General features: G+C 62.2%; 60 protein-coding genes and 3 pseudogenes (1 of these 63 running past the window's edge). 36 read left to right on the top strand and 27 right to left on the bottom strand.

The window, feature by feature from the left end; translation table 11 throughout:
* The 12 genes from CAG25_RS21065 to CAG25_RS21010 form a co-directional block, all read left to right on the top strand.
* On the top strand, nucleotides 1–527 hold a 527-nt coding region (locus CAG25_RS21065; protein ID WP_143493551.1), incomplete at its 5' end, for an energy transducer TonB.
* 49 nt (nucleotides 528–576) lie between these two features.
* Nucleotides 577–1,281 (top strand): MotA/TolQ/ExbB proton channel family protein, encoded by a 705-nt coding sequence (locus tag CAG25_RS21060; protein ID WP_039770206.1) that lies wholly within the window; start codon nucleotides 577–579, stop codon nucleotides 1,279–1,281.
* Nucleotides 1,281–1,682 (top strand): biopolymer transporter ExbD, encoded by a 402-nt coding sequence (locus CAG25_RS21055; protein ID WP_011335072.1) that lies wholly within the window; start codon nucleotides 1,281–1,283, stop codon nucleotides 1,680–1,682. Before CAG25_RS21060 ends, CAG25_RS21055 begins: the two co-directional genes overlap by 1 nt.
* Nucleotides 1,683–1,890: 208 nt before the next feature.
* Nucleotides 1,891–4,596: a TonB-dependent receptor gene (locus CAG25_RS21050; RefSeq protein ID WP_085612738.1), complete on the top strand. Its 2,706-nt coding sequence runs from the start codon at nucleotides 1,891–1,893 to the stop codon at nucleotides 4,594–4,596.
* A 110-nt stretch (nucleotides 4,597–4,706) separates the two neighbouring features.
* Complete coding sequence (locus CAG25_RS21045) at nucleotides 4,707–6,578, top strand: extracellular solute-binding protein (protein WP_085612739.1); 1,872 nt, start codon at nucleotides 4,707–4,709, stop codon at nucleotides 6,576–6,578.
* A gap of 1 nt (nucleotide 6,579) precedes the next feature.
* On the top strand, nucleotides 6,580–7,644 hold the full coding sequence (locus CAG25_RS21040; RefSeq protein ID WP_085612740.1) for a microcin C ABC transporter permease YejB: 1,065 nt from the start codon (nucleotides 6,580–6,582) through the stop codon (nucleotides 7,642–7,644).
* On the top strand, nucleotides 7,644–8,666 hold the full coding sequence (locus tag CAG25_RS21035; protein ID WP_085612741.1) for an ABC transporter permease: 1,023 nt from the start codon (nucleotides 7,644–7,646) through the stop codon (nucleotides 8,664–8,666). The genes CAG25_RS21040 and CAG25_RS21035 overlap by 1 nt, the downstream gene beginning before the upstream one ends.
* 14 nt (nucleotides 8,667–8,680) lie before the next feature.
* Nucleotides 8,681–10,294 (top strand): ABC transporter ATP-binding protein, encoded by a 1,614-nt coding sequence (locus CAG25_RS21030; protein ID WP_085612742.1) that lies wholly within the window; start codon nucleotides 8,681–8,683, stop codon nucleotides 10,292–10,294.
* A 118-nt stretch (nucleotides 10,295–10,412) separates the two neighbouring features.
* Entirely contained in the window at nucleotides 10,413–10,934 is a 522-nt protein-coding gene (locus CAG25_RS21025; RefSeq protein WP_085608292.1) for a DUF3455 domain-containing protein, read from the top strand.
* A gap of 42 nt (nucleotides 10,935–10,976) precedes the next feature.
* Entirely contained in the window at nucleotides 10,977–11,510 is a 534-nt protein-coding gene (locus tag CAG25_RS21020; protein WP_178076492.1) for a sigma-70 family RNA polymerase sigma factor, read from the top strand.
* Complete coding sequence (locus CAG25_RS21015) at nucleotides 11,507–12,202, top strand: anti-sigma factor domain-containing protein (protein ID WP_085612744.1); 696 nt, start codon at nucleotides 11,507–11,509, stop codon at nucleotides 12,200–12,202. Before CAG25_RS21020 ends, CAG25_RS21015 begins: the two co-directional genes overlap by 4 nt.
* 112 nt (nucleotides 12,203–12,314) lie before the next feature.
* Nucleotides 12,315–12,755, top strand: coding sequence for a hypothetical protein (locus CAG25_RS21010; RefSeq protein ID WP_011335081.1), 441 nt, complete (start codon nucleotides 12,315–12,317; stop codon nucleotides 12,753–12,755).
* Nucleotides 12,756–12,833: 78 nt separating this feature from the next.
* Here CAG25_RS21010 and CAG25_RS21005 read toward each other — a convergent pair whose 3' ends face one another.
* Nucleotides 12,834–13,922 carry a DUF1615 domain-containing protein gene (locus tag CAG25_RS21005; protein ID WP_085612745.1) on the bottom strand — a complete coding sequence of 363 codons (1,089 nt, stop codon included), beginning with the start codon at nucleotides 13,920–13,922 and terminating at the stop codon, nucleotides 12,834–12,836.
* Nucleotides 13,923–14,109: 187 nt separating this feature from the next.
* Between CAG25_RS21005 and CAG25_RS21000 the strand changes: the two genes are divergently transcribed.
* The gene (locus CAG25_RS21000; protein ID WP_085612746.1) at nucleotides 14,110–15,645 is read left to right on the top strand and encodes an FAD-dependent oxidoreductase; all 1,536 of its coding nucleotides are present in this window, start codon (nucleotides 14,110–14,112) and stop codon (nucleotides 15,643–15,645) included.
* Nucleotides 15,646–15,649: 4 nt separating this feature from the next.
* Here the strand turns inward: CAG25_RS21000 and hemB are convergent, their stop codons facing one another.
* Nucleotides 15,650–16,624 (bottom strand): porphobilinogen synthase, encoded by a 975-nt coding sequence (gene hemB, locus CAG25_RS20995; RefSeq protein WP_007958982.1) that lies wholly within the window; start codon nucleotides 16,622–16,624, stop codon nucleotides 15,650–15,652.
* A gap of 142 nt (nucleotides 16,625–16,766) precedes the next feature.
* Entirely contained in the window at nucleotides 16,767–17,465 is a 699-nt protein-coding gene (locus CAG25_RS20990) for a glutathione S-transferase family protein (RefSeq protein ID WP_064597941.1), read from the bottom strand.
* 295 nt (nucleotides 17,466–17,760) lie between these two features.
* Between CAG25_RS20990 and CAG25_RS20985 the strand changes: the two genes are divergently transcribed.
* Nucleotides 17,761–18,435, top strand: coding sequence for a hypothetical protein (locus CAG25_RS20985; RefSeq protein ID WP_039770232.1), 675 nt, complete (start codon nucleotides 17,761–17,763; stop codon nucleotides 18,433–18,435).
* A 27-nt stretch (nucleotides 18,436–18,462) separates the two neighbouring features.
* Here the strand turns inward: CAG25_RS20985 and mnmH are convergent, their stop codons facing one another.
* The 3 genes from mnmH to CAG25_RS20970 all read right to left on the bottom strand — a co-directional run bounded on the left by mnmH (nucleotide 18,463) and on the right by CAG25_RS20970 (nucleotide 31,223).
* A complete protein-coding gene (mnmH, locus tag CAG25_RS20980) occupies nucleotides 18,463–19,566 on the bottom strand; it encodes a tRNA 2-selenouridine(34) synthase MnmH (RefSeq protein ID WP_085612747.1) in 1,104 nt (367 codons plus the stop codon).
* Entirely contained in the window at nucleotides 19,566–20,600 is a 1,035-nt protein-coding gene (gene selD / locus CAG25_RS20975; RefSeq protein ID WP_085612748.1) for a selenide, water dikinase SelD, read from the bottom strand. The genes mnmH and selD overlap by 1 nt, the downstream gene beginning before the upstream one ends.
* A gap of 99 nt (nucleotides 20,601–20,699) precedes the next feature.
* Nucleotides 20,700–31,223, bottom strand: a complete 10,524-nt coding sequence (locus CAG25_RS20970) for an autotransporter-associated beta strand repeat-containing protein (RefSeq protein WP_085612749.1) — start codon at nucleotides 31,221–31,223, stop codon at nucleotides 20,700–20,702.
* A 409-nt stretch (nucleotides 31,224–31,632) separates the two neighbouring features.
* Here CAG25_RS20970 and CAG25_RS20965 point away from each other — a divergent pair, with 409 nt between their 5' ends.
* The gene (locus CAG25_RS20965) at nucleotides 31,633–32,592 is read left to right on the top strand and encodes a nucleoside-specific channel-forming protein Tsx (RefSeq protein WP_085612750.1); all 960 of its coding nucleotides are present in this window, start codon (nucleotides 31,633–31,635) and stop codon (nucleotides 32,590–32,592) included.
* 142 nt (nucleotides 32,593–32,734) lie between these two features.
* Here CAG25_RS20965 and CAG25_RS20960 read toward each other — a convergent pair whose 3' ends face one another.
* The 3 genes from CAG25_RS20960 to CAG25_RS20950 form a co-directional block, all read right to left on the bottom strand.
* Nucleotides 32,735–33,691 (bottom strand): zinc-binding alcohol dehydrogenase family protein, encoded by a 957-nt coding sequence (locus tag CAG25_RS20960; protein ID WP_085612751.1) that lies wholly within the window; start codon nucleotides 33,689–33,691, stop codon nucleotides 32,735–32,737.
* Nucleotides 33,692–33,722: 31 nt separating this feature from the next.
* Nucleotides 33,723–33,896, bottom strand: a complete 174-nt coding sequence (locus CAG25_RS20955; protein ID WP_074689141.1) for a DUF1427 family protein — start codon at nucleotides 33,894–33,896, stop codon at nucleotides 33,723–33,725.
* 230 nt (nucleotides 33,897–34,126) lie between these two features.
* Entirely contained in the window at nucleotides 34,127–34,909 is a 783-nt protein-coding gene (locus CAG25_RS20950; protein ID WP_085612752.1) for a helix-turn-helix domain-containing protein, read from the bottom strand.
* Nucleotides 34,910–35,046: 137 nt separating this feature from the next.
* On the opposite strand from CAG25_RS20950, the gene CAG25_RS20945 reads away from it, so the two are divergent.
* A complete protein-coding gene (locus tag CAG25_RS20945) occupies nucleotides 35,047–35,274 on the top strand; it encodes a DUF6555 family protein (RefSeq protein ID WP_064597962.1) in 228 nt (75 codons plus the stop codon).
* A gap of 38 nt (nucleotides 35,275–35,312) precedes the next feature.
* Nucleotides 35,313–35,585 (top strand): hypothetical protein, encoded by a 273-nt coding sequence (locus CAG25_RS20940; RefSeq protein ID WP_085612753.1) that lies wholly within the window; start codon nucleotides 35,313–35,315, stop codon nucleotides 35,583–35,585.
* Nucleotides 35,586–35,609: 24 nt separating this feature from the next.
* Here the strand turns inward: CAG25_RS20940 and CAG25_RS20935 are convergent, their stop codons facing one another.
* From CAG25_RS20935 to CAG25_RS20925, 3 genes are all read right to left on the bottom strand, one after another.
* Nucleotides 35,610–35,777: a metallothionein gene (locus CAG25_RS20935; RefSeq protein ID WP_074689145.1), complete on the bottom strand. Its 168-nt coding sequence runs from the start codon at nucleotides 35,775–35,777 to the stop codon at nucleotides 35,610–35,612.
* Between the two features lie 438 nt (nucleotides 35,778–36,215).
* On the bottom strand, nucleotides 36,216–36,671 hold the full coding sequence (locus CAG25_RS20930; RefSeq protein WP_039770319.1) for a DMT family transporter: 456 nt from the start codon (nucleotides 36,669–36,671) through the stop codon (nucleotides 36,216–36,218).
* A gap of 4 nt (nucleotides 36,672–36,675) precedes the next feature.
* Entirely contained in the window at nucleotides 36,676–37,164 is a 489-nt protein-coding gene (locus CAG25_RS20925; RefSeq protein ID WP_064597969.1) for a DMT family transporter, read from the bottom strand.
* A gap of 111 nt (nucleotides 37,165–37,275) precedes the next feature.
* On the opposite strand from CAG25_RS20925, the gene CAG25_RS20920 reads away from it, so the two are divergent.
* Complete coding sequence (locus CAG25_RS20920) at nucleotides 37,276–38,211, top strand: LysR family transcriptional regulator (protein ID WP_085612754.1); 936 nt, start codon at nucleotides 37,276–37,278, stop codon at nucleotides 38,209–38,211.
* 125 nt (nucleotides 38,212–38,336) lie between these two features.
* On the opposite strand, the pseudogene CAG25_RS29150 reads toward CAG25_RS20920, so the two are convergent.
* The 3 genes and pseudogenes from CAG25_RS29150 to CAG25_RS20910 form a co-directional block, all read right to left on the bottom strand.
* Nucleotides 38,337–38,930 (bottom strand): annotated as a pseudogene (locus tag CAG25_RS29150) (methyl-accepting chemotaxis protein); the annotation flags it as partial.
* 312 nt (nucleotides 38,931–39,242) lie between these two features.
* A pseudogene (locus CAG25_RS29145) lies at nucleotides 39,243–40,019 on the bottom strand (cache domain-containing protein); the annotation flags it as partial.
* A gap of 206 nt (nucleotides 40,020–40,225) precedes the next feature.
* Nucleotides 40,226–41,542, bottom strand: a complete 1,317-nt coding sequence (locus tag CAG25_RS20910; RefSeq protein WP_039770253.1) for a Na+/H+ antiporter family protein — start codon at nucleotides 41,540–41,542, stop codon at nucleotides 40,226–40,228.
* Between the two features lie 215 nt (nucleotides 41,543–41,757).
* On the opposite strand from CAG25_RS20910, the pseudogene CAG25_RS29140 reads away from it, so the two are divergent.
* Together CAG25_RS29140 and CAG25_RS29135 are read left to right on the top strand one after the other, a co-directional pair.
* A pseudogene (locus tag CAG25_RS29140) lies at nucleotides 41,758–43,146 on the top strand (HAMP domain-containing protein); the annotation flags it as partial.
* 102 nt (nucleotides 43,147–43,248) lie between these two features.
* A complete protein-coding gene (locus tag CAG25_RS29135; protein ID WP_371807414.1) occupies nucleotides 43,249–44,004 on the top strand; it encodes a methyl-accepting chemotaxis protein in 756 nt (251 codons plus the stop codon).
* Between the two features lie 39 nt (nucleotides 44,005–44,043).
* Here CAG25_RS29135 and CAG25_RS20900 read toward each other — a convergent pair whose 3' ends face one another.
* From CAG25_RS20900 to CAG25_RS20885, 4 genes are read right to left on the bottom strand one after another with little or no spacing between them, the layout of a single operon-like run.
* Nucleotides 44,044–45,357, bottom strand: coding sequence for a sensor histidine kinase (locus CAG25_RS20900; RefSeq protein WP_085612757.1), 1,314 nt, complete (start codon nucleotides 45,355–45,357; stop codon nucleotides 44,044–44,046).
* Nucleotides 45,354–46,022: a response regulator transcription factor gene (locus CAG25_RS20895; protein WP_011335105.1), complete on the bottom strand. Its 669-nt coding sequence runs from the start codon at nucleotides 46,020–46,022 to the stop codon at nucleotides 45,354–45,356. Before CAG25_RS20895 ends, CAG25_RS20900 begins: the two co-directional genes overlap by 4 nt.
* Before the next feature lie 3 nt (nucleotides 46,023–46,025).
* Nucleotides 46,026–46,337, bottom strand: coding sequence for a PepSY domain-containing protein (locus CAG25_RS20890; protein ID WP_039770259.1), 312 nt, complete (start codon nucleotides 46,335–46,337; stop codon nucleotides 46,026–46,028).
* Nucleotides 46,337–46,645: a PepSY domain-containing protein gene (locus CAG25_RS20885; RefSeq protein ID WP_039770261.1), complete on the bottom strand. Its 309-nt coding sequence runs from the start codon at nucleotides 46,643–46,645 to the stop codon at nucleotides 46,337–46,339. The genes CAG25_RS20890 and CAG25_RS20885 overlap by 1 nt, the downstream gene beginning before the upstream one ends.
* Before the next feature lie 146 nt (nucleotides 46,646–46,791).
* Between CAG25_RS20885 and CAG25_RS20880 the strand changes: the two genes are divergently transcribed.
* The 6 genes from CAG25_RS20880 to CAG25_RS20855 all read left to right on the top strand — a co-directional run bounded on the left by CAG25_RS20880 (nucleotide 46,792) and on the right by CAG25_RS20855 (nucleotide 52,676).
* The gene (locus tag CAG25_RS20880; RefSeq protein ID WP_085612758.1) at nucleotides 46,792–47,871 is read left to right on the top strand and encodes a hypothetical protein; all 1,080 of its coding nucleotides are present in this window, start codon (nucleotides 46,792–46,794) and stop codon (nucleotides 47,869–47,871) included.
* Nucleotides 47,872–47,957: 86 nt separating this feature from the next.
* Complete coding sequence (gene queD, locus CAG25_RS20875) at nucleotides 47,958–48,314, top strand: 6-carboxytetrahydropterin synthase QueD (protein WP_007955941.1); 357 nt, start codon at nucleotides 47,958–47,960, stop codon at nucleotides 48,312–48,314.
* An 85-nt stretch (nucleotides 48,315–48,399) separates the two neighbouring features.
* Nucleotides 48,400–49,212: an alpha/beta fold hydrolase gene (locus CAG25_RS20870; protein ID WP_085612759.1), complete on the top strand. Its 813-nt coding sequence runs from the start codon at nucleotides 48,400–48,402 to the stop codon at nucleotides 49,210–49,212.
* A gap of 172 nt (nucleotides 49,213–49,384) precedes the next feature.
* On the top strand, nucleotides 49,385–50,656 hold the full coding sequence (gene codB, locus CAG25_RS20865; protein ID WP_064597984.1) for a cytosine permease: 1,272 nt from the start codon (nucleotides 49,385–49,387) through the stop codon (nucleotides 50,654–50,656).
* A gap of 13 nt (nucleotides 50,657–50,669) precedes the next feature.
* On the top strand, nucleotides 50,670–51,905 hold the full coding sequence (codA, locus tag CAG25_RS20860; RefSeq protein WP_085612760.1) for a cytosine deaminase: 1,236 nt from the start codon (nucleotides 50,670–50,672) through the stop codon (nucleotides 51,903–51,905).
* A 114-nt stretch (nucleotides 51,906–52,019) separates the two neighbouring features.
* Nucleotides 52,020–52,676, top strand: coding sequence for a carboxymuconolactone decarboxylase family protein (locus tag CAG25_RS20855; RefSeq protein ID WP_085612761.1), 657 nt, complete (start codon nucleotides 52,020–52,022; stop codon nucleotides 52,674–52,676).
* 148 nt (nucleotides 52,677–52,824) lie between these two features.
* Here the strand turns inward: CAG25_RS20855 and CAG25_RS20850 are convergent, their stop codons facing one another.
* Nucleotides 52,825–53,817, bottom strand: a complete 993-nt coding sequence (locus tag CAG25_RS20850; RefSeq protein ID WP_085612762.1) for a diaminopimelate epimerase — start codon at nucleotides 53,815–53,817, stop codon at nucleotides 52,825–52,827.
* A 269-nt stretch (nucleotides 53,818–54,086) separates the two neighbouring features.
* On the opposite strand from CAG25_RS20850, the gene tssI reads away from it, so the two are divergent.
* The 4 genes from tssI (at nucleotide 54,087) to CAG25_RS20830 (ending at nucleotide 62,147) form a co-directional block, all read left to right on the top strand.
* Nucleotides 54,087–56,528, top strand: coding sequence for a type VI secretion system tip protein VgrG (gene tssI, locus CAG25_RS20845; protein WP_085690987.1), 2,442 nt, complete (start codon nucleotides 54,087–54,089; stop codon nucleotides 56,526–56,528).
* A complete protein-coding gene (locus CAG25_RS20840) occupies nucleotides 56,525–59,782 on the top strand; it encodes a phospholipase D-like domain-containing protein (RefSeq protein ID WP_085613179.1) in 3,258 nt (1,085 codons plus the stop codon). Before tssI ends, CAG25_RS20840 begins: the two co-directional genes overlap by 4 nt.
* On the top strand, nucleotides 59,779–60,885 hold the full coding sequence (locus CAG25_RS28910; RefSeq protein WP_085613178.1) for a hypothetical protein: 1,107 nt from the start codon (nucleotides 59,779–59,781) through the stop codon (nucleotides 60,883–60,885). Before CAG25_RS20840 ends, CAG25_RS28910 begins: the two co-directional genes overlap by 4 nt.
* A gap of 110 nt (nucleotides 60,886–60,995) precedes the next feature.
* Nucleotides 60,996–62,147 carry an MFS transporter gene (locus CAG25_RS20830; RefSeq protein ID WP_085613177.1) on the top strand — a complete coding sequence of 384 codons (1,152 nt, stop codon included), beginning with the start codon at nucleotides 60,996–60,998 and terminating at the stop codon, nucleotides 62,145–62,147.
* 114 nt (nucleotides 62,148–62,261) lie between these two features.
* Here the strand turns inward: CAG25_RS20830 and CAG25_RS20825 are convergent, their stop codons facing one another.
* The 3 genes from CAG25_RS20825 to CAG25_RS20815 form a co-directional block, all read right to left on the bottom strand.
* Nucleotides 62,262–64,685: a TonB-dependent receptor gene (locus CAG25_RS20825; RefSeq protein ID WP_085613176.1), complete on the bottom strand. Its 2,424-nt coding sequence runs from the start codon at nucleotides 64,683–64,685 to the stop codon at nucleotides 62,262–62,264.
* A gap of 98 nt (nucleotides 64,686–64,783) precedes the next feature.
* Nucleotides 64,784–65,767, bottom strand: coding sequence for a FecR family protein (locus tag CAG25_RS20820; RefSeq protein ID WP_085613175.1), 984 nt, complete (start codon nucleotides 65,765–65,767; stop codon nucleotides 64,784–64,786).
* Nucleotides 65,768–65,807: 40 nt separating this feature from the next.
* Nucleotides 65,808–66,308 (bottom strand): sigma-70 family RNA polymerase sigma factor, encoded by a 501-nt coding sequence (locus CAG25_RS20815; RefSeq protein WP_085613174.1) that lies wholly within the window; start codon nucleotides 66,306–66,308, stop codon nucleotides 65,808–65,810.
* A gap of 200 nt (nucleotides 66,309–66,508) precedes the next feature.
* Between CAG25_RS20815 and CAG25_RS20810 the strand changes: the two genes are divergently transcribed.
* Nucleotides 66,509–69,208 (top strand): hypothetical protein, encoded by a 2,700-nt coding sequence (locus CAG25_RS20810; RefSeq protein ID WP_143492984.1) that lies wholly within the window; start codon nucleotides 66,509–66,511, stop codon nucleotides 69,206–69,208.
* A 118-nt stretch (nucleotides 69,209–69,326) separates the two neighbouring features.
* Here the strand turns inward: CAG25_RS20810 and CAG25_RS20805 are convergent, their stop codons facing one another.
* The 3 genes from CAG25_RS20805 to CAG25_RS20795 form a co-directional block, all read right to left on the bottom strand.
* Nucleotides 69,327–73,784 carry a hemagglutinin repeat-containing protein gene (locus CAG25_RS20805; RefSeq protein ID WP_085613172.1) on the bottom strand — a complete coding sequence of 1,486 codons (4,458 nt, stop codon included), beginning with the start codon at nucleotides 73,782–73,784 and terminating at the stop codon, nucleotides 69,327–69,329.
* A gap of 94 nt (nucleotides 73,785–73,878) precedes the next feature.
* A complete protein-coding gene (locus tag CAG25_RS20800) occupies nucleotides 73,879–75,606 on the bottom strand; it encodes a ShlB/FhaC/HecB family hemolysin secretion/activation protein (RefSeq protein WP_085613171.1) in 1,728 nt (575 codons plus the stop codon).
* A 105-nt stretch (nucleotides 75,607–75,711) separates the two neighbouring features.
* The gene (locus CAG25_RS20795; protein ID WP_085613170.1) at nucleotides 75,712–76,845 is read right to left on the bottom strand and encodes an MFS transporter; all 1,134 of its coding nucleotides are present in this window, start codon (nucleotides 76,843–76,845) and stop codon (nucleotides 75,712–75,714) included.
* Nucleotides 76,846–76,942: 97 nt separating this feature from the next.
* Here CAG25_RS20795 and CAG25_RS20790 point away from each other — a divergent pair, with 97 nt between their 5' ends.
* The 3 genes from CAG25_RS20790 to CAG25_RS20780 all read left to right on the top strand — a co-directional run bounded on the left by CAG25_RS20790 (nucleotide 76,943) and on the right by CAG25_RS20780 (nucleotide 80,515).
* Entirely contained in the window at nucleotides 76,943–77,707 is a 765-nt protein-coding gene (locus CAG25_RS20790; RefSeq protein ID WP_085613169.1) for a helix-turn-helix transcriptional regulator, read from the top strand.
* Nucleotides 77,708–77,804: 97 nt separating this feature from the next.
* Nucleotides 77,805–78,926, top strand: coding sequence for an HlyD family secretion protein (locus tag CAG25_RS20785; RefSeq protein WP_085613168.1), 1,122 nt, complete (start codon nucleotides 77,805–77,807; stop codon nucleotides 78,924–78,926).
* Nucleotides 78,923–80,515 (top strand): DHA2 family efflux MFS transporter permease subunit, encoded by a 1,593-nt coding sequence (locus tag CAG25_RS20780; RefSeq protein ID WP_085613167.1) that lies wholly within the window; start codon nucleotides 78,923–78,925, stop codon nucleotides 80,513–80,515. The genes CAG25_RS20785 and CAG25_RS20780 overlap by 4 nt, the downstream gene beginning before the upstream one ends.
* A 4-nt stretch (nucleotides 80,516–80,519) precedes the next feature.
* Here the strand turns inward: CAG25_RS20780 and CAG25_RS20775 are convergent, their stop codons facing one another.
* Nucleotides 80,520–80,960 (bottom strand): carboxymuconolactone decarboxylase family protein, encoded by a 441-nt coding sequence (locus CAG25_RS20775; protein ID WP_064598013.1) that lies wholly within the window; start codon nucleotides 80,958–80,960, stop codon nucleotides 80,520–80,522.
* Between the two features lie 240 nt (nucleotides 80,961–81,200).
* On the opposite strand from CAG25_RS20775, the gene CAG25_RS20770 reads away from it, so the two are divergent.
* Together CAG25_RS20770 and CAG25_RS20765 are read left to right on the top strand one after the other, a co-directional pair.
* Nucleotides 81,201–81,707 carry a sigma-70 family RNA polymerase sigma factor gene (locus CAG25_RS20770; protein ID WP_085613166.1) on the top strand — a complete coding sequence of 169 codons (507 nt, stop codon included), beginning with the start codon at nucleotides 81,201–81,203 and terminating at the stop codon, nucleotides 81,705–81,707.
* On the top strand, nucleotides 81,707–82,228 hold the 5' portion of the coding sequence (locus tag CAG25_RS20765) for a FecR domain-containing protein (protein ID WP_085613165.1). Its footprint extends 438 nt past the window's final position; only the first 522 of its 960 coding nucleotides appear in the window; the start codon lies at nucleotides 81,707–81,709; its stop codon lies off the right edge, out of view. The genes CAG25_RS20770 and CAG25_RS20765 overlap by 1 nt, the downstream gene beginning before the upstream one ends.

Raw genomic sequence — 82,228 nt, 5'->3', positions numbered from 1 at the left:
CACCGCCGCCCCCTCCCGAACCGGAACAACCGGTGGAAGACGAGGACGCGGTCAAGCCGCCGCCCAAACCGGTGGAGAAACCCAAACCGATCGAAAAACCGAAACCGGTCGAGAAACCCAAACCGGTGAAAAAGGCCGAGCCGCCGAAAGCGCCGCCCACCCCTGCGCAACCGGCAGCGCCTGCTGCTCCGGCCACCCCGAGCGCGCCACCGGCGCCTGCTGCGGCGCCGGGCCCGGTGAAAGAGTCGGCGGCAATTTCCGGCCTCGCCAGCCTCGGCAACCCGCCGCCGGAATACCCGTCGCTGGCCCTGCGACGCAACTGGGAAGGCAGCGTGGTGCTGCGGATTCAGGTGCTGGCCAACGGTCGCGCAGGCTCAGTGACGGTGACCAAATCCAGCGGCAAGCCGCAACTGGATGACGCGGCGGTCGCGGCGGTGAAGGCCTGGAAGTTCATCCCGGCCAAACGCGGCGACACACCGATCGACGGCTTCGCCACCCAGACCATCGATTTCAAATTGCCGCAATGACGGCACAACAACCGAACTCACAACCGATTAACGCAAGCGAGGTGTAGCCATGAACGATTCCCTGTCTTCGATGATTGTCCCCGGCGTGCTCTGGGGGCTGGTGCTGTTTTCCGTGGTCAGTTGGGCGATCCTGCTGGTCAAGTCGGCGCAATACCTGCGTCAGAAAACCCAGAACAAGCAGTTCAGCAAAGCCTTCTGGGGCGCGCCGGACCTGCTCACCGCCGCCGAACACGCCAGCCAGTATCCGGGCTCCTTGGCGCGGATCGCCAGCAGCGGTTTCGAAGCCTTGCTGGTGGAAGAATCCCCTCGCACCACCCAACAACTGGCGCACACCATCAACCGTGCCGACCGCCTGGAACGCAACCTGCGCCAGCAGATCCAGAAGGAACGTCGCTCGCTGGAAAACGGCCAGGCGATCCTCGCCAGTATCGGCAGCACCGCGCCGTTCATTGGTCTGTTCGGCACCGTGTGGGGAATCATGGAAGCCCTGCAAAGCATCGGCGCCAGCGGTTCGGCCAGCCTGGAAACCGTGGCAGGGCCGATCGGCCACGCGCTGATCGCCACCGGTGTGGGGATTGCCGTCGCGGTGCCGGCAGTGCTGATCTACAACTTCTTCCTGCGGCGCCTGAAGCTGGCCTCGGCGGACATGGATGACTTCGCCCACGACTTCGACGCCCTCGCCTCGCGCAGCGCTTTCTCCATCAGCCGCCAGGCCATTGCCAAAACCACGGCCGCCGTGCGGGAGGCCAGCTGATGTCCTTTTCCACTCAAGACAGCGATGAAGTGCTCAGCGAAATGAACGTCACGCCGCTGGTGGACGTGATGCTCGTGCTGCTGGTGGTGTTCATCGTCACCGCGCCGCTGATGACCAACGCGATCAAGGTCAACCTGCCGAAGACCGACGCCGTCGCCCCCGCCGAAAAGAAGGATCCGGTGGTGGTCAGCGTCGATCAGGACGGCAAATTCTTCCTGGCCAAGACCGAGCTGGCGCCGGAATCACTGGAGGCCAGCCTCAAGGAGGTCAAGGCCAAGGATGCTGACGTGCGCGTGCAGCTGCAGGCCGACTCCGCCGTGAATTACGGCCAGGTGGCCAAAGCCATGGCGTCCATCGAGCGCTCGGGCATCACCAAGATATCGGTGATGACCACCCGCTGACGGCGGTGCCGGGCGCGCAGTGAGGGACGCGCCCGACACCGTTCGTTGAATCCCGTCGCAATCGGCCGACCGAAAAAACGCAGCGCGTCTTCGGAGGGGATCGGCTTGCTTGAAGAAAGTGGTTTTCGCGGCGCGGCACCACCGTGCTCCGTGCAAAGAGGGCTCACAAGGCCATTTCGATAAACGTCTAACAAAGTCGGAAACAACCATGCTGATGAACACTCCACGCTTCACGCTCAAACCCTTGGTGGCGACGATTTCCCGCCACCGTTTCGTTCCGTTGTACCTGGTGGCCATGGGGATGGGCGCCGGGGTTCAGGCCGCCGAGGACGACAACAGCGTCCCGGCCGCCGCGGCGGTGGTCGCGCCGACCACGCAACTGCAACGGGTCGAAGTGACCGGTTCGGCGATCCGTCGGGTCGACGCGGAAACCGCGGTGCCGATCACCGTGCTCAAGGCCGATGAACTGCGCAAACAGGGCGTGACCACCACCGCCGAACTGGTGCAGCGCATCACCGGCAGCCAGTCGATCAACAACAGCGCAGGCTCGGTCGGCGCGGCCACCGGCGGCGCCTCGTTCGCCGACATGCGCGGCATCGGCGCGAACAAGACGCTGGTGCTGCTCAACGGTCGCCGACTGGCCAACAACGCCCTGTCGGGCACCAACTCGGCCGGCGGCGCGGTGGATCTGAACATGATCCCGTTTGCCGCGATCGAGCGCGTGGAAGTGCTGCGCGACGGCGCCTCGGCCCTGTACGGCACCGACGCCATCGGTGGCGTGATCAACTTCATCACCAAGAAATCCATGACCGACGGCCAGCTCACCCTCGGCGGTGAAACACCGACCCACAGCGGCGGCGGTGCGACCAAGGACATGAGCGCCAGCTGGGGCTACGGCGACCTGGAGCAGGACCGCTTCAACGTGCTCGGCGTGTTCAACTACAACAAGCAGCAGAACCTCGACGCCAACGATCGCTCCTTCGCCCGTGACTACGTGCCCGGCCGAGGTCTGGACCAGACCTCCGGCACCGCGTTCCCCGGCAACTACAGCCAGAACGGCAATGCCACCAACCCGCTGGCCAACAGCAATTGCAACGGCCCCAACCTGGTGGCCCGCGACGGCCTCTGCCGCTTCAGCACCCGGGAATTCATCGACCTGGTGCCGCAGACCGAGAAGACGTCGTTCTTCGGCAAGACCACCGGCAAACTGGCCGACGACCACAACGTCAACCTCGAATACTTCTGGTCGCGCAACAACAACGCCACCGCTATTGGCCCAGCGCCATTGACCGGCCTGAGCCTGGATTCGTCCTCGCCCTACTACCCCGGCAACGGCATCACCCCGGCGCCCACCGATTTTGCCCTCGACCCGACGCAACCGGTGGACGTGAACTGGCGCGAAACAGCCGCCGGCCCGCGTGAATCGAAAGACCAGAACACCAGCCAGCGCTTTTTGCTGAGCTTCGACGGTCTGGTTGGCGGCTGGGACTACAACGTCGGCGCCTCGTACAACCAGAACAAGATCGTCTCCAGCGTCACCAGCGGCTACGTCAGCGATCAGGCGATGATCGACGGTCTGGCCAGCGGTCTGCTCAACCCGTTCGGCCCGCAGAGCAGCGCCGGTCAGCAGTACATCGATCAGGCCGCGTACCACGGCGCCTATTCCACGGCGGTCGGTCGGGTCGCCGGTTTCGACGGGCGGATCAGCCGCGAAATCGGTGACTGGTTTGGTGCCGGTCCGTCCGGCCTGGCCCTGGGCGGCGAGTACCGCAAAGAGAAATTCCACCAGGACTTCGAAGCCTTTGCCGGCGACATCCAGAGCCTGGGCATCGACCCGGCCGGCAGCGTCGAGGGCGACCGCAGCGTGAAAGCCGCCTACGCGGAAATCAACGTGCCGGTGCTCGACAGCCTGGAATTGTCCGCCGCCGTGCGTCACGACAAATACAGCGACTTCGGCAGCACCACCAACCCGAAATACTCGTTCCGTTATCAGCCGCTCAAGGAGCTGGTGGTGCGCGGCGCCTACAGTGAAGGCTTCCGCGCGCCGTCGCTGTATGAGCTGTATTCGCCGCGCAGCATCACCTACACCCAGGGCTACTACAACGACCCGGTACTGTGTACCGGCGGCGTGGTGCAACCGGGCGGCAACGGCGGGCGCGATTGCGGTCAGCAGTTCCTCAACCAGATCGGCGGCAACGAAGACCTGGCCCCGGAGAAGGCGCGCAACGTGACGCTGGGCTTTGTCTATCAGCCGGTCAGCAACCTGTCCGTGGGCCTGGATTTCTGGTGGATTCACATCTCCAACCAGATCCAGCCGTTTCCGGAATCCACCGTGTTCGATCAGGCCGGCAGCTACCCTGACCGCTTCGTGCGCAACGCCGACGGCACGCTCAACTACATCGTCACCGGCAACGCCAACCTGGGCATCGTTGAAACCAACGGCGTCGATGTATCGCTGGACTATCGCTTCCCGAACACGCCGTACGGTCAGTTCGGTCTGGGCCTGCAAGGCACCTATGTCGACGAGTACGACTTCCAGAGCACCATCAAGGGCCCGTTCACCGACAAGGTCGGCGACTTCCGGGGTGACGGTGTGATCGCCCGCTGGAAACACAACCTGACCGGTTCCTGGACCTTCGGCGCGGCCCGTGCGGCGCTGACCAACCGCTTCACCACCGGCTACAACGACTACGACCGTGAGACCAACGCGCGGGTCGCGTCGTATTCAGTGTGGGACCTGTCGGCCGGCTACACCTTCGACAAGGTGCTGGACGTCGATGCCGGGGTGAAGAACCTGTTCGACCGCGATCCGCCGTTCTCCAACCAAGCCTACAACTTCCAGAGCGGTTATGACCCGCGCTACACCGATCCGCTGGGCCGCACGCTGTTTGCGCGCATGACGTACCACTTCTGAGTCCCGGTCGGGGCCGCGCAAGACTCCGGCCGGCCCCTTCCCCTTGCGAATTCGCATCCCGCAGCGGCCTGCCGCCGCTTCGGGTTTTTCCGGCTCAGAGGAACGACTTCATGACATTCATGCGCAACATGGCCGGCTTGCTGCTCGGCAGCGCGCTGCTGTGCAACGCCGCATCTGCGCTGGCCGGCGGCAGCTACGCGATGACGGTGTACGGCGAGGCGCCGAAATACCCCGCCGGTTTCCAGCACTTTGATTTCGTCAATCCCGACGCCCCCAAGGGCGGCTCGCTCAGCCGCGCTTCGATGGAGATCGGTCAGTACAACTACATCACCCCGTACGCCGATCAGGGCATTTCCGTGGTGCAGGTCAACGACTGGGTGTATTCGCCGCTGGCGTTCCGCTCGCTGGACGAGCCCTACACCGTCTACGGTCTGGTGGCGCAAACCATGGAGCGCGATCCCGACGGTCTGTGGGTGCGTTTCAACCTGAATCCCGAGGCGCGTTTCGCCGATGGCACGCCGATCACCGCCGAGGACGTGCGCTACACCTTCGAACTGTTGATGACCAAGGGCAGCCTGAGTTATCGCCAGCAATACGCCGACGTGCAGGACGTGCTGATCGAAGGCCCGCGGCAGATTCGCTTCACCTTCAAGAACAACCTCAACCGCACCCTGGCGCTGGATCTGGCGTCGCTGCGACCGGTGCCCGAGCACTGGTGGAAAACCCGCGACTTCGCCAACGGCGGCGGTTTCGAACCCCCGCTGGGCAGCGGCCCGTACCGGGTGAGCAAGGTCGATGCGGGACGCAGCATCAGTTTCCAGCGTGACCCGCAGTGGTGGGGCAAAGACCTGCCGGTCAGTCGCGGGATGTACAACTTCGACAGCCTGACCGTGAATTTCTACGGCGACACCGACGTCGCCCGGCAACTGCTGCAGGCCGGCGCATTCGACTACAACCGCGAGTTTTCCTCGTCCGGCTACGTGGTCGGCTACGACAGCCCGGCCCTGCGTGACGGTCGCCTGCAACAGGCGATTCTCGCCCCGGACAAACCGACCAGCGCCCAGGGTTTCGTGTTCAATCTGCAGAACCCGCTGTTCAAGGATCACCGCGTGCGTCAGGCGCTGAGCCTGCTGTGGGATTTCGAGTGGACCAACAAGCAGATGATGCGCGGCTTCTACGTGCGCCAGAACAGCTACTGGCCGAAGAGTGAAATGGCCGCTACCGCACTGCCCGACGCCGAAGAACTGGCGATCCTCGAACCGCTGCGCGGACAGATCCCGGACGAGGTCTTCACCCATGTCTATCGGGCGCCGAAAACCGATGGCAGCGGCTACATCCGCGACAAGCAATTGCAAGCACTGAAGCTGTTGGCCGAGGCCGGATGGACGCCGAAAAACAATCGGCTGGTGAACGCCGCCGGCGAGCCCTTCGAATTCACCTTCCTCGACGGCCAGGGCGGCTTCGACCGCATGCTGCTGCCGTACAAACGCACCCTGGCGCAGATCGGCATCACCCTCAATCTGCGACGCATCGATTCGGCGCAGTACATCAACCGACTCAACGCTCGGGACTACGACATGATCGTCACCAGTTTCCCGCGCAGCGGCGATCCGATCGTCTCGCCGGGCCGCGAGTTGTACAGCCTGTACGCCTCACAGAGCGCCACGCAGGTCGGCAGTTCCAATTCGATGGTGCTGGCGGACCCTGCGGTGGACCGGCTGATCGACGGCCTGGTTCAGGCCAATACCCGCGACGCCATGGTGCGTTACGCCCGCGCCCTCGACCGGGTGCTGCAATGGGGTGACTACATGATTCCCAACTACTACTCCAAAGGCACGCCGACGGTGTTTCAGAACCGCTTCGGCAGGCCGCCGGTGCAGCCGATCTACAGCGAAGGCCTCGATACCTGGTGGGAGGTTTCGGCCAAGCCGCTGACCAACCAGCAGATGAGCGCCCTGCGCCAGCTCGCGGGGGGCCAGTGACATGTGGCGTTATCTGAGTCGACGTCTGTTGCTGATCATCCCGACGCTGCTGTGCATTCTGGTGGTCAACTTCGTCATCGTGCAGGCCGCGCCCGGCGGCCCGGTGGAACAGGCCATCGCCCGCCTGCAAGGCTTCGGCGGGCACAGCATGGGCGGCGCCAGCGAGGTCACCGCGATCGGCGGTGCCGGGCGTAGCAGCCGTGGCCTGGACCCGGCGCTGATCGAAGAGATCAAGCACCACTACGGCTTCGATAAACCGATGCACGAACGCCTGTGGCTGATGCTGAAAAACTACGCGCAACTGGACCTGGGCAGCAGCTTCTTTCGCGGTGCGAAGGTGACCGATCTGATCGTGCAGAAGCTGCCGGTGTCGCTGTCCCTCGGCCTGTGGGCGACCTTGATCACCTACCTGATTTCGATCCCGCTGGGCATTCGCAAGGCGATCAAAAACGGCAGCGCATTCGATGTCTGGAGCAGCACGGCGATCATCGTCGGTTACGCGATGCCAGCGTTTCTGTTCGCGATCCTGTTGATCGTGGTGTTCGCCGGGGGCAGCTACGTCAACTGGTTTCCGGTACAGGGGCTGGTCTCGGACAACTTCGACAGCCTGAGCCTGTGGGGCAAGGTCGGCGACTACTTCTGGCACCTGGTGTTGCCGGTGACGGCGCTGGTGATCGGCGGTTTTGCCACGCTGACGATCCTGACCAAAAACAGCTTCCTCAACGAGATCAGCCGCCAGTACGTGATCACCGCGCGCGCCAAGGGCCTGACCGAAAGGCGCGTGCTCTACGGCCATGTGTTTCGCAACGCGATGCTGCTGGTGGTGGCCGGTGTGCCGTCAGCATTGATCGAGGTGTTTTTCGCCGGCTCGCTGCTGATCGAAACCATCTTCAACCTCGACGGCCTCGGGCGCATGAGCTACGAAGCGGCGGTGTCTCGGGACTACCCGGTGGTGTTCGGCACGCTGTTTCTGTTCACCCTGTTCGGCCTGTTGATCAAGCTGATCGGCGACCTCTGCTACACCCTGCTCGACCCGCGCATCGACTTCTCGGCGAGGACTGCCTGATGTTCACACTCTCCCCTCTGGGCCGGCGGCGCATCGCCCAATTCAAGGCCAACCGTCGCGGGCGTTGGTCGCTGTGGCTGTTCATCGGACTGTGCCTGATCTGCCTCGGCGGCGAACTGATCGCCAACGACAAACCGCTGGTGATCCGCTATCACCACGCCTTCTACTTCCCGATCCTCAGCGATTATCTGGAAACCGATTTCGGCGGCGAACTGCCGTTCCAGCCGGATTACGCCAGCCAGTACGTGCACAAACTGATCGAGGATCAGGGTGGCTGGATGCTGTTCCCGCCGATCCCGTTCAGCTACGACACGGTCAATTACGACCTCACCGAACCGGCGCCGAGCCCGCCGTCCTCGAGCAACTGGCTGGGCACCGACGATCAGGCCCGGGACGTGTTGGCGCGAGTGATTTTCGGCACGCGGATTTCGATCCTGTTTGCGCTGATTCTCACGGCCGTCAGTGCGCTGATCGGCATCGTCGCCGGGGCGTTGCAGGGTTATTACGGCGGCTGGGTCGACTTGCTCGGGCAACGGGTGCTGGAGATCTGGTCGGGATTGCCGGTGCTGTACCTGCTGATCATTCTGTCGGGGTTCGTCTCGCCGAGTTTCTGGTGGCTGCTGGGGATCATGGCGCTGTTTTCCTGGCTGGCACTGGTGGACGTGGTACGCGCCGAGTTCCTGCGCGGACGCAGCCTGGAATACGTCAAGGCCGCGCGGGCCCTGGGCCTGACGGACAGCGAGCTGATGCGCCGGCACATTCTGCCCAACGCCATGACCTCCACCCTGACCTACCTGCCGTTCATTCTGACCGGTGCCATCGCCACCCTCACCGCGCTGGATTTTCTCGGCTTCGGCATGCCCGCCGGCACGGCGTCGCTGGGGGAACTGATCGGCCAGGCCAAGCGCAATCTGCAAGCGCCGTGGCTGGGGCTGACGGCGTTTTTTGCCCTGGCGCTGATTCTGTCCCTGCTGGTGTTTACCGGCGAAGCCTGCCGTGACGCGTTCGATCCGCGATCCTGATCCCCGGAGCTGAAATGACCGACAACCTGATTGAAATCCGCGACCTGCGCGTCGCCTTCGCCGGGCACGAAGTGGTGCACGGCGTGAACCTCGACATCCGCCGTGGCGAGTGCCTGGCACTGGTCGGCGAATCCGGCTCGGGCAAGTCGGTGACGGCCCACTCGATCCTGCGTTTGCTGCCGGCCAAGACCGTCAGCAGCACGGGCAGCATCCGTTACAACGGCGTGGACTTGCTACACGCCAGCGAACAGCAGCTGCGCGGCTTGCGCGGCAACCGCATCGCGATGATTTTCCAGGAGCCGATGACCTCGTTGAACCCGCTGCACACGGTGGAAAAACAGATCAGTGAAGTGCTGGAAATCCACAAGGGACTCAAGGGCCGCGCCGCGCGCCAGCGCACGCTGGAGCTGCTGGAACTGGTCGGCATTCGCCAGCCGTTGCAGCGTTTGAAGGCCTATCCGCACCAGCTATCGGGCGGCCAGCGGCAACGGGTGATGATCGCCATGGCGCTGGCCAACGAGCCGCAATTGCTGATCGCTGACGAACCGACCACCGCGCTGGACGTGACCGTGCAGCAGAAGATTCTCGAGCTGCTGATCGAGTTGCAGCAACGCCTCGGCATGTCGCTGCTGCTGATCACTCACGACCTCAATCTGGTGCGGCGCATCGCCCAACGGGTGTGCGTGATGCGCCACGGGGAAATCGTCGAACAGGCCGATTGCGAAACGCTTTTCCGCGCCCCGCAGCATCCTTACAGCCGCCTGCTGATCGAGGCAGAACCGTCGGGCGCGCCGGTGCCGAGCCGCTACGATCACAACTTGCTGGAAGTGGACGATCTGAAAGTCTGGTTCCCGCTGCCCAGGGCGCTGTTCAGTCGCACTCAGGAGTACATCAAGGCCGTGGACGGCGTGAGTTTCCGACTGCAACGGGGCAAGACCCTGGGGATTGTCGGCGAGTCCGGTTCGGGCAAGTCGACGCTGGGCCAGGCGATTCTGCGACTGGTGGAATCCGAGGGCGATATTCGCTTCGGCAACAAGCATTTGAGCCTGCTCAATCAGCGCTTGATGCGCCCGTTGCGCCGGCAGATTCAGGTGGTGTTCCAGGACCCGTTCGGCAGCCTCAGCCCTCGAATGTCGGTACAGCAGATCATCGCCGAAGGCCTGTTGACCCACGGTATCGGCACGCCCGAAGAACGTGAGGCAGCGGTGATCCGCGTGCTGGAGGAAGTCGGCCTCGACCCGCAGAGCCGCCATCGCTATCCCCACGAATTTTCCGGCGGCCAGCGCCAGCGCATTTCCATCGCCCGGGCACTGGTGCTGGAACCGGCGCTGATTCTGCTCGACGAACCGACCTCGGCGCTGGACCGCACGGTGCAGAAACAGGTGGTGGAGTTGTTGCGGCAGTTGCAGATCCGCCATGGCTTGACGTACCTGTTCATCAGCCATGACCTGGCGGTGGTGCATGCGCTGGCGCACGACTTGATGGTGATCAAGGACGGCAAGGTGGTCGAACAGGGAGCCTCGCGCCAGATTTTTGCGGCGCCGCAGCATGCCTATACCCAGGAACTGCTGAAAGCCTCCGGCCTGGCATTGGCAAAAACCGGGAAAGAGCTGGTTACAACAATCTGACTTTCAGTGCTCTCAGATTTATTTTCCGGCCACTGCATCCAAATGCCTCCGTCACGGGTAGTCCCTGTAACAGCCCTCTTTCGGCTGTCAGCGGTTTACCCTTTTCGGAGAAACACTGATGAACATCACCCAACTGATCGGCCTCACCGGTTTGCTCGCCGTCGCCTCGACAAGCTTTGCCCAAAGCAGTTATCCCGACGCGATCAAGGTGCCGGACGGCCACAAGATCGCGATGGAAACCACCGGGGTCGGCGAGATCACCTACGAATGCCGGGACAAGGCCAATGCCGCCGGCCAGACCGAGTGGGTGTTCGTCGGCCCGAAAGCGGTGCTCAACGATCGCAGCGGCAAACAGGTCGGCACCTACTTCGGCCCGCCCGCCACCTGGCAGGCGCAGGACGGTTCGAAAGTCACCGGCACGCAACTGGCCGTAGCCCCCTCGAGCCCGGGCAACCTGCCCTATCAACTGGTCAAGGCCAACCCCGCAGAGGGCAAAGGCGCGATGAGCGGCGTGAGCTACATCCAGCGCGTCGCGCTCAAGGGCGGCGTGGCGCCGGGCAGCGAATGCACGGCAGCGAACAAGGGCAAACAGGAAGTGGTGAAGTACCAGGCCGACTACATTTTCTGGGCGGCGAACTGAGCCTGACTGGACGTTTGGTCGATGCTTGCTAGATTGCAGGACATGCCCTTGCCCGAAACCGCGTTCGATTATGAAGCCCGCCTCGCCGCCTGTGCCCGCGGCGAGCGCGGGGCCCTGCGCGAATTGTATGTGCAGGAAAGCCCGCGGCTGCTGGGTGTCGCCCGGCGTCTGGTGCGTGACACGGCACTGGCCGAAGACATCGTTCACGATGCGTTCCTGAAGATCTGGGCCGGCGCGGCGGGTTTCGATCCGGCGCGCGGTTCGGCCCGGGGCTGGATGTTCAGCGTGACCCGGCATCTGGCGCTGAATGTGCTGCGCAATCACCATCAGGAAACGCCGCTGAACGACAGCAACGAATTTCCGGCGATTGATGACGGGTTCGAGGCGCTGGCGCAATCGACCCGCATCCATCGCTGCCTGCATCAACTGGAACCGCAACGCCGCCGCTGCATCCTTCACGCCTACGTCGACGGTTACAGCCACGCGCAGATCGCCCAGCGCCTCGACACCCCGCTGGGCACCGTCAAAGCCTGGATCAAACGCAGCCTCAATGCGTTGCGGGAGTGCATGGGATGACCACCGAATCGGCGCAGGACCGCGATGAACTGGCCAGCGAATACGTGCTCGGCACCCTCTCGGCCGAAGCGCGCGCCGAAGTGCAACGACGCTTGCCCAACGAGCCCGAGCTGCAAGCGGCCGTGGATGCCTGGGAGCGACGTCTGCTGGAACTGACCGACCTCGCCCCGGCGCATCAACCTTCTTCGCAGCTGTGGCAACGCATCGAGCGCAGTGTCGGGCAACTCACCCACAAGAGGGCGCCAGAGATTTCCTGGTGGAACCGCCTGTCACTGTGGCGCGGCTTGAGCGCTGCGGGGCTGGCCGCGACCTTGTTGCTGGGCTCGATCCTGTTGACCCAGACCACGCCGAAACCGAGCTTTCTGGTGGTGCTGGTCGCCCCGCAGGACAAGGCGCCGGGCTGGGTGATCCAGGCCAGCAATCCACGGGAGATTCAGTTGATTCCGCTGGGCGTGGTCGAAGTGCCGGCTGACAAGGCGCTGGAGTTCTGGACCAAGGCCGACGGCTGGCAGGGGCCGGTGTCGCTGGGGCTGGTCAAACCGGGCCAGGCGCTATCGATCCCGCTGGACAAACTGCCGCCGCTGCAACCCAACCAGTTGTTCGAGCTGACGCTGGAAGGCGCCAACGGTTCGCCGATCGGCAAACCTACCGGGCCGATCCAGGCGATTGGCCGCGCGGTGAAGGTGCTGTGACAAACCATCATCGGCGTCGATGTTCACCATCACGTCAATGAAGTTCTCTTAAAAAATCCCGGGCGTAACATCCGCTCCATACCAAACAAACAACACCCCCGGAGCAAAAATCATGAAACGCCAAGTCATCCTCAGCATTGCCCTTTCGGTTCTGGCCTTCAACGCATTTGCCGCCAAACCGGCCCACACCATGATCGCCGAAGGCGGTTCGGATCGTCTGATTGAACGCCGCGTTGCCGAAGGTGGCTCGGATCGTCTGATCGAACGCCGTGTTGCCGAAGGTGGTTCGGATCGTCTGATTGAACGTCGCGTTGCCGAAGGTGGTTCGGATCGTCTGATTGAACGCCGCGTCGCTGAAGGTGGTTCGGATCGTCTGATCGAACGTCGCGTTGCCGAAGGTGGCTCGGATCGTCTGATCGAACGCCGTGTTGCTGAAGGTGGTTCGGATCGACTGATCGAACGCCGCGTTGCCGAAGGTGGTTCGGATCGTCTGATTGAACGTCGCGTTGCTGAAGGTGGTTCGGATCGTCTGATTGAACGTCGCGTTGCCTGAATGAATGGCTTGACCGCAACAACCCAGAAAAAACCCGGCTCCCGTCAGCCGGGTTTTTTTATACCTTTTTGATCGTCCTCAGCCCTTGGCCATGCAGCGCCGATAACGCTCGTCGACCCGTTTGGCAAACCACGCCGTGGTCAGTTTGCGGGTGATCTTCGGGCTCTGCAGCACGATGCCCGGCAACACCGCACGGGGCAATGTCTTGCCTTCCGCACGCTCCGCCAGTTCGAAGACCCGTTGATACAGTTTGGTCTCCTCGAAGGCCAGGCTATCGCCCTTCTCCAGTTGATCGCGGATCACCGGATTGCGCATACCCAGGGATTTGCCGAGGGTGCGCACCGCCAGTTCAGTGCTGCCCGGCATGATCGCACCCGGGCGGATCAGGTCGCCATCCAGCGCCAGCGGAATGCCCGACGCCCGGCTGACCGCGTTCTGAAACGCTGCGTTGCGACTGGCGTACCAGCCGGCGTTGAAGTCGGCGAAGCGGTACAGCGGCTCGCGGTAACTCACCGGATACCCCAGCAGATGGGCAATGCCGAAGTACATGCCGCCCCGACGGCTGAACACCTCGCGACGAATGGTGCCGTCCACCGGGTACGGGTAGTCCTTGGCGTGCTGCTCGGCGAATTCGATGCTGACCTGCATCGGCCCGCCGGTGTGCACCGGGTTGAAACCGCTGAACAGCGTGCGGCCCATCGGCACCGAGCCGATGAAATCATCGAAAATCGCGCTCAATTCCTTTTCGCTGCGGGCGGCGCTCAGGCGTTCGCTGTAGGTCTTGCCGTTGGGCGAGCGCACCTGCAAGGCACCGCTGACCAACAGGCTCGGGATATGCACCTTGGCGGCGCGGCGATCGATTTCGTCACGGGCAATCTTGCCCAAGCCAGGCACCGGCGGATCGACCTGGAAAGTGGATTCCTGCTCGGCGACGGCCAGCACCGAACACAGATTCTGCGTAGTCGGGCTGATGCCCTGGGCGGCGAACGCGGCGTAGATGTCAGTGGCCCAGCCCTGACGGTCGGCGGTTTTTGCCGGCAGCAGGCGCACGATCTGCGCCTTGACCTCGGCGGGCGGGCGCGGCGCCGGTTCTTCGCTGCGTTGACCGGCGCAACCGGCCAGCACCAGCAGCGCGGCGAGGCTGACGAATAATCGAGGGGTGTGCATACGCTTCATCCAGTCCGTTGAGCCGGGTTAACCCTACGCTCAATCGCAGGGTGCAGGATAGGACTGCGGGCCGGCGGCGCTGTTCCATCGTCCCGTTTGGCAGGCCGACTGGCCGCCCTCGCCGTCTGATCCATACTTGCTGCTGCAGTGGCAAGTCTCGGATCAGGACACGCGAGGAGGACAGACCATGAACCGCAGTGATGTTCTGATCATCGGCGCGGGCCCCACCGGGCTGGTGCTGGCCCTGTGGCTGAGCAAACTGGGCGTGCGCGTACGCATCATCGACAGGACCTCCGCCCCCGGCACCACCTCGCGGGCGCTGGCGGTGCAGGCGCGCACCCTTGAGCTGTACCGGCAACTGGATCTGGCCGATACGGTGGTGCGCAACGGTCATCGGGTGGCCGCGGCGAATTTCTGGGTCAAGGGCAAACCGGTGGCGCAGCTGCCGCTGAACCGGATCGGCGAAGGCCTGACGCCCTATGCCTTTCTGGAAATGTACCCGCAGGACGAACACGAGCGGCTGTTGATCGACCGACTCGAAGACTACGACGTGACCGTCGAGCGCAACACGACGCTGGAGAGCTTCACGGAAAACGGTGACGGCCTCACCGCGCACTTGCGCCTGCCGGATGGCGAGCAGGAAATCTGCCAGGCCTGCTATCTGGCCGGGTGCGACGGCGCTCGTTCAATCGTGCGCAAGACCCTCGACACCGGTTTTCCCGGCGGCACCTATCAGCAGATTTTCTATGTCGCCGATGTGCGGGCCAGCGGTCCGGCGCTCAATGGCGAGTTGCATCTGGATCTGGATGAAGCGGATTTTCTGGCGGTGTTCCCGCTGGCCGGCGAAGGCCGCGCGCGGTTGATTGGCACGGTGCGCGACGAGCGTGCGGATCGCGCCGAAACCCTCGAGTTTTCCGACGTCAGCAATCGCGCCATCGAACATTTGAACGTGCACGTCGAGGACGTCAACTGGTTCTCCACCTACCGCGTGCATCACCGGGTGGCTGATCACTTTCGCAAGGGCCGGGCGTTTCTGCTCGGCGATGCGGCGCACGTGCACAGCCCGGCCGGCGGTCAGGGCATGAACACCGGCATCGGCGATGCGATCAACCTGGCGTGGAAACTCGCGGCAGTGCTCGGCGGCGCAGCCACGCCCGGGCTGCTCGACAGCTACGAAACCGAACGCATCGCCTTCGCCCGGCGACTGGTGTCGACCACCGACAAGGTCTTCAGCTTCGTCACCGCCGAAGGCCGCATGGCCGACCTGTTGCGCACACGGCTGGCGCCGTTCCTGATTCCGAAAATGGCCTCATTCGAGAGCAGCCGCGAATTCCTGTTTCGCACCGTCTCGCAAATCACCGTCAACTATCGGGGCATGGCGTTGAGCGAAGGCGTGGCCGGGCACGTCCACGGCGGCGACCGCTTGCCGTGGGCCCATGATGGCGAGGGGGACAATTACGAGCCGTTGCGCCAGCCGTGCTGGCAGGTGCATGTGTACGGCGACACCAGCGACGAGATGATCGCCTGGTGCAATGAACATCACTTGCCGCTGCACGTGTTCGACTGGCGTCCGGCGTTTGAAACGGCGGGCCTGGGGCGCAACGGCTTTTACCTGCTACGCCCCGATACCTACGTGGCGATTGCCGACAACAGCGCGGATCCGAAGGTGATAGAGCGGTATTTCCGTGACCACGGGATCCGGCCGTTTTTCAATTGCCCCTGAAAGGTCAGATCCCGGCCAGTGCCAGGTCCATCGCAAAGTAGGTGAAGATCAGATCCGCACCCGCGCGCTTGATCGCGCCGAGGCTTTCGCGCACCACGCGATCTTCGTCGATGGCCCCGGCCTGGGCGCCGAACTTGATCATCGCGTACTCGCCGCTGACCTGATACGCCGCCAGCGGCAGGGTCGAGGCTTCGCGGATGTCGCGGATGATGTCCAGGTACGCGCCGGCCGGTTTGACCATCAGCGCATCGGCGCCTTCCTGCTCGTCGAGCAACGATTCGCGCAGGGCTTCGCGGCGGTTCATCGGGTTCATCTGATAGCTTTTGCGATCGCCCTTCAGCGCGCTCCCACCGGCCTCGCGGAACGGGCCGTAGAGCGCCGAGGCGAATTTGGTCGAGTAGGCCATGATCGGAATCTGCGTGAAGCCGGCATCGTCCAGCGCCCGGCGAATCGCCCGCACCTGGCCGTCCATCGCTGCCGACGGCGCGATCACGTCGGCACCGGCACGGGCTGCCGCCACCGCTTGTTTGCCGAGGTTGATCAGGGTCTGGTCGTTGTCGACTTCATGGTTGTGCATCACGCCGCAGTGGCCGTGGTCGGTGTACTCGCAGAAGCAGGTGTCGGACATCACGATCATTTCCGGCACGGCGTCCTTGGCGATCCGCGACATGCGCGACACCAGGCCGTTTTCGCGCCAGGTGTCGCTGCCGTTGGCGTCCAGGTGATGGGACACGCCGAAGGTCATCACCGACTTGATTCCGGCCCGAGCGTAACGCTCGATTTCGCCGGCCAGTTTGCGCTCGGGAATGCGCATCACGCCGGGCATGCTCTTGATCGGCACAAAATCGTCGATCTCTTCTTCGACGAAGATCGGCAGCACCAGATCGTTGAGGGAAAACTCGGTTTCCTGGAACAGGCTGCGCAGGCTCGCATTGCGGCGCAGACGGCGTGGACGTGCTTCGGGGAACTGACTGGACATGGGGCCTTTCCTGAAAACAGCGGATGAGACGAAAGTCGTAGGGGGCGAAGCTTATGCCTTGCGGGGATCGGGGTACAAACCTGGATCAATCAACAGTGCGTTACCGGGCACGCAACAATCTGCGCACCCGGTTCCCGCCGGGTCAGGAAGGAATGGTCAGCCCGCGCACAACCGCCGGCCGCGCGAGGAAGCGCTCCAGCACCCGGGTGACGTTCGGGAAGTTGTCGATGCCGACCAGATCGCCCGCCTCGTAGAAGCCGATCAGGTTGCGCACCCACGGAAACGTGGCGATGTCGGCGATGGTGTAGCGCTCGCCCATGATCCAGTCGCGCCCTTCCAGGCGGGTGTTCAGGACGCTGAGCAGGCGGCGGCTTTCTTCGACGTAGCGGTCACGGGGACGCTTGTCTTCGTAGTCCTTGCCGGCGAATTTGTTGAAGAAACCGAGCTGGCCGAACATCGGCCCGATCCCGCCCATCTGGAACATCAGCCACTGGAGAGTTTCGTAGCGCAGCGCGCCTTCCTGGGCCAGCAACTGGCCGCTTTTGTCGGCGAGGTAGATCAGGATCGCGCCGGACTCGAACAACGGCAGCGGTTTGTCCTCTGGACCGTGGGGGTCGATGATCGCCGGAATCTTGTTGTTCGGGTTCAGCGACAGGAACTCCGCAGACATCTGGTCATTGGTGTCGAAGCCCACGCGGTGCGGCTCGTAGGGCAGGCCGATCTCTTCAAGCATGATCGAGACCTTGACGCCGTTGGGGGTCGGCAGGGAATAGAGCTGAATCCAGTCAGGGTACTGCGCCGGCCATTTCTGGGTGATCGGGAACGCGGACAGATCAGTCATGTGTAGCATCCAGTCACAAAATGAAAGGCCTGAGCATAATCCACGATCAGCGCTCTGGCTCGGGTTCTTTACACCCTCGCCCGCCGGCTTACTTAAATCCGCAACATCCTGTGGTTAACCTTCCCTCCAACCGCACAGCCTCAACGGTAAAGTGCGGCGCACTCAAGCGGATCGAACCAAACGGGCCTCAGGGGGCTCCAAGCAAGCCAGTGATGACAGGGAAAACAGCCGGCGCACAGGCACCGGTGCAGAGGTTTGTCAGCCTTAACCGAACAGACTGAAGACTCCTTATCCCATGACGAACTTGATGAAAGTCGCCAACCGCTTCAAGCATCGCGCGTATGTGGCCCTGCCCACCCTGCTGGCAGTCAGCGCGCTGTTCCTGTCGCTGGAATCCAGCGAAAGCCGTGCGCAACCGGTGGACGGCACCCAGACCCTGGTGTTCCTGCGCCATGCGGAGAAACCGGCCGGTGGTCTCGGCCAGCTCAACTGCCAGGGCCTGAACCGGGCCATCGACCTGTCGACCCTGCTGCCGGAAAAATTCGGCAAGGCCGACTACGTGTTCGCCGCCAATCCGACGCGCAACGTCGAGGAAGGCGAACTGGACAACTCCTACAGCTACATCCGCCCGCTGATGACCATCAGCCCCGCCGCGATCAAACTCGGCCTGCCGGTGAACATCGAGTTCTCGGCCAACGACACCAGTGACCTGGCCCGGGAGCTGATCGACGACAAGTACCACAACTCGACCATCTACACCGCGTGGTCCCATGGCTACCTGCCGGAGCTGATCAACAAGGTGGCGGACAAGGCGGTCGGCGGGAAGCAGAAGATCACAGAGGATTGGGAATCCAGCGATTACGACTCGCTGTATGTGCTGACCCTGACCTGGCACAACGGCAAGGCCAGCCTGCAGAGCCACAGCTACAAACAGGGACTGGATAACGGCCAGGAAAGCTGTCCGACCTGAGTTTGTCCGGGGCCCGCTCGGGTCCCGTCAGGCCTTGGGTTTGACCCGCTCACGCAGGTACTCGATAACGGCCTGCCGCTCCCCCGCAAACTCGATCCGCCCGCCCTTCTTCTCGCGCTGAAACACATACATCGGGTCGTAATACTCACGCAGCAAACCTTCGATCCACGCGCGGTGCAACTCCACCGCCCCGCTGCGGCCCTGCTCCGCCAGCGCCTCTTCCATCAACCCCCGCATCCGTCGATGCCGCTCGCCGCCCAAGCGCTTGTGCACGTTGTCGAGGCTTTCCAGCAAGCGCTCGGAAAACCGCGCGAAACCCTCGTCGCCATGCACAGCCTGAAACTCGGCAGACAAATCCACCACGTAATCGCGCAGGATTCGCTCGACGCGCTGCTCGAAACGATCTTCCAGCCAGACCATCGAGTATTGCTGCATGCCCTGATACAGCGGCAAGGGCAGCGCGCAGCTCCCCACAACCCGGCTCTCATCCTCCAGCACAAATTGATCGATGCCGGCGGCACGCTTTTTCAGGAAGTCGATGGCCAGCCGGTTCTCGAAATCGATGTTCGACGGCTGACCGGTGGCGCGTTTGCCGAAACTCGAGCCCCGGTGATTGGCATGGCCTTCCAGATCCACACTGTTGCGCAGTTGCACCAGCACTTCGGTCTTGCCGGTGCCGGTCATGCCGCCCAGCAGTACGAAATCACAGTCGGCCAAGGTTGATTCGAGGGTGTCGATCAGAAAACCCCGCAGCGCCTTGTAGCCACCGCCGATACGCGGGTAGTCGATGCCGGCTTCCGACTTCAGCCACTGCTGGACGATTTGCGAACGCAGGCCGCCACGAAAGCAATACAGATAACCCTCGGGATGCGTCCGGGCAAACTCCGCCCAGGCCTGGAGACGCCCGGCCTTCACCGCGCCGGAGACCAGTTGATGGCCCAGTTCGATGGCGGCCTGCTGACCGTGATGTTTGTAGCAAGTGCCGACCCGCTGCCGCTCGATGTCGTTCATCAGCGGCAGATTGACCGCCCCGGGAAACGCGCCCTTGTGAAATTCGACCGGCGCGCGGGCGTCCATCAGCGGGCGGTCGTTGAGGAAGATGTCGCGGTAGTCGGTGAAGTCGGCGGCCATCAATTCACCTCGACCGCGTGGCTCTGTCGCGCGATCAATTCACCGATCGGCTCAAGCGCAAGGCCGAGTTCGGCAGCGACGGCGAGAAATTCGGCATTGCCTTCGGGGGTCACGGCCACCAGCAACCCGCCGCTGGTCTGCGGGTCGCACAGCACGCGCTTGTGCAATTCCTGCACCCGCCCGACGCGGCTCGAATAACTGTCGAAATTACGTAGAGTGCCGCCGGGCACGCAGCCCTGTTCGAGGTAGTACTCAATGCTCGAAAGCCGCGGCACCCGGTCATAAAAAACCCGTGCCGTCAGGTGACTGCCGTCGGCCATTTCCACCAGATGCCCGAGCAGCCCGAACCCGGTGACGTCAGTCATGGCGGTGACCCCGGCCAGTTTGCCGAAACGGCTGCCGGGCTTGTTCAGCGTACACATCCAGTCCCGTGCCACGCCGATGTCGTCGGGGCGCAGCTTGCCCTTCTTCTCGGCGGTGGTGAGGATGCCGATGCCCAACGGTTTGGTCAGGTACAGCAGGCAACCGGCGGTGGCGGTGTCGTTGCGTTTCATGAAGCGCTTTTCCACCAGCCCGGTGACAGCCAGACCGAAGATCGGCTCCGGCGCATCGATCGAATGCCCGCCGGCCAGCGGAATCCCCGCCGCATCGCACACCGCACGGCCACCGCGAATCACCTCCCGCGCGACTTCCGGCGCCAGCACGTTGACCGGCCAGCCGAGGATCGCAATCGCCATCAACGGATCGCCGCCCATGGCGTAGATGTCGCTGATGGCATTGGTGGCGGCGATGCGGCCGAAGCCGAACGGGTCGTCGACGATCGGCATGAAGAAATCCGTAGTCGAGACCACCCCGCGCTCGGCATCGATTTCATACACCGCCGCATCATCGCGCGACGCGTTGCCGACCCACAGTTTCGGATCGAGGTTCTGCGCCCCGCTGCCGGCCAGAATCACCTCCAGCACCTTGGGCGAAATCTTGCAGCCACAACCGGCGCCGTGGCTGTATTGGGTCAGACGGATGGGCTCGGTCATGGGGCAGTCTCCGGGAGGCGGTGGGAGGGATTTTAGCAGAGGGGTCGGCGGGCAAAAAAAAGCCGCCCTTGCGGGCGGCTGAAGTGCTTCGCTCCTGAATCAGAATCCGAGGCTGAAGCTGATGGTCATCGCATGGTCGTTGCTCTCGTTCGACAGCTGCCCCGAATAGCCGATGCCGAGTTTACCGGTCGGGCTGATCTGGAAGTCCACGCCCGCTTCGACCACCGCACTGTCCTTGGCAATCGGCACGCCCTGGGTGTTGAACGAGGCGCCGCCGTCGATGAAGGTCAGGTCGGCGTCAGGCTTGGTATCACCGAAGGCATGCCGCCAGCCGAGGGCCGCGCGCGGAGTGAATTGCCCGCCGTTGGCCAGGGTGATGACCTTGCCAGCGCGCACGCCCAGGGTCGAGAAGGTGATGTCCTGATCGGACTCGGCGCGCAGGCGCCCCACCCCGCCTTTCTCCTTGGCCTTGTCGCTGTCGTAGTTGACGTAGGCCAGACCGGCGAACGGTTCCAGGGCAATCCCGGCCGCTTCGATGGCATAGCCGACTTCACCGAACACCTGGGCGCTGCGGGCGTCGTAATTGGCTTTCAACCGATCGTTGTAGGCGCCGACGCTGACGTCGCGTTTGGTCTCGATGTCGTGCCAGCTGTACGCCGCACCAAGGCGCACCGCCAGGGCATCGAATTGCGAGTTGAGGTACGCCGCCAGGTGGTAGCTCTCGACCGTGGCATCCGAGCGACGATCATGGGCATCCAGATCGCTGCGGGTGTAGCCGGCGGCCATGCCGACGCGCCATTGGTCGTCGAGCTGCTTGTCGGTGCCGAGCATGAAGCCGCTCAGGTTGCGATCCAGCTTCGCACTGTTGCTGTTGCCATCCGACTCGCCCCAGGCGCCGAGTGCGCGGGCCCAGCCGACCATTTCGCCGTGGCAACCGTTGCTGCTCAGCTGGTTGTCGCTCGGGGCCAGGGCGCGGCGTGGATCGTCCGGCGCACTGCACGATGGCTGGCGCATACGGTCGTTGACCGCGTCCCGCACGTAGCGCGAATCCTCGAGGATCGCGCTGGCGGTGCTGGCATGGATTTCCCCCGACAGGCTGTCGAAGGCGTTACGTGCGCCCGCCACGCTGAGGTTGATGATTTCGGCCTGCAACGCGCTGCCCGCCGCGCCGTTACGCATCAACGCCGAAGCGGTGTTGCGCTGGTTGCGGGTGGCGGCGACGTCGACGAACGAGTTGCCGTTGCGGCTGACCACCAGGTTCACCGCGTTCGGGTCATACACCAGCGCCGTGTCGAGGAACGCATATTGCGGCAGGTCGGCGGCGCTGAAGGTGCCGGTCACTCCGCCACCGGCGGTGATCAGCGAGTACACGGTATTGCCGGTGAACGGTGCCAGGCTGTTGACCTGCAGACCGCCGCCCAGGGTCGCGGTACCACCGACCGCCAGCGGTGTGGCGGTCGGCGAGCTGACGGTCAGGGCCAGCACACCGTCGGCGGCGTTGCTCAGGTTGCCGGCGACACTCAAGGTGCCAGCCTCGGCACCGGATTGCACCACGCCATGGTTGACCAACGAACCGACGCTGCCGTTACCGCTCAACCCGGCGCCGTTGGCCACGGTGACCTGCCCGCCGAGCGAAGCCCGAGCCGAGCGGCTGCCGACCTGCAACACGCCTTGATCGACAGCCACCGTGCCACTGAACGGCTGATTACCGGTCAACAGCAGGGTTCCGGCCCCCCGCTTGGCCAATGCGCCGGTACCACTGAGCACACCGTTGAACTGACCATTGACGTTCTGCTGGAACACCAGCAATGCGTTGTTGAGGATGTTGCCCTGCAGGCTGGTGCTATTACCGATCAGCGTACCGCCGCTGACCGTCGTCCCGCCGCTGTAGGTGTTGGCGCCGCTGAGGATCAGGGTGCCGGAATCCAGCTTCTCGATGCCGCCACTGCCCACCAGCGGTACGGAGATTTCCGCACTGCCACCGGCATTCACCCGTACCGGCGCAAGGCTGCCGCCCGGGCCGTTGACCGGGGTCAGCGTACCGCCAGCGCCTGGAACCAGGCTGTAGCCGCTGGAGAGGAACTGCAACCCGGTGAAGTTCTGATTGCCTTGCACGGTGACCGTCCCGCTCTGCCCGCCGAACACGGCGAACTGACCGTTCGACGCCAGCGCCTGAGTACCGCTCGGATCGGTCCAGTTGGTGCCCGGCCCCCACACGCCGCTGCCGCCACCGATGCTGCCGTCCGGGTTGGTGGTGCCGCCGTTCCAGAACTGCACTTCACCCGGAGTGTTCTGCACCAGCAGGTTGACCTGATTGGCCAGCGCGGTCTGCAGGGTCAGGTTGGCCGCCGACACCGGCAGGCTGCCGTAGACCAGACCATTGTTGGTCAGGCTGCCGCCGTAGCTGAACAGTTGATAGACCCCGGTGCCGAAGCCGCCGGCGTTGCTGATGTTCAGCGTGCCGTCGAGGGTCAGGTTGCCGGCAACGTTGACCACCGTTGTAGAGCTGGCGGCCGAGCCGAGGCTGAAGTCCAGGTTGGTGCCTGAAGACAATGCCAGCGAACCCACCGACAACGGCGTTGCAGTGCCGCCGCCGGTCAGCGTCGCACCGTTGGCCAGTTGCACGGCGCCGGCGAACACGCCGCTGCCGCCGACCTTCGCCCCGCTGGCCACGTTGACGCTGGCACTGTTGAGCACACCGTTGACGTTCAGCGAACCGCCCTGCACGGCGGTGTTGCCGGTGAAGGTGTTGTTGCCGGTCAGCAGCAAGGCGCCGGTGCCGGTTTTGTTGAGTGTGCCGGCGCCGGTCAGGTTGCCGGTGTAGCTGCCGTCGCTGTTCTGCTCGAAGGTCAGCGTCGCGTTGTTGGCGATAGCGCCTTGCAGGCTGCTGGTGTCACCACGAGTGCTGCCGCCGTTCAGCGTGGTGCCGCCACTGTAGGTGTTGGCACCGCTGAGGACGAGGTCGCCACTGCCGTTTTTCACCAGGCTGCCACTGCCGGTGATCGCCCCGATCAGCGTGGTGTTCTGGTTGCCGGCCAGGGTCAGTTGCGCCCCCAGGTTGATGGCGTTGGCCAGTTGCAGTGCGCTGGTGCTGTCGAGGGTGCCGTTGCCCAGCACGCTGAGGGCGCCGCTGCTGAGGGCGCTGTTGTTGCCCAGGATCAGCGAACCACCAGACAGTTGAGTGCCACCGCTGTAAGTGTTGCTGCCGTTGAGGGTCAGGCTCGACGCGCCGGTCTTGATCAGACTGCCGCTGCCGCTGACCACACCGTCGAGGGTCAACGCGTTGGAGCCGGCGACGGTGAGTCCGCCATTGAGCACCACATCGTTGGCCAGGCTGACCGCCGTGTTGCTGTCCAGCGCCGTGCCGTTGGCGGCGGTCAACACACCGGTGCCGAGGGCCGCGTTGTTGCCGACCACAATCTTGCCGCCATTGAGTGCAGTGCCGCCGGTGTAGCCATTGGCTGCGTTGAGCACCAGGGTGCCGGTGTCGTATTTGCCCAGTGTGCCGGCGCCATTGAGCGCCACGCCCACGGTGGCGGTGACGTTCGGATCGACCCGCACGGTGGCATTGCCCAGCGATCCGTTGACCAGATTCAGCGACCCGGCCGTGCCGTTCTGCAGGCTGTAGCCATCGGTGACGAATTGCATGCCCGTGATGGTTTGCGCACCGTTGACGGTGACGGTGCCCGCCGTGCCCTGGAACACCGCGAAGTTGTTGGTCCAGGCCTGATTGGTGGTGCCGTTGACGTCGGTCCAGTTGGTGGTGCCGGTACCCCAGGTGCCGCTGCCGCCATCCACCGAACCATTGGCGACCAGTTGGTTGCCGTCCCAGAACTGCACGGTAACGCCCGGTGCGGTAACCAGCAGGTTGATCTGGTTGGCCAGTGCGGTTTGCAGGGTCAGGTCGCCCGGGGTGACGCTGCCCGGCACAGTGCCGATCAGCATGCCGTTGTCGGTCAGGCCGCCGGTGTAGTTGATCAAGCGGTACACGCCGCTGCCGAATCCACCGATGTCGCTGACGTTGAGGGTGCCGTCCAGGGTCAGGTTGCCGCCGACGTTGACCAGCGGGTTGCCGCCACCGGAGACCGGTGTGCCGAGGCCGACATCGAAGTTGGAATTGGCGTTGAACACCAGCGAATTCACCGAAAGCGTGCTGCCGGTGGCGCCGGCCAGATGACCGCCATCCGCCACGGTCACGGCTCCGCCGAGCGAGCCGCCGCCGGTCAGGGTGGCGCCGCTGTTGACCAGCACACTGGCGCTGTCCAGCGAGCCGCTGACGTTCAAGGTGCCGGCGTTGACCGTGGTGTTGCCGGTCAGGCTGTTGAGGCCGGTCAGGGTCAGCGTGCCGGTGCCGAGTTTGCTCAGTTCGCCGGTGCCGGTGAGCACACCGCCGAAAATGCTGCTGGCGTTGTTGCCGCCGATGCTCAGCGTGTTACCGCCGCCGATCAGTGCGGTGCCGCTGCCGGTCAGGCTGGCGAGGCTGCCCGAACCGCCGAGGTTCAGCGTCGCGGCATTGCCGAGATTGACTCCGGCGTTGCTGCCCAGTGCCGAGTTGCCCAGGGTGGTCAGGCTGCCGGACTGCACGTCGAAGGTGCCGCTGAAGGTGTTGTTGCCGGACAGCGTCAGGTCGGCCAGACCGTTCTTGGTCAGGGTGCCCGCCCCGGCGATCACGCCGCCAAGCGTCAGGTTGTTGTTGCCGGCCACGCTGAGGTTGGCATTGACGTTGAGGTTGTTGGCCAGCACCACCGGCGCCGTGGTGTCGAGGGTCGACGCGCCCGCCACGGTCACCGCGCCGGAACCCAGGCTCGCCGCGGTGCCGAGGGTCACAGTGCCGGCGTTCAGGGTGGTGCCGCCGCTGTAGGTGTTGATGCCGTTGAGGGTCAGGTTGGAGGCGCCGTTCTTGATCAAACCGCCAGTGCCGCTGACCACGCCGCTGAGGGCCACGTCGCTGTTGCCGGTGTTGGTCAGGTTGGCGTTGAGCACCACGTTGTTGCCCAGCGACACCGAAGTGTTGCTGTCCAGCGCCGAAGCACCGGCCACCGTCAGGTTGCCCAGACCGAGGGCGCCGTTGCTGCCGGCGGTCAGGGTGCCGGCGTTGAGGGTGACGCCGCCGAGGAAGTTGTTGGCCCCGCTCAGGATCAGGTTGGCCGCGCCATTCTTGGTCAGGCTGCCGGCGCCGTTGATCGCACCGCTGAGTGTCAGATCGTTGCTGCCGACGATGCCGAGGTTGCCCGCCAGGTTGATCGCGTTACCCGCCGTGACAGCACTGCTGGCATCCAGGGTAGTGCCGTTCGCCGCGTTCAGAGTGGCCGAACCCAGCGCGCTGTTCGATGCCAGAACCAGTCCGCCCGCGTTCAATGCCACCGGGCCGAGGAAGGCGTTGTTGCCGCCAAGGGTCAGGTTGGCCGAGCCGTTCTTGATCAGCCCGCCGGTGCCGTTGATCACACCGTTGAGGGCCAGCGCATTGCTGCCAACGATCGTCAGGTTACCGTTGAGCGTGGCCGCGTTGGCCAGGGTCACGGCGGTGTTGCTGTCCAGTTGCGTGCCGGCATTGGCGATCAACGCACCGCTGCCCAGCGCGGTGTTGCTGCCGACCACGATTTTGCCGCCATCGAGTTGCGTGCCGCCGGTGTAGCTGTTGGCGCCATTGAGCACCAGGGTGCCGCTGTCGAGCTTATTGAGAATGCCGCTGCCGTTGATGTTCACGCCGACTGTGGCGGTCACGCCCGGATCAACGCGCATCGCCGTGGTGCCGCCGGCGCCGTTGACGGCGGTCAGCAGTCCCGAGGTACCGTTGACCACGTTGTAGCCATCGGTGAGGAACTGCATGCCGGTGAACAGTTGCGTGCCGTTGACCGATACCGTACCGGCCGTGCCCTGAAATACCGCGAAGTCGCCGGCCCAGGTCTGATTGACCAGACCATTGGCGTCGGTCCAGTTGGTGCCGGCGCCGTTCCAGGTACCGCTGCCGCCATCGACAGTGCCGTTGGCGATGGTCTGGCTGCCATCCCAGTAACGAATGTCCGAATTCGGCGCCGAGACCTGAATGTTGATCTGATTGGCGACCCCGGTCTGCACCACCAGATCGCCCAGCCCATAACCGACCGGCACGCTGGCAACGTCCAGGCCCAGATTGGTCAGGGCACCGGTGTAGTTGAACAGACGATACACACCGACGCCGAAACCACCGGCATCGGTGACGTTGAGATTACCGTCGAGAGTGAGGTTGCCGCCGACGTTCATCAGCGACGTGGTCGATGGCGTCCCCAGCGCCGCATCGACATTGCTGCCGGCCGCGAGCGTCAACGAGCCGGCCGACAGTGTATTACCCGACGACAGGGCCAGGTGACCGCCGCTGTTGATGGTCATCGCGCCGAGTGCCGAACCGTTACCGGTGAGGGTGCCGCCGGTATTGACGTTGACCTGGGCACTGGCCAGCGAACCGCTGAGGTTCAGGGTGCCGCCGTTGACGGCGGTGTTGCCGACGATGCCGTTGATCCCGGTCAGGTTCAGGGTACCGGTGCCGACCTTGGTCAGACCGCCGTTGCCGCTGAGATCACCGTCGAAGGTGCTGGTGCTGCTCACCCCGCCCACGGTGAGGGTATTGCCGCCACCGATCTGCACGCTGCCGCTGCCGCTCAGGCCGTCGAGGCTGGCGCTGCTGCCGAGGTTGAGGCTGGCGCCAGCGCTGATGTTGGCGCCGGAGGTGTTGCCCAGCGCCCCGCTGCTCAGGGTGGTGACGCTGCCGGCGGCAATGTTCAGCGCGCCGGTGAAGGTGTTGGTGCCGCTGAGGGCCAGGTCGTCCAGACCGGTTTTGGTCAGGCTGCCGGCGCCGTCGATCACGCCGCTGAGGGTCAGGCCGTTGTTGCCGGCCACCGTCAACCCGGCATCGAGGGTGATGTTGTTGCCGAGGGTGAAAGCGCTGCTGTTGTCCAGCGTCGCGGCGCCACCGACGGTGAGCGTGCCGCTGCCCAATGCGCCGGGCGCGCCGACGGTCAGGGTGCCGGCGTTGAGGGTGGTGCCGCCGCTGAAGGTGTTGGTGCCGTTGACGGTCAGGTTGGCCGCCCCGTCTTTCACCAGTTGGCCGGTGCCGCTGAGCACGCCGCCGAGGGTCAGGTTCTGCGTGCCGCCGACGCTCAGCGCCGCATTCAGCACGACCGCGTTGGCCAGGCTGACCAGCGGCGAACTGCTGTCGAGGGTGGCCGCACCGCCCACCGTCAAGGCGCCGGTGCCGAGCGCCGAGCTGTTGCCGACGGTCAGAGTGCCGGCGTTCAGGGTGGTGCCACCGGCGTAGGTGTTGGTGCCGTTGAGGTTCAGATTGGCGGCACCGTCTTTCACCAGGCTACCGGCGCCGGCGACGGTTCCGGTGAGGGTCAGATCCGCGCTGCCGCCCACATTGAGCGCCCCGGCGAGGTTGACCTGGTTGCCCAGAGTGACGGCGGTATTGGTATCCAGCGTGGTGCCGGCCGCTGCGTTCAGTGCACCGCTGCCCAGCGCGGTGTTGCTGCCGACGATCAGTTTGCCGACATTCAGCGCGGTGTTGCCGAAGTAGGTGTTGGCGCCGTTGAGGATCAGATCGGCCGGGCCACTTTTGATCAGGCCGCCGACACCTGAGACCACGCCCGCGAGCGTCAGCGCATTGCTGCCACCGATGGTCACGTTGCCGCCGAGGTTCACGTTATTGGCCAGGCTCGCCGCCGTGCTGGCATCCAGTGTGGTGCCGTTGGCGGCGTTGAGGATGCCGGTGCCGAGGGCGGTGTTGGAGCCGACGACCAACGTCCCGGCGTTCAGCGAAGTAGCGCCGGTGTAGGTGTTGTTGCCGGTCAGGGTCAGGCTCGAAGCACCGGTCTTGATCAGGTTGCTGCCGCCGCTGATCACACCGCCGAGGGTCAGCGGGTTGGCGCCGCCGGTGGTGAGGTTGGCGTTCAGCGCAATGGCGTTGGTCAGCGTCACGTTGGCGCTGCTGTTGAGCGTGCCGCCCGCCCCGCCCACGGTCAGCGTGCCGGTGCCGAGCGCCGCGCCGTTGCCGACGGTCAGGCTGCCGGCGTTGAGCGCGGTGCCGCCGGTGAAGGTGTTGGCGCCGTTGAGGGTCAGGTTGGCCGTGCCGTTCTTGATCAACTGGCTGGCGCCGCTGATCACCCCGCCAAGGGTCAGTGCATTGCTGCCGCCGATCCCCAGATTGTTGTTGAGAATCACGTTGTTGTTCAGCGTCACCGCGGTATTGCTGTCGAGGGTCGCCGCGCCGCCGACGGTGATATTGCCACTGCCCAGCGCAGCGTTGGCACCCGCTGTGATGGTGCCCGCGTTCAACGCAACAGCACCGAGGAACGTATTGGTGCCGTTGAGAATCAGGTTCGCCGCGCCGTTCTTGGTCAGCCCGCCGCTGCCGCTGACCACGCCGCCGAGGGTCAGGTTGGCGCTGCCACCAATGTTCAGGTTACCTCCGAGTGCGACCGCGTTGCTCAGCGCCACGGCGGTGCTGGCATCGAGGGTGGTGCCCGCCGCCGTGGTCAGCGCGCCGGTGCCCAGCGCGGTGTTGGAGCCGACGATCAGCGTCCCGGCATTCAGTGCCGTGCCGCCGGAGAAGGTGTTGTTGCCGCTGAGGGTCAGGTTCGCGGTGCCGTTCTTGATCAGGTTGCCGGCGCCGCTGATGACCCCGCTCAAGCCCAGCGCCTGAGTACCGCCGATGGTCAGATCCGCCGCCAGCGCCACCGCGTTGGCCAGGGTCACGGCGGTGGTCGCATCCAGCGTAGTGCCGGCCGCCGCGTTCAACGCACCCGTGCCGAGGGCGGTGTTGCTGCCGACGAGCAAGCTGCCGCCATTGAGCGCGGTGGTGCCGCTGTTGGTGTTGTTGCCGGTCAGGGTCAGGCTGGCGCTGCCGCTTTTGGTGATCGCGCCGGTGCCGGAGACGATGCCGGCCAGGGTCAGGGCATTGCTGCCAAGCACGTTTAACGCACCGGTGATGCCGACGTTATTGGCCAGGGTCACGTTGCCGGTGCTGTCGAGGCTGGTGCCGTTGCTGGTGTTGAGCACCCCGGTGCCCAGGGCGTTGTTGTTGCCGACGCGCAAGGTGCCGGCGCTGAGGCTGGTGTTCCCGGTGTAGGTGTTGATGCCGTTGAGGGTCAGGCTGCCGCTGCCGGTCTTGGTCAGGTTGCTGGCACCGCTGATCACCCCGCCCAGGGTCAGCGCTCCGGTGCCGGTTGCGGTCAGGGTGCTGTTGAGCGTGATCGCGTTGGCCAGCGAAATCGGCGTCGTTGCCGAGATGCTCGAAGCGCCGCCAACGGTGATGCCGCCGGTGCTGAATGCCGAGTTATTACCCACTAGCACTGTGCCGCCGTTGAGCACAGTGTTGCCGGTGTAAGTGTTGATGCCGTTGAGGTTGAGCTGACCGCTGCCGATCTTGGTCAGACCGCCAGTACCGGAAATCACGCCGTTGAGGGTCGTGCCGTTGATGCCCTGCAGGGTCAGGCCACCGGCGCCCAGACTGATCTGGTTGGCCAGCGACAAACCGGCATTGCTGGCCTGAAGAATCCCGCCGTTGGACGTCAGCACACCGCTGCCGAACGCGGCGTTGTCGTTGAACTGCGCGACACCGCCATTGAGTGTGGTCGCCCCGCTGACCAACGGCCCCTGCAAGGTCCAGGTGCCGCTGTTGAGGGTCAGGTTGTTGAAGTTGACGTAGGTCGCGCTGGACGCGGTGCCGGTCCCGGTGACGCCACCACCGACGCCGATCGGGTTTTGCAGGATCAGCGTGTTGGTGCCCCCCGCGCCGCCATCGATGGTGCCGGTCGGGGCGAAGGTCAGGTTGATGCCGACCAGGCCACCGAGGCCGACGGACACTTGCACACCGTCACCGACGTTAACGCTGGAACCGGTGATCGCGTAGAAGGTGTTGGTGCTGCCCGCGCCCATCGACACACCGCCGGTGATGTTACCGGCGTTGGTGAAGATGTTGCCTGCTGCCGACGTCTCGAACGCGATCCGGCCGTTGATCGTGCCGCTGGCACTGTTGGTCATGTTGACTTGCGAACCGCCATACACCCCGACCACCGGGGTATCGGCCAGGGTGATGCCGCCGACCGAGAGCCCGGTGGACGTAATGGTGCCGTCGTTGGTGATACTGGTGGTGCCCCCCGCCGCGTTGTTAACGCCGATGGCCAGGCCGTCGATGCTGGTCAGATTGAGGCCGAGCAACATCCCGGTGCCGCGCATGATTCCGCTGGCATTGTTGACCACGCTGACCGTACTGGTCGCGCCGGTGCCGATGAATGCACCGCCACTGAGGACCGAAACCAGACCCAGCAATGCCGGGTCGAGGGTGCCGGAGTTGTTCAGGTTGATGTTGACCCCGGTCAGGCTGAGCACCTTGCCGCCGAGGGTGGCGTTCATCTGCGCGCCGGAGTTGACGTTGACCGTCAGACCGTTGGTAGCACTGCTGAAATTGTTCAGAAACAGCGGCAGGCTCGGCACACCGGTACAGGTGACCGTCGAACCGGCCGTGGAACACGTGGCCAACGCTGGAGTGCTCATCCCGCCGAACAGAAAGCCGGCGACACTCAGATGCACGGCGAGGGAAAGTGGGGAAAAACGCGAAACGAGGGCGACACCAAACCTTGCTTCCACGGGCTACTCCTTTCGTGGCCGATTTCGTCCTTGAAGGCGTGTAACAGCTGCAAGATCCAACACGCGTATCAAGCGTATGACGGTCATCAGATAAACCGTCCTATTCCAGACACACGCTAGTTGATGCCCTGCGATGGGACACCGGTTAAATAGTGTTAATACTTTTGTGCGATAAGGCCCTGCGTCGATACTTCCGGCTGTTCTGAGCAAGGGCTTGAGGATGATTTGAGACGCTTTTGAGGGGAGTTGACCGAGTCGCCAGGTAATCCCACCAATCAATCGATTTTTCAGCCACTTGAGAAACTGGTACGGCTTATGCAAACGTTTGCGAGTCGCTGTTGACCGCCTTTTCGTTACAAAACCGTACAGGCCCCATGATCCGGGTCTTGATCCGCAAAAAGGACTTTGAATGCACGCTTCTTCCTGCCACCGCCTTCGCGGTGCGCGCACTTTTGCTGTTTCCCTGCTACTGGCCGGCGTTACCGGAGTTCTCAGCCACACCGCGCTGGCGCAACCTGCCCTGCCGGATGAATCCGCCCAGGGTGAAGCCCTCAGCTCCGAAGCCAGCCCGCCAAAAAAAGGCGCGTACCTGTCGGACTGGTACAACCAGGACCTGATGCTGATCGGCAGCAAGGACATCAGCTTCGGCCCGCAACCGGCCGACGACATCTACCTGGAATATGAATACTTCGGACGCAAGGGCCCGTTCGAGCTGTACGGCTACATCGACATCCCGAAGATCTTCAACATCGGCAACAGCCACGACAAAGGCGTGTGGGACCATGGCTCGCCGGTGTTCATGGAGCACGAACCGCGCATCTCCATCGACTACCTCGCTGGCCGCAGCCTGGCCATCGGGCCGTTCAAGGAATGGTACGTGGCGTTCGACTGGATCTACGATCACGGCAGCCGCAAAGAGAACCGCGCCAACACGCTGTACAGCGGCTTGGGCACCGACATCGACACCCATTCAAGGGTCAATCTGTCGGCCAACCTGTACGGGCGCTACCAGTGGGAAAACTACGGCGCCAGCAACGAATATTCGTGGGACGGCTACCGCGCGCAGCTCAAGTACATCGTGCCGATCGACACATTCAGCAACGGCGCCTCGCTGACCTACATCGGCTTCACCAACTTCGATTTTGGCTCGGACCTGCACAAGGACAATCCGGCGCGCACCGCCAATGCCACGGTGGCGACCAACGTGTTGCTTTACTCGTTCACCCACTTGCGCTTCACCCTGGTCGGCCGTTATTTCCACAACGGCGGCAACTGGGAGGACGGCAGCGAGCTGAACTTCGGCGACGGTAGTTTCCGTGCGCGTTCCAATGGCTGGGGGTATTACGCGGGGGTTGGGTATCAGTTCTGATGCGATTGCAAACCCGCCGAAAAAAAAATGTGGAAGCTAGCCTGCTAGCGATGGCGTCAGCACAGTCAATATTTTCTTCGACTGAACAAGCACTTTCGCTAGCAGGCTAGCTCCCACAGGGTTTGTCACTATTTCTGCAGACTCAAGGAATCAGGATGACCTTGTCGCCACTGCCCTGATTCACATCGGCATACCGCGCCAGTCCTTCGGCCAGCGGCGCTTCCACCAGCCCTTGCGGCAGTGGCAGCAGGTCTTCGTCGAAGAACCGGCCGAACTGTTCCAGCATCGCCGCGCAGGCTTCAACGCCATACAGCAACGAGTTGATGCCGACCACCGAACCGCCCTTGCGATACAGCGCCAGCGCCGGCAGTTGCACATGCCCATCGACTGGCGCGGCGATGATCGCGATCCGGCCGAAGGTCGCCAATGCCGCCACCGAAGCCGGCAGCCAGAAACCGGTGGTGTCGAAGATCACGTCGGCGCCGCCGCGATACACCGCGTTGACCTGCGCACCCAGATCCTCGGGTTTATCCAGCTGAATCGTCTGATAACCCTGCGCCTGCAAATCCTTGACCTGCTCCGGCCGCCGCGCCGCCGCCAGCAACTGCGCACCGCGCACTTTGGCCAGCGCCAGCGCCGCCGTCGCCACCGCCCCGCCGCCGATCACCAGCAAACGGGTTTCGGCACTGACCAGGCTGCGCTCCAACGCATCCCACGCCGTGGTGTAAGGCACGCCGAGGCTGGCGGCCTGGGTGAAACTCAAATGCGAAGGCTTGTGCGCCACGCCATTGGCCGGCAGTTTGACGAACTGCGCATGGGAGCCGTCGGCGAAGAAGCCCAGCTCACGCCCGGTGCCCCAGACCTCCTGACCGATCAACGCCTGCGGACCTTCGACCACGACACCGGCAAAGTCCCGACCGGGAATACGCGGCAGCGTGGTGTACGGGAAACGCCCGAGCACGTTCTTCACGTCGCTGGGATTGAGACCAGCAGCCTTGATCTGCACCAGCACCTCGTCAGCGCCCGGCACCGGCGTCGGCACCTCGACCAAGCGCAGGGACGACAGGTCGCCGGTTTTATCGAATTGCAATGCTTTCATGGAAATCTCCACCGAAGGGAAAAGACAGAATTCAGGACAGCCAGCCACTGACCAGTTGCCGACCCATCGGCCACAACTGCTCGCCCGCCAGCATGCCCAGCAGACCCACCAGCGCGATGGCCGGCGGCGCCGGAGAACGGACATCCAGCGCGCCATACAGCAGGCCGACACCCAGACCGACGGCCAGTGAAATCAGGTAATTCATGGGATCACTCCGCCACACAAAGGGAATGGGCAAAGTCTAGGGAAAGGCGGCGACCGGCATCGGCCAAGGACTTCTGAATTTCAGCCAAATCACCGGAAGGCACCGCTTCCCTTGTGAGAGCTGCGGTGCAACGATTCGATTTGCCGGCGATAGCGGTACATCTGCCGTAAATGTATCGACTGGCACGACGCCTTCGCGGGCAAGCCCGCTCCCACATGGGTTTTATGGTGTCAGGAGGAAGTCGTGCTGAATTGCGAAGGGGCGACACCCAGTTCCCGGCGGAACATGTCGCTGAAACTGCTCGGCGAATAACCCAGCTCGCGGGCAATCGCGCTGACCGGCACACCCTGGATCAACTCCGCCACCGCCGTCGCCAATTGCACCTGACGCCGCCATTCGGCAAAGCCCATGCCCAGCCCTTCCTTGAACAACCGTGCAAGCGTACGCACGCTGGCCCCGGCGTTTTCGGCATGCTGCTCGAAAGGAATATCCAGCGACGGCGCGGCCATCACCGCCTGACACAGGCTCATCAGCCGCCGGTCGGCATCGTCCGGCAACGGGATCTTCAGCTGTGAACGCCTTGCGCGTTTCAGCTCCAGCAGCGCCAGTCCGACCAGCGCCTCGTAATACTCGGCATCACCGTTGTCGCCCTGCGCCACCAGCCCGACGATCAACTCACGCAGCAAACCACCGACCTCGATCACCTGCACCGTCTCATCCAGCGTCGCCGCCAGCGCCGGGCGCAAGTAGATATTGCGCATCTGCAAATCCGACACCACCCGAATCCCATGCGGCACCCCCGGCGGCAACCACACCGCCCGCTGCGGCGGCACCACCAGCGCCTCGTGGGGCGTCTCGACCCACATCACCCCGCTCATCGCGTACAGCAACTGCCCCCAGACATGTTCGTGCGGCTCGATAAACAACCCACGCGGATACGTACGCGCCAGCGGTTGCACCGGCACATCGGTATCACTCAGATCAGGGGGCGCAGCGAGGGCCATGGCGAACATTCATCGGGGTTGGTGAGAGCGCCATGGTAACCAGTGCGCCTCGTCCCTTGCCATTGATAGATACCGTCGGACAATCCGAGTGAATTTTCCCGCAGCCCAGCGATCCTTCTATTACCACAGGGAGGAAGATGGGCTTTATGAACAACGCAAAACTGTACGTCATCGATTACACCCTTCACGGCACGCCAAAGTCGTTCATTATCCGCTCGGACAAAATGGACAACACCGAGGCGTGGCACTGGGCAAGCTGCGACGCAGGGGTCGGCCGCATCCCCCGTTTTGGCCGGGAGAAAGTGCAAAAGACCAGCAAGCCGATGGCAGAAAAATTCGGCGTGGAAAACGTCACATGGCGACCGGCCAGCTAAGCTTGCGCGCAGGCGGGGACACTTTCGGGGGAACTCACATGACAACCATCAACAGCCCGGCACACCTGGACTACGGCCTGGACACCCTGTTCGGTCGCATCACCAAAAGCGTCGACTGCGCGGTTGGCCTGGAACCCGTCGAAAACGACCCCTACCGCTTCGCCCTGCGCGTCCCGGCGCCCTTGCCGGAAGACCTTGAACAGGCCAAGACCATCGTCGTCAACGTCGAAGGCCGCCGCCTGCACGGCAACGTCCGCCACACCGAACGCCTGGACGACGACAGCCTGAAACTGGAAGTGGAGCCTGATTAGGCTCCACCTTTTCAATACCCGAGATTACTTGGGATGCGCACACTGACACCCCTTGCCCGAACATTCCTCACCACTCTTGTGATGATGCGCACAAGCCTCACAGCAATAATGCTTACCGTGCGCCACATAAGAATGCTCACCCTCCTTGATCGTGCAACGACATCCCGGACAATCGCATTTTCTATCTGCCATGAAACAGACTCCTCTGGTGGTGGTTGTCTGAGGCCGAAAGAACAAGCCGTGCTACCAGTGTAGAAGGTGCTGGTCACGATGAGCGTTAGCTCGAGAAACGCTTTTGCCGTGCCGGCCCCTTCGGAAGGCTGAGTGGAGGGATTTATCCGGGGGTGGGAGCGCAGCGACCGTGCGGCGAAGCCGCATGCATCGAGAGGAGGTGCAGCGAAGCAAACCGTAGGCGATGCCCCCGGATGAATCCCGGAACGAAGGAACCCCGAGCCCCAGCGAGCGGGCCGTACGCCGGGGCCCAGACCTTTGGTTACTTTGGGCTGGGCCGGCATTCCGGCGTTTGCCAAAGTGACTCGCTGTAAGAGCGAAACCGCCAGCGGCCGCACCCGAAGAAACGGATATGCACTCAATAACCCTGGAACCTGGTCGGCCCAACGGCCGCCAAGTTCAAACAGCCTGCCGCACGCTACTGCGATACATGAAAACCAGTGCCAACCCGAGACAAACCATCGCCAAAACCCGACTCGAAGACAACTCAATAGCGGGATTCCCCAACCAGCCAAAATTATCAATCAACATCCCCATCCCAAGCTGCCCGACAATCACCGCCACCGTCGCCACAGCCGCACCAACGCGCGGCACTGCGCCAACCATGACCATCATGTAAACCACCCCGAACAGCGCCCCACTAAGCTGCCACTTCGGCACCTCCAGCAAACTCACCGCCTGAGCAGGCTCAAAAAACAAAATCAACAACCCCGTAGAAACAGCGCCGACGACAAACGTCAACAAACTGCTGCGCAACACACCAACGGTTTCACCAAGACGCCCATTGATCGCCGCCTGCACACTCAACACCGCACCGGCCAACACTACGACCGCCAACAAAATAACCAGACTCATCGCATCACCCCCGCGCAATCAAAATCAGTGCCGCCACAATCAACACCAAGGCCAGCCAACGTTCGGCATTGACCTTCTTGCGCGTAGCCCCAAACCACCCGAAATGGTCAATCAACACACTCTTGCCGACCTGCCCCGACAGAATCGCAATCATCGTCATCGCAATCCCGATATGCGGCGTGGCCAGCGTCAGCACCACCACATACATCGGCCCCAGAAACCCGCCGATCAACTGCCAGCGCGGCAGATCCGTCAGCGCCGGCCCCTTCTGCGGCCCCGCAAACAACAACAGCAAAAACAGAATCGCCGACCCAACCCCGAAAATGCTCAAGGTCGCCCACAAATGCCCGACCTGCTCACCCAACGGCCCGAGCAACCCCGCCTCCACCGACAACCCCATGCCGGCCAGGATCACCAGCGGCAACAGCAACAACCGCAAACCGGGCCGGGCGACCGGGGCCGGCGCGGCACTTACTTCATCTAACGACTGCATCTGAAAAACCTCTGAAGGAAACGATGGCGCGGATTATCGGCTGGCGCAGCTGTGCGATAAATGGGAGCATCCGGACAACACTTTTGCGCAATTCGCACAGCAGGACAGACGATGCATGGGCTCAACGAACTGGGATTCAAGGCGCTAAGGCTATTTGTAGCGGTGCTCGACCACGGCAGTTTTTCCGAAGTCGCCCGCCGCGAGGGCGTGGCGCCCTCCTCGATTTCCCGACAGATCCAGTTGATGGAGCAGGCACTGAACCAGCAATTGCTCTACCGCCACACCCGTGCGGTGACGCCAACCGAAGCCGGGCGCATGCTCGGCCACCACGCGCGGCTGGTGCTGGTGCAACTGGAAGAAGCCGAACAGGCCTTGCAGGAACAGCACAGCGAACCGACCGGCCTGGTGCGGATCAACGCCCCGGTGGTGTTTGGTCAGCGCCATCTGGCGCCATGGCTGGGTCGTTTGTGCGAGCGTTATCCGAAGCTGCAACTGGATATCCAGCAGACCGACCACTACATCGATCCGTTGCAGGAAGGCGCCGACCTGCTGTTTCGCATCGGCCCGTTGCACGACTCGAGCATGCAGGCGCGGATCCTGGCACCGCATCGCTTTCAGGTCGCGGCCAGCCCGGCGTATCTCGAGCGTTTCGGTACGCCACAGCAGCCCGCTGACCTCGCCCGCCACCAGTGCCTGGCCTACAAGGGCGCGACCGGCCTGCAGCGCTGGTTCTTCCGGCAGGATCAGGGCGAGTGGACGCCGTATTCAGTCAAGGGCCCGATCACCGGCAACCACGCGGACACGTTGACCCAGGCCGCGGTGCAAGGCTTGGGGCTGGTGATGTTTCCGTCATGGCTGATCGGCGAGGCGGTGCGTGCGGGCACGCTGGTGCAGGTGCTGGAGGATTATCAGGTGTCGAACAGTGTCGAGCCGCAGCAGATTTCGGTGCTGTGGCCGGGGAGCCGGCGGTTGTCGGTGAAGGTGCGGACGGTGATTGATTTCTTCATGGAATGCTTCGGCGAAGTGCCCTACTGGGACAGAGCATGAGCCTTACACAAAACCCAATGTGGGAGCGGGCTTGCTCGCGAAGGCGTCGTGTCAGTCAGCCATTCTGTATCTGACACAGCGCATTCGCGGGCAAGCCCGCTCCCACAACGTTTTTGCAGCAACCTTTAAATACGGAACTGGCCCACCAGTTTGCCCAGTCGCTGGCCAAGTTCGGCCAGACTACGCGAAGTCTGCGCCCCCAACTGGGTCTCATCCGCCACGTTATCCACCGCCACCGCAATCTGATGCACGCTGCGGTTGATCTCTTCGGCCACCGCCGTCTGCTCCTCGGCGGCACTGGCAATCTGCGCGTTCATCGAATTGATGGTCGCAATCAGATCCGCCATCGCATCCAGCGATGCCCCCGCCTGATTGGCCTGGGCCGACGTGCCGTCACCCGCCTCGCTGGAACGGCGCATGGCCTCGACCGCCGACTGCGTCCCCGCCTGCAAGCGGTCGATCATTCCCTGAATTTCCTGCGTACTGATCTGCGTGCGCGAAGCCAGCGCCCGCACCTCGTCCGCCACCACCGCAAACCCGCGCCCGGCCTCGCCGGCCCGCGCCGCTTCAATCGCAGCGTTGAGCGCCAGCAGGTTGGTCTGTTCGGCGATCGAGCGGATCACCCCGAGCACGCCGACAATCGACGACACGTCCTGTTGCAAGCTATCGAGGGACACGCCGCTGCTGCGGATATCGTCCACCAGCGCATGAATCTGCTTGATGCTGCCGGCCACCACGCGCTTGGCGGTCTGGCCTTCTTCGTCGGTCTGCTGCGCGGCGACGGCGGCGTTCTGCGCGCTCTTGGCGACTTCTTGTGCGGCCGCAGACATTTCGTTGATCGCCGTGGCGACCTGATCCGTCTCGTGACGCTGACGCTCCATGGCCTGATCGGAGCGCTGGGCCTGATCCGACACTTGCGTCACCAGCCCGGTCAGTTGCGAGGTCATTTCGGTGATCTGCCGCACCAGGCCGTGGATCTTGTCGACGAAACGGTTGAACGAGCCGGCCAGTTCGCCGAGTTCGTCCTGGCTGGTGATGGTCAGGCGCCGGGTCAGGTCGCCCTCGCCCGCCGCGATATCATCGAGGTTGGCTTTCATCAGGGTCAGCGGTCGCAGAATGGTGTTGGCCAGCAGCATCCCCGCCGCCGCGATCACCAGCAGCACCACCACCGCCACGCCGACGATGCTCAGCACCACGCCCTGCATGCGCTCCTGCACCTTGGCCTCGACCACCGCCACTTGCGCTTCGATGCCATCGAGGTTGACCGACGTACCCACCGCCATGTCCCACTTCGCCAGGTATTCGGTGTAGCCGAGTTTCGGCACCAGCACTTTCGCGTTGCCCGGCAGCGGCGAGCTGTATTGCAGGTAGTGGGAGCCGTCCTTCGCGACTTTCACCAGGTCGCGGTTGACGTAGACGCCGTTCGGGTCGCGGTTGTCCTTGAAGCTTTTGCCCACGCCTTCGGGGTCGTTGGCCTTGAACAGGCGCACGGTCTCGGAGTCGTAGCCGAAGAAGTAGCCATCCTTGCCGTACTTGATGCTCGACAGCAGTTTGATCGCTTGCGCCCGCGCCTCGGCGTCGCCGGGAGCGGCAGCGTCGTACAACGGTTTGATGGTGGTCATGGCGACGGCGACGTAGCTGGCCAGCGTAGCTTTGGCGTCGCCGAGCAAGCGTTCGCGGGTCTGCTGGACTTCATTGCGCGCCTGTTCCTGAAGGATGAACAGCGTGGTCAGGCTGATCACCAGTGCAAAGAGCAGCACCGGAAGGACGGCAAGGGACAGGACTTTAGCCTTGAGACTCAGGCGCATGGGGGCTCACTCTTTTGGTTTTATTGGCGTGGTTAAAGGCTTTAACGGCACGCGGAACCAAAAGTTGAGCCTGGAGACACCTCATGTCCTTGTGGGAGCGGGCTTGCCCCGGGCGGCGATCCGACGATAGCGGTGTTTCAGTCACATAAATATTGAATAGGCGGACGCCATCGCGGGCAAGCTCGCTCCCACAGGGAATTTGGGGGTTACAGGACCATCGCAGCCACCCAGCCAAACGCCAGCAGCGGCAGGTTGTAGTGCAGGAAAGTCGGGACCACGGTGTCCCAGATGTGATGGTGCTGGCCGTCGATGTTCAGCCCGGAGGTCGGGCCGAGGGTCGAGTCCGACGCGGGCGAACCGGCATCGCCCAAGGCACCGGCCGTGCCGACGATGCAGACAATCGCCATCGGGCTGAAGCCCAGTTGCACGCACAGCGGCACAAAAATCGCCGCCAGGATCGGCACCGTGGAAAACGAAGAGCCGATGCCCATGGTTACCAGCAGCCCGACCAGCAGCATCAGCAAGGCACCGATGCCTTTGCTGTGGTTGATCCACGACGCCGACGACTCGACTAGCGTCTGCACCTCGCCGGTGGCCTTCATCACTTCGGCGAAGCCGGAGGCGGCGATCATGATGAAGCCGATCATCGCCATCATCTTCATGCCTTCGGTGAACAGGTCATCCGTTTCGCGCCATTTGACGATGCCCGACGCCGAAAAGATCAGGAAACCGGCCAGCGCCCCGATAATCATCGAATCCAGCAGCAACTGAATAATGAAGGCTGCGGCAATGGCGACGCCGGCGATCAACAGGCTGCGCGGGTTGTACTGCACTGCCACCTGCTCGACCTGCTCGATTTTTCCCAGGTCGTAGACGCGTTTCTTGCGGTAACTGATAAAGGCGATACCCAGCCCTGCCAGCATGCCCAGCGCCGGAATTCCCATGGCATGGGTGACGTTGATCCCGCTGATGTCAACGCCACTGCGGGCAACGTTGGCCAGCAGGATTTCATTAAGGAAAATGTTGCCGAAGCCCACCGGCAGGAACATGTACGGCGTAATCAGGCCGAAAGTCATGACGCAGGCGATCAACCGGCGGTCCAGTTGCAGCTTGGTCAGTACATAGAGAAGCGGCGGCACCAGCAGCGGAATGAACGCAATGTGGATCGGCAGGATGTTCTGCGAAGCGATCGCCACCACCCACAGCAGGCCGATCAGCAGCCATTTGACGCTGCCGCCACCGGTCGCATGCTGGCGATCAACCATCGCCAGAGCCTTGTCGGCCAGCGCATGGGCCAGGCCGGACTTGGCAATCGCCACGGCGAAAGCGCCGAGCAACGCGTAGGACAACGCCACCGTCGCCCCGCCGCCCAGGCCACTGTTGAAAGCCTTGAGCGTGGCGTCGATACCCAGACCACCGGTCAGGCCACCAACCAGCGCACCGACGATCAATGCGATCACCACATGCACCCGGGACAGGCTGAGGATCAGCATGACGCCGACCGCAGCAATCACTGCATTCATTTCACTACCTCAAAAACACGACGGTAAAACCATTCACCGCCAGACAGGATGAGTCCGGCCGACAAGCCACGAGGGTCGCCAGCGGATTTGCATAGAGGGTCTTATTAGAAGGGCGCGCACTGTGCCGCAGCGCGGGCGCAGTGTCAAAGCGACTGGTCGCAACACTGTGTAACTTTCCATGATCAATCCGCTGAACAGGGCATATCCGCCACAACATGCGTCAATTCGCCCTATTGCATTTACGCCATAAAGAAAGCCGAAACGCGGCCGTTACAGTGCAAAGTCTCAGATATTTATCGAATAAGGACGTTTCCATGTCACTCAGACAACTTTCCATCCAATGGAAAATCACCCTGCTCGCCGGGCTCTGCCTGGCCGGTATCGTGACCCTGTTGGTAGGTCTTTCGCTGTATCGCATGGAGCACAGTTCCGAACTGGTGAAAGCTTCGAGCATGGAAATGCTCACCGAGTCGGCCCAGGCCCGCATCGAATCCCAGGGCGAAGTCCAGGCAGCGGGCATTCGCCAGCAGTTCATGGATGCCTATCAATATGGCCACGGTTTCTCGCGTCAGGTGCTGTTCCTGCGTGAGCAGGCCGAGAAGCGCTTCCTTGATGCCTTCGATCTGCGTGAGGACATGACCCGTCAGGTGAAATCGGCCTTGCAGGCCAATCCGGATCTGCTCGGCCTGTCGCTGGTGTTCGAAGCCAACGCGCTGGACGGCAAGGACGAGCTATTTGCCGGACAAGGTGAATTAGGCAGCAACGACAAGGGCCGCTTCGCCCTGTACTGGTCGCAGCCGACTCCGGGCAAAGTGACCTCGATGGCCCTGCCGGAAAGCGACATGAGCGACACCAGCACCGGCCCCAGCGGTCAGGCCGCCAACGCCTGGTTCACCTGCCCGCGCACCACGCTCAAGCCATGCGTGATCGAACCCTACTTCTATGTGATCGACGGGCAAAAGGTGCTGATGACCAGCATCGTGTTCCCGCTGATGGTCAACGGCAAAGTCATCGCCTCGCTGTCGGTGGACATCAACCTCAACAGCCTGCAAGCGATCAGCCAGAGCGCCAGCAAAAAGCTCTACGACGGCCAGACCGCCGTGAGCATCGTCAGCCCCGCCGGCCTGCTCGCCGGTTACAGCCCGAACGCCAATAAACTCAGCCAGCGCCTGGATGCCGTGGACACCACCAGCGGCGCCGAACTGCTGCGTCTGCTCGCCTCGAGCAACGCCGTCAGCAGCCTGCACAGCAACGCGCAACTGAAAGTGCTGTCGCCGTTCCAGCCGATTCCCGGCGGCCCGTCCTGGGGCGTACTGCTCGATGTGCCGGAAAAGGTTCTGGTCAGTCGCGCCGAAGCACTCAAGCAGCAACTCGATGCCAGCAACACCTCAGGCACCCTGATCGAACTGAGCCTCGGCGTGCTCGCTGCGCTGATCGGCCTTTTGCTGGTGTGGCTGATGGCGCGCAGCGTGACCAAACCGATCCTCGGCGTGGCCCACATGCTGGAAGACATCGCCAGCGGCGAAGGCGACCTGACCCGCCGCCTGGCCTATGACAAGAAAGACGAACTCGGTCAACTCGCTGGCTGGTTCAACCGTTTCCTCGACAAGCTGCAACCGATCATCGCCGAGGTGAAACGCTCGGTGCAGGACGCGCGCAACACCGCCGACCAGTCTTCAGCGATTGCGACCCAGACCAGCGCCGGCATGGAGCAGCAATACCGTCAGGTCGATCAGGTCGCCACCGCGTCCCACGAAATGAGCGCCACCGCCCAGGACGTGGCCCGCAGCGCGGCACAAGCCGCCGAAGCGGCCAAGGATGCCGACCGCGCCACCCGTCAGGGCCTGACCGTGATCGACCGCACCACCGCCAGCATCGACACCCTCGCCGCCGACATGAGTGCAGCGATGGTGCAGGTCGAAGGCCTGGCCGCCAACAGCGAGAAGATCGGCACCGTGCTGGAAACCATCCGCGCCATCGCCGAACAGACCAACCTGCTGGCCCTCAACGCCGCCATCGAAGCCGCCCGCGCCGGTGAAGCCGGGCGCGGTTTTGCGGTGGTCGCCGACGAAGTGCGCAACCTCGCCCGCCGCACCCAGGAATCGGTGGAAGAAACCCGCCAGGTGATCGAGCAATTACAGAACGGCACCCAGGACGTGGTCGGTTCGATGGGCAACAGCCATCGCCAGGCCCAGGGCAGCGTCGAACAGGTCGGCCAGGCCGTGACGGCGCTGCGCCAGATCGGTGATGCGGTGACGGTGATCAGCGACATGAACCTGCAGATTGCCAGCGCCGCCGAGGAACAGAGCGCGGTGGCTGAAGAGATCAACAACAACGTGGCGACGATTCGTGATGTGACGGAGTCGCTGTCGGGGCAGGCGAATGAATCGGCGCGGGTGAGTCAGTCGCTCAATAGTCTGGCGAATCAGCAGCAGAGTCTGATGGATCAGTTTCGGGTCTGACGCTCAAGCCCGCTCACCACAAACCTCGTGGGGGCGGGCTCACCGTCGAGGCAACTGAATCTCCACCTTCAACCCGCCCCACTCGCTTTCGCCCAGCACCAGCACCCCGCCCCAGGTGTCGACGATGTCGCGCACAATCCCCAGCCCCAAGCCATGCCCGTCGGTCTGCTCATCCAGCCGCGTCCCCCGGCTGAATACCTGAGCCCGCTGCGCCTCGGGAATCCCCGGCCCGTCGTCTTCCACACTCAGCACAAAACCATCAGCCGTTTCGACCACACTCAGCCGCACCTCGGCATCCGCCCATTTGCAGGCGTTGTCCAGCAGGTTGCCGAGCAGTTCCAGCAGATCTTCACGATCCCACGGCAATTGCAGGCCCGGCGGGGCCACGTAACTCAGTTCCAGATGCTCGCCATGGATCATGTTCAACGTCGACAGCAACCCCGGCAGCTCGGCGTCGCAATCGAACAGCGCTCCCGGCAACGCATCGCCAGAGAGCCGCGCACGGTTGAGCTCGCGGTTCAGCCGTTGCTGAACCTGCTCCAGTTGTTCCTTGAGGATCTTGCGCAGTTCCGGGTGCGCCTCGAGCCGTTCACTCGACGCCAGACTCAACAGCACCGCCAACGGGGTTTTCAGCGCATGCCCGAGATTGCCCAGAGCGTTGCGCGAACGCTTCAGGCTGTCTTCAGTGTGCGCCAGCAAATGGTTGATCTGCGCCACCAGCGGTTCCAGTTCCGCCGGCACTTGTTCATCGAGTTGCGAACGCTGGCCCTGCTGCAACTGGGCGATCTGCTCGCGGGCCTTTTCCAGCGGCCGCAACGCGCGGCGCACGGTCAGACGTTGCAACAACAGAATCAGCAGCAACCCGGCCAAACCGAGGCCGAGGCCGATCTGGCGCATGCGCTGGAAACTCTCGCGCACCGGCGTGTAATCCTGAGCCACGCTGATGGAAATCGACTGACCGAGCCGTCGATAGTCCGAGCGCAGTACCAGCAATTGCTGGCCGTCCGGCCCCAGTTGCAAGTTGCTGTGCAGGCCGGAGCGTTCGAGCAACGGCAGGTCCTGATCCCACAACGAGCGGGAGCGCCAATGGCTGTCAGCGAAGTCGATGCGGAAGTAATGCCCGGAAAACGGTCGCTGATAAGCCGGTGACAGGTGCCGCTCATCCAGCTGCAAGCCTTGCGGCCCGCGAACCAGCGCCACCAGCAGGCTCTCGCTGTCGTTGCGCAGCCCGGCTTCGAGATAGCGCTGCAATCCCACTTCGAACAGCCACAGGCTGGTTTGCGCCAGCAGCACACCGACGACCACCAGCACGCTGATCAACCCCAGGCTCAAGCGGCGCTGGATCGATCTCACGAAGCCTGTCCGCCAAACAGATAACCCTGACCGCGACGGGTTTCGATCACGCTCTTGCCGAGCTTGCGTCGCAGGTGATTGACGTGAACTTCCAGCACGTTGGAATCGCGCTCGGTCTCGCCGTCGTAGAGGTGCTCGGCGAGGTGGCTTTTGGAGAGGATCTGTTCCGGGTGCAGCATGAAGTAGCGCAGCAGGCGGAATTCGGCAGCGGTCAGTTGAATGTCGGCGCCGTCGCGCACGACACACTGGCGGCCCTCGTCCAGGTGCAGTCCTGCGGCCTTGAGCGTCGGCTGGTTGGCCTGGCCCTTGGAACGGCGCAGCAGCGACTGGATGCGCAAATACAGTTCTTCCGGGTGGAAGGGTTTGGTCAGGTAATCGTCGGCACCGGCCTTGAGGCCTTCGATACGCTCAGCCCAGGAATCGCGGGCAGTGAGGATCAGCACCGGAATCGTCAGACCGCCGGCACGCCACTGCGCCAGCACCTCCAGCCCCGGCACGCCGGGCAGACCGAGGTCGAGGACGATCAGGTCGTAGGGCTCGCTGCTGCCCTGATAGACCGCATCGCGCCCGTCCGCCAGCCAGTCTACCGCGTAGCCCTGACGTTGCAGGCCGGCGAGCAGTTCGTCGGCCAGCGGTACGTGGTCTTCCACCAGAAGCAAGCGCATCGGTCAATCTTCCTTGTCTTTCACGAGTTCGCCGGTATCGGCCTTCAAGTGCAGCTCGCGGGCCACACCCTCGACGGTCAGCAACTCGACTTCATAAATGTAGACGTCGTGTTTTTCTTCCAGCTCGACTTCCAGCAGTTTCGCGCCGGGATAACGGTCCATCGCCTGCTGCAATACCTGCTCCAGCGGCAGGATCACACCCTGCTTGCGCAGATTAAGGGCTTCGTCGGGACCCAGGTCGCGGGCCATGGCCGTCGAGCAAAACATCACCAGCGCCAATGCCGTACGGCGGGTGGCGCGAACATTCACCTTCATTACGTATCCTGATGATCCTTGAGCACTTGCCCGCTCACCGCGTCCAGTTCCAGATCCCATTCCAGCCCCTGCGGATCACGCAGTTCGATCTGGTAGATGTACTTGCCGTACTGTTCTTCCAGCTCGGTGTCGGTGATCGTCGAACCCGGGTGTTTGGCCAGCGCGGTGGCGTTGAGCTTCTCGAAGGAGACGATAGTACCAGCGTCGCGCAGGCGCAGGGCTTCATCCGGGCCGAGATCGCGGGCGTGAACGGTGCTGGCGGTGAGGCCGATGATCGAGGCGATGGTCAGGGCAGTCAGGGTTTTCATGGTGTCTCCGTATTTTTATGTGTCGCTACGGGCCGCACCTTAACGGTGCGAACTTAACTGAAACTGAATTGCCATCATTGGGCCTGCTCCTGCAGCCACGGCAACATGTGCTTATAATCTTTCGCTTGCTAACGATCGAGACCGGTATGACCGCCATTCACATCAAGTTCCCGTCCCTCACCCTCAAGGCCGGCCCGCGGGCCATGGCGCGCATTCGTGCCCAAGGCCTGAACGCCGCCGACGTCGGCACCCTGCCCGGCGCTGCCGGTGGGCCGAAGGCATTGGGGATTCAGGGGCTGGATCTGGCGTTGTTCGGCGAGTGGCTGCCGGCGGCGCCGCGCGAGCGTTCGCTGATCGGTGCGTCGGTGGGTTCCTGGCGCTTCGCCAGTGCCTGCCTGCCGGACGCCGCCGAAGGCATCCGCCGCCTCGGTCAGCTGTACACCGAGCAGAACTTCAACAAAGGCGTGACCATTGCCGAGGTCAGCCGCAGTTCGCAGCGCATGCTCGATGACCTGCTCGACGGCCGAGACACGAGCCTTCTGACCAACGCCCATTACCGCTTGAACATCATGGTGGTCAAAAGCCACGGCGGGCTGGCGGAGGATCATCGCGGCCGGCTCGGGCTGGCGCTGGGTTCGGTGATCGCCGATAACCTGCGCGGCCGTGCGCGGCTGTCGCGGCACTTCGAACGGCTGATCATCCACGACCCGCGCCTCGCGCCGCCGGTGCATGCGCTGAACGACTTCCCGTCGCGTTTCGTCGCCCTCGACGCCGGCAACCTGCGCCAGGCGCTGCTGGCATCGGGTTCGATCCCGATGGTCATGGAAGGCGTGCGCGACCTGCCGGGCGCCGGTGCCGGCACCTTCCGCGACGGCGGTCTGCTGGACTACCACCTCGACCTGCCCTACAGCGGCGACGGCATCGTGCTCTATCCGCACTTCACCGACCGAGTGATCCCGGGCTGGTTCGACAAGACTCTGCCGTGGCGCAAAGCTTCGGTGGAGCGCTTGCAGGACGTGCTGCTGCTCGCGCCGTCGAAGGAATACCTGGCGCGTCTGCCCTACGGCAAACTCCCCGACCGTAACGACTTCAAGCGATTCATGGGCGATGCGCCGAGCCGACAGAAATACTGGCGCGCGGCGATGGACGAGAGCCGCCGGATGGGTGACGAATTCCTTGAACTGACTGCCAATGGTCGCCTCGCCGAGCGCTTGCTGACCCTTTAGTCAGCACAGCCGGGAACAAGCTGATAAACTCGCCGCCTGCCCGAATTCGCTGCGGCGAACGCCATCTGAACAGAGCTGAAATCACTGTGGAAATCTTCAAGGAATTTACGTTCGAATCCGCCCACCGCCTGCCCCACGTACCGGACGGCCACAAGTGCGGACGCCTGCACGGTCACTCGTTCAAAGTGGCGATTCACCTGAGCGGCGACCTCGATCCGCACACTGGCTGGATCCGTGATTTCTCCGAGATCAAGGCGATTTTCAAGCCGCTGTACGAGCGTCTGGACCACAATTACCTGAACGACATTCCGGGCCTTGAGAACCCGACCAGCGAAGTGCTGGCCAAATTCATCTGGAATGAATTGAAGCCCCTGCTGCCGGAACTCAGTGCGATCCGCATCCACGAGACCTGCACCAGCGGTTGCATCTATCGCGGCGAGTAATTCCCGCGACACAAAAAAACCACCGAGACCGGTGGTTTTTTTACGCCTATGCTTTTTGGCTCGAACCCGCCAAGAGGACAGGCCCATGACGGACTGGCTGCTGGATCAGGTCTTTGATTTCAACGGGCGACAGATTCGCCACGGGGTACGCGGCGACGGCCCGCCGCTGATATTCGTGCACGGCACGCCCTTCTCTTCCTATGTGTGGCACCGCATCGCGCCGCACTTTTTTGCCACGCATCGGGTGCATTACTTCGACCTGCTGGGCTACGGGCAGTCCGAGCAACCGGATGCCGACGTTTCCCTCGGCGTGCAGAACGAATTGCTCGTTCAGTTGCTCGATCACTGGAATCTGCAACGCCCGGACGTGGTCGCCCACGACTTCGGCGGCGCCACCGTGCTGCGCGCTCATCTGCTCAACGGCAAGGATTACCGCAGCCTGACCCTGATCGACCCGGTCGCGCTGACACCCTGGGGTTCGCCGTTCGTGCAGCACGTGCGCCAGCACGAAGCGGCGTTCAGCGGCCTGCCGGATTACATCCAGCGCGCCATCGTACCGACCTACATTCGCGGGGCGATTCACCGGGAGATTCCCGATGACGAACTGGCGCCCTACGTGCAGCCGTGGCTGGGCGATCCGGGGCAAGCGGCGTTCTACCGGCAGATCGCGCAGATGGATCAGCGCTACACGCTGGAGGCACAGCCGCTGTACCCGACGATCCGTTGCCCGGTGCAGATTCTCTGGGGTGAAGAGGATCAGTGGATACCCATTGAGCGCGGGCGCGAGTTGCACAGGATGATTCCAGGATCGCAATTTCATCCGATCCCGAATGCCGGGCATCTGGTGCAGGAGGATGCGCCTGAAGCCATCGTCGCTGCGCTGCTGCGGTTCCTCTGATCCAATCCCGTGACCCTGTGGGAACAACTGCTCCCACATGGTTCGGTGCGGCGCCCGATGCACTGCTTTCGCGCCGATCATCCGTGTCTCGTCTATAAATACCCGCAACATCGCGTTTGGCACGACCGCTGCAACCACTTCGCGTCCTCCCCTTTCCAGCAAGGAACGCCCCATGACGCAAAACGATCCCGGCAACGATTACCCCCTCAGCGAAGTGCCGATGCACGCGCGCAAAGGCCTGGCCTCCACGGCGATGGTGCTGCTGGGGTTCACCTTCTTCACGGCGACCATGTTTGCCGGCGGCAAGCTCGGCGTGGCGTTCAACTTCGGCGAAATGCTCGCCGTCATCGTCATCGGCAATCTGCTGCTCGGCGTGTACGCCGCAGGCCTGGGTTACATCGCCTTCAAGAGCGGGCTGAATTCGGTGCTGATGGGGCGCTTCTGTTTTGGCGAAGTCGGCAGCAAGCTCAGCGACCTGATCCTCGGGTTCACCCAGATCGGCTGGTACGCCTGGGGCACCGCGACGGCGGCGGTGGTGCTCGGCAAATATTTCGATCTGAATGAAGCCACGGTGCTGGGGCTGATGGTGCTGTTCGGCCTGGTGTTCTGCGCCACGGCGTATGTCGGTTATCGCGGACTGGAGATTCTGTCGTACATCGCGGTACCGGCGATGATGTTGCTGCTGATGCTGTCGATGTGGGTCGCCACCGTGAAAGTCGGCGGCCTCGACGGTTTGCTCAGCGTCGTGCCCAGCGGTTCGCTGGATTGGTCGACGGCCATCACGCTGGTGTTCGGCACCTTCGTCAGCGGTGCGACCCAGGCCACCAACTGGACGCGTTTTTCGCGCTCGGCGCGCATTGCGGTGCTGGCCAGCCTGATCGGCTTTTTCATCGGCAATGGCCTGATGGTGCTGATCGGCGCCTACGGCGCAATCGTCTACCAACAACCCGACGTGGTCGAAGTGCTGCTGTTGCAAGGCTTCGCCATGGCGGCGATGGCCATGCTGTTGCTGAACATCTGGAGTACCCAGGACAACACCATCTACAACTTCGCCGTCGCCGGCTGCAACCTGCTGCGCACCGGGCGCCGCAAGACCGTGACCCTGGCCGGTGCCGTGATCGGCACGGCGCTCGCGCTGCTGGGCATGTACGACATGCTGGTGCCTTATCTGATCCTGCTGGGCACGGTCATCCCACCGATTGGCGGGGTGATCATGGCGGACTTTTTCTTCCGCTGGCGCGGGCGTTATCCGCGTCTGGCCGACGCACGGTTACCGGCGTTCAACTGGCCGGGGCTGGCGGCTTACGCGGCCGGAACCGTCGCCGCGTTCGGCTCGCCGTGGGTCGCGCCGCTGGTCGGCATCGCCGTTGCCGCGTTAACGTATATCGCAGTGACCGGCCTGCTCGGCGCCCGCAACGCGGCCGCCCCTCTACAAGATCTATAAAAGGATTCGCCCGATGCACATCATCAACGCCCGACTGCGCAACCAGGAAGGTCTGCACGAATTGCACCTCGAAGACGGCCTGATCCGCAGCATCGCGCGCCAGACCGAAGCGCCGACTCTGGGCCCCGACGACCTCGACGCCGGCGGCAATCTGGTGGTGCCGCCCTTCGTCGAGCCGCACATTCACCTCGACGCCACCCTGACCGCCGGCGAGCCGCGCTGGAACATGAGCGGCACGCTGTTCGAAGGCATCGAGTGCTGGGGCGAGCGCAAGGTCACCATCACCCAGGAAGACACCAAAACCCGGGCCAGGAAAACCATTCAAACCCTCGCCGCCCACGGCATCCAGCACGTGCGCACCCACGTCGACGTCACCGACCCGCAACTCACCGCGCTCAAGGCGATGCTTGAAGTACGCGAGGAAAGCCGTCACCTGATCGACCTGCAGATCGTCGCGTTCCCCCAGGAAGGCATCGAGTCGTTTCGTAATGGTCGCGAGCTGATGGAAGAAGCGATCCGCATGGGCGCGGACGTGGTCGGCGGGATCCCGCATTTCGAATACACCCGCGATCAGGGCGTCAGTTCGGTGAAATTCCTGATGGACCTCGCCGAGCGCACCGGCTGCCTGGTGGACGTGCACTGCGACGAAACCGACGACCCGCATTCGCGCTTCCTCGAAGTGCTCGCCGAAGAGGCTCGCAGCCGCGACATGGGCGCCCTCGTGACCGCCAGCCACACCACCGCGATGGGCTCCTACGACAACGCCTACTGCGCCAAACTGTTCCGCCTGCTCGGCCATTCGGGGATCAGTTTTGTCTCCTGCCCGACCGAAAGCATTCACCTGCAAGGTCGCTTCGATAACTTCCCGAAACGCCGCGGCGTGACCCGCGTCAACGAACTGCTCGAAGCCGGCATGAACGTCTGCTTCGGCCAGGATTCGATCGTCGATCCGTGGTATCCGCTGGGCAACGGCAACATCCTGCGGGTCCTCGAAGCCGGCCTGCACATCTGCCACATGCTCGGTTATCGCAACCTGCAGAGCGCGCTGGATCTGGTCACCGACAACAGCGCCAAGGCCATGCACCTCGGTGAGCGCTACGGCCTGGAACAGGGCCGCCCGGCGAACCTGCTGATCCTGTCGGCGGACAGCGATTACGAAGTCATCCGCAGCCAGGGCCTGCCGCTGTATTCGATCCGCAACGGCAAGGTGCTGATGAAGCGGCAGATGCCGGTGGTGGAATTCGTCTAAGGTGTAGAAGTCGGCGCTGCAACGGCGCCGACTTCTTCCGATGGACGCACTGTCATGCCGTAGTTCGCGCGTAGTTGCTCCGCTGCCATCCTCATTGATCCGTGAGGACGCGACATGAATCAAAAGACCACTTCCGATCCCAAGGCCACGCTTTACCAGGAAGGCCGCCATACGTTTGTCGAACTCGTACCCGATGGCGGGGACAGGCTCGACGCCTTGTTTCGTACCGTTCCCGCACTGCGCGAACTTGCCGTTGGCGTGGTGTACGGACATTTACACTCACGTCCCGGTCTTGATCCGCGATTACGCGAAGCGGTGTCATTTGCCGCCATTGTCGCCTCGGGCATGGTCGGACCACCGCTGAGCGTGCACCTCAAAACCGGCCTGGCATCGGGCCTCGCACCGGGTGAATTGACTGAAATACTGCTGCAGGCTTCGGCCTTCGCCGGTTTCCCCCGAGCGGTCAGCGCTGCGGAGCAGCTCAATCATCTGTTTGCAGACGCGGGCCTTGAATCACCACCGCCCCCTACCCCGAGAGAAGTCACTTCGAGATTTTGCTCTGACGTTCGCGAGGGCCATTCACCAATTCCGTTGAGTGCCGCCGTGAAACGCCAATTGCGGCACGCAGACCGTTTGGCGCTGCAAGCCTGCTCGGCGAAGGCTGTGATCGTCGAGTGTTTTCAAAGCCCCGAAACGCAGCCCAAAGCCCTGCTGTATGTGACGGTGGACGATGACACTGTTGTCGCCGTAAAACTGTTCAAGGGCCAATGAACGGTTTCATGGTTATGGATCGGGGCGGCTTTATCGCCAAACGATAGAGCCGACCTGTCAGATCTGACAGGCGACAAGCGCCGCAGGCCGGCCCACAGTAAGTCCCAAGGGATCAATCGTTCCCGGGGGGACGATCATGAAAGGGACTTCACCTTTTTGTCCGATGTGCGGTGCCAAACAGACGCACGCCGAGCAGCTCGCCATCGCGCTCTTCCAGTAAAATCGGCGCCGTCCCGCCTGGCATCACCACCTGCACCTCTCCCGCCGACACCCAGCCTACCCACCACGCCGCAGACGCCACCGCACTGGCGCTGGTGCCGGAGGACGCCGTCGGCCCCTCGCCCCGTTCGAACACCCGCGCCACAATGCGTTGATCGCCAGCGCGCATCGCCCATTGCAGGTTGATCCCGGCCGGGCACGGCTGGCCGGCGCCGGTGGGCATGGCGTAGGCGATGGCGGTCAGACAGTCTGCCAGCGGCGATTCAAGCATCTGTGCGTTGCTCGGCAATGCGGCTTCATCCTGCACCAGGGTCACGCAATGCGGATTGCCGATGCGCACGAACTGGCTGTGCGCCCAGGCAGGATCGAGTTGCGCCAGCGGTCGAACACCGCTGACTTCCACACCATTGAAAGGGTGCGACTCAACCCCGAGCGCACCGACCGCCGCCGGGCCGAAACCGGGCTGGCCGAGGTCCAGCCAGAAGCCCTGCACGCCCGCCACTTGCGCCGGTTTCACCGAGGTCGGCACGGGCGATAGTGCGTCCTGTTTGTCGTGATGCACCCGCAGCGCCGCGCCCTCCTCCGGCATCACCCCCTGTTCGAGCAGCGCCTGGGAGAAGATCGTCAGGCCGTTGCCGCTGCGCTCGGCCAGCGTGCCGTCGGTGTTGACGATCAGCAGGTCGAAGGGTGGCGAGGATTGAAACGGGCCGATCAGCAAGCCATCGCTGCGATGATGCTTGACGCCGGTGGGGCGAATCCCATCCGGCCATTGGCAGAATGTCGCGATAGCGTGCTCGCTCCAGATGGCTCTGGATGACGCCGCCTCCTGTGCGTTGGTCGGCAGGTCGATACCCACCTCACGTACCTGCAGGGGTGAAACCACACCATAGATATTGCCGCGCGCATCGTAGAACTTTGCCATCTCGTTTCCTGCGTTCAGGTTGCTGTCAGCGCTCCACTGTATCGCCTGACGGGATCGTCAATCACGTGGAAATATCAGCAAAAGCGATATCACTTCGCCACGAAACATTTAGTAGCAACTTCAAGAAGACCATATGAACCGTGGCTTTCCGGGCATGTGCGCAACTTTTTGCGCAACTTTAAGCCTTTATGATCCGACTCGGTTCTGGATCAGGCTTTCGCCGAGGTTAGAACTTTCAGGAGATTTCGTTTCACCTCAAGGAGCGTCAAATGTTCAGTCCAGCCAACGAAACGCACTTCAGCCTGACGGTCGACGGCTCTCAAGGCGGGCAGGTGGGCGACCTGCAAGTCCTGTCGTTCACCGGCACCGAAGGCATCAGCCAGCCGTTCCGTTTCGACCTGGAACTGGTCAGCGAAAAACCGGATCTGGACCTCGAACAACTGCTGCACAAGCAAGCCTTCCTGGCGTTCGATCCACAAGGCTCGGGCATTCATGGCCAGATTTACCGAGTCGCCCAGGGCGATGCCGGCAAGCGCCTGACCCGTTACAAGGTTTCGCTGGTGCCGCAGCTGCAATACCTGCATCACCGCACCAACCAGCGCATCTACCAGCAGATGTCGGCGCCGAAAATCATCGCGCTGATCCTCGACGAGCACGGCATCAAGGGCAACGCCTACAGCTTCCAGCTCAGCCAGCCGTGCCCGGATCGCGACTACTGCGTGCAGTACGACGAAACCGACCTGCACTTCGTCCAGCGTCTGTGCGAAGAAGAGGGGATTCACTACCACTTTCAGCACAGCAAGAAGGGCCATCTGCTGGTGTTCGGCGATGACCAGACCGTGTTCCCGAATCTCGGCCAGCCGACCGCGTATGTGCAGGGCAGTGGCATGGTCGCCGAAGAACCGGTGATCAAAGGCTTCAAGCTGCGCCTGGAAACCCGCACCAGCCGCACCACCCGCCGCGACTACGATTTCGAGAAACCGCGCCTGCAAATGGAGGCGGCGTACAAACCGGACGGCGCTCTCGATAGCAAAGACGCTGAACCGGATCTGGAAGACTACGACTACCCCGGCCGCTTCATCGACCGCGCCCGCGGCAAGTTCCTCAGCCAGCGCGCCCTCGAACGTCATCGCGCCGACTACCGTCAGGCCGAGGGTCGCGGCGACCAGACCAGACTGGTCAGCGGCCACTTCATGGAAATGTCCGACCACCCGCGCAGCGAGTGGAACGACCTGTGGCTGCTCACCGAAATCTTCCACGAAGGCAAACAGCCGCAAGTCCTCGAAGAGTCGGTCACCAGCGACACCACCGACAACAAGGACGACTTCCACCAGGGCTACCGCAACCGCTTCCTCGCCACCCCGTGGGACGTGTTCTACCGCCCGGCCCTCGAACACCCGAAGCCCCGCGTGCTCGGCAGCCAGACCGCCATGGTCACCGGCCCCAAAGGCGAAGAAATCCACTGCGACCAGTACGGCCGCATCAAGGTGCAATTCCACTGGGACCGCGAAGGCCTGGCCGACGACAAGACCAGCTGCTGGCTGCGCGTCTCCAGCTCCTGGGCCGGCGACCGCTACGGCGCCATCTCCATCCCGCGCATCGGCATGGAAGTCCTCGTCACCTTCCTCGAAGGCGACCCCGACCAGCCCCTCGTCACCGGCTGCCTGTACCACAAGGAAAACCCGGTGCCGTACGCCTTGCCGGCGAACAAAACCCGCAGCGTCTTCAAAACCCTCAGCTCCCCGGGCGGCGGTGGCTACAACGAACTGCGCATCGAAGACAAAAAAGGCGCCGAACAAATCTTCATCCACGCCCAGCGGGATTGGGATGAAAACGTTGAGCACGATCAGAAGATTCGGGTCGGCAATGAACGTCATGACACCGTGGTTAAGAACAGTTACACCGAGCTCAAGGCTGAAGAACACCGCACTACGATTTCCGATCGCAAAGTGGAAGTGAAAGCCAGCGATCACCTGACCGTTAACCAGGACCAGCACATCAAACTCGGCACCGCTCAGTTGACCAGCGCTGGCAAGGAAATCCACCTCAAGGCCGGGGACAAAATGGTCATCGAGGCCGGCAGCGAACTGACTCTCCAGGCGGGCGGCAGCTTCATCAAACTCGATGGCGGTGGCATCACGGTGGTCGGGCCGGTGGTGAAGATCAACGCAGGTGGCTCGGCGGGAACGGGTTCCGGGATTGCGATCCTGAAGCCGCTGTTGCCGATCCCAGCACCGTCGGCCAAGGCCGGCAATCTCATGGCGCCCGCGCAACCGGGCGTATTGCCGACCAAGCCCGAGCCACGGGAATACTTCTTCGACATTACCCTGACCGATGTGCCCGGCGATGAAGGTTTCCCGCTGGCCCACACCCTGTGGCAGATCGTCCAGGACGGCGTGGATGAGCCGTTGCTCGAAGGTCAGACCGACGAGAACGGACGCGTCAATATCGACGAACCGCAACGCCTGAAACTCTCCAAAGCCTATGCCGAAGCCGGCCCGTTGTGGCTGTGCTATCCAGGGCAACGCGTGCCAGTGGCCCTGCATGACGAACCGGCGGATGCGGACAAGGAGCGCTTCGCCTTGGCTGCCCTTGACTTCCATGACAGCACTCACCACCGCACCATCAACGCCGCCAGCAACGAACGCAGCAAGCAGGACTTGCTCACCGACGGCGACTTGTACAGCCGCCTGCACAGCACGGACGAATGACCATGACGGATTCCGCTACCCCCTACAACGGCGTTCGCCACAAGGAAGTCAGCCAGATCAACACGGCCGCCGGTAAAGCCCTGCCCGCCGTGAATGCGCCGGACTTTTTCATTCAGGACAAGTCCGCCTTTGCGCCCAAGCGCAGTGGCAACCAGGTACGTTTTTTCACCACTGGCGAGGATTACTACAAGGATCTGGCCAAGAAAATCGCCAAGGCCGAAACCTCGATTTTCATCACGGGCTGGCAGGTCAACTACGATGTGACCCTGGACGGCAAGCAGACCTTGTGGGAGTGCTTGTACAACGCCCTCCAGGCGCACCCGACACTGAAAGTGTTTGTCATGCCGTGGCTGAGCCCGGCGGCAAGCGTCGGCACCCATGACTTCGAAACCATGCTGGCGGTTTTCCAGCTCAACGCCGGGCTGAAAGTGCCGCGCGCCTTCTGCACCCCGGCCATCCAGCAAAGCGACATGAAGGGCCTGGGCTCGACATTTTCCCATCACCAAAAGTGCGTGGTGATCGACAACAAGATCGGCTATGTCGGCGGTATCGACCTGGCCTACGGTCGTCGGGATGACAACAACTTCAGCCTCAGCGCCGTCGACCGCCAGGGTAACGATGCGTATAACCCTGGGATTCCGCACCTGGGCTGGATGGACATGAACAAGCACGTCAGTCGAGCCGGCCTGCTGTTGGGCACGCTGTTCGACCTGTCCAAACCGCTGGCCGAAACGACCATCGGCACAGAAAACACCAACATCAAACTGGCGTTGCCCCGTCGCGCCAGCGTGATCAACGCCGTCGCGGCGATTCAGAACTTCTTCGCAAGTCCCCCCCTGCCCGTTCTGGACCGGGCAATGAAGGCCGGCAAAAGCCTGAAGGAGTCCGTGTCCTCCATCGATCCTTTGGCCAGGCCCAGGGAGTATCTGACCGACGCGGCCATCCGCAATATCACCGCGCTGATCAAACACAACTGGACGCGCCTGCCGCTTGCCGAACCGCTCAAAGGCCAGGCTCAAGTGTGGATTCGCGAAGTCGAAACCAGCGCCGGCAATTTGCAGGCTTCGCTGCGTCTGAAGAGTTACGAGCTGATCAACAACTGGACGAACTCGACCGATCTCGGCCGCCTTGTCGCGATGTTCTGCGACAAGGGTTACGACGCCATGCCCGCAGAGAAAATGGGCTGGCTTAACAACATCGGCCAATTGACCACTTCATTGCTCGGGCACTTTTACGCATTGCTGCAAGACCGCGTGGCCAATCACCGGGAGCCCTTTGAATATCTCAAACACCAACCGCAGCCACTGGCTTCGGCAGATTACAGCCGGCTGGACAAGGACCAGCCGCGCATGCCGTGGCAAGACGTTCACAGCCGCATCGAGGGGCCATCGGTGTACGACCTGTCGCGCAATTTCATCGACCGCTGGAACGGCCAACAGGCTTACATCGCCGAGATCAAGAGCCTGGAAAAAACCACCGTCATCGTCGCCCTGATGGAGTGGGTCAACACGCTGGTCAGGGACGCCGGCCTGCCCCATCACCTGGATCTCAACAATCAGATCAACCTGAAGCTGCCCATGCCCAAACCGGTCTGGATCGATCAGGCCCCGACCCTGCCGACGCCACCGCAGACAGCGCAAGGCGGAGTCAGCGTGCAAGTGTTGCGCAGCGCTTCAGCCGCGATGACCACTCAGGAAGCCAAGGGTCGAGACATGGCCAGGGTCAACCTGCCGCTGCCCGAGGGTTTCAACGTGGGCGGCGTCCAGGACAACTGCCTGCGCGCCATGCTGCAGACCATTTCCAGTGCCCAGCACTTCATCTACATCGAGAACCAGTTCTTCCAGACCGACTTCGGTGACGAGGGCGAACTGGCAGAAGGTCGGCCACTGTCCGGCCCGATGGCCAGCCTGCGAGACCCGTCTACCTTGAACGAGAATTTCGTCGCCCGGATCAAACTGCGTGAAGCGATGGAGGACCAGGACTTCACCCGGATCGACTGGAAAGAAGTCAACGCCATCAGCAAGGAACCCGGTGAAGAGGCCCGCACCTTTCTCAAAAGTTTCCTCATGATCTGGCAGACCAACGCACAGGGCTGGCTGACTCAGAAACTGGGGAAAGAACAGAAGCTCACCAACACCATCGGCAAAGCGCTGGCCGACCGCATCGGTCGGGCGATTGCCGAAAACCGTCCTTTTCACGTGTACCTGATTTTGCCGGTGCATCCGGAAGGTGCGCTGAACGTGCTGAACCTTATGCACCAGGTTCACCTGACCATGCAAAGTCTGGTGTTTGGCGAACAGAGTCTGGTCAAACGCATTCAACGGCACATGGCGATAAAGGACATGATGGATCGCGGGGCGAGCAAGGAAGAGGCCGGGAAGATTATTGAGCGGGTGGATACGAATGGAGATCCCGTTTACGTACAGCAGGACTGGTCAAAATATTTGACCCTGCTCAACCTACGCACTTGGGATACGCTTGGCGACCGCGTGGTCACTGAACAGATCTACGTGCACAGCAAGTTGTTGATTGCGGATGATCGGGTGGCGATTCTCGGCAGCGCCAATATCAATGACCGCAGTCAATGCGGGACACGTGACTCTGAGCTGGCAGTCATTGTGCGCGATAGCGAATCGACTGAAGCCAAGCTGGACGGCAAGCACAACCAGAAGGTAGGGAAGATAATCAATAAATTGCGCAAGGATTTGTGGAAGAAGCACTTCGGAATGAGTCAGGCGAAGCAAAATGGCCCTGTGGCTCACTTTACTGTTTCGGACGAAGTTCTCGATCAGCCGGCTGCAGAAAAAACTTGGCGAGATATTCAGAAGCGCGCGAAGAATAATTCGGAAGCTTACGAGCAGTCATTCAACTTCATTCCTCAGAACATCAGTCAGGTGCAAATACTTGTTGATCCAACGACAGCGTCTGAACCTGCCGGGGACATGCCAGCATCAATCTGGCCAACGTGGACATATCGCTCCCCAGATGATCATAAACGTGGTGGAAAACTGGCAGACTGTTTGCCACATGAAGAGGGATTTTGGGAGAGCAAGACATGGACTGGGGTGAAAACCTATTCCGCTCCCATGGGCATCAAGGGATTCATTACTGCCCTACCAATCGGCTGGACGAAAGGTGAGAACAATGACTCAGGATTGAACCTGACGATCATCGCTCACAACGAAGACAGAAAGAGCGACGTACACATCGCAAGTGTGAGCGAAACGTCCAATCGAAATGAGCACAGTTCATGACACGAATCATCGCCACCTTCGCCGGCTTGTTGCTGGGCACCCAATCAGCCCTTGCTGAGCCTGCCCTGCACGAATGTCTGGGACGTACCAGATTCGAGTCACCGGAAGCATTCGAGTGGGCAACGTTTGCTATCGAACGTAGCAACATGAAAGGTGCAGGAGGACACGTATTTTCCAAGAATGTGCATGCGGTGGGCGACTACGTTAGTTATGACTTCGACGAACTCACCATCAGAGTCAGCGATGCCACGACACGTGAAAATTTTGAGAGACAACGCAACGCCATCGTTCACGAAACCGAACTCTACAAAAAGCGCCTCGAGGACAAGCTTGAAACCAACAAGGACCTTTTGGTATCGATCAAGGAGATGAACTATTCCCATGACGAGGTGAAAAAGCAGGAGGAACGAATAAAAAAACTGGAAGAGCAAATACCCAAAGTAAAAAATTACGAACACGATCTAGGCATCCCCGACTCCTATGTCCTGGGCAGCAAAGAAACGCCCTACGAATTCCTGCTCTGGCGCAACAACCGGGTGTTCTACTTCAACATGAACAAACCCGCCGAGAACTCCGCGCAAAGGATCAAGGATCTCGCCGCCCGCTTCGAAGCCCGCGACCTCTATGAAGTACCCGAAGGCCCCGGCGTCTGTATGCCTTACGGCTTTATCCATGACGACGGCAAAACCGGTTTCAACGTCAAGAACAGCCTGCGCTTCACCAGCACGCCCAACGTCATCATGAGCCTGATCAACGCCTCACTCGGCAACCACGCCAAACCCACCGACGGCACCTACGACACCGACTACCGCCCCGGCTACGACGCCGAAATCTGGAAAAAGTCGAAGATCATGGAGAAGTTCTACATCGGCGATCGCATGACCACCCTCGAAGGCTGGCGTCTGGACCCTCGTCCGGAAACCACCGAACAGGATCGCGCCTGGTTCGCCATCGCCCATGTCGGCGGTCTGGCGAGCCCGCTGATCGCAGCGCAGATGTTCACTTTCCAGAAAGGCACCGACGGCCTGAAAGATCTGGTGCCACCGCCCGAAGCGGTTGTCCCGCGCTTTTTGAAGTTGACGCGAAGCATCCGCGAGCAGTGAAACGCTGTCACCGATCAGCCGAAACGGGAACTCAAGGTCGCGGCCCATGGACTGATGTGCAACGATGTTGCCCTGCATCACGCCATTGACCGCAAGACCAAGGACGCTTCATGACTGCCATCAACACCCCGCCGCCCCTCGCCCCCGGACGTCTGCAACAGATGTCCACGCGCATCGCCTTCTTCATTGCCGGGCTCGGCATCGCCGCGTGGGCGCCGTTGGTGCCCTACGCCAAGGCGCGCGCCGGTCTCGATGAGGGGACGCTGGGGTTGCTGTTGCTGTGCCTGGGTGTCGGTTCGATTCTGGCGATGCCGCTGGCGGGGATTCTGGCCACGCGGTTTGGCTGCCGGAAGGTGGCCACCGGCGGCACGCTGCTGATCTGTGCAGCATTGCCGTTGCTGGCGACGGTGTCGTCGATTCCGGCGTTGATCGCCACGCTGTTCATGTTCGGCGCCGGGCTCGGCACGGTGGATTCGACAGTGAACCTGCAAGCGGTGATCGTCGAGCGCGCCAGCGGCAAGAACATGATGTCGGGGTTTCACGGCCTGTTCAGCCTCGGCGGGATCGTCGGCGCGGCGGGCGTGAGCGCCCTGCTCGGTCTCGGGCTGTCGCCACTGGCGGCGATGCTGGTGGTGGTTGTAGTGCTGATTGCGGCGCTGTTCAAAGCCGTGCCGCACATGCTGCCTTACGGCAGTGAAAGCTCGGGGCCGGCGTTCGCGGTGCCCCACGGGATCGTGCTGTTCATCGGCGGCATGTGCTTCATCGTGTTCCTCACCGAAGGCGCGGCGCTGGACTGGAGCGCGGTGTTCCTGGCCCAGGAACGCGGGATCGACACCGCCTATGCGGGGCTGGGTTACGCAGCGTTCGCTTTGACCATGACGGCCGGCCGCTTGACCGGTGACCGGATCGTCCGGGCATTGGGCGCAACCCGGATCATTCTGTTTGGCGGTCTGCTGGCGGCGGCGGGATTGTTTCTGGCGACCTTCGCCCCGAGCTGGCAAGCCGCGCTGCTGGGTTATGCGCTGGTCGGCGCCGGGTGTTCGAACATCGTGCCGGTGCTGTACACGGCGGTGGGCAAGCAGACGGTGATGCCGGAAAGCATCGCCGTACCGGCAATCACCACACTGGGTTATGCAGGGATTCTCGCAGGCCCGGCGGTGATCGGGTTTGTCGCCCACGCCAGCAGCCTGAGTTTTGCCTTCGGGTTGATGGCGACGTTGCTGGTGGCGGTGGCGATTGGCGGCAAAGCGCTCAAAGTCTGAAAAACATCATCTGAACGCCCCCGAAGCGAACCCGCTCCCACAAGATACAAACGATCCCTGTGGGAGCTGCGGTTCGACGATTCGACTTGCCCGCGATGAAGCCACCTCGGTCTATCAGAAACCGACGCTGGCCTGCACGAAGAACGTCCGCGGCGTGCCCACGTAGATCCCCGAGTTGTTGTCGCTGGAGCGGGTGAAGTACTGCTTGTCGAAGATGTTCTTCACCCCGGCGCCGAGCTTCAGGTTCGACAGCTGCGAACCGAAGTCATAGCCGCCGCGCACGTTCCAGGTCACGTAACCCGGAATGTCGCCGTACTGCCCGTCCGCCGTGCCTTCGGTGATGTAATTGCCATTGAAGCTGCCATCAGCATTCACGCCGGTGCCCGGCGAGCGCTGTTTGGACTGGGCGAAGCCGTCGATGTTGTAGGTCCAGCGGTTGATGTCGTAACGCAGGCCGACGGTCGCCACCTGACGCGAGTAGAACGGCAGGTCGCGGCCCTTGAAGCCCGGGATCTCGCCTTCGTAGGTCGCGCGGGTGTAAGTGAAACCGGCGTTGGCGGTCAGGCCATCCAGGCGTGGATCGAGCGCCGCCATGTCGTAGTGCACCGACGCTTCGATACCCTGGTGCTTGGTTGCGCCGAGGTTGGTCCAGCCCACGTCGTTGCTGATGTATTGCAGTTCGTCGTCGAAGTCGATGTAGAACAGCGTCACTTCCCCGCCCCACACGTCATCGTTGTAGCGCGTGCCGATTTCGTAGGTCTTGGCTTTCTCCGGCTCCAGACCGTTGGCGGTCTGGTCACCCGAGCCGCCCTGGCCGAGCTGAAAGTACTGAAGGCTGCCGAACGACGTCTCGTAGTTGGCGAACAGCTTCCACGCATCGGACAGGTGATACATCACGCTCAGGGCCGGCAGCGGCTCGTTGCTTTCGATGCTGCGGTTTTTCTCCGGCACGCGTTTGCCGGCGGTGTCGAGCACAGCGCGATCATGCCAGTCAGTGCTGATGTGCTCGAAGCGAATGCCCGGGGTCACGGTCCAGTTGCCGACGTCGATCTTGTTGTCGATGTAGACCGAGTTGGCCTCGGTGCCACCGGTGCGATCCTGGAACACATGACCGTCGGAGGTCTTGGTGACCACCGGCACATTGTTGACCAGCGCCAGACGGCTTGATTGCTCGTGCATCGCTTCTTTCAGATAACGGTAACCGACGCTGACTTCCTGAGTGGTCGGGCCGACGTCGAACACACGCGAAACACGCGGCTCGATGCCCAGCGTGTAATAGGAACGCGGGAACGAGCTGAGGGTTTTCTGATCGCGGGCGGCGATGGTGCTGCCGCGAAAGCTGTCGGAATAGTAGGTCAGCACTTCCGCCTGGGTGCGCTCGTCGATCTGCCGGATCCACTTGAACGACACGTCCTTGCGGCGGCCACTGAAGCCGTCGTAGTCGCGGTCGGACTGGAACGGTTTGTCGTCGTACTGTTTCTGCGTCAGGCCGCCGGGCATGTCGGCGCTGGCGTCGTAGTAGTGGAAGTTGAGGCTGAAATCGTCCTGATCGGTCGGCGCCCAGTGGGTCTTGAGGATCACGTCGTCGATGTCGTTGCCGTTGTTGCGCTCGCGGTAACCGTTGCCGTTGACGCCCGAGTACAACAGTGCCATGCCGATGCCGTTGTCGGCGGTGCCGCCGAGAAACGCGGTATCGATGTGTTTCCAGCCACCGTGCTGGGAGGTTTCCAGGGTGGTGCCGATTTCACCGGTGGTTTTTTCCGGGATCGCGCGGGTCACGAAGTTGATCACGCCGCCGACGTTCTGCGGCCCGTAACGCACGGAGCCGGCACCACGGACCACGTCGATGCTGTCGAGGTTGCCGGACGAAATCGGCGCCATCGACAGTTGTGGCTGGCCGTACGGCGCAAACGCGGCCGGCACGCCGTCGATCAATACGGTGGAGCGTGGCGACAGGCGCGACGTCAAACCCCGTACGCCGACGTTCAGCGAAATATCGCTGCCGCCAGTGCCGTTGGCTTCCTGCACCTGCACACCCGGCACACGGCGCAGTACGTCGCCGACGTTCATCGCGCCCTGCTCGACCATCGCTTCACGGCGAATCACCGTGCGCGCGCCGGGGTGGTTCTGCACCACGGCGGCGTCGGCGTCGCCGAGCCAGTCGCCGACCACCTTGATGTCGGTCACGCCCAGTTCCAGCGGGCCGTTGGCAGCGGAAGTCGGGGCCGGCGACAGCGTCACCGAACCTTCATTGATCTGGTAATCCAGACCGCTGCCTTGCAGCAATTGGCGCAGGGCCTGCTCCGGAGAAAGGTTACCGTCCACCGCCGGCGCCTGTTTGCCGGCGACCAGGTCCGGGCTGAAAAACACCTGCAACGACGTTTGCTGGCCCAGTTCGCTCAGGGCCTGACCCAGCGGCTGGGCGCGGATGTGAATGGCTTCGGCGGCGAAGGCCATCGGCATGGCGGCGTTGACCGCCAGCGCGAGCGCCAGCGGCAACCAAGGAGATTTATTGTTTTTGGCGGTGGAGTTTTTCACGTCGAACGGAGTCCTGTGGATCGCAAGAGTGTGCGGCTGTTAATGCAAACCAGTTGCAGTTGAACAGGAAGACGACGAACTCGAAAAAAACCTGAATTTTATTTTGAAATTATTTCCTGGCTGCCGTCGGCAAGGGTGCGCACGGCCACCGGAAGGATGTTCGGCAAGGCCTTGAGCAAGGCATCGGTGTTGTCGGATTTGAACACGCTGGTCAGGCGCAAATTGGCCACGGCGGAGTTGGCGACTTTCAGCGGCTTGTCGCGATAACGCGACACTTCCTCGGCGACTTCGCTGAGGCTGGCGTTGTTGAACACCAGTTTGCCGCTGCGCCAGGCCGTCAGCTCCGCCGGGTTGACCGCATAAGCTGGCGCCACTTTGCCTTGGGCATCGATCCGCGTGCCGAGGCCGGCGGTGAGACTGATGAAATCGGCATCGGCCGCATCACGGCCCTGTACCCTGACCGTGCCCTGCTCAACGGCGACCCGGGTCTGAGTTACGTCGCGGCGCACATCGAAGCGGGTGCCAGTGACCGTGACCTTGCCGCTGCCGGCCTCGACCACGAACGGGCGGGACGTGTCGTGCTCGACGCTGAACATCGCTTCACCTTCGGTCAGCTCGATGAGCCGCCGATCCTTCTCGAAACGCACCTGCAAACGACTGCGGCTGTTAAGGTCGATCACCGAACCATCCGGCAGCGCGACATGCTTGCGCTCACCCAGCGCCGTGGCGAACTCGGCGCTGTAACCTTGCGGGTGATTCAGACCGCTGAACAGGCCGAGCCCGAGCGCCACCGCGACCACGCTGGCCGCCACGGCGTAACGCAACAACTGACGGCGTTCGCGTCGCGTCGGCGGGGTTTCGCACAAGGCCTTGAGCCGTGGCACCGGCAGCAGATCTGCGGCCGTCCACAAGCCTTGCAGCAACTGGAATTCGTCACGGTGCTGCGGATGTTCCTCCAGCCACGCGTCGAAGCGCTGCTGTTCGTCGACGCTGACGGCCGGCTCCTGCAAACGCACAAACCAGCGTGCCGCGTCATCGCGCACCGTTGTTTGCCCGCACGCGCAATCACGAGTATCCATCATGGAATGTCCTGTTTGGCTGGGGATGAAAAGACGCCACGGCTCATGATTGCGCCCCGTCCAGGCGATCACGCAGATGCCGCAGGGTGCGGATCATATACTTTTCCACCATGTTCTTGGACAGGCCCAGGCGTTCGGCGATTTCCGCCTGGGTCAGGCCTTCGATCTTCTGCCAGACGAAAATCCGTCGGCAGTTGACCGGAAGCTCCGTGAGCGCGCGTTCGATGGAATCGGCCAGCTGGATCGCATGCATGTAATGCTCCGGGTCGCCGGTCGGCGCCTCACTGAGATCGATCGCCTCCGACTCCATGGCGCCCCGCCGGTCCTCACGCCGATAGCCGTCGACCGCGATGTTGCGCGCGGTCTGGTGCAAATACGCCCGGGGTTGCTGCACCGCCGACGAATCGGATTCGAGCACCCGCACAAAAGTGTCGTGCGCCAGATCCTCGGCCTGCGAGCGATTGCGCAGGCGACGGGTCCAGGTGCCGATCAACTCTTCGTAATGCTCGAGAAAGCCGGGTCTGCGGGGCAGCATGGGGATCATTGCGGCGTGCTGAGGAAAGGGGCATGAATGGTAATGCTTCCTATTAATACAAGACAATGGGGAACCACGAGTCTTTCACGAACTTTCGGACCTGTGACCTCGCAAAACTGAGAGAAAGATTGAAGGACGCGCGGCACCGTTTCCGTTAGCGTGTAGCGCATTCAAGGCAAAACGCCCCCATCGCATCAGGGACTATGTGTATGACAATCGTGGCTAGCGAGTACGAAATCAGAGCGGCTATAGAAAGAACCCGTCCTTCTCCAGGAACATTTCAACGACTGGCAGAAATGTTCATGTGCATTAAATTCGCAGGGCAATACACCAGCCTTATTCCACAGGGGCGAAAAGACAATGATCAAACGATCAAAGGCTATCCGGACGCATACGCCAGATTGCCTGATGGGCGCCTTCTTGTTGTAGAAGCCACAGTAGGGGACTGGCGTACGCATTTAGCAGAAGATCTCGAAAAACTGAAAAGTCTGCCATCTCCCGGTGTCGCCGAAATCGCGTTTTTCACGATGCAAGATGCAGACCCCACACGACCACAAGCTAATGCTAACCCAACAACTACAAAACCTGACGTTGAATACTTCAGACAAGAACTTCAGAAACTGGGAATTCCGAACGAAGGCATTCGATTCTTCTTCATGAATCAACTCGTTAGCGAGCTTCGACAAACGCGCTTTGCCAAAATACTCTACTCCCTGAATCTTCCGGTCAGCGTCACGCCTTTCGAAAATATTGACCTGTTACCTTATTCGGAAATGGAGCCTTCGCGAGACGAATATAAAAACAAACAAATTGTGTACAAGCGACGACTCAACAAGGTAAAAAAGTGCTTGGAAAATCATCCAATCACATGCATTTCAGGACGTTCTGGTGTAGGAAAGACCACTCTGGCGTTTGCGGCCGCCCATCAATGGGCAAACTATGAAAACAGAACGGCGATGTACGTTGACTTCCGGGACACACCGGATCCTTCCGCCTTGGTCGAAAGCATTACCACCCTGGTGAAAGTATTTGGCGACGAAAATACATTATTTATCATCGACAACACTCACTTATTGAACCCCCGCCCACTCGCCCAAATCGAAAATTCATTTTATCGTGCTGAAAACAAACCGAAGCTGCTCATGATCAGCCACACGACACCCGCTAAAACAAGTCACACACTACCCGATGGAAAACAACTGAAGAACGCGATAATCCCTATATCCCTGGAAACCTCAGACATCGAGTCTGCGTATAAATTTATCTGCAAGCGAATCACACAATCTTCAAACTTCTACAAACCTGACAAGGCTGATCTGAGTCAATGGATTCTATTCGCGCCAGACATACTAACGTTCTGCATGGCCTTGATAAACGAAAAAGAATACATCATTGGTGGGATGCGCCCAGAATTGAGTCTGAAAGGAACTCGTGACTTCATCAATAAAAACTACATCAGTCACTGCTCACTGGAAGAGCGAAAAAACCTGGCAACCATTGCAACGCTGGCGACGTATGAAATGGTCACATCTGAAATGAGTCTACCGACTCAACCCAGTGATAAACTTTTAAATTTGGGACTGATAACAAAAACCTCAACAAAAGATGGCGCTTATATCCGTTACAAAATAGCCCACGACAAGCTGGGCAAATTAATACTTGAAGCACTCGACGAAAACCCAACTCTATTGCTTGAAGAAACATTTGAGCGCGATCCCTTTCAAGCCAGCTTCTGGGTACGCCGGCAACTTGATCGAGAGCGGTTGGACTCCAGTCAGAAAGGAATTGCAGCCAGCGTTCTGCGCAATATCGACAGCAAACTCTGGAACTTCTCAAAAGACTTCTCTCCCAACTATGTCACGCCCATTGCCAGCATGTACCGAGAAGCCGAAGTCGAGATCGGATTTTGGGATATTCTGCCTGAACGCATCAACCGATACATAGATAGCAACACCAACTTCCTGAAAGGCATTCCTAGCTATCTAACCTTCGTTGCCGACCGTCCTGAATTGACCAAGGCCTGTTGGGACAAGCTGGAGCAAAGCAACTCTTCCAATCGCTTTTCAATGGCCTGCCAACTTTCCTCGGCCAAATCTCTGGGGACACTTTTGGTTCATGCAGAAAAACATGGAAAAAAGGTCCTTGACTGGATTGTTCCCGCGATGACATCGAAGCAGAATGCGACCGCCATGGCGATTCGTTTGAGTTCTGTCGACCCTCACCCAGCTGAAAACACATTGAACACCATTCAGCGCCTGGCCCCTGAGCTATTCAAACTCTTACGGGCCGAGCTTGGTAATGAAAACTTGACGACACCGTTTCTCAACAACCTTCGCAAATCAAACAACAAGATCATGAAACAATGGCTGCAGCGACCAATATTACTGGAATTAACGCTAAAAAATGACACCAAGTCCGTGATTGCAATTGCCTTTGCAACAAAGAAAATCCAGTCATTACGTCAGCTGATAATCAGCAATACTCGAACTTTCGAAACCGAAAAACTGATCAAACAGTCCATTGACTTTATTTTTTCCGAAGACAATATCAAAAAACCGAATCGTTACACCAAAGCCCAGTTTTCTTTGATCATGGAATACTACGCTGACACTCGCAACCAGGAGTGCAACACGTTTATTCAAGAACTTCACTCCTCGAACAAACTCACTGAAATAATCGACTCAATGAAGCCGGATGCACTGATAGCTACCTGGTCAGCAATGCGTCACTTTCGAAAAAACAGCAAATCTTGCAAGCTCATCAAACAGAGTATCGAAACACTACTGAAAAACAGACTTGATAGCAGCCATCCACCCAAAAAGGAAATGCTGGAGAAACTGGAGATTCTTTCGAAACTAGTCGGGTTTACACAAACAACGGTATCTGAATCCAAATCCGTGGTGTTGTAATCCAAACGGGTGAATGCTTTCTCTCGAGAAGGCACGTTTATGCAACGCCTGCCCCGAGTGCGTGTGAGCAAACCCGCTCGCTCACACGCACTCGGGAGGCGACGTCAGCTTCTTTCGTCTATATACCCGCTTGAGTTACATGGCTGTCGAAATGACCACTCAGGGTCACCGGCCCGACTTTCAGATTGCCGTTTTCAAGGGACACCTTCGGTGCGTTTTCTTCGGTTTTGTGTGGCAGATCCAGCCCGGCTTTCACGCCGTAGTCGCGGTTGCTCAGGTCGCTGCTGTTGACCTTCGAACCACCCAGATCGACCCCGCCTTCAGTTGCAGAAATCCGCGCACCGGTCAGCTGCGTAGCGCCGCCAACGGTGAGATTCACACCCTGACCAGCGCTGATACCGGAAGCCTGTTTGACGCTGTCCTTGTGCGCGTATTCGCCGTCGACTTTCAGCGTTGGCTTGTAGTCGGTGCCAGCCAGTTTGCCCTTGTCGTCGGCCGGGGTCTTCTTGGCGGTCAGGCCCAGATCCACGTCAACCTTGGCGTGAGTGCTGGAGTCCTGACGGCTTTCGACCGACAGATCACCGGCCACGTTGCCGCTGACATTGCGCGCATCAATCCGCGCACCGCTCAGGCTCGCATCACCGGCGCTGTTCAACACCACCGTGTCAGCCTTGATCTGGCTGTTCTGCCGGGTGGTGCCTTGCAGGTAATCCACGCCGACCTTGGCCCCGGCATTGAAGCCGTGATCGCTGCTGACTTTTTCATCGGCGGCGGTCGGTGTGCTTTTGCTCAGATTGCCACCGGCGTTCAACGCCACATTCCAGTTGTTGCGGTCGTCGGTGGACTGCGCGGACTCCTGAACGAAACCGCCCTTCTGCGCGTCGATGCTGACGTTTGGCGCGCTGACCTGAGTGCCTTGCAGGTGCACCGAATCGCCGCTCAACGCTATGCCGTTCTGGCTGTTGAGCTGGCCACCGTTGAGGGTCTGGGTGTTCTCGTTGACCCGACCGAGGTTGAAATTGCCGCTGAGGTTGCCGCCCTGATCGCGGCTCTTCTCGCTGCTGGTCTTGCTGCCGCCGGCCTTCAGGCCGCCGCCGAGATTGCTGCCGGTGGCGACGTGCGAATCCGTGGCCGCTTGCAGGTCGAGCTTGCCGTCAGCTTTGAGGTCGATAGCACCAGCGCTGTCGATCTTCGTGCCCTGCTGCACCTGATTGCCGCCGCTGCTCAATTGCACCGGGCCGTTGCCGCTGAGGCTGGCGACGTGCGCCTGGCTGTCGGCGGTCTGGTTGCCTTTGTGATCGAGCTGGAACCCGGCGCCGAGATCGACATTGGTGCCGTCGGTGCCCGGCAAGGTGCCGACGGTCAGCGAACCGTTGCCGCGCAGGCTGGAGCCGTCGCTGCTCTGGCGGTCGTTGGCCTGATTCAGTGCCAGATCCCCGCCGGTCTTGACGCTGACACCGCCCTGCCCGCCATCGAAACGGCTGCCTTCGAACCGCGCATCGCCGCCGACATGGATGTTCACACCCTGATTGCCAGCGTAACCGCCAACCACCGCGATGGAGCTGTCCTTGCTCGACTGGCTGTTGCCACCCGCGCCGCTGCCGGCCACGTTCACGTCTTCGCCGGTCTTGGTGTAGACGCGCACATCGACCTTGGCATCCACCGAGTTGTCGGTGCTGCTGTGGGTGTTGTTCGCGGCATCGGCCACCAGTTTGTCGGCGCTGATGTTCACTTGGCCGGCGCTGGCGTTGTACTGGGTGCCCTGGTCGTGCAGCGTGCCGCCGACCTTCACGTCCAAGGTCTGGCCGTCGAACCGGCTGACCACGGCGTTGCTGCCCTGCTCGGTTTTATCGGCGCTGGCATGGCCGACCGCCACGTCGATCCCGACGTTCGGCTGGCCGAGATTGGCCAGTGCGTCCTTGTCCGGCACTTTGCCGGCGAGCACGTCTTTCACCGCGCCGGCAATCGGCCGGGCGATGTCTTTGTACTCGACGTTGGCGCCGATGTCCGCCGACCAGTTGCTCTCGCTGTGGGTGCTGCGTTCGGTGTTGCTCGCAGCACGGTTGTCGACTTCGTTGGCAGCGACGTTCAGACCGTTGCCGGACTTCAGTTGCGCGCCTTCGGTGGCGAGTTTGTCAGCGTTGATGTTCAGGCTGCCGCTGCTCTGCACGCCGGTGGTTTGCGCAATGGTTTTGCCGGTGGAGTCCTGCGAAGTGCTGTGCGAGAAATCCACACCGCTGCCCGCGCGGTCGAGGCCGCCGGTGTAGTAGAAACCGCCGCCGGTGCTGCGGGTTTCGGTCGAGGTGCTGTGGCTGTCCTGCTCGGCCAGCAGCGAGACGTTCTTGCCGCTCAGGGTGGTGTCGCCGGCGGTGGATTTCACCTCGGCGCCCTTCAGCGTCAGATCGCCGCCCGCGTTCACTTGCACGCTGCCGCCGCTGAGGCTGGAACCCTGCTGCGTGACGTCGTTGGCGGTGACGGTTTGCGCCTTGTCTGCGTAATGCACGCCGGCGCGATATTGCTCCGCCGTCTGCTCCTTGGCGTAGGCGTCGAAACCACGAGTCTGCGTGCTCTTGCTGCTGTCGTGGGTGTTCTGCGTCGAATGCACATTTACATCGCCCGCAGCATCGGCCACCAGCGCGCCGCCAGCCTTGACCGTGGAACCGGCGACTTCGATGTCCTTGGCGCTCTTGAGCTTGAGGTTGCTGTCGGAAGCGAGCTCGCTGCGCACCGTGGTGCTGTCCTTGCTGTTCTGCCGGGACTCGTCCTTGGTGATGCCGAAGAACTTGCTGTCCTTGTCGTGGTTGTTGCTGTGCGAGGTGTCCTGCACACCGTCGATGGTCAGCGAACCGTTGTCGCTGATCACGCTGGCATCCTGGCCGCCGCGCACCTGGCTGGCGCTGATGCGCACGTCGTCAGCCTTGACCACCAGTTTGCCGGCCGCGTTGATCTTACTGCCCTGATGCTGGGTCTGGCCCTTGTCGGCGTCGCCGGTCTTGCCGAAGAAACCGCCGCCGACCAGATCACCGGAGTAGCGATTGTCGCTGCTGCGATGGGTGCGGGTCGCGGTGGTGATTTCCACTTGTTTGCCGGCCAGTCGCAGATCGCCGGCGCTGTTCAGCTCGGCGCCTTCGGCGCGCAACAGTGCAGCGGTCTGCAGGGCGATGTTGCCGGCCTTCAACTGGCTGGTGACGCTGCGCTGCTCTTCGCTGCTGCTGTCCCAATCGGCTTTCCACAGGTGTTTGCGGTGCTTGCCCTGATCAGTCCGGGTGTGGCTTTCAGTGGCGGCGGTCAGGCGCAGATCGCCGCCGCTTTGCACGCTGAGGTTGTTCTTCGCTTCGACCTTGGCGGCTTTCAGTTCGGTGTCTTTGCCGGACGAGAGTTGCGCGTCGCGGCTGGCGACGATCTGGCTGCCGTGCTGGCGCGAATCACTGTCGGTCCTGGTGCGTTCGTAGGTTTCCCAGGTGATGCCGATGGTGCTGTTGTTCCAGTTCTCGCGCTGCTCCTGGAGCTTGCGGCTTTCGACGGTGGTCAGGGTCAGGTTGCGTTTGGCCTCGACCTTCACGTCGCGACCGCTGACATCGGTGGCGGCCAGCGTCAGGTCCTTGCCGCTGTGCAGGCCGACGTCGCCCTGGCTGCTGCGAATGCCGGCACGGGTCACGTCGAGGCTGTCGGGAATCGCCTGACCACTGACGCTCAAGTCGCCCGCCGAACGAATCTGCACGCCGTCACGTCCGGCGACTTGCACCGCGCCCACTTTCACGCCCGCGCCTTCTGCGGTGCTGACGATGTTGATGCGCCCGGCCTGCATCGCGCCGAACAGGCTGGCGTCGATCCGCTGATCGGTGGTGTTGCCCGCCGGGTCCACGGCTTTCACCTGGCCGCTGGCGTAGTCGACCTGATTGCGCCCGACGGTGAGATTCAGTTGATCGCGAGCGCTGATTGCGCCCTGGCTGTCGATGCGCGGCGCGATCAGGTTGATCGAGCCTTCACCGTTGCGCAGCCCGCCACTCTGGATCTGCAGCTGACCGGTGGCGTCGCGGGTGCTCAGCGCTTGCAGCTTGCCGTCGTTCAGCTCGGGACGGCCGACCAGCAGATTGGCGTTCGGCGTGTTGATGAAACTGCCGCCGTTCACCGAAATGCCGTTCGGGTTGGCGAGCACGTAGTCGGCGGCGCGACCAAAGATTTCCTGGGCGCCGTTGATGGCCGTCGGGTTGCGGCTGATCACTTCGTTGAGGATCACGCTCGCGGCCTGGCCCTGCAATTGCGGGTTGGCCGCCAGTTGCCCGGCGAGCTGCGATTGCCCGGCCTGAAGGGCGTTGTTCAGCACCAGTCCCTGACGGTCGACGTTGTAGTCGAGGAACTGGTTATGCGACAGGCCTGAGCCGTTGGGCGCGACGATGTTGACGATCGGGACGCCGCCCTGGGTGTGCAGTTGCGCGGTGCCGCCGGGGCCGGGCGCAACCACCACACCGCCGGCCATGGCGCCCGGCAGATGAGCGACCAGAAACAGGCTGGCAATCGCCCAGCGCAGTTTGCCCCGTGGGGAAAGATGAAACGCAAAGGTGTTCATTGGCATAAAAAACTCTCCATGTAGTGCGGCATCACGTTGCGCGTTGAGTTGAAGGCCACGGCTGTCGCGCTCAGGTCCGATGGCTGTTGTTCACTGACGTTCATATCTGTAATCCGACCCGCATCAGCCAGGTTTCGGGCTCGCGGTGCAGGCCGGTCGGGGTGTTGAGGCTGCGTTGGTAATCGACATCCACTCGTAGGTTTTTCCAGCCCAGGTTGAGGCCGACGCTGGCGCCGCTCAGACGTTGAACCGGAGCACCGTGATCGGCCTTGATCCAGCCGTGGTCGAGACCGACGCGCGGGGTGAGCTGCACCGGCAGATCGCTGCGCAGCGGCAGGCGCAAGGTGTTGCGCCAGATCGCGCCGCTGGCGCCGGACGCGCTGCTGACCCGATAACCGCGCACGGCGGAATCATCGGTGCCGAGCAGTTGTTCGATGGCCGGCAATGGATCCGGGCTGTACTGCAAATTGAGCTGGCTCTGCCATTGCCAGGCCTGCGCGCCGAGCTGGCCGTTGCGCCACTGGCTGAGGCCGGCGCGGTACTTGCGAAACTGCGCCTTGGGCAGGTTTTTGACCTGGCGATCGGCATCGTCGTCGGCGCCGAACCCGCTTAAACCCTGGGCGTAATTGACGTCGAGGTTCCACACCGCGCGGTCGAGCCAGAACAGATTGAGCCCCGCTTCGGCCACAGTCAGAGTCGGGCTTTGAATACCGAGGCGGACATTTTCCAGATAGCTGTCGACGTCCTTGTGCGCCAGTTGCAGGTTGGCGCTGAGCTGATGGCTCTGGTCACGCCACAACACCCGGTCGGCGCGCAGGCTGAGCTGATCGGTGATGCCGGTGCTGTGCAGGGTCGCCGTGCTGAGCTTGAACGGCGCGCGGTATTCGGCGTGGCTGGCGAAGGTGCTGAACGTCCAGTAACCGTAGGGAATCGCGTAATAGAGGCTGGCGTTGCGGCTGTAGCGGTCGCCCTGATTGAGGGTGTCGCTGGCGCTGAGGCTCAGCAGATCGTTGAGTTCGAGCGGACTGTCGAGCGTCAGGCTCAGCGTGTCGCGATCGCGACCGGTGCTGGCACTGCCGAGGTTGTCGAAACCGGCACCGAGGGCCCAGCGCGACTGCCCCGAGGTCCGCGAACGCAGGATGATTTTCGACGCGCCGGGCTGGCTGCCGGGAGCGATGTCGGCGGTCAGATCGAGCGAGCGCAGGCGGTTCAACTGATCCAGCCCCTGCTCCAGATCCCGCAGGTTCAGCGGCTTGCCGAGCATTCCGGGGAACGCGCCACCGAGGGAAACCGGCAGGCTTTGATCCGCCAGTTCGATGGACTCGATGTAGCCTTCGTCGATCAGGATATCCAGCGACTGCCCCGCCGCCGGCGCACCGCTCAGGTACGGCCGACTGGCGATGTAGCCCTTCTCCACGTACAGCGCGGTGATGGTCGCCAGCAAATGGTTGATCTGGCCGACGCCCATGCACGGCGCCAGCAACGGTTTGATCCGGGCGTTGAGTTTGTCTTTATCGATCAGCGTCACACCGCCGATGCGCGTGCCGCTCAAGGGCCAGCAGCGTTCGTCGGGGTTGATCGACTCAGGAATGGCCGGGGCAGCAGGCGTCGGGCCGAACGCGCCGCGCTCCAGTTGGCGCGTGCGCTGTTCGAGTTGCAGTTGTTGCAGGTCACGCTGTTGCAGTTGTTGCTGGCGCAGCACTTCCTGGCCAGGGGCTGGCGCTTCGGCGGCGAGAACGCCGGGCGCACACGCACTCAACAACAAGGCCGACAACAGCGGGCGCGGCAGGGAACGACTACGAGAAACAGCGCAAAGCGAATACGGCACTCAACATCCTTGCAATCAACTGGCGTAATGCCACCCCATCAATTGCGGTGATAGTCAGAGCCTTCCTACACAAATGCAAGACGCTTCCTACGCTGCTTACATTTCTTAAACAAATGCCCTTTTAGCGCGGATCGCCAGCGATAACGCCAGCAAGTTGCAGATCATCAGGGTTTCCCCGAGAGCCTGAGACCAGGCTGCCAACATCAATCCTCCGCCGATCAACAGGTAGTAAAACAGTCCCAGCAAGGCGCCGGCGGTACCCAAACGATCCGTGTAATTGCTCAAGGCTGCTCCCAGAATGTTCGGAATCGCCATGCCGAACGCCAGTACCACCAGCAGCATCGGCAGCACGAACCAGACGTACGCCTGCAACAGCCACACGCCGAAGCCACCGAGCAAACCGGTGACGGCCGCAAGGCGAATCAACTGCAGCGGACTGCAACCGATTTGCAGCAAGCGTTTGTTGAACCATGCTCCAAACCCTGAGGCCAACGCGAGCATCACGCCGCTGTAGCCGAACGCTGAACTGCTCAGTCCAAGCCGCTCGAACAGAAACGGTCCGAGGCTGTAATAGCTGAACAACGCAACGTTGAACGTTGCGATCCACAAAGCCGAACGCCAGATGCCGGGATCGCGCAGCATATCGCCCATGGTTGCGAACAGACCGACGGGGGTCAGTTGTGGTGGACGGGTTTCCGGCAAGACGCGCCAACTCCAGAGCAACAAGGCCGACGCCAGTAGCAACAACGCAGCAAGCACGCCGCGATAACCAAAGCCCTGAACCAGACTCGCGCCGCTGAACAGTCCGATGGCCGGGCTGGCCGCGAGCGCCATGCCCACCAGAGAAAAGACCTGGGCCAGTTCGCTCCCGCGAAAACGATCGCGCAACAGTGTCTGGGTCACCACCGAGCCAACCGCAGCGCCGAATGCCGCCAGCGCCTGAGCCATCAACAAACCGTTGAAACTGCGAACGCTCAAACCAAGCACGCAGGCAAAAACATAAATCGCCAGACCGGCGAGCATCGAGGGCCGGCGGCCGATCCGGTCGCACACTCGTCCCCACGTCACCACACCCAACGCAAAAGCCAGGAAGTACACCGACAGGGTTTGCCCTGCCGCTTGCGGACCGACGCTGAATGCCCGGCCTATATCCCCCAGCGCCGGGCTGAACAAGGTCTGGGCGATCTGCGGGAACATCAGCAGTGCAATCGCCAACATCAACAACTTTCCAGGGTTCATCACCATGACTCCTCAACAAAAACGCCGAGGAGTTTAAAAAGTCGTGACTGCCGTATTATCCGAATCCTGACAATTTATCGTTGAAATCGGACAACCCATGGCCTGGCTCGAAGCCCACGATCGTTTTGACCCTGATCGCTTCCCGGCGCCGGTGATCGGCATCGCCTCTACCCTCGGCGATCACGACTCCGGCCTGCATCGGCATCAGCGCGGGCAACTGCTCTACACCCGACAGGGCTGCACGCGCATCACGCTGGCGCAGCAGTTTTGCCTGCTGCCGCCGTCGCGGGCGGCGTGGATTCCCGGTGGCGTCACGCATCGGGCGGTGATGCAGCAAAGCGTCGATTACCGCTCCCTCTACCTGACGCCCGAGTTGTGCTGTGAGCTGCCGCAACAGGTTTGCGTGATTGAGGTCAGCCCGTTGCTGCGCGCGGTGCTGGAACCGATGGCGATTGCCGATTTCGCCACCGATTGGCAACAAGGCAAATTCGCCCATCTGCTAGGGCTGTGTCTGAGTGAAATCCGTGACGCGGCGCAGCAACCGATGCTCCTGCCTCTGCCGCAAGACAAGCGTCTCGCCCCCCTGCTTGCACGCCCCGAGCAACTGCCACCAGAACTGCAAGTGCTGGAGCAACAAATCGGCGCCAGCAGCCGTACCATCGGCCGGATCTTCCAGCGCGAAACCGGCATGAGCTATCAGCAATGGCGCCAACAGTGGCGGCTGATGCGCGCCATGGAATTGCTCGCCACTGGGCGCAACCTCGGCTACTGCGCGTTTGAACTGGGCTTCGCCAGCGACAGCGCATTCATTGCGTTCTTCAAATCCATGACCGGCAGCACACCCGGCGCCTGGCTCAAGTAAGCAACTGACGACCGGCGATAAAAATCAATTGCCACAAAATATTACTCGCGTCATATTACGGTCGTAATAGCCATTCCGCTTCTTCAGGTATTACGCCATGACCAGCATGCCCACCGTAGAACCCGATCTCGCCGTTCCGGTCAGCGCCCCCAAACCTCCTCTGCTCAAACGCCTGCTGTTGCCCACTGCGGGTTTGGCCGCGCTGGTGTTCGCCGGCCTGTATGCCGTGCATTGGTGGGGCACGGGGCGATTTCTCGAGGAGACCGACGATGCCTACATCGGCGGCGACGTCACGGTGATCGGACCGAAAGTCGCCGGTTACATCGAGGAAGTGCTGGTCAGCGACAACCAGAAGGTGAAGGCCGGCGACGTGCTGATCCGCCTCGATGCCCGCGACTACCGCGCCAATCTGGCCAAGGCTGAAGGCGCGGTCGCCGCTGAGGAAGCGCTGCTGGCTAACCTCGATGCCACCGAACAACTGCAGCAAGCGGTGATCGGTCAGGCCCGCGCCGGCATTGATGCCGCCAGCGCTGAAACCGCTCGTTCGCGGGACGACAACGCGCGCTACAAACGTCTGGTGACCACCAACGCAGTCTCGGTGGAAAGCGCGCAACGGGCCGACGCCACCTTCAAGACCGCGCAAGCCTTGAGCGCCAAAGCCCAGGCCGAACTGCTGGCCGCGCAACGCCAACTCACCGTGATCGAAACCCAGAAACAACAGGCTCGCGCCGCCCTCCAGCAAGCCCGGGCCGAACGTGATCTGGCGCAACTCAACCTCGGCTACACCGAGCTGCGCGCCCCGGTCGACGGCGTGATCGGCAACCGCCGCGCGCGAGTCGGCGCTTATGCGCAGGCCGGTTCGCAGCAGTTGTCGGTGGTGCCGGCCAGCGGCCTGTGGGTCGATGCGAACTTCAAGGAAGACCAACTGGCGCGGATGAAACCCGGCCAGCGCGTGAGCATCCGCGCCGACGTATTGTCCGGCCAGGAATTCCACGGTCGCCTCGATAGCCTCGCCCCGGCCACCGGTTCGCAGTTCAGTGTGCTGCCGCCGGAAAACGCCACCGGCAACTTCACCAAAATCGTCCAGCGTGTACCCGTGCGGATCCTGCTCGACCCGGCGGACGGCGTGCTCGGCCACCTGCGTCCGGGCCTGTCGGTGACGGCTGAAGTCGACACCCGCGCCCAACCTGAAACCACGGCTGTGGCCAGCGCGCCATGAGCACCGCCCTCACCGCTGCCGCGCAGCCATTCAACGCCGCCGAGATGGCGACGGCGACCAAAGTGTTCGCCTTCGCCACGATGTGCATCGGCATGTTCATCGCGCTGCTGGACATCCAGATCGTCTCGGCCTCGCTGCGCGATATCGGCGGCGGGTTGTCCGCCGGCACCGATGAAACGGCGTGGGTGCAGACCAGTTACCTGATCGCCGAAATCATCGTGATCCCATTGTCGGGCTGGCTGTCGCGGGTGTTTTCGACGCGCTGGCTGTTCTGCGCCTCGGCGGTCGGCTTCACCCTCGCCAGCCTGCTCTGCGGCATCGCCTGGAACATCCAGAGCATGATCGCCTTTCGCGCGCTGCAAGGGTTTCTCGGCGGGTCGATGATTCCGCTGGTGTTCACCACCGCGTTCTTTTTCTTCACCGGCAAACAGCGGGTGATCGCCGCTGCCACCATCGGCGCCGTGGCTTCGCTGGCACCGACACTGGGCCCGGTGATCGGCGGCTGGATCACCGACATTTCCTCCTGGCACTGGCTGTTCTACATCAATCTGGTACCGGGGATTTTCGTCGCCGTGGCAGTGCCGATGCTGGTGAAGATCGACCAGCCGGAACTGTCGCTGCTCAAGGGCGCGGACTATCTGAGCATGGTGTTTCTGGCGCTGTTTCTCGGCTGCCTGGAATACACCCTCGAGGAAGGCCCGCGCTGGAACTGGTTCAGCGACCAGACCATCCTGACCACCGCATGGATCAGTGGCCTCGCTGGCCTGGCCTTCATCGGCCGCACGCTGCACGTGGCCAACCCGATCGTCGACCTGCGCGCCCTCAAGGATCGCAACTTCGCCCTCGGCTGCTTCTTTTCCTTCGTCACCGGGATCGGCCTGTTCGCGACGATTTACCTGACGCCGCTGTTTCTCGGCCGGGTGCGCGGCTACGGGGCACTGGACATTGGTCTGGCAGTTTTCTCCACCGGGGTGTTCCAGATCATGGCGATTCCGCTGTACGCCTTTCTGGCCAATCGCATCGATCTGCGCTGGATCATGATGGCGGGCCTGGCGTTGTTTGCGTTGTCGATGTGGGAATTCAGTCCGATCACCCATGACTGGGGCGCCGGAGAATTGCTGCTGCCACAAGCCCTGCGCGGAATCGCCCAGCAACTGGCGGTGCCGCCGGCAGTAACGTTGACGTTGGGTGGCCTGGCACCGGCGCGGCTCAAGCATGCGTCGGGCCTGTTCAACCTGATGCGCAATCTGGGCGGTGCAATCGGAATTGCGGCGTGCGCGACCATTCTCAACGACCGCACCAACCTGCACTTCACCCGGTTGGCGGAGCATCTGAACAGCAGCAACGAAGCAGTGAATCAGTGGCTGGCCCAGGTCGGCGGCAACTTTGCCGCACTGGGTCAGAGCGGCGATGTCGGCCTCACTGCCAGCCTGCGTCAGCTGTGGCTGCTGACCTACCGTGAAGCGCAGACGCAAACCTACGGCGACACGTTCCTGATGATCATGGTGTGCTTCGGCATCGCCACGGCGATGGTGCCCTTGATGCGCAAGGTGCAACCACCGGCCGCGCCGAGTGCCGACGCACATTGATCGATCAGGCCTGTGGGGTTTTACGGAAGCCCACGGCCAGACGGTTCCAGCTGTTGATGGTGCTGATCGCGACCGTCAGGTCGACCATTTCCTGGGGCGAGAACTGCGCAGCGACCACTTCGTAGTCTTCGTCCGGGGCGTGGGTCAGGCTCAGTTGGGTCAGGGTTTCGGTCCACAGCAGCGCGGCGCGTTCACGTTCGGTGAAAAACGGCGCTTCACGCCAGGCGGTCACGGCGAACAACCGGCGCGGGGTTTCGCCGCCCTTGATCGCGTCGGCGGTGTGCATGTCGATGCAGAACGCACAGCCATTGATCTGCGAAGCGCGCAGCTTGACCAGTTCGATCAGGTTTTTTTCCAGCGGCAATTTCGAGACGGCGGTTTCCAGGGCGATCATCGCTTTCAGAGCATCTGGGGACGCGGTGTAGAAATCGATACGAGGTTTCATGGCGACTCTCCGGGGCAAGTGAATGTGGGGCTACGTTAGTCCCGGCGTCCGGACCGGCAAATAGCCAATCTCCCGGAAGATGGGTAGGCCACTGCGCGGGTGTCAGAAAAGAAAGTGTGAAAGGACAATTGCCATCACTCGTTGCGCGCCACTAGAATGCGATCAATTCTTAATTGCACCCTAATCGCACTCTCGATTGCATCTCTGGCAACGGACGCCCGAAACGAGTACCTGCCCTCCATGTCGTCCCTCGATCAGCCGTTGAATCAGCAAGTCCAGACGCTCTACAGCGAACACCACGGGTGGCTGCAGGGCTGGCTGCAGCGCAAGTTGGGCAACCGCTGCGAGGCGGCCGATCTGGCGCACGATACCTTTTTGCGCCTGCTCACCCGGCAGGTGATCAAGCCGCTGGGCAACGAGCCCCGGGCACTGCTGACGCACATCGCCAAAGGCCTGATGATCGATCGCTGGCGGCGTCAGGACCTGGAGCGCGCGTACCTGGAAACCATCGCGCACCTGCCCGCCGCCGAAGTGCCGTCGCCGGAAACCCGCTACCTGATTCTGGAAACCCTGTGGCGCATCGAAGCGCTGCTGCGCGAACTGCCCGAGCAAACCCGCGAGACCTTCCTGCTGTCGCAGATCGAAGGCCTGACCTACGCGCAGATCGCCACGCGCCTGAATGTTTCGCTGATCACCGTCAAACGGCACATGCGTGCCGCGTTCATTGCCTGCCTGAGTGTCGCCTGATGAATTCGTCGATGATCAATCCGCAGATTCTCGGCGAAGCCGCCGACTGGCTGGTGCAACTGCATTCCGGCACCGCGACCCCGTCCGACCACCAGGCCATCGCCCAATGGCGCACCCGCAGCGCCGAGCACGCCATTGCCTGGCAACGGGCCGAAGCGTTGCTGGGGGACTTGCGCAGCGTGCCGGCCAACGTCGCGCTCCAGACCTTGAAACGCGCCTCCCGCAAGGAAGGCCTGAGCCGTCGCCAGACCCTCACCCGCCTCGGCTTGCTGTTGATGGCCGGACCGCTGGGCATCGCTTCGCAGCATGTGCCGTGGCAGCAATGGACCGCCGACCAGCGCACCGCCGTCGGCGAACAAAAGAACCTGCAATTGCCGGACGGCACCCAACTGGTGCTCAACACCGACAGCGCGGTGGACATCGCTTTCAGCCCGGTGGAGCGTCGCGTCCTGCTGCTCAACGGCGAAGTGCTGATCAACACCGCCGCAGATGTCAGCGCCCGTCCGTTCATTGTCGAAACC

The sequence above is a fragment of the Pseudomonas sp. B16(2017) genome, from assembly GCF_002113205.1.
Lineage (GTDB): Bacteria > Pseudomonadota > Gammaproteobacteria > Pseudomonadales > Pseudomonadaceae > Aquipseudomonas > Aquipseudomonas pharyngis.
The sequence above is the reverse complement of the archived record's forward strand: the minus strand, read 5'-3'. Positions and strand labels throughout refer to the sequence as shown.

Bases quoted from the DNA above. Each gene is read 5' to 3' on its own strand.
- CAG25_RS20945 (WP_064597962.1), top strand. From the start codon at position 35,047: ATGAACAACGCAAAACTGTACGTCATCGATTACACCCTTCACGGCACG.
- CAG25_RS20830 (WP_085613177.1), top strand. From the start codon at position 60,996: ATGACTGCCATCAACACCCCGCCGCCCCTCGCCCCCGGACGTCTGCAA.
- CAG25_RS21020 (WP_178076492.1), top strand. From the start codon at position 10,977: ATGCCCTTGCCCGAAACCGCGTTCGATTATGAAGCCCGCCTCGCCGCC.
- CAG25_RS20890 (WP_039770259.1), bottom strand. From the start codon at position 46,337: ATGAAGGTGAATGTTCGCGCCACCCGCCGTACGGCATTGGCGCTGGTG.
- CAG25_RS20810 (WP_143492984.1), top strand. From the start codon at position 66,509: ATGACAATCGTGGCTAGCGAGTACGAAATCAGAGCGGCTATAGAAAGA.
- CAG25_RS20880 (WP_085612758.1), top strand. From the start codon at position 46,792: ATGACCGCCATTCACATCAAGTTCCCGTCCCTCACCCTCAAGGCCGGC.
- CAG25_RS20925 (WP_064597969.1), bottom strand. From the start codon at position 37,164: ATGCAGTCGTTAGATGAAGTAAGTGCCGCGCCGGCCCCGGTCGCCCGG.
- CAG25_RS20885 (WP_039770261.1), bottom strand. From the start codon at position 46,645: ATGAAAACCCTGACTGCCCTGACCATCGCCTCGATCATCGGCCTCACC.
- CAG25_RS21030 (WP_085612742.1), top strand. From the start codon at position 8,681: ATGACCGACAACCTGATTGAAATCCGCGACCTGCGCGTCGCCTTCGCC.
- CAG25_RS20795 (WP_085613170.1), bottom strand. From the start codon at position 76,845: ATGAACCCTGGAAAGTTGTTGATGTTGGCGATTGCACTGCTGATGTTC.
- CAG25_RS20770 (WP_085613166.1), top strand. From the start codon at position 81,201: ATGTCGTCCCTCGATCAGCCGTTGAATCAGCAAGTCCAGACGCTCTAC.
- CAG25_RS21045 (WP_085612739.1), top strand. From the start codon at position 4,707: ATGACATTCATGCGCAACATGGCCGGCTTGCTGCTCGGCAGCGCGCTG.
- CAG25_RS20850 (WP_085612762.1), bottom strand. From the start codon at position 53,817: ATGGCAAAGTTCTACGATGCGCGCGGCAATATCTATGGTGTGGTTTCA.
- CAG25_RS21050 (WP_085612738.1), top strand. From the start codon at position 1,891: ATGCTGATGAACACTCCACGCTTCACGCTCAAACCCTTGGTGGCGACG.
- tssI (WP_085690987.1), top strand. From the start codon at position 54,087: ATGTTCAGTCCAGCCAACGAAACGCACTTCAGCCTGACGGTCGACGGC.
- CAG25_RS21010 (WP_011335081.1), top strand. From the start codon at position 12,315: ATGAAACGCCAAGTCATCCTCAGCATTGCCCTTTCGGTTCTGGCCTTC.
- CAG25_RS20935 (WP_074689145.1), bottom strand. From the start codon at position 35,777: ATGGCAGATAGAAAATGCGATTGTCCGGGATGTCGTTGCACGATCAAG.
- CAG25_RS20870 (WP_085612759.1), top strand. From the start codon at position 48,400: ATGACGGACTGGCTGCTGGATCAGGTCTTTGATTTCAACGGGCGACAG.
- CAG25_RS20780 (WP_085613167.1), top strand. From the start codon at position 78,923: ATGAGCACCGCCCTCACCGCTGCCGCGCAGCCATTCAACGCCGCCGAG.
- hemB (WP_007958982.1), bottom strand. From the start codon at position 16,624: ATGTCCAGTCAGTTCCCCGAAGCACGTCCACGCCGTCTGCGCCGCAAT.
- CAG25_RS20775 (WP_064598013.1), bottom strand. From the start codon at position 80,960: ATGAAACCTCGTATCGATTTCTACACCGCGTCCCCAGATGCTCTGAAA.
- CAG25_RS20815 (WP_085613174.1), bottom strand. From the start codon at position 66,308: ATGATCCCCATGCTGCCCCGCAGACCCGGCTTTCTCGAGCATTACGAA.
- CAG25_RS21060 (WP_039770206.1), top strand. From the start codon at position 577: ATGAACGATTCCCTGTCTTCGATGATTGTCCCCGGCGTGCTCTGGGGG.
- CAG25_RS21015 (WP_085612744.1), top strand. From the start codon at position 11,507: ATGACCACCGAATCGGCGCAGGACCGCGATGAACTGGCCAGCGAATAC.
- CAG25_RS20820 (WP_085613175.1), bottom strand. From the start codon at position 65,767: ATGATGGATACTCGTGATTGCGCGTGCGGGCAAACAACGGTGCGCGAT.
- CAG25_RS20960 (WP_085612751.1), bottom strand. From the start codon at position 33,691: ATGAAAGCATTGCAATTCGATAAAACCGGCGACCTGTCGTCCCTGCGC.
- selD (WP_085612748.1), bottom strand. From the start codon at position 20,600: ATGACCGAGCCCATCCGTCTGACCCAATACAGCCACGGCGCCGGTTGT.
- CAG25_RS20895 (WP_011335105.1), bottom strand. From the start codon at position 46,022: ATGCGCTTGCTTCTGGTGGAAGACCACGTACCGCTGGCCGACGAACTG.
- codB (WP_064597984.1), top strand. From the start codon at position 49,385: ATGACGCAAAACGATCCCGGCAACGATTACCCCCTCAGCGAAGTGCCG.
- CAG25_RS21000 (WP_085612746.1), top strand. From the start codon at position 14,110: ATGAACCGCAGTGATGTTCTGATCATCGGCGCGGGCCCCACCGGGCTG.
- CAG25_RS21055 (WP_011335072.1), top strand. From the start codon at position 1,281: ATGTCCTTTTCCACTCAAGACAGCGATGAAGTGCTCAGCGAAATGAAC.
- CAG25_RS20855 (WP_085612761.1), top strand. From the start codon at position 52,020: ATGAATCAAAAGACCACTTCCGATCCCAAGGCCACGCTTTACCAGGAA.
- CAG25_RS20790 (WP_085613169.1), top strand. From the start codon at position 76,943: ATGGCCTGGCTCGAAGCCCACGATCGTTTTGACCCTGATCGCTTCCCG.
- CAG25_RS28910 (WP_085613178.1), top strand. From the start codon at position 59,779: ATGACACGAATCATCGCCACCTTCGCCGGCTTGTTGCTGGGCACCCAA.
- CAG25_RS20985 (WP_039770232.1), top strand. From the start codon at position 17,761: ATGACGAACTTGATGAAAGTCGCCAACCGCTTCAAGCATCGCGCGTAT.
- CAG25_RS20930 (WP_039770319.1), bottom strand. From the start codon at position 36,671: ATGAGTCTGGTTATTTTGTTGGCGGTCGTAGTGTTGGCCGGTGCGGTG.
- CAG25_RS20965 (WP_085612750.1), top strand. From the start codon at position 31,633: ATGCACGCTTCTTCCTGCCACCGCCTTCGCGGTGCGCGCACTTTTGCT.
- codA (WP_085612760.1), top strand. From the start codon at position 50,670: ATGCACATCATCAACGCCCGACTGCGCAACCAGGAAGGTCTGCACGAA.
- CAG25_RS20990 (WP_064597941.1), bottom strand. From the start codon at position 17,465: ATGACTGATCTGTCCGCGTTCCCGATCACCCAGAAATGGCCGGCGCAG.
- CAG25_RS20840 (WP_085613179.1), top strand. From the start codon at position 56,525: ATGACCATGACGGATTCCGCTACCCCCTACAACGGCGTTCGCCACAAG.
- CAG25_RS20950 (WP_085612752.1), bottom strand. From the start codon at position 34,909: ATGTTCGCCATGGCCCTCGCTGCGCCCCCTGATCTGAGTGATACCGAT.
- CAG25_RS20910 (WP_039770253.1), bottom strand. From the start codon at position 41,542: ATGAATGCAGTGATTGCTGCGGTCGGCGTCATGCTGATCCTCAGCCTG.
- CAG25_RS20785 (WP_085613168.1), top strand. From the start codon at position 77,805: ATGACCAGCATGCCCACCGTAGAACCCGATCTCGCCGTTCCGGTCAGC.
- CAG25_RS20805 (WP_085613172.1), bottom strand. From the start codon at position 73,784: ATGCCAATGAACACCTTTGCGTTTCATCTTTCCCCACGGGGCAAACTG.
- CAG25_RS29135 (WP_371807414.1), top strand. From the start codon at position 43,249: ATGGAGCAGCAATACCGTCAGGTCGATCAGGTCGCCACCGCGTCCCAC.
- CAG25_RS21040 (WP_085612740.1), top strand. From the start codon at position 6,580: ATGTGGCGTTATCTGAGTCGACGTCTGTTGCTGATCATCCCGACGCTG.
- CAG25_RS20955 (WP_074689141.1), bottom strand. From the start codon at position 33,896: ATGAATTACCTGATTTCACTGGCCGTCGGTCTGGGTGTCGGCCTGCTG.
- CAG25_RS21035 (WP_085612741.1), top strand. From the start codon at position 7,644: ATGTTCACACTCTCCCCTCTGGGCCGGCGGCGCATCGCCCAATTCAAG.
- CAG25_RS21005 (WP_085612745.1), bottom strand. From the start codon at position 13,922: ATGCACACCCCTCGATTATTCGTCAGCCTCGCCGCGCTGCTGGTGCTG.
- CAG25_RS21025 (WP_085608292.1), top strand. From the start codon at position 10,413: ATGAACATCACCCAACTGATCGGCCTCACCGGTTTGCTCGCCGTCGCC.
- mnmH (WP_085612747.1), bottom strand. From the start codon at position 19,566: ATGGCCGCCGACTTCACCGACTACCGCGACATCTTCCTCAACGACCGC.
- CAG25_RS20920 (WP_085612754.1), top strand. From the start codon at position 37,276: ATGCATGGGCTCAACGAACTGGGATTCAAGGCGCTAAGGCTATTTGTA.
- CAG25_RS20940 (WP_085612753.1), top strand. From the start codon at position 35,313: ATGACAACCATCAACAGCCCGGCACACCTGGACTACGGCCTGGACACC.